Origin of the sequence: Enterobacter ludwigii (genome assembly GCF_001750725.1) — a bacterium.
GTDB lineage: Bacteria > Pseudomonadota > Gammaproteobacteria > Enterobacterales > Enterobacteriaceae > Enterobacter > Enterobacter ludwigii.
Genome location: NZ_CP017279.1, coordinates 632,611 through 747,953, shown reverse-complemented (window position 1 = coordinate 747,953; position 115,343 = coordinate 632,611). Strand labels below are relative to the sequence as shown.

Annotated in this window: 103 protein-coding genes (1 of these 103 running past the window's edge); 45 read left to right on the top strand and 58 right to left on the bottom strand. The window is 56.2% G+C overall.

The genetic code is table 11. From position 1 onward, the window contains the following. Positions 1 to 18 precede the first annotated feature (18 nt). Entirely contained in the window at positions 19 to 3,882 is a 3,864-nt protein-coding gene (gene ftsK, locus BH714_RS03480) for a DNA translocase FtsK (protein ID WP_040017046.1), read from the bottom strand. A gap of 135 nt (positions 3,883 to 4,017) precedes the next feature. Next, positions 4,018 to 4,512, bottom strand: coding sequence for a leucine-responsive transcriptional regulator Lrp (lrp, locus tag BH714_RS03475; RefSeq protein WP_000228469.1), 495 nt, complete (start codon positions 4,510 to 4,512; stop codon positions 4,018 to 4,020). 544 nt (positions 4,513 to 5,056) lie between these two features. On the opposite strand from lrp, the gene trxB reads away from it, so the two are divergent. From trxB to infA, 5 genes are all read left to right on the top strand, one after another. Further along, the gene (gene trxB, locus BH714_RS03470; protein ID WP_025204565.1) at positions 5,057 to 6,025 is read left to right on the top strand and encodes a thioredoxin-disulfide reductase; all 969 of its coding nucleotides are present in this window, start codon (positions 5,057 to 5,059) and stop codon (positions 6,023 to 6,025) included. A 114-nt stretch (positions 6,026 to 6,139) separates the two neighbouring features. After that, on the top strand, positions 6,140 to 7,906 hold the full coding sequence (cydD, locus tag BH714_RS03465; protein ID WP_020884832.1) for a heme ABC transporter permease/ATP-binding protein CydD: 1,767 nt from the start codon (positions 6,140 to 6,142) through the stop codon (positions 7,904 to 7,906). After that, the gene (gene cydC / locus BH714_RS03460; RefSeq protein WP_040017045.1) at positions 7,906 to 9,627 is read left to right on the top strand and encodes a heme ABC transporter ATP-binding protein/permease CydC; all 1,722 of its coding nucleotides are present in this window, start codon (positions 7,906 to 7,908) and stop codon (positions 9,625 to 9,627) included. Before cydD ends, cydC begins: the two co-directional genes overlap by 1 nt. A gap of 46 nt (positions 9,628 to 9,673) precedes the next feature. Then, on the top strand, positions 9,674 to 10,378 hold the full coding sequence (aat, locus tag BH714_RS03455; RefSeq protein WP_020884834.1) for a leucyl/phenylalanyl-tRNA--protein transferase: 705 nt from the start codon (positions 9,674 to 9,676) through the stop codon (positions 10,376 to 10,378). A 284-nt stretch (positions 10,379 to 10,662) separates the two neighbouring features. Continuing rightward, positions 10,663 to 10,881, top strand: a complete 219-nt coding sequence (gene infA / locus BH714_RS03450) for a translation initiation factor IF-1 (RefSeq protein ID WP_002211347.1) — start codon at positions 10,663 to 10,665, stop codon at positions 10,879 to 10,881. A 70-nt stretch (positions 10,882 to 10,951) separates the two neighbouring features. On the opposite strand, the gene BH714_RS03445 is transcribed toward infA, so the two are convergent. The 3 genes from BH714_RS03445 to clpS form a co-directional block, all read right to left on the bottom strand. Then, a complete protein-coding gene (locus tag BH714_RS03445; RefSeq protein WP_040017044.1) occupies positions 10,952 to 11,398 on the bottom strand; it encodes a hypothetical protein in 447 nt (148 codons plus the stop codon). A 371-nt stretch (positions 11,399 to 11,769) separates the two neighbouring features. Then, a complete protein-coding gene (gene clpA, locus BH714_RS03440) occupies positions 11,770 to 14,049 on the bottom strand; it encodes an ATP-dependent Clp protease ATP-binding subunit ClpA (protein WP_020884836.1) in 2,280 nt (759 codons plus the stop codon). Positions 14,050 to 14,077: 28 nt separating this feature from the next. Next, positions 14,078 to 14,398 carry an ATP-dependent Clp protease adapter ClpS gene (gene clpS / locus BH714_RS03435; protein WP_006174393.1) on the bottom strand — a complete coding sequence of 107 codons (321 nt, stop codon included), beginning with the start codon at positions 14,396 to 14,398 and terminating at the stop codon, positions 14,078 to 14,080. A gap of 267 nt (positions 14,399 to 14,665) precedes the next feature. On the opposite strand from clpS, the gene cspD reads away from it, so the two are divergent. Next, positions 14,666 to 14,887: a cold shock-like protein CspD gene (gene cspD / locus BH714_RS03430; protein ID WP_008499993.1), complete on the top strand. Its 222-nt coding sequence runs from the start codon at positions 14,666 to 14,668 to the stop codon at positions 14,885 to 14,887. 70 nt (positions 14,888 to 14,957) lie between these two features. Here cspD and macB read toward each other — a convergent pair whose 3' ends face one another. After that, entirely contained in the window at positions 14,958 to 16,898 is a 1,941-nt protein-coding gene (gene macB / locus BH714_RS03425; protein WP_020884837.1) for a macrolide ABC transporter ATP-binding protein/permease MacB, read from the bottom strand. Next, entirely contained in the window at positions 16,895 to 18,010 is a 1,116-nt protein-coding gene (gene macA / locus BH714_RS03420) for a macrolide transporter subunit MacA (protein WP_020884838.1), read from the bottom strand. The genes macB and macA overlap by 4 nt, the downstream gene beginning before the upstream one ends. Positions 18,011 to 18,169: 159 nt before the next feature. On the opposite strand from macA, the gene BH714_RS03415 reads away from it, so the two are divergent. Beyond that, positions 18,170 to 19,126 (top strand): VirK/YbjX family protein, encoded by a 957-nt coding sequence (locus BH714_RS03415; RefSeq protein WP_020884839.1) that lies wholly within the window; start codon positions 18,170 to 18,172, stop codon positions 19,124 to 19,126. Here BH714_RS03415 and BH714_RS03410 read toward each other — a convergent pair. Continuing rightward, positions 19,123 to 20,781: an ATP-dependent endonuclease gene (locus BH714_RS03410; RefSeq protein WP_014169354.1), complete on the bottom strand. Its 1,659-nt coding sequence runs from the start codon at positions 20,779 to 20,781 to the stop codon at positions 19,123 to 19,125. The genes BH714_RS03415 and BH714_RS03410 overlap by 4 nt on opposite strands. A 289-nt stretch (positions 20,782 to 21,070) precedes the next feature. On the opposite strand from BH714_RS03410, the gene aqpZ reads away from it, so the two are divergent. The 4 genes from aqpZ (at position 21,071) to hcr (ending at position 25,608) form a co-directional block, all read left to right on the top strand. Next, positions 21,071 to 21,766: an aquaporin Z gene (gene aqpZ, locus BH714_RS03405; RefSeq protein WP_025204573.1), complete on the top strand. Its 696-nt coding sequence runs from the start codon at positions 21,071 to 21,073 to the stop codon at positions 21,764 to 21,766. A gap of 166 nt (positions 21,767 to 21,932) precedes the next feature. Beyond that, entirely contained in the window at positions 21,933 to 22,832 is a 900-nt protein-coding gene (locus tag BH714_RS03400; RefSeq protein ID WP_020884841.1) for a LysO family transporter, read from the top strand. Between the two features lie 144 nt (positions 22,833 to 22,976). Then, positions 22,977 to 24,629 carry a hydroxylamine reductase gene (hcp, locus tag BH714_RS03395; RefSeq protein WP_040017043.1) on the top strand — a complete coding sequence of 551 codons (1,653 nt, stop codon included), beginning with the start codon at positions 22,977 to 22,979 and terminating at the stop codon, positions 24,627 to 24,629. A gap of 10 nt (positions 24,630 to 24,639) precedes the next feature. Next, the gene (gene hcr / locus BH714_RS03390; protein ID WP_014169350.1) at positions 24,640 to 25,608 is read left to right on the top strand and encodes an NADH oxidoreductase; all 969 of its coding nucleotides are present in this window, start codon (positions 24,640 to 24,642) and stop codon (positions 25,606 to 25,608) included. Positions 25,609 to 25,665: 57 nt separating this feature from the next. Here hcr and BH714_RS03385 read toward each other — a convergent pair whose 3' ends face one another. Beyond that, entirely contained in the window at positions 25,666 to 26,100 is a 435-nt protein-coding gene (locus tag BH714_RS03385; RefSeq protein WP_032677784.1) for a DoxX family protein, read from the bottom strand. A gap of 151 nt (positions 26,101 to 26,251) precedes the next feature. On the opposite strand from BH714_RS03385, the gene poxB reads away from it, so the two are divergent. The 4 genes from poxB (at position 26,252) to BH714_RS03365 (ending at position 31,563) form a co-directional block, all read left to right on the top strand. Continuing rightward, positions 26,252 to 27,970 carry a ubiquinone-dependent pyruvate dehydrogenase gene (poxB, locus tag BH714_RS03380; RefSeq protein WP_014169348.1) on the top strand — a complete coding sequence of 573 codons (1,719 nt, stop codon included), beginning with the start codon at positions 26,252 to 26,254 and terminating at the stop codon, positions 27,968 to 27,970. A gap of 38 nt (positions 27,971 to 28,008) precedes the next feature. Beyond that, positions 28,009 to 29,010, top strand: coding sequence for a low-specificity L-threonine aldolase (gene ltaE, locus BH714_RS03375; RefSeq protein WP_040017042.1), 1,002 nt, complete (start codon positions 28,009 to 28,011; stop codon positions 29,008 to 29,010). A 10-nt stretch (positions 29,011 to 29,020) separates the two neighbouring features. After that, the gene (locus BH714_RS03370) at positions 29,021 to 30,460 is read left to right on the top strand and encodes an SDR family oxidoreductase (RefSeq protein ID WP_040017040.1); all 1,440 of its coding nucleotides are present in this window, start codon (positions 29,021 to 29,023) and stop codon (positions 30,458 to 30,460) included. A gap of 89 nt (positions 30,461 to 30,549) precedes the next feature. Then, a complete protein-coding gene (locus tag BH714_RS03365; protein ID WP_020884845.1) occupies positions 30,550 to 31,563 on the top strand; it encodes an NAD-dependent epimerase/dehydratase family protein in 1,014 nt (337 codons plus the stop codon). Positions 31,564 to 31,625: 62 nt separating this feature from the next. On the opposite strand, the gene BH714_RS03360 is transcribed toward BH714_RS03365, so the two are convergent. The 15 genes from BH714_RS03360 to gspC form a co-directional block, all read right to left on the bottom strand. Further along, positions 31,626 to 33,449 carry a chitinase gene (locus BH714_RS03360; protein WP_040017039.1) on the bottom strand — a complete coding sequence of 608 codons (1,824 nt, stop codon included), beginning with the start codon at positions 33,447 to 33,449 and terminating at the stop codon, positions 31,626 to 31,628. A gap of 144 nt (positions 33,450 to 33,593) precedes the next feature. Next, on the bottom strand, positions 33,594 to 34,034 hold the full coding sequence (gene iagB / locus BH714_RS03355) for a type III secretion system invasion protein IagB (RefSeq protein WP_014169343.1): 441 nt from the start codon (positions 34,032 to 34,034) through the stop codon (positions 33,594 to 33,596). A 137-nt stretch (positions 34,035 to 34,171) separates the two neighbouring features. Further along, the gene (locus tag BH714_RS03350) at positions 34,172 to 36,823 is read right to left on the bottom strand and encodes a glycosyl hydrolase family 18 protein (protein ID WP_040017038.1); all 2,652 of its coding nucleotides are present in this window, start codon (positions 36,821 to 36,823) and stop codon (positions 34,172 to 34,174) included. A 260-nt stretch (positions 36,824 to 37,083) separates the two neighbouring features. Further along, positions 37,084 to 37,881 carry a prepilin peptidase gene (locus BH714_RS03345; protein ID WP_040017037.1) on the bottom strand — a complete coding sequence of 266 codons (798 nt, stop codon included), beginning with the start codon at positions 37,879 to 37,881 and terminating at the stop codon, positions 37,084 to 37,086. Next, a complete protein-coding gene (gene gspM, locus BH714_RS03340; RefSeq protein WP_040017036.1) occupies positions 37,878 to 38,363 on the bottom strand; it encodes a type II secretion system protein GspM in 486 nt (161 codons plus the stop codon). The genes BH714_RS03345 and gspM overlap by 4 nt, the downstream gene beginning before the upstream one ends. Continuing rightward, complete coding sequence (gene gspL, locus BH714_RS03335; protein ID WP_040019007.1) at positions 38,360 to 39,493, bottom strand: type II secretion system protein GspL; 1,134 nt, start codon at positions 39,491 to 39,493, stop codon at positions 38,360 to 38,362. The genes gspM and gspL overlap by 4 nt, the downstream gene beginning before the upstream one ends. A gap of 15 nt (positions 39,494 to 39,508) precedes the next feature. After that, positions 39,509 to 40,519: a type II secretion system minor pseudopilin GspK gene (gspK, locus tag BH714_RS03330; protein ID WP_040017035.1), complete on the bottom strand. Its 1,011-nt coding sequence runs from the start codon at positions 40,517 to 40,519 to the stop codon at positions 39,509 to 39,511. After that, positions 40,516 to 41,139 (bottom strand): type II secretion system minor pseudopilin GspJ, encoded by a 624-nt coding sequence (gspJ, locus tag BH714_RS03325; protein ID WP_040017034.1) that lies wholly within the window; start codon positions 41,137 to 41,139, stop codon positions 40,516 to 40,518. Before gspJ ends, gspK begins: the two co-directional genes overlap by 4 nt. Then, on the bottom strand, positions 41,136 to 41,516 hold the full coding sequence (gene gspI / locus BH714_RS03320) for a type II secretion system minor pseudopilin GspI (RefSeq protein WP_040017033.1): 381 nt from the start codon (positions 41,514 to 41,516) through the stop codon (positions 41,136 to 41,138). The genes gspJ and gspI overlap by 4 nt, the downstream gene beginning before the upstream one ends. Then, entirely contained in the window at positions 41,509 to 41,994 is a 486-nt protein-coding gene (gspH, locus tag BH714_RS03315) for a type II secretion system minor pseudopilin GspH (RefSeq protein WP_014169335.1), read from the bottom strand. The genes gspI and gspH overlap by 8 nt, the downstream gene beginning before the upstream one ends. After that, positions 41,994 to 42,443 carry a type II secretion system major pseudopilin GspG gene (gene gspG, locus BH714_RS03310; RefSeq protein WP_014169334.1) on the bottom strand — a complete coding sequence of 150 codons (450 nt, stop codon included), beginning with the start codon at positions 42,441 to 42,443 and terminating at the stop codon, positions 41,994 to 41,996. Before gspG ends, gspH begins: the two co-directional genes overlap by 1 nt. 3 nt (positions 42,444 to 42,446) lie before the next feature. Next, positions 42,447 to 43,655 carry a type II secretion system inner membrane protein GspF gene (gspF, locus tag BH714_RS03305; RefSeq protein WP_014169333.1) on the bottom strand — a complete coding sequence of 403 codons (1,209 nt, stop codon included), beginning with the start codon at positions 43,653 to 43,655 and terminating at the stop codon, positions 42,447 to 42,449. Next, entirely contained in the window at positions 43,655 to 45,133 is a 1,479-nt protein-coding gene (gene gspE, locus BH714_RS03300) for a type II secretion system ATPase GspE (RefSeq protein ID WP_040017032.1), read from the bottom strand. The genes gspF and gspE overlap by 1 nt, the downstream gene beginning before the upstream one ends. 14 nt (positions 45,134 to 45,147) lie before the next feature. Next, positions 45,148 to 47,064 carry a type II secretion system secretin GspD gene (gene gspD / locus BH714_RS03295; protein ID WP_040017031.1) on the bottom strand — a complete coding sequence of 639 codons (1,917 nt, stop codon included), beginning with the start codon at positions 47,062 to 47,064 and terminating at the stop codon, positions 45,148 to 45,150. 13 nt (positions 47,065 to 47,077) lie between these two features. After that, positions 47,078 to 47,809 carry a type II secretion system protein GspC gene (gene gspC, locus BH714_RS03290; RefSeq protein ID WP_040019006.1) on the bottom strand — a complete coding sequence of 244 codons (732 nt, stop codon included), beginning with the start codon at positions 47,807 to 47,809 and terminating at the stop codon, positions 47,078 to 47,080. A gap of 300 nt (positions 47,810 to 48,109) precedes the next feature. Here gspC and BH714_RS03285 point away from each other — a divergent pair, with 300 nt between their 5' ends. Together BH714_RS03285 and BH714_RS03280 are read left to right on the top strand one after the other, a co-directional pair. Further along, complete coding sequence (locus tag BH714_RS03285; protein ID WP_040017030.1) at positions 48,110 to 49,672, top strand: ExeA family protein; 1,563 nt, start codon at positions 48,110 to 48,112, stop codon at positions 49,670 to 49,672. Next, positions 49,672 to 50,268, top strand: coding sequence for a hypothetical protein (locus tag BH714_RS03280; RefSeq protein ID WP_040017029.1), 597 nt, complete (start codon positions 49,672 to 49,674; stop codon positions 50,266 to 50,268). Before BH714_RS03285 ends, BH714_RS03280 begins: the two co-directional genes overlap by 1 nt. Here the strand turns inward: BH714_RS03280 and BH714_RS03275 are convergent, their stop codons facing one another. The 3 genes from BH714_RS03275 to BH714_RS03265 form a co-directional block, all read right to left on the bottom strand. Next, complete coding sequence (locus BH714_RS03275) at positions 50,269 to 50,892, bottom strand: helix-turn-helix domain-containing protein (protein WP_032677768.1); 624 nt, start codon at positions 50,890 to 50,892, stop codon at positions 50,269 to 50,271. It abuts the gene before it with no gap. Between the two features lie 268 nt (positions 50,893 to 51,160). Continuing rightward, positions 51,161 to 51,991 carry an N-acetylmuramoyl-L-alanine amidase gene (locus tag BH714_RS03270; protein ID WP_040017027.1) on the bottom strand — a complete coding sequence of 277 codons (831 nt, stop codon included), beginning with the start codon at positions 51,989 to 51,991 and terminating at the stop codon, positions 51,161 to 51,163. Further along, on the bottom strand, positions 51,988 to 52,311 hold the full coding sequence (locus BH714_RS03265; RefSeq protein ID WP_006174327.1) for a heavy metal-binding domain-containing protein: 324 nt from the start codon (positions 52,309 to 52,311) through the stop codon (positions 51,988 to 51,990). The genes BH714_RS03270 and BH714_RS03265 overlap by 4 nt, the downstream gene beginning before the upstream one ends. Before the next feature lie 97 nt (positions 52,312 to 52,408). Between BH714_RS03265 and BH714_RS03260 the strand changes: the two genes are divergently transcribed. From BH714_RS03260 to artJ, 6 genes are all read left to right on the top strand, one after another. Next, complete coding sequence (locus tag BH714_RS03260; protein ID WP_040017025.1) at positions 52,409 to 52,927, top strand: lipoprotein; 519 nt, start codon at positions 52,409 to 52,411, stop codon at positions 52,925 to 52,927. A 226-nt stretch (positions 52,928 to 53,153) separates the two neighbouring features. Next, on the top strand, positions 53,154 to 53,882 hold the full coding sequence (gene artP / locus BH714_RS03255) for an arginine ABC transporter ATP-binding protein ArtP (protein WP_014169324.1): 729 nt from the start codon (positions 53,154 to 53,156) through the stop codon (positions 53,880 to 53,882). A gap of 20 nt (positions 53,883 to 53,902) precedes the next feature. Continuing rightward, a complete protein-coding gene (gene artI / locus BH714_RS03250) occupies positions 53,903 to 54,634 on the top strand; it encodes an arginine ABC transporter substrate-binding protein ArtI (protein WP_020884864.1) in 732 nt (243 codons plus the stop codon). Between the two features lie 6 nt (positions 54,635 to 54,640). Continuing rightward, positions 54,641 to 55,357, top strand: coding sequence for an arginine ABC transporter permease ArtQ (artQ, locus tag BH714_RS03245; protein WP_014169322.1), 717 nt, complete (start codon positions 54,641 to 54,643; stop codon positions 55,355 to 55,357). Beyond that, positions 55,357 to 56,025: an arginine ABC transporter permease ArtM gene (gene artM / locus BH714_RS03240; protein WP_025204592.1), complete on the top strand. Its 669-nt coding sequence runs from the start codon at positions 55,357 to 55,359 to the stop codon at positions 56,023 to 56,025. The genes artQ and artM overlap by 1 nt, the downstream gene beginning before the upstream one ends. Before the next feature lie 177 nt (positions 56,026 to 56,202). Further along, positions 56,203 to 56,934: an arginine ABC transporter substrate-binding protein ArtJ gene (gene artJ / locus BH714_RS03235; protein WP_040017023.1), complete on the top strand. Its 732-nt coding sequence runs from the start codon at positions 56,203 to 56,205 to the stop codon at positions 56,932 to 56,934. Positions 56,935 to 56,997: 63 nt separating this feature from the next. Here artJ and BH714_RS03230 read toward each other — a convergent pair whose 3' ends face one another. The 11 genes from BH714_RS03230 to nfsA all read right to left on the bottom strand — a co-directional run bounded on the left by BH714_RS03230 (position 56,998) and on the right by nfsA (position 67,715). Further along, positions 56,998 to 58,464 (bottom strand): sensor histidine kinase, encoded by a 1,467-nt coding sequence (locus BH714_RS03230; protein WP_020884866.1) that lies wholly within the window; start codon positions 58,462 to 58,464, stop codon positions 56,998 to 57,000. After that, the gene (locus BH714_RS03225) at positions 58,451 to 59,155 is read right to left on the bottom strand and encodes a response regulator transcription factor (RefSeq protein ID WP_040017022.1); all 705 of its coding nucleotides are present in this window, start codon (positions 59,153 to 59,155) and stop codon (positions 58,451 to 58,453) included. Before BH714_RS03225 ends, BH714_RS03230 begins: the two co-directional genes overlap by 14 nt. Positions 59,156 to 59,226: 71 nt before the next feature. Then, entirely contained in the window at positions 59,227 to 60,354 is a 1,128-nt protein-coding gene (gene rlmC / locus BH714_RS03220) for a 23S rRNA (uracil(747)-C(5))-methyltransferase RlmC (RefSeq protein WP_040017020.1), read from the bottom strand. Between the two features lie 40 nt (positions 60,355 to 60,394). Beyond that, positions 60,395 to 60,868: a YbjO family protein gene (locus BH714_RS03215; protein WP_014169315.1), complete on the bottom strand. Its 474-nt coding sequence runs from the start codon at positions 60,866 to 60,868 to the stop codon at positions 60,395 to 60,397. 65 nt (positions 60,869 to 60,933) lie between these two features. Next, positions 60,934 to 61,779 (bottom strand): putrescine ABC transporter permease PotI, encoded by an 846-nt coding sequence (potI, locus tag BH714_RS03210; protein ID WP_020884869.1) that lies wholly within the window; start codon positions 61,777 to 61,779, stop codon positions 60,934 to 60,936. Further along, on the bottom strand, positions 61,776 to 62,729 hold the full coding sequence (gene potH / locus BH714_RS03205) for a putrescine ABC transporter permease PotH (protein ID WP_014169313.1): 954 nt from the start codon (positions 62,727 to 62,729) through the stop codon (positions 61,776 to 61,778). Before potH ends, potI begins: the two co-directional genes overlap by 4 nt. A 10-nt stretch (positions 62,730 to 62,739) precedes the next feature. Beyond that, the gene (potG, locus tag BH714_RS03200) at positions 62,740 to 63,873 is read right to left on the bottom strand and encodes a putrescine ABC transporter ATP-binding subunit PotG (protein WP_020884870.1); all 1,134 of its coding nucleotides are present in this window, start codon (positions 63,871 to 63,873) and stop codon (positions 62,740 to 62,742) included. Positions 63,874 to 64,016: 143 nt separating this feature from the next. Then, the gene (gene potF, locus BH714_RS03195; protein WP_014169310.1) at positions 64,017 to 65,129 is read right to left on the bottom strand and encodes a spermidine/putrescine ABC transporter substrate-binding protein PotF; all 1,113 of its coding nucleotides are present in this window, start codon (positions 65,127 to 65,129) and stop codon (positions 64,017 to 64,019) included. A 351-nt stretch (positions 65,130 to 65,480) separates the two neighbouring features. Continuing rightward, positions 65,481 to 65,957 carry a YbjN domain-containing protein gene (locus tag BH714_RS03190; protein ID WP_040017019.1) on the bottom strand — a complete coding sequence of 159 codons (477 nt, stop codon included), beginning with the start codon at positions 65,955 to 65,957 and terminating at the stop codon, positions 65,481 to 65,483. Between the two features lie 63 nt (positions 65,958 to 66,020). After that, positions 66,021 to 66,923, bottom strand: coding sequence for a 30S ribosomal protein S6--L-glutamate ligase (gene rimK / locus BH714_RS03185; protein ID WP_020884872.1), 903 nt, complete (start codon positions 66,921 to 66,923; stop codon positions 66,021 to 66,023). Positions 66,924 to 66,992: 69 nt separating this feature from the next. Then, on the bottom strand, positions 66,993 to 67,715 hold the full coding sequence (gene nfsA, locus BH714_RS03180) for a nitroreductase NfsA (protein WP_025204598.1): 723 nt from the start codon (positions 67,713 to 67,715) through the stop codon (positions 66,993 to 66,995). A 182-nt stretch (positions 67,716 to 67,897) separates the two neighbouring features. Between nfsA and BH714_RS03175 the strand changes: the two genes are divergently transcribed. Continuing rightward, positions 67,898 to 68,167: a GrxA family glutaredoxin gene (locus BH714_RS03175; protein WP_014169305.1), complete on the top strand. Its 270-nt coding sequence runs from the start codon at positions 67,898 to 67,900 to the stop codon at positions 68,165 to 68,167. Between the two features lie 30 nt (positions 68,168 to 68,197). On the opposite strand, the gene BH714_RS03170 is transcribed toward BH714_RS03175, so the two are convergent. After that, positions 68,198 to 68,572, bottom strand: a complete 375-nt coding sequence (locus tag BH714_RS03170) for an inner membrane protein YbjM (RefSeq protein WP_020884874.1) — start codon at positions 68,570 to 68,572, stop codon at positions 68,198 to 68,200. 273 nt (positions 68,573 to 68,845) lie between these two features. Here BH714_RS03170 and BH714_RS03165 point away from each other — a divergent pair, with 273 nt between their 5' ends. The 5 genes from BH714_RS03165 (at position 68,846) to BH714_RS03145 (ending at position 73,766) form a co-directional block, all read left to right on the top strand. Beyond that, entirely contained in the window at positions 68,846 to 70,531 is a 1,686-nt protein-coding gene (locus BH714_RS03165; protein ID WP_014169303.1) for an aspartate:alanine antiporter, read from the top strand. Between the two features lie 250 nt (positions 70,532 to 70,781). Continuing rightward, positions 70,782 to 71,102, top strand: coding sequence for a metalloregulator ArsR/SmtB family transcription factor (locus BH714_RS03160; protein WP_040017017.1), 321 nt, complete (start codon positions 70,782 to 70,784; stop codon positions 71,100 to 71,102). Between the two features lie 36 nt (positions 71,103 to 71,138). Then, entirely contained in the window at positions 71,139 to 72,428 is a 1,290-nt protein-coding gene (locus BH714_RS03155; RefSeq protein ID WP_040017016.1) for an arsenic transporter, read from the top strand. 12 nt (positions 72,429 to 72,440) lie between these two features. After that, complete coding sequence (arsC, locus tag BH714_RS03150; RefSeq protein WP_025204600.1) at positions 72,441 to 72,872, top strand: glutaredoxin-dependent arsenate reductase; 432 nt, start codon at positions 72,441 to 72,443, stop codon at positions 72,870 to 72,872. 117 nt (positions 72,873 to 72,989) lie between these two features. Next, positions 72,990 to 73,766 carry an SDR family NAD(P)-dependent oxidoreductase gene (locus BH714_RS03145; protein ID WP_040017015.1) on the top strand — a complete coding sequence of 259 codons (777 nt, stop codon included), beginning with the start codon at positions 72,990 to 72,992 and terminating at the stop codon, positions 73,764 to 73,766. On the opposite strand, the gene BH714_RS03140 is transcribed toward BH714_RS03145, so the two are convergent. Further along, complete coding sequence (locus BH714_RS03140) at positions 73,763 to 74,314, bottom strand: TetR/AcrR family transcriptional regulator (RefSeq protein ID WP_040017014.1); 552 nt, start codon at positions 74,312 to 74,314, stop codon at positions 73,763 to 73,765. The two genes, BH714_RS03145 and BH714_RS03140, sit on opposite strands and share 4 nt — an antisense overlap. Positions 74,315 to 74,396: 82 nt before the next feature. On the opposite strand from BH714_RS03140, the gene BH714_RS03135 reads away from it, so the two are divergent. Both BH714_RS03135 and BH714_RS03130 read left to right on the top strand, forming a co-directional pair. Next, positions 74,397 to 75,611, top strand: coding sequence for an MFS transporter (locus BH714_RS03135; RefSeq protein WP_040017013.1), 1,215 nt, complete (start codon positions 74,397 to 74,399; stop codon positions 75,609 to 75,611). Continuing rightward, positions 75,601 to 76,413 carry a Cof-type HAD-IIB family hydrolase gene (locus BH714_RS03130; protein WP_040017012.1) on the top strand — a complete coding sequence of 271 codons (813 nt, stop codon included), beginning with the start codon at positions 75,601 to 75,603 and terminating at the stop codon, positions 76,411 to 76,413. The genes BH714_RS03135 and BH714_RS03130 overlap by 11 nt, the downstream gene beginning before the upstream one ends. Before the next feature lie 40 nt (positions 76,414 to 76,453). Here the strand turns inward: BH714_RS03130 and BH714_RS03125 are convergent, their stop codons facing one another. Then, on the bottom strand, positions 76,454 to 77,686 hold the full coding sequence (locus tag BH714_RS03125) for an MFS transporter (protein WP_040017011.1): 1,233 nt from the start codon (positions 77,684 to 77,686) through the stop codon (positions 76,454 to 76,456). A 168-nt stretch (positions 77,687 to 77,854) separates the two neighbouring features. On the opposite strand from BH714_RS03125, the gene BH714_RS03120 reads away from it, so the two are divergent. From BH714_RS03120 to deoR, 3 genes are all read left to right on the top strand, one after another. Further along, complete coding sequence (locus tag BH714_RS03120) at positions 77,855 to 78,583, top strand: phosphatase PAP2 family protein (protein ID WP_040017010.1); 729 nt, start codon at positions 77,855 to 77,857, stop codon at positions 78,581 to 78,583. A 7-nt stretch (positions 78,584 to 78,590) separates the two neighbouring features. Continuing rightward, entirely contained in the window at positions 78,591 to 79,199 is a 609-nt protein-coding gene (gene ybjG / locus BH714_RS03115; RefSeq protein WP_040017009.1) for an undecaprenyl-diphosphate phosphatase, read from the top strand. A gap of 68 nt (positions 79,200 to 79,267) precedes the next feature. Further along, positions 79,268 to 80,026: a DNA-binding transcriptional repressor DeoR gene (gene deoR, locus BH714_RS03110; RefSeq protein ID WP_040017008.1), complete on the top strand. Its 759-nt coding sequence runs from the start codon at positions 79,268 to 79,270 to the stop codon at positions 80,024 to 80,026. A gap of 52 nt (positions 80,027 to 80,078) precedes the next feature. On the opposite strand, the gene dacC is transcribed toward deoR, so the two are convergent. Beyond that, entirely contained in the window at positions 80,079 to 81,284 is a 1,206-nt protein-coding gene (dacC, locus tag BH714_RS03105; protein WP_020884884.1) for a serine-type D-Ala-D-Ala carboxypeptidase, read from the bottom strand. Between the two features lie 256 nt (positions 81,285 to 81,540). Here dacC and BH714_RS03100 point away from each other — a divergent pair, with 256 nt between their 5' ends. Continuing rightward, positions 81,541 to 82,167 (top strand): glutathione S-transferase family protein, encoded by a 627-nt coding sequence (locus BH714_RS03100; RefSeq protein WP_040017007.1) that lies wholly within the window; start codon positions 81,541 to 81,543, stop codon positions 82,165 to 82,167. Here BH714_RS03100 and BH714_RS03095 read toward each other — a convergent pair whose 3' ends face one another. Beyond that, entirely contained in the window at positions 82,168 to 83,286 is a 1,119-nt protein-coding gene (locus BH714_RS03095) for a PQQ-dependent sugar dehydrogenase (RefSeq protein ID WP_040017006.1), read from the bottom strand. A 106-nt stretch (positions 83,287 to 83,392) separates the two neighbouring features. After that, positions 83,393 to 83,776 (bottom strand): biofilm formation regulator BssR, encoded by a 384-nt coding sequence (bssR, locus tag BH714_RS03090; protein ID WP_020884887.1) that lies wholly within the window; start codon positions 83,774 to 83,776, stop codon positions 83,393 to 83,395. Positions 83,777 to 83,992: 216 nt separating this feature from the next. On the opposite strand from bssR, the gene rimO reads away from it, so the two are divergent. Then, entirely contained in the window at positions 83,993 to 85,318 is a 1,326-nt protein-coding gene (rimO, locus tag BH714_RS03085; protein ID WP_040017005.1) for a 30S ribosomal protein S12 methylthiotransferase RimO, read from the top strand. Positions 85,319 to 85,369: 51 nt separating this feature from the next. Here the strand turns inward: rimO and gsiD are convergent, their stop codons facing one another. From gsiD to iaaA, 5 genes are read right to left on the bottom strand one after another with little or no spacing between them, the layout of a single operon-like run. Then, entirely contained in the window at positions 85,370 to 86,281 is a 912-nt protein-coding gene (gene gsiD / locus BH714_RS03080) for a glutathione ABC transporter permease GsiD (protein ID WP_040017004.1), read from the bottom strand. 1 nt (position 86,282) lies between these two features. Beyond that, positions 86,283 to 87,203, bottom strand: coding sequence for a glutathione ABC transporter permease GsiC (gsiC, locus tag BH714_RS03075; protein ID WP_020884889.1), 921 nt, complete (start codon positions 87,201 to 87,203; stop codon positions 86,283 to 86,285). A 45-nt stretch (positions 87,204 to 87,248) separates the two neighbouring features. Further along, on the bottom strand, positions 87,249 to 88,787 hold the full coding sequence (gene gsiB / locus BH714_RS03070; RefSeq protein WP_040017003.1) for a glutathione ABC transporter substrate-binding protein GsiB: 1,539 nt from the start codon (positions 88,785 to 88,787) through the stop codon (positions 87,249 to 87,251). A gap of 23 nt (positions 88,788 to 88,810) precedes the next feature. Continuing rightward, positions 88,811 to 90,682 carry a glutathione ABC transporter ATP-binding protein GsiA gene (gene gsiA / locus BH714_RS03065; protein WP_014169283.1) on the bottom strand — a complete coding sequence of 624 codons (1,872 nt, stop codon included), beginning with the start codon at positions 90,680 to 90,682 and terminating at the stop codon, positions 88,811 to 88,813. Between the two features lie 11 nt (positions 90,683 to 90,693). Beyond that, positions 90,694 to 91,632 (bottom strand): beta-aspartyl-peptidase, encoded by a 939-nt coding sequence (iaaA, locus tag BH714_RS03060; RefSeq protein WP_040019005.1) that lies wholly within the window; start codon positions 91,630 to 91,632, stop codon positions 90,694 to 90,696. 188 nt (positions 91,633 to 91,820) lie between these two features. Between iaaA and moeA the strand changes: the two genes are divergently transcribed. Next, entirely contained in the window at positions 91,821 to 93,053 is a 1,233-nt protein-coding gene (moeA, locus tag BH714_RS03055) for a molybdopterin molybdotransferase MoeA (protein WP_040017002.1), read from the top strand. 1 nt (position 93,054) lies between these two features. Continuing rightward, the gene (gene moeB / locus BH714_RS03050; RefSeq protein WP_040017000.1) at positions 93,055 to 93,807 is read left to right on the top strand and encodes a molybdopterin-synthase adenylyltransferase MoeB; all 753 of its coding nucleotides are present in this window, start codon (positions 93,055 to 93,057) and stop codon (positions 93,805 to 93,807) included. Positions 93,808 to 93,847: 40 nt separating this feature from the next. On the opposite strand, the gene fsa is transcribed toward moeB, so the two are convergent. Next, a complete protein-coding gene (gene fsa / locus BH714_RS03045) occupies positions 93,848 to 94,510 on the bottom strand; it encodes a fructose-6-phosphate aldolase (RefSeq protein WP_020884894.1) in 663 nt (220 codons plus the stop codon). Positions 94,511 to 94,638: 128 nt separating this feature from the next. Between fsa and BH714_RS03040 the strand changes: the two genes are divergently transcribed. The 4 genes from BH714_RS03040 to BH714_RS03025 all read left to right on the top strand — a co-directional run bounded on the left by BH714_RS03040 (position 94,639) and on the right by BH714_RS03025 (position 100,358). Then, entirely contained in the window at positions 94,639 to 95,538 is a 900-nt protein-coding gene (locus tag BH714_RS03040; protein ID WP_040016999.1) for a glycyl-radical enzyme activating protein, read from the top strand. A gap of 4 nt (positions 95,539 to 95,542) precedes the next feature. After that, positions 95,543 to 97,975 carry a formate C-acetyltransferase/glycerol dehydratase family glycyl radical enzyme gene (locus tag BH714_RS03035; protein ID WP_040016996.1) on the top strand — a complete coding sequence of 811 codons (2,433 nt, stop codon included), beginning with the start codon at positions 95,543 to 95,545 and terminating at the stop codon, positions 97,973 to 97,975. Between the two features lie 161 nt (positions 97,976 to 98,136). Then, the gene (locus BH714_RS03030) at positions 98,137 to 98,952 is read left to right on the top strand and encodes a Cof-type HAD-IIB family hydrolase (RefSeq protein ID WP_040016993.1); all 816 of its coding nucleotides are present in this window, start codon (positions 98,137 to 98,139) and stop codon (positions 98,950 to 98,952) included. 149 nt (positions 98,953 to 99,101) lie between these two features. Next, entirely contained in the window at positions 99,102 to 100,358 is a 1,257-nt protein-coding gene (locus tag BH714_RS03025; RefSeq protein ID WP_014169275.1) for a DUF1479 domain-containing protein, read from the top strand. On the opposite strand, the gene BH714_RS03020 is transcribed toward BH714_RS03025, so the two are convergent. Further along, the gene (locus BH714_RS03020; RefSeq protein ID WP_040016992.1) at positions 100,355 to 101,428 is read right to left on the bottom strand and encodes a LacI family DNA-binding transcriptional regulator; all 1,074 of its coding nucleotides are present in this window, start codon (positions 101,426 to 101,428) and stop codon (positions 100,355 to 100,357) included. The genes BH714_RS03025 and BH714_RS03020 overlap by 4 nt on opposite strands. 287 nt (positions 101,429 to 101,715) lie before the next feature. Here BH714_RS03020 and BH714_RS03015 point away from each other — a divergent pair, with 287 nt between their 5' ends. Both BH714_RS03015 and BH714_RS03010 read left to right on the top strand, forming a co-directional pair. Next, positions 101,716 to 103,017, top strand: coding sequence for an MFS transporter (locus BH714_RS03015; protein ID WP_020884899.1), 1,302 nt, complete (start codon positions 101,716 to 101,718; stop codon positions 103,015 to 103,017). A gap of 17 nt (positions 103,018 to 103,034) precedes the next feature. Beyond that, on the top strand, positions 103,035 to 105,398 hold the full coding sequence (locus tag BH714_RS03010) for a glycoside hydrolase family 31 protein (RefSeq protein WP_040016991.1): 2,364 nt from the start codon (positions 103,035 to 103,037) through the stop codon (positions 105,396 to 105,398). A 76-nt stretch (positions 105,399 to 105,474) separates the two neighbouring features. Here BH714_RS03010 and BH714_RS03005 read toward each other — a convergent pair whose 3' ends face one another. Then, positions 105,475 to 107,070, bottom strand: a complete 1,596-nt coding sequence (locus BH714_RS03005) for an ABC-F family ATPase (protein WP_014169271.1) — start codon at positions 107,068 to 107,070, stop codon at positions 105,475 to 105,477. A 221-nt stretch (positions 107,071 to 107,291) separates the two neighbouring features. On the opposite strand from BH714_RS03005, the gene ldtB reads away from it, so the two are divergent. Continuing rightward, entirely contained in the window at positions 107,292 to 108,212 is a 921-nt protein-coding gene (gene ldtB, locus BH714_RS03000; RefSeq protein ID WP_025204618.1) for a L,D-transpeptidase, read from the top strand. A gap of 70 nt (positions 108,213 to 108,282) precedes the next feature. Here ldtB and BH714_RS02995 read toward each other — a convergent pair whose 3' ends face one another. From BH714_RS02995 to BH714_RS02970, 6 genes are all read right to left on the bottom strand, one after another. Then, positions 108,283 to 108,999, bottom strand: coding sequence for a GntR family transcriptional regulator (locus BH714_RS02995; RefSeq protein WP_014169269.1), 717 nt, complete (start codon positions 108,997 to 108,999; stop codon positions 108,283 to 108,285). 15 nt (positions 109,000 to 109,014) lie between these two features. Next, positions 109,015 to 110,337, bottom strand: coding sequence for a PTS sugar transporter subunit IIC (locus BH714_RS02990; protein WP_040016990.1), 1,323 nt, complete (start codon positions 110,335 to 110,337; stop codon positions 109,015 to 109,017). A 51-nt stretch (positions 110,338 to 110,388) separates the two neighbouring features. Beyond that, positions 110,389 to 111,765 carry a glycoside hydrolase family 1 protein gene (locus BH714_RS02985; protein ID WP_040016989.1) on the bottom strand — a complete coding sequence of 459 codons (1,377 nt, stop codon included), beginning with the start codon at positions 111,763 to 111,765 and terminating at the stop codon, positions 110,389 to 110,391. Between the two features lie 147 nt (positions 111,766 to 111,912). Continuing rightward, entirely contained in the window at positions 111,913 to 112,953 is a 1,041-nt protein-coding gene (locus tag BH714_RS02980) for an aldo/keto reductase (RefSeq protein ID WP_014169266.1), read from the bottom strand. Positions 112,954 to 113,059: 106 nt separating this feature from the next. After that, complete coding sequence (locus tag BH714_RS02975) at positions 113,060 to 114,580, bottom strand: efflux transporter outer membrane subunit (RefSeq protein ID WP_025204620.1); 1,521 nt, start codon at positions 114,578 to 114,580, stop codon at positions 113,060 to 113,062. Then, on the bottom strand, positions 114,580 to 115,343 hold the 3' end of the coding sequence (locus BH714_RS02970; protein ID WP_040016988.1) for a DHA2 family efflux MFS transporter permease subunit. It continues 808 nt past the right edge of the window; the window shows 764 of its 1,572 coding nt (coding positions 809-1,572); the start codon falls outside the window, past its right edge — the gene reads right to left on this strand; its stop codon occupies positions 114,580 to 114,582. The genes BH714_RS02975 and BH714_RS02970 overlap by 1 nt, the downstream gene beginning before the upstream one ends.

The following is a 115,343-nucleotide window of genomic DNA, read 5'->3' as shown; positions in this document are numbered from 1 at the left end:
CTTTGCAATCACTGAAGGTTAATCAAACGGCGGCGGTGCCAGCACCTCACGGTTACCGTTGTGCCCCTGCTCGCTCACAATGCCCTGCGCTTCCATCTGCTCGATGATGCGCGCTGCGCGGTTGTAGCCGATGCGGAACTGACGCTGCACACCCGAGATAGAGGCTTTACGTTTTTCGGTGACGAAGTTAACCGCCTGGTCGAATAACGGATCCAGCTCCTCGCCGCCGTCCAGGCCACCACCGCCGCCTTCGCTTTCGCTGTCGGAGGTAATGCCATCAACATATTGCGGACGACCGCGCGCTTTCCAGTCCTGCACCACGGCGTGAACTTCCTGGTCGCGAACAAATGCGCCGTGAACACGCACCGGAGAGGTGGAGTTCGGGCCAGAGTAAAGCATGTCCCCCATACCCAGCAGCGACTCCGCGCCACCCTGGTCGAGAATAGTACGCGAGTCAATTTTGCTCGATACGGTAAACGCGATACGGGTTGGAATGTTCGCTTTGATCAGACCCGTAATAACGTCCACAGACGGACGCTGCGTCGCCAGAACCAGGTGGATGCCGGCCGCACGCGCTTTTTGCGCCAGACGTGCAATCAGCTCTTCCACTTTTTTACCGACGGTCATCATCAGGTCAGCGAATTCATCCACCAGCACGACGATGTAAGGCAGTTTTTCCAGCACCGGATGTTGGGCATCCATGCTGTCGCCCGGTTTCCAGTAAGGGTCCGGAATCGGACGACCCATCCGTGCCGCCTCGGCGATTTTCTCGTTATAACCGGCAAGGTTACGCACGCCCAGCGCAGACATCAGCTTGTAGCGACGCTCCATCTCATTAACGCTCCAGCGCAGGGCATTGGCCGCGTCTTTCATGTCGGTAACCACTTCTGTCAGCAGATGCGGGATACCTTCATAGACCGACAGTTCCAGCATTTTCGGGTCGATCATGATGAAACGAACATCTTCCGGCTGCGCTTTATAGAGCATGCTGAGGATCATGGCGTTCACACCGACGGATTTACCGGAGCCGGTGGTACCTGCCACCAGCAGGTGAGGCATTTTTGCCAGATCGGCCACCACCGGCTCGCCCGCAATATCTTTACCCAGAACCACGCTCAGCGGTGACGGGTTGTCACGGAACTTCGCGTTATCCAGGACTTCGCGCAGGTAAACGGTCTGACGTTTCTTATTCGGCAGTTCAAGACCGACGTAAGGTTTACCCGGAATAACCTCTACAACACGCACCGCCACGGTCGACAGAGAACGCGCCAGGTCACGGGAAAGGTTAGAAATACGCGCGGCTTTTACGCCTGGTGCCAGATTAAGTTCGAAGCGAGTGATCACCGGCCCTGGGGAGTAGTTGACCACATCAGCCTTGATACGGAAGTCCGCCAGACGCGCTTCCACCAGACGAGCCATCTGCTCAAGAGCAAAGGTATCGACCGGCTCGACTTCAGCCGGCGGTGGGGTTAACAGATCCAGCGACGGCAGAGGCGTGCTTGGACGCTGCAACGGACGGCTGTCGCCGTTACGCATCAGCAGCGGGTGAATGAGACTCTCCTGCGGCTGTGCCTGAGGCTGCTGGAACTGCGGCGGCTGTGGTGGCTGCTGCGGTTGCGCGTAAGCCTGCGGCGCCGGTTGCTGCGGCTGTGCATACGCTTGCGGCGCCGGTTGCTGCGGCTGTGCATACGCCTGCGGTGCCGGTTGCTGCGGTTGTGCATACGCCTGCGGTGCCGGTTGTTGCGGCTGTGCATACGCCTGCGGTGCCGGTTGCTGCGGCTGTGCATACGCCTGCAGTGCCGGTTGTTGCGGCTGTGCATACGCCTGCGGCGCTGGCGCAGTCTGCGGACGCGTCGGTTCAGCGTCCGGCATCGCGCTCGGCGTGAACAGCGGCTCGCTCGGGCCATCATCAACCAGATCTTTCATTGGCGAGAATTCAAAATCCGACAGCGAGAACGGATTCGCTCCGGCGGGCTGCTCACCGGCATAACGCTGCTGCTGCGTGGCCGCGAACTGGCGCGCTAATTCCGCCTCAGCCGCGTCATCTTCGTCTTGCGGATGATGCACTTCATGCTGGTATTCTTCGCCATAGCGCTGATGCTGCTGCGCGGCGAACTGGCGCGCCAGTTCATCCTGATGCATTTCATCAACGTCATCTTCATACTCATTCTCGCGCGCTTTCTCCTCAGCCATACGCTGAGAAGGGAGCTTGATACCGTAGGAGGCCAGCTCACGCCGCGTTGGCACGCGAACACGGTTTGGGCGAGGTAACTGCGGGCCAATGCCCTCTTTCACCTGTGGACGTGGCGCACCGCCTGTGGCGAGGCTAAAGACCGGGGCAGCCGCAGCGGCTGCCGCTGTAGCCTGCTTCACGCTTTCAGCAACAGGTGCAACGGCAGGCGTTGGATCAACCGGAGGAACCGAAACAGAAGGTGCTTTGGTTACAGGCTCCTGCACCGGTTCAGGCACAGGCTGATACCAGGCCGCCAGCTGTTCACGCTCGCGGGCACGCCGCTCTTCAACCTCTTCAAAATAGTACAATGGCGGACGAGACGGTTTCGCCTCTTCCACCACGTCAGGCTCAGGCTGAGGCGCTACGTATGGCTGTTCAGGTTCAACCGGCTCCGGCACGTACTCCTGATGAGGCTGTGCGGCAGGCTGCGCGTACTGCGGATATCCCTGAGGCTCATATGCCGGCTCCGGCTGATAAGGCTGCTGCCAGGCTTCCTGCTGGACAGGAACATAGCTCTCTGGCTCTGGCGCAATAACCGGCTCAGGCGTATGAACGCCAGGGGCGGTTTGCCACTCCACCTGGGGTTGCTGAATGGCGGATTCGGGCGGTGGAACCGGTGCTGAAGGCATCACCGCATCGGCTGGAGCGGCATACGCCTGTGAAGCCGTAGTGGCGGCGGCCGCTGCAGCGACCGGCTCGGTCACGGAGTGACCATTTAACAGCGGGTCGTATTCATCAAACGCTCCCGGCGTGGCACGGTTGCCGGAGAAGAGCACATCGTTTGGATCGACAGCCGCACCGGCTGCACGATATTCAACCTGATCGTCTTCATCCATGCGTTTGCCGGAGAAGAGCGCCGCATCGGTTTTACGGCCTAGCGGGTTGGCAAATTTCTCGGCAACACGCTGACGACGCGCCAGCGCGCCGCGCATAATGCGGGCACGACGAGATTCGCGACGCTGAACGGGAGCATCGCCTTCCTCTTCGTACTCATCTTCATATTCATCTTCGTCAACCCACGTATCGTCGCGACGGGTACGGTTGCTGGCGAAGGTCAGGAGGGTGAGGATAAAGCTGCCGATCTTCTCAGCGATGCTCACCCACGACCAGCCGGTGAACAGCGTCAGTCCTGCCGCCCAGATGCAGAGCAAAGCAAGCGTGCCACCGCTGCTATGAAGCATGGGCTGTAGCGCAGAGCTCAACAGGCTGCCGATCACCCCGCCAGAGGCGAAATACCAGATATCATCGGCGTTGATAGCCGCCAGCCCACACGAGGTGAGGATCAGCGCCAGTGCGCCAATCAGGCGCAGCGACACCGCGAAATAGTCGATATAGTCATCGTTTTGACGATGGCGCCAGGCAAACCAGCATCCGCCAATGATAATGACGGGAAGGGTGTAGGCCATCACCCCGAAAATGAAGAAGAGCGTATCTGCAAGCCAGGCGCCGGGAACACCGCCTAAGTTATGGATAGGCTCATGCCAGGCGGTTTGTGACCAGCTGGGATCTGAGGGGTTGAAACTGAGTAGGGCTGCCATCAGCCAGACGGCAAAAAGGGCAATAACAATCAGCAAAGCCTCGAGGAGACGACGTCCGCTGCTTAGCTTCGATAATGTGACTTCTTTGTCTTCAGTGTATTCCTGGCTCAAGAAAGGCTCTCCAGGTATCAGGCATATCCTGCCTGTTTGCTAAAACGGACAACAGCGCCGGGTATCCCCGGCACTGTTGCTGTATGGATTAACAGGAGTGTAATCAAACTACACTGATTTTGCACCTGTTCCGTGTTAGCGCGTCTTAATAACCAGACGATTGCTCTGTTTGACTTCTTCCATCACCACATAGGTACGGGTGTCATTCACGCCCGGCAGACGCAGCAGGGTTTCACCCAGCAGCTTACGGTAGGCGGACATATCAGGCACACGGGTTTTCAACAGGTAGTCGAAATCACCGGATACCAGATGACACTCTTGAATTTCTTCAAGTTTTTGTACAGCGGCGTTAAATTGCTCAAACACATCCGGCGCACCACGATTCAGAGTAATCTCAACAAATACCAGAAGTGAGGCATCCAGATAATGCGGGTTCAACAGAGCCGTATAGCCCTGAATGAAACCCTGTCTTTCCAGTCGGCGCACACGCTCAAGGCACGGCGTCGGGGAAAGTCCCACACGTTTTGAAAGCTCGACGTTGGAAATACGCCCATCCTTTTGCAATTCATTAAGAATGTTACGATCGATACGGTCGAGATCTTTGCCAGGGCGCTTCTTGCTATCTACCATTATTATTGTCTCTCTGTATTCCTTCCCTACTCCTGCCTGGACCCTGTGCACATCACTGTTCAGAGCCTGTACCCGTTAGTCATCACATCGCCTGGTTATGTATTAGACGCGATGCGGATTCGGGTTCTGTTGGTAAGAAGACCGTTGCCCGAAGGCAGTCACCGATATCACGTATGGCGTCTGTCCACGCCATGCGTAGATTTCACTGACCCGGTAAAAATGGCATTTACGTGCATGCCTATGCGGCATGCGGTTAACGCGGTTTTTTTTCTTCCTTGAATGTTTTCGCAAAAGCGCAGGGGATTGTCAAAGCAAAACATCGATTTTTAGTACAACATGCCGGATATTCATTACGGCAGGGTATTAATCCTCATTTTATTGCCGTACAAACGAGCGAATTTCGGCGCAAAGCGTGATGTTATAGCGCTTAATTCATCGTCGCTGGCTATTGCACATATCGATATCAAAATTGCTGCGCTCTTTTTTTACGGCAACAAATTCCCTACAATCCAGCCAAATGTCTGCCAACAACAATGGGGATCTCATGGGCACGGCCAAACACAGTAAGCTGCTAATTCTTGGTTCTGGACCTGCGGGATATACCGCGGCGGTCTATGCTGCACGCGCTAACCTGCAACCGGTTCTGATTACCGGCATGGAAAAAGGCGGTCAGCTGACCACCACCACGGAAGTGGAAAACTGGCCAGGCGACCCGAACGACCTAACCGGGCCGCTGCTGATGGAGCGTATGCACGAGCATGCGACGAAATTCGAAACCGAAATTCTGTTCGATCATATCAACAAGGTTGACCTGCAGAACCGTCCGTTCCGTCTGACGGGCGACAGCGGCGAGTACACCTGTGATGCGCTGATCATCGCGACCGGCGCTTCTGCCCGTTACCTCGGTCTGCCGTCTGAAGAAGCATTCAAAGGCCGTGGCGTCTCCGCCTGCGCAACCTGCGATGGTTTCTTCTATCGCAACCAGAAAGTGGCGGTTATCGGTGGCGGCAACACTGCCGTGGAAGAAGCCCTTTATCTGGCGAACATCGCCTCTGAAGTGCACCTGATCCACCGTCGTGACACCTTCCGCGCAGAGAAGATCCTGATCAAACGTCTGATGGATAAAGTGGCGAGTGGCAATATCGTGCTGCACACCAACCGTACCCTGGAAGAAGTCACGGGCGATCAGATGGGCGTTGCCGGTCTGCGTATTCGTGATACCCAGAATACCGATAACGTCGAAACGCTGGAAGTGGCGGGTCTGTTTGTGGCGATCGGTCACAGCCCGAACACCGCGATTTTCGAGGGGCAACTGGAGCTGGAAAACGGCTACATCAAAGTGCAGTCCGGTATTCACGGCAACGCGACCCAGACCAGCATTCCTGGCGTATTCGCTGCTGGCGATGTGATGGACCATATCTACCGTCAGGCGATCACCTCTGCTGGCACCGGCTGTATGGCCGCGCTGGACGCTGAACGCTACCTCGACGGGCTGGCGGAACAAGGTAAATAATCTTTACAAGTCAGTAACAAACGTAAATAAAGGCGGCGATAAGTCGCCTTTATTGTCTCTCCGTTGTAACATTGCGCTGCCCAACTTCTAATAACGTCACCTGCTAAGTACGCAATGGAAAAAACCCGTCAACAAGAGTTAACACGCTGGCTGAAACAGCAAAGCGTTCTTTCCCGCCGCTGGCTAACCATCTCCCGTTTTCTGGGGTTTGTCAGTGGTCTGTTGATTGTTGCCCAGGCATGGCTGCTGGCCCGCATTCTTAATCACATGATCATGGAGAACATTCCGCGCGAAGCGCTCCTGTTGCCCTTTATCGTCCTGATCCTGATTTTTGTTCTTCGTGCCTGGGTGGTCTGGCTGCGTGAGCGCGTGGGTTTTCACGCCGGACAGCATATCCGCTATGAGATCCGCCGTCAGGTGCTTGACCGCCTTCAGGAGGCCGGTCCGGCGTGGATCCAGGGTAAACCCGCGGGAAGCTGGGCGACGCTGATCCTTGAGCAGATTGACGATATGCATGACTACTATGCGCGCTATCTGCCACAGATGGCGCTAGCCGTCTTCGTTCCGTTGCTGATTGTCATCGCCATTTTCCCGGTCAACTGGATGGCAGCGCTGATCCTGCTGGGCACAGCCCCGCTGATCCCGCTGTTTATGGCGCTGGTGGGCATGGGCGCCGCGGACGCTAACCGACGTAACTTTCTGGCTCTGGGTCGCTTAAGCGGCCATTTCCTTGACCGTCTGCGCGGCATGGAAACGTTGCGCATTTTTGGCCGCGGTGAAGCGGAAACTGAAAATATCCGCCTCGCATCGCAGGATTTCCGTCAGCGCACCATGGAAGTGTTACGTCTGGCGTTCCTCTCCTCCGGCGTACTCGAATTCTTTACCTCGCTGTCGATTGCGCTTGTGGCAGTCTACTTTGGCTTCTCGTATCTCGGCGCGCTGGATTTTGGCCACTACGGCACGGCTGTGACCCTTTCAGCCGGTTTCCTTGCGCTGATACTGGCCCCCGAATTTTTCCAGCCGCTTCGCGATCTGGGCACCTTCTATCATGCAAAAGCGCAGGCCGTGGGCGCGGCTGACAGCCTGAAGACGTTTATGGAAACGCCACTGGCGCATCCGGAACGCGGTGACGTGACCCTGAACGCCAAAGAGCCGGTTACCCTTGAAGCGCGTGATTTCTCCATTCTGTCGCCTGAAGGCAACGTACTGGCAGGCCCGCTTAACTTTACCCTTCCGGCCGGAAAACGTGTGGTGCTCGTAGGCATCAGCGGTTCAGGGAAAAGCTCTCTGCTCAATGCGCTATCGGGTTTTATGGCCTACACCGGATCGCTGCGGATCAACCAAACTGAACTGCGCGATCTCGATCCGCTTGCCTGGCGTAAACAGCTTAGCTGGGTGGGACAAAACCCTCAGCTTCCTGCCGCCACGCTGCGAGACAATGTGCTGCTGGCTCGCCCGGATGCGCGTGACGATGAACTGCAATCCGTGCTCGACCGCGCCTGGGTCAGCGAGTTTCTGCCGCAGCTTCCGCAGGGTGTCGATACCGTTGTCGGTGACCAGTCTGCCGGCCTGTCAGTCGGTCAGGCCCAGCGTGTGGCGGTTGCCCGCGCGCTGCTTAACCCATGCCAGCTCATGCTGCTCGACGAGCCAGCAGCGAGCCTTGACGCACACAGTGAGCAACGCGTCATGGATGCCCTGAATGCGGCCTCGCGGCAGCAGACCACCCTGATGGTCACCCATCAGCTTGAAGGTATTGCTGACTGGGATCAGATCTGGGTTATGGAAAATGGTCATATTGTTGAGCAAGGCGATTACGCCTCTCTCGTTGCCGCGCAGGGCCCGTTTGCCACCCTGCTGGCAAACCGTCAGGAGGATATCTGATGCGTGCTCTGCTTCCCTATCTTGCGCTCTATAAACGCCATAAATGGATGCTGCTGCTGGGCATTGTGCTGGCGATTGTTACCCTGCTTGCCAGCATCGGTCTGCTTACGCTCTCCGGCTGGTTCTTGTCCGCTTCGGCCGTCGCGGGGTTCGCGGGTTTATACAGCTTTAACTATATGCTTCCTGCGGCAGGCGTTCGCGGCACCGCAATCACGCGTACTGCCGGACGTTATTTTGAGCGTCTGGTCAGCCACGACGCCACTTTCCGCGTGCTACAGCACCTGCGCATTTACACCTTCAGCAAACTGCTACCCCTCTCCCCTGCCGGGCTGGCGCGTTTTCGTCAGGGTGAGTTACTCAACCGTGTCGTAGCCGATGTCGACACGCTAGATCACCTTTACCTGCGCGTGATCTCACCCATCGTGGGGGCGTTTGTGGTGATTGTGGTAGTCACGCTGGGGTTATCGGTTCTGGACGTTCCCGTTGCGCTCACGCTGGGTGGCATCATGCTGCTGACGCTGATTATCCTGCCACCGCTGTTTTATCGTGCAGGTAAATCCACTGGCGAGAACCTGACGCGACTGCGCGGCGACTACCGACAGCAGCTGACATCCTGGCTGCAGGGACAGGCGGAACTGACCATTTTTGGTGCCAGCTCGCGTTATCGCAGTCAAATGGAAAGCACTGAGCTGAACTGGCATGAAGCCCAGCGCCGCCAGTCGGAGCTGACGGCATTCTCCCAGGCGCTGATGATGTTAATCGGCGGCGTGGCGGTCATCGCCATGCTGTGGATGGCTTCAGGTGGCGTAGGCGGGAATACCCAGCCCGGCCCTCTGATTGCTCTCTTCGTTTTCTGCGCCCTGGCCGCGTTTGAAGCGCTGGCCCCGGTGACGGGCGCCTTCCAGCATCTCGGACAGGTCATCGCTTCTGCCCTGCGCATCACCCAGATTGCCGAGCAGGAGCCGGAGGTTACATTCAGCGGCGCTCAGACCGCCGTGCCGGCGCAGGTTGCGCTGACCCTGGATAACGTCACCTTTGCCTATGAAAAACAGGCGCAGAACGCGCTGGAAGGGATCACGCTGTCTGTTAAAGCAGGCCAGCGGATTGCGCTCCTCGGTCGTACCGGTTGCGGTAAATCCACCCTTCTTCAGCTACTGACCCGCGCCTGGGATCCGCAGCACGGTCAGATTCGGTTTAACGATACGCCGCTGACCGACTTCAGCGAACAGACGCTGCGCAAGACCGTGAGCGTGGTTCCGCAGCGCGTGCACCTCTTCAGCGCGACGCTGCGTGATAACCTGCTGCTCGCGGCACCTCAGGCCTCCGACGATGATCTGCGCGCCATGCTGGAGCAGGTTGGGCTGCAAAAACTGCTTGAGAACGACGGGCTGAACGGCTGGCTCGGGGAAGGCGGTCGTCAGCTCTCCGGCGGCGAGTTGCGCCGTCTGGCGATTGCACGCGCGTTGCTGCACGATGCGCCGCTGATGCTGCTTGATGAACCCACCGAAGGGCTGGACGCAACAACCGAGAGCCAAATCCTTGATTTACTGGCCCATGTTATGATCGGAAAAACCGTGCTGATGGTCACCCACCGCCTGCGCGGGCTGGCGAGTTTTGATCAGATAATTGTGATGGACAACGGACATATTATTGAGCAAGGTAGTCACACAGAACTGTTGGCGAAACAGGGTCGCTACTACCAGTTTAAACAGCGTCTGTAGACTATATTTGTACCGATCCTAACTCGCGTATTGGAGTTCTGCTGTCATGCGCCTGGTCCAGCTTTCTCGTCATAACATCGCGTTCCCTTCGCCGGAGGGAGCGCTGCGTGAACCTAATGGGCTGCTGGCCCTTGGCGGCGACCTTAGTCCTGCGCGGCTTTTGATGGCTTACCAGCGCGGCATTTTCCCGTGGTTTTCACCCGGCGACCCGATTTTATGGTGGTCTCCCGATCCCCGTGCCGTGCTGTGGCCGGCGCAGTTTCACCTGAGCCGCAGCATGAAGCGTTTCCATGCGAAATCACCCTACCGCGTCACCCTGAATCATGCCTTCGGTCAGGTCATTGAAGGCTGTGCCGAAGACCGTCATGAAGGAACCTGGATCACCCGCGATATCATTACCGCCTATCACCAGCTGCATGAGCTGGGTTTCGCGCACTCCATTGAAGTCTGGCAAGACGGTGAACTCGTCGGTGGGATGTATGGCGTTGCGCAGGGGACGCTGTTTTGCGGCGAATCGATGTTCTCCCGTGCCGTGAATGCCTCGAAAACCGCGCTGTTGATCTTCTGCCAGGAGTTTGCCCAGCGCGGCGGAAAACTGATGGATTGCCAGGTCCTCAATGAGCATACGGCCTCGCTCGGCGCGGTTGACATCCCCCGCCGTCACTACATAGAACATCTGGACGTTTGCCGTCAGGAGAAGCTGCCGCGAGACTTCTGGGTACCAAGAACGCTCTTTATGCCCAATGCCTAAATGTTTTCCGCATATTTTTTGTGAGGGTGTTATAATTATGCCGCAGAGTAGGTTCTGCCTGTTGCCTCGCCGCCGTTTGGGTCCTCCGCTTCAGATAACGTCCTGACGTTTATCCTGTTGTATCCCCTTTACGAATGCGCTTTCCGTTCGGTTGTACCGTGACGCTTGGGCAATGCGCCGAAACTATTTTGCTGCGTTTTAAACGCGCAATTCTTTACTTAATTGATGAATTTCGGCATTATCTTGCCGGTTCAAAACTTGGTAGTGATACCCCAGAGGATTAGATGGCCAAAGAAGACAATATTGAAATGCAGGGTACCGTACTTGATACGTTGCCTAACACCATGTTTCGCGTAGAGCTGGAAAACGGTCACGTGGTAACTGCGCACATCTCCGGTAAAATGCGCAAAAACTATATCCGCATTTTAACGGGCGACAAAGTGACTGTTGAACTGACCCCGTACGACCTGAGCAAAGGCCGCATTGTCTTCCGTAGTCGCTAATTGTTTTCGCCTGTAATGGCAGATGAATATATAAAGGTCGGGTTAACCCCGGCCTTTTTTATTTAACGGCTTAATGCCGGGCAGGAAGATGTATTGTCATGCGGGGCTGCGCCGGCGTGATTAAATCCCCGGCCATGGAATGCGCCACCTCATGCAGCAATCCCGTCAGGTACGGCAGCATATCCCGATCAAAATGGGACACCAGCAGCACGTGGTTTACTGCCCGGCAGTAGTCGCACTTTGTTTCGGTATCTTCCAGTAGCCACGCTTTTTGTCGCGGTGGTTCAGCGTCCTCCTCAAATTCCACTATCTGAAAATCACGCATTGATTCTGTGAGTCCGGTTTTGACTTCTTCCAGATACGCGCCTAAACAGCGGCACACGGGCTGCGTTTGCGGGTGGGCGTTGCAGTCCAGCAGAATTTCGGTGAGCAGCATGCAGCGCCCGGCCAGGGTCGGGAGATCGGGGTTGAGGGAGAGTTCGCTGTAGAGCTGGGAGAAAGAGTTTTCTGTATTCATTGGGTAATACCTTCACACACGTTGAGTTACCACCGCAGGAAACGCCAGATTCGCTGGCGGCGGACGAAAAGGAATTGGCGTACCAGTGTGTGTGCTACTGGCGCTTCAAAAGAAGCTTCCGATTCGCCCGCCAGATGCAGAATTATACCCTTTTCCTTAGGGCGAACGAAGCCTGCAGCAATGGTGCTGCTCACACACTTTCAGGACGCCAATCCTGACACCTGATTTTGCAGGTGCGCCGCCATTCTAGGACTGTGAATTTATACAGCAATGAGTGAGATGAAAATATGGAAAGCGCCTCGCAAAGTTTCGGTGCGGGCAGGCATAAAAAAACCGGGCAGTTGCCCGGTTTTTAAGACTAATGCTGGAAATTAGTGAGCCGCTTCCGGCTTGTGCTTCTGCGCACTCTGGAAATCATACGTCAGCTCATTCTTCTCCTGGTCCAGCGCGACCGTCACCTGACCGCCGTCTACCAGCAAGCCAAACAGCAGCTCGTTCGCCAGCGGTTTCTTCAGGTTGTCCTGAATCACACGCGCCATTGGACGGGCACCCATCGCACGGTCGTAGCCTTTCTCAGCCAGCCAGTTGCGGGCCTCCTGGCTCACTTCCAGCGACACGCCTTTCTGATCCAGCTGAACCTGCAGTTCGACGATGAACTTATCCACTACCTGATGGATAACCTCGGTAGAGAGGTGATCGAACCAGATGATGTTGTCCAGACGGTTACGGAACTCCGGCGTAAAGATCTTCTTGATCTCTTCCATCGCATCGGTGCTGTTATCCTGATGGATAAGGCCGATAGATTTGCGCTCCGTTTCACGTACACCGGCGTTGGTGGTCATTACCAGCACTACGTTGCGGAAGTCCGCCTTGCGCCCGTTGTTATCGGTCAGCGTCCCGTTGTCCATCACCTGCAGCAGGATGTTGAACACGTCCGGGTGCGCTTTCTCGATTTCATCGAGCAGCAGTACCGCGTGCGGATGCTTGATCACCGCGTCAGTTAACAGACCGCCCTGGTCAAAGCCCACATAGCCCGGAGGCGCACCAATCAAACGGCTGACGGTGTGACGCTCCATGTACTCGGACATATCAAAACGCAGCAGCTCAATGCCCAGCGCTTTGGAAAGCTGAACCGTTACCTCGGTTTTCCCCACACCGGTCGGACCGGCGAACAGGAAGGAACCGACAGGCTTATGTTCATGCCCCAGTCCAGCACGGGCCATCTTGATGGCTTCGGTTAACGCCTCAATGGCTTTATCCTGCCCAAAGACCAGCATTTTCAGGCGATTGCCAAGGGTGCGCAGCGTGTCGCGGTCGCTCTGAGAAACGCTCTTCTCAGGGATACGCGCGATACGGGCCACCACGGTCTCGATATCCGCCACGTTAACGGTTTTCTTACGCTTGCTGGCTGGCATTAGACGCGCACGCGCCCCTGCCTCATCAATCACGTCAATGGCCTTATCCGGCAGATGACGATCGTTGATGTATTTCACCGCCAGCTCCACCGCCGCACGCACCGCTTTGGCGGTATAACGCACATCGTGGTGCGCTTCGTACTTCGGTTTCAGACCGTTGATGATCTGCACGGTTTCTTCAACAGAGGGTTCAGTCACATCGATTTTCTGGAAGCGACGCGCCAGGGCGCGATCTTTCTCAAAGATGTTGCTGAACTCCTGATACGTTGTGGAGCCAATCACGCGGATCTTACCGCTGGAGAGCAGCGGTTTGATCAGGTTAGCGGCATCCACCTGGCCACCCGAGGCCGCACCGGCACCGATGATGGTGTGGATCTCATCGATAAACAGAATGCTGTTGGTGTCCTGCTCGAGCTGTTTCAAAAGCGCCTTAAAGCGTTTTTCAAAATCGCCGCGGTATTTAGTGCCCGCCAGCAGCGAGCCAATATCCAGCGAGTAGATGGTGCAATCGGCAATCACTTCCGGTACGTCGCCCTGCACAATACGCCAGGCGAGACCCTCGGCAATCGCGGTTTTACCGACGCCAGATTCACCCACCAGCAGCGGGTTGTTCTTGCGGCGACGGCACAATACCTGGATCGCGCGCTCCAGCTCTTTATCGCGACCAATCAGCGGATCGATACCGCCAACGCGAGCAAGCTGGTTGAGATTGGTGGTGAAGTTTTCCATACGATCCTCCCCGCCTGCTTGCTCTTCATTGTTATTGACCTGATTGCTGGAATCCGATGCCTGGTTCGGCTCGTCTTTACGCGTTCCGTGAGAGATAAAGTTAACCACGTCGAGTCGGCTGACTTCGTGTTTGCGCAGCAGGTAGGCAGCCTGTGACTCCTGCTCGCTGAAGATGGCGACCAGCACATTTGCGCCCGTCACTTCGCTACGTCCGGAAGACTGGACGTGGAATACCGCACGCTGCAACACGCGCTGGAAGCTGAGCGTCGGCTGCGTGTCGCGCTCTTCTTCACTGGCTGGCAGCACCGGTGTGGTTTGTTCGATGAAGGCTTCGAGTTCCTGACGTAGCGCCACCAGATCCACGGAGCAGGCTTCCAGCGCTTCGCGGGCAGATGGGTTGCTAAGCAGTGCGAGCAGTAAATGCTCGACGGTCATAAACTCATGTCGGTGCTCACGCGCTCTGGCGAAAGCCATATTTAAACTGAGTTCCAGTTCTTGATTGAGCATAGGCACCTCCCCCAAATTTTATGCCTTATCAGGCCTTTTCCAGCGTACACAGCAACGGATGCTCGTTCTCCCTCGCATAATCGTTCACCATCGCGACTTTGGTCTCCGCCACTTCGGCGGTAAAGATGCCGCAGATAGCTTTGCCACGATAATGAACGGTAAGCATCAGTTGCGTTGCACGTTCTACATCATAAGAAAAGAACTTTTGTAGCACGTCAATAACAAATTCCATTGGCGTGTAATCATCGTTCATTAACATAACTTTATACATAGATGGCGGTTTTAGCGCGTCACGCACTTTATCTTCCGCCAGCTGGTCAAAATCCAGCCAGTCGTTGGTCTTACCCATTTTGCATAACCACTTTGAATCTACCTCAGATGTTAGATAACAATCATCTATTACTGTCATCCGCGATGTCTGTCACAAACTGTTGCAATAGCGTTAACTGCTTCAAACTTTGGTTGATTATTGTCCCATCTCAAGCGCCAAACGCTTGACGACTTCTTTCGTTTCTCTAAATTGTACAAGCGTGAGATGGCGAGGTTTTGAACAGCCCCCACTCCACCACCGGTTCATTCCATCTTAACTTATAAGATTTACGAAGGATGTCGAAGCATGGAAATGGGTACTGTTAAGTGGTTCAACAACGCCAAAGGGTTTGGCTTCATCTGCCCCGAAGGCGGCGGCGAGGATATCTTCGCTCACTATTCCACCATTCAGATGGATGGTTACAGAACGCTCAAAGCCGGGCAGTCCGTCCGGTTCGATGTACACCAGGGACCAAAAGGCAATCATGCAAGCCTGATCGTACCCATTGAAGCAGAAACGGTCGCATAGCTCTCTGTTTTATTGTGTACATCCCGCCGTCAAAATGCCAGCCCGATCGGCTGGCATTTTTATTTTCAGCCTATTCGCGAGCCAACGCATCCACAGGATCCAGACGCGCCGCATTGCGGGCAGGCAGCCAGCCAAACAAAATGCCGGTAAAAGTCGAACACAAAAATGCGGTAAGAATGGCCACCGGCGAGAAACCAATCTCCCAGCCGGGTAAAAAAAGCTGCAGAGCAAACGCGATCATCATCGACAGCGCAATGCCCATCGCGCCGCCCACCAGACACACCAGCACCGCTTCAATCAAAAATTGCTGCAGCACATCGCTGGCTCTGGCACCGACTGCCATGCGGATGCCAATCTCCCGGGTACGTTCCGTGACCGATACCAGCATGATATTCATCACCCCGATACCGCCGACCACCAGCGAGATCACCGCCACCAGCGTCAGGAACAGCTGAAGAGTACGTGTGGTCTTTTCCGCCGTTTTCAAGAGACCGTCCATATTCCAGGTGAAGAAATCTTTCTTCCCGTGACGCAACGTCAGCAGCCGTTCCAGCTGTTGCTCGGCCTGCGCGCTGTCGTAGCCCTCCTTCACGCGAACGGTGATGGAGTTCAGCCAGGACTGCCCCATAATCCGCCCGGAGATGGTGGTATAGGGCAGCCAGACGCGCAGGATCTTGCTGCTGCCAAACATCGACTGTTTCTCTTCCGCCACGCCAATCACCGTCGCAGGCATGTTTCCGACCAGGATAACCTCGCCCACCACGTTGGTTTTATTGGGGAAGAGCTGCCGGCGCGAGTTGGCGTCAAGCACCACCACCTGCGCCCGGCCCGCTAACTGCTCGGCATTGAAGGTGGCACCTTCGCTGAAGGTCATGCCATAGACGTTAAAGTAATCGCCGCTGACGCCATTGGCACTGGCAGCAACGTCAACATTGCCTACCCGCAGACGGAGGTTTTGTGAGACCGCCGGCGTGGCCGAATTCACCCACGGCTGCTTCTGGATAGCCGCCAGATCGTCATACTTCAGCGCCTGCTGATACTGCGGCTCGTCATCGCCAAAATCTTTGCCGGGATAGACATCAATGGTGTTGGTCCCGATGGCCCGAATATCCGCCAGCACCAGCTGTTTGGCCGCGTCGCCCACGACCACAATCGACACCACCGAGGCGATACCAATAATGATGCCCAGCATGGTCAACAGGGTGCGCATTTTATTGGCAGCCATCGCCAGCCAGGCCATGGTCAGCGCCTCACGAAACCCGCTGGAAAATTGTCCCCAGCCGGTTGACGCCGGCAGAACTTCTTTCGGTGCCGCCGCCCGGGCGTGTCGCGCCGGCGGGTTGCTGACCAGCTCTCCGTCGCGGATCTCAATGATGCGCTCGGCCTGTGCAGCCACCTGCGGATCGTGGGTAACGATGATGACCGTATGCCCCTGATCGCGAAGCTGGTGAAGGATCGCCATCACCTCTTCACCCGAATGACTGTCGAGCGCCCCGGTCGGTTCATCTGCGAGGATCACCTGACCGCCGTTCATCAGCGCGCGTGCGATACTGACACGCTGCTGCTGGCCGCCGGAGAGCTGCGAGGGCTGGTACTCCACCCGTTCCGCCAGCCCCAGACGCGTCAGCAGCATCTGGGCGCGCTCAAGGCGTTTTTTCCGCTCGACGCCGGCATAGACCGCCGGCACTTCGACGTTCTGCGCCGCCGTCAGGTGAGAGAGCAGATGGTAACGCTGGAAGATAAAACCGAAATGTTCCCGCCGCAGTTTTGCCAGCGCGTCACCGTCCAGCGTGGAAACATCCATTCCGGCCACCCGATAGGTGCCGCTGGTGGGTCTGTCCAGACAGCCGAGAATATTCATCAGCGTCGATTTACCGGAGCCGGACGCACCGACAATCGCCACCATCTCGCCCGCTTCGACGCGCAGGGTGATCCCCTTCAGCACCTCAACCGGGCCATCACCCGACGGATAGCTGCGACGAATGTCATTCAGCTCAAGCAACGCCGTCATTTAGCGGCTCCGGGCAGGCTTTCGCTGGTGACAACCTCCTCACCCTCTTCCAGCCCTTTGACCACCACCACGTCGGTGTCATTACGTGCACCAATGACCACTTCTCGCTCACGCGTTTCGCCGTTGCGCAGCACTTTCACTTTATAGCGGCTCTCGCCGGTGGATTCACCCAGCGCAGAGAGAGGAATGGTGAGCACATTTTTCACGCCGGTAAGCTGAATGTGCACCTGTGCGGTCATGTCCAGACGCAACACACCCTGCGGGTTAGGCACCTCGAAGCGCGCATAGTAGAAGATGGCATCGTTCACTTTTTCCGGCGTCGGCAGAATGTCTTTTAGCGCGCCTTCATAGCGCGTCTGAGGATCGCCGAGGACGGTAAACCAGGCTTTCTGCCCCGGCTTCAGATGAATAACATCCGCCTCTGAGACCTGGGCTTTCACCAGCATGGTGCTCATGTCCGCCAGGGTCAGAATGTTGGGCGCCTGCTGCGCCGCAATCACCGTTTGCCCCTGCAGCGTGGTAATTTGAGTCACTTCCCCGGCCATGGGCGCCACAATCTGCGTATAGTCGAGGTTGGTTTTGGCCGTATCCAGCGAGGCCTGGTTGCGCTTGATCTGCGCATCGATAGTCCCGATCTGCGCCTGCTTAACCGCCAGCTCGGTGGCTGCCGTGTCTAAATCTTGTTTCGAGATGGCCTGCGTTTTGGCCAGCGCCTGCTGACGCGTTAACGTCACCTGGGCCAGGTTACGCTCAGCCTGCGCCTGTGCACGCTGGGCACGCAGTTCCATGAGCGTGGCTTCCACCTCACGGATCTGGTTTTGCGCCTGCTCAGGATCGATAACGCCCAGCAGCTGGCCTTTTTTCACCTTGTCGCCAATCTCAACCGACAGCGTTTTCAACTGACCGCTTACCTGTGCACCCACGTCAACCTTGCGCAGGGCATCCAGTTTTCCCGTCGCCAGCACGTTTTGCTGCAGCTCGCCCGGACGGACAATCAGTGTTTGATACTGTGGTACAGGGGCATTCAGGATCTGCCATAGCCAGAACCCTCCCCCGATAACAATTACCGCCAGCAGCAGAAACCACGTTCTGCGTTTTCCCTTGAGGTTCATAAATATTCCAAATAAATGTTCTGGCAATTATAAACGTTGATTCTATCTAAACGACTCCTCAACGAAACCCCCGCGCACCGAAATCGCCTCAATTTGTTGATGAGTTATTGAAATTTCGCCTGCTGAAATAGAACCCTTCCTTCAGAAGCAGGATCTAACATGTCTTCCATCGTCGATACACTTATTTCTCATCAGCACCAGCCTAAATCCGGCTGGCAGCTCTTCAATAATCTGGCCTTCGGGAAGATCACGCCGGGGCTGGCATGGCAAAACCCCGCTTATCGACGTAAGTTCATGCTCCGTTCGCTGATGACACCGTTCAGCACCACGCGTCTGCTGTCAGAGCTGGCAAAGCAGCCGCGCCTGATGCAAATGTTGCAGGTGCAGCCGGGGCTACCGTGCCGCCTGCATCGCCCGTGGTTAACGGTGGACATGGATCGCCGACAGGCGCTGGAATCGCTGACCTGGCACTACCAGACCATGACGCGCCAGCTTCCGGCAACGCTGGTCAAGGGTTACCTTTCACCGCAGGGGGCAACCCTGCTGACCCTGACCGGAAAAGACGAACAGCAGTTTACTGTGCGCCTGTGCGCCGACGCCTTCATGGATAAAGAGGGTGAAGCCACCCTCGTCTTTTGTAACCATCAGAATACCGTGCTGGCGGAAATGACCTTCACGCTGTGCCCGTTTGAAGGAAAAACAACGCTGTTCATCGGCGGCCTGCAGGGGGCAAAAGCACACGTTCCACATGAACTGATCCAGGGGGCGACCAAAGCGTGTCACGGCCTGTTCCCGAAACGCCTGCTGGTTGAAACGGCAATGACGCTTGGCGCAGCTTTCCCGGTTGAGCATATTGTCGCGGTGAGTAACGCCACGCATATCTACCGCAGCTGGCGTTACCGCAAGAAAAAAGAGGGAAAATTGCTGGCCGATTATGACAGCTTCTGGCTCTCCCTCGGCGGGCAAAAACAGGATAACGGCCACTTCATGCTGCCGCTCGCCATGCCCCGTAAGCCGATGGACGAGATTGCGAGCAAAAAGCGCGCTGAGTACCGCCGCCGCTATGCGCTACTGGACAGCCTGACGCAACACGTCACGCAGGCGACCCGCGCTTAATCCGCTTTCCCGCGTGCCAGCCACAGCACGCGGGAGAACATCTTGCGCAGCAGCGTCGGCACGGACTCCACGCCCCGTCTCCCCGCTTCCGTCGCCACCTCAATCGCTAAATCAGGTTTTGAAGAGCGGTGGATGGCTTTGGCAATCACGCGCCGCATGTTCATTGGCACATCCACCGGCACCATCGCAATCCGGTGGAACACGTCGTCAAACCCCTGACGGTACATAAAGTGCTCCATGTCCATGGCCGGCAGCATGGTTAGGTGGTCGCGCTCTTCTTCGCGCTCATTATTCAGCAGGCCACGCACGGTCGCGGCATATTTTTTTCCCGCTTCGTCACCATCCACCAGCACATGCCATTCAATGCCCATCCGCCGGGCGAATTTGATCAGCGGCTTGATCCCCGACTGGGCAAATTCGATAACCTTGATACCTTCGGCATCAAAATGGTGTCCGCACTGACGCGCCAGTTCGTTGATAACCCAGGTTTCCGTCTCTCCCTCAACCAGCAGCCAGCAGCGGGCGAACAGCGACGACGCACGATTAAAGCGGATGTGGAACGAGATACGACGTCCCTCTTCCGCGTTCATCCCGCCCGGCCCGAGGCGATAGGCGGTGACGCGGGAAGACTCACGTACCAGACGGCAGACGTGCTCGACCGGGGTCAGCGACAATAACTCGCCGGAATTGGTGGTGGTCACGCGCTGCAGCGGCAGCAGATTCAACAGGTGCCACGCCACCGAGAGCATGATCGGGTGCAGGCGCGTTTCCGGGTCTTCCACCAGCAGCAGCGGGCGGGCGTCACGGTCGAGACGAACGGTGCCCTTGGCCTGCAGTAGCGTCGAAAACAGCCCCAGCAAAATCACCCGATGGGTACGGCCACCGGGCCTGTCGATCATCCGGTTAATGATATCGAGGTAACGCCAGCTGCGTTGTTCGTCGTGAGAGCGGCGGCGCATCAGACGATGGCGCGACTCCGACGTCCCCTGCTCGGAAAAATAGTGTTCCAGCAGTTGTACCATTGCTGACAACCCTTGGCGGATTTGACCATCGGTCAGATTTTGCGGACGCGCCACCAGCTCTCGCGCCAGGAAATCCAGCTCGCGGGCGGTCACTTCCACTTCCGGCATATTCGGCACGGTGCCGTTGCGGATCCGCCGCATAAAACGCGCATCACGCAGGCGCAACACCGGCATCAGGCGAATCAGGTGGCGAGCCAGGTCGTCGATGTCATCCAGCGGAATAGGGTTGGCTTTCTCATCGAGGAAATCACGCAGGGTTAATACGCCCTCGTTTTCTGCCATCTCACCTTCCAGCCGGTAGAAAATCCGGTGGAAACCGTCGTCGCACGGGACCCAGCAGGGTGATAACGGCCGGAAGCGACGCACGCGGTGACGCCCCGGCTCGGATTCGCGGAATGTCAGAATAATGTGCAGGTGTTTTTCGCGGCCGTTCACATCGCCGGGAGGAAACCAGAAATCATCATGGGCAAAGTGATACAGATCGTCTTCGGGCGAAAGCAGCAGCGTCAGCGCATCCAGCAGGCTGGACTTACCCCACGCGTTCTCACCGATCAGGACGTTGTTCTGCTCAAGCTGCAGCGACAGGCGGTTAATACCGCGGAACCCAACAATTTCCACACGTTCGAGAAGCATAAATCCCCCGCGAGATGATCACTTTTTCCTTTAAGTTATCAGCAGTATAGCGGCAGGAACTTTGACACGACAGCACAACCTTCGTGCTGTAGAGAATTGGTCTATGCTCTATTTACCGTCGATTTGAACAAGGAATGACATCACGTTGCCATAAATCAAATTAACCGAATTAATTTTAGTGGCGAAGGGATGTTTTTGTTTTTAAAATAATGGCTCTTTGAGTCGTCATCCCTTTTTTGACGATATCCCGCACGCAGGAACGCGTGTGAAGTTTATTATTGAGGTGGTTATGTTTAGAAAATTAGCAGCAGAATGCTTTGGTACATTCTGGCTGGTGTTTGGTGGCTGCGGTAGCGCCGTTCTGGCAGCAGCATTTCCGGAATTAGGTATTGGTTTTGTCGGCGTTGCGCTGGCATTCGGTTTAACCGTATTAACCATGGCGTTTGCCGTGGGTCATATTTCCGGTGGTCATTTTAACCCGGCGGTGACATTAGGTTTATGGGCGGGCGGTCGTTTCCCTGCTAAAGAAGTCATTGGTTATATTGTGGCCCAGGTTGTTGGCGGGATTATTGCTGCAGCGGTTCTGTACGTTATTGCCAGCGGTAAAGCCGGCTTTGACGCCGCCGCAAGCGGCTTCGCCTCAAACGGTTTCGGCGAACACTCCCCTGGCGGTTACTCCATGCTCTCTGCCATCGTGATTGAAATTGTGCTGACCGCAGGCTTCCTGCTGGTGATCCACGGCGCAACCGACAAACACGCCCCGGCGGGCTTCGCGCCTATCGCCATTGGTCTGGCGCTGACGCTTATCCACCTGATCTCTATTCCGGTCACTAACACCTCCGTAAACCCGGCGCGCAGTACTGCCGTCGCTATTTTCCAGGGCGGCTGGGCGCTTGAGCAGCTGTGGCTGTTCTGGGTAATGCCAATCATCGGCGGTATTCTGGGCGGCGTGCTGTATCGCACCCTGCTGGAAAAACGCGATTAATTGCGTGTGCAGTCGGGTAGCACTTACGCTTACCCGACCTGCATGACAACACTCAGGCCGGGTCAGGCGTTGCTGCCACCCGGCTTTTTTGTTGCTCCTTTACCTGACAACGTTTATTGGGTAGTGTCTCTGGCGCTTAACAGATATTCACAAGGACCCGTTGTTCATGTTTTCAGGACTCCTCATCATTCTGCTGCCTCTGATTGTGGGCTACCTTATCCCGCTACATCGCGAATCCGCGTTACGGCTTATCAACCGTTTTCTGAGCTGGATTGTCTACGTCATTCTTTTCTTTATGGGGATAAGCCTGGCGTTTCTGGATAATCTGGCCACCAATCTGCTGGCGATCCTGCATTATTCTGTCGTCACCTGCGCCGTTATTTTGCTGTGCAATATTGCCGCACTTTTCTGGCTTGAGCGCACTATTCCGTGGAAAAATCACCACCATCAGGAAAAACTGCCGTCACGAATTGCAATGGCGCTGGAATCTTTAAAATTATGCGGCGTCGTGGTGCTGGGTTTTGTTCTTGGGCTGAGCGGATGGAATTTTTTACAGCACGCGACGGAAGCCAGTGAATATACCCTCATTTTCCTGCTGTTCCTTATCGGTATTCAGCTGCGAAATAATGGCATGACGTTGAAACAGATTGTCCTGAATCGCCGTGGAATGATCGTCGCGGTTATCGTCGTCATTAGCTCACTGGTGGCGGGCGTGATTAACGCTTTTATTCTCGGCCTGCCGTTAAAAACCGGTCTGGCAATGGCCTCCGGATTTGGCTGGTATTCCCTTTCCGGTATTCTGCTGACCGAATCGTTCGGTCCGGTCATCGGGAGCGCCGCCTTCTTTAACGACCTGGCGCGAGAATTAATTGCCATTATGCTGATCCCGGGCCTGGTGCGCCGCAGTCGCTCGACCGCACTGGGTCTGTGTGGCGCCACGTCGATGGACTTTACCCTGCCGGTTCTGCAGCGTTCAGGTGGGCTGGAGATGGTGCCTGCCGCCATCGTACACGGCTTTATTTTGAGCCTGCTGGTTCCCGTTCTGATGGCGTTTTTCTCCGCCTGATACTCCTCTGGCGGTAGACTTTCTGCCGCCAAAATTGCGCTAAATCAATCTCCCTCTATTTTGTAGAAGAAAGCCCTTTTCACCGTTCAGTCACAGGCATAATCTCAAACATGTATATCAAATATAACTTTAACAGGTGTGATTATGTTTTGTGTGCAATGTGAACAAACCATCCGTACCCCGGCAGGCAATGGCTGCTCTTATGCGCAAGGTATGTGCGGCAAAACCGCAGAAACATCAGACCTGCAGGATCTGCTGATTGCCGCCCTGCAAGGCCTTTCCGCATGGGCATTCAAGGCCCGCGAATATGGCATTATTGACCACTATGTAGACAGTTTCGCCCCCCGCGCCTTTTTCTCCACGCTGACTAACGTTAACTTTGATTCCCCGCGCATCGTCGGCTATGCCCGCGAAGCAATTGCGCTGCTTGAAGCGCTGAAAGCGCAGTGCCTGAGCGCCGATGCCAACGCACGGGTAGAAAACCCAATGGCAGACCTGCAGCTGGTGAGCGACGACCTGGGCGAGCTGCAGCGTCAGGCAGCAGAATTCACCCCCAACAAAGATAAAGCGGCGATTGGCGAGAACATTCTCGGCCTGCGTCTGCTCTGCCTGTACGGCCTGAAAGGGGCCGCGGCCTATATGGAACACGCGCACGTTCTGGGCCAGTACGATAACGCTATCTATGCTCAGTACCACAAAATCATGGCGTGGCTGGGTACCTGGCCTGCCGAGATGAATCCGCTGCTCGAATGTTCAATGGAAATCGGCCAGATGAACTTCAACGTGATGCGTATTCTGGATGCCGGTGAAACCCGCACCTACGGCCACCCGACGCCGACGCAGGTTAACGTTAAAGCGACCGAAGGCAAGTGCATCCTGATCTCCGGCCATGACCTGAAAGACCTCTATAATCTGCTGAAGCAGACCGAAGGCACGGGCGTTAACGTCTATACCCACGGCGAAATGCTGCCCGCACACGGCTACCCGGAACTGCGTAAATTTAAACACCTGGTCGGGAACTACGGCAGCGGCTGGCAGAACCAGCAGGTTGAGTTCGCCCGTTTCCCGGGCCCCATCGTGATGACCTCTAACTGCATCATCGACCCCACCGTTGGCGCGTATGACGACCGCATCTGGACCCGCAGCATCGTTGGCTGGCCGGGTGTGAGCCACCTGGAAGGGGATGATTTCGGCCCGGTCATCGCCCAGGCGCAGCAGATGGGTGGCTTCCCGTACAGCGAAATCGAACATCTGATCACCGTCGGCTTTGGTCGTGAAACCCTGCTCGGTGCCGCGGATTCACTGATTGACCTCGTGAGCCGTGAAAAACTGCGCCATATCTTCCTGATTGGCGGCTGTGACGGCGCGCGCGGTGAGCGTAACTACTTCACCGATTTCGCCACCAGCGTACCGGAAGATTGCCTGATCCTGACGCTGGCGTGCGGTAAATACCGTTTCAACAAGCTGGACTTCGGCAACATCGAAGGTTTGCCACGTCTGGTCGATGCGGGTCAGTGTAACGATGCCTACTCTGCCATCATTCTGGCCGTCACGCTGGCGGAAAAACTGGGCTGCGGCGTCAACGATCTGCCGCTGTCGCTGGTGCTCTCCTGGTTTGAACAGAAAGCGATTGTCATCCTGCTGACCCTGCTCTCTCTCGGTGTGACCAACATTGTGACCGGCCCCACCGCACCCGGCTTCCTGACACCGGATCTGCTGGCCGTGCTGAACGAGAAGTTTGGTCTGCGTTCCGTGACCACCGTAGAAGAAGATATGCAGCAGCTGCTGAGCGCGTAAGGAGTTATTCATGACCATGCCAACCTCACAATGTCCGTGGCGGATGCAGGTTCATCACATCCATCAGGAGACGCCGGATGTGTGGACGCTGTCCCTGCTGTGCCATGACTACTATCCGTACCGTGCAGGTCAGTATGCGCTGGTCAGTGTCCGCAACTCAGCGGACACGCTGCGCGCCTACACGATCTCCTCAACGCCGGGCGTGAGCGAGTACATCACGCTCACTATCCGCCGTATCGATGATGGTGCAGGCTCGCAGTGGCTGACCCGGGACGTGAAGCGCGGGGATTACCTCTGGCTGTCCGACGCACACGGGGATTTCACCTGTGACGATAAAGCGGAAGATAAATTCCTGCTGCTGGCCGCCGGGTGCGGCGTCACGCCGATCATGTCAATGCGTCGCTGGCTGGCGAAAAACCGTCCGCAGGCTGATGTTCAGGTGATCTTCAGCGTGCGCTCGCCGGAAGATGTGATCTTTGCCGAAGAGTGGCGTAACTATCCGGTGACGCTGGTGGCGGAACATAACGCAACCCACGGTTTTGTCGCCGGTCGTCTGAGCCGCGAACTGCTGCAAAGCGTCCCGGATCTCGCGGATCGTACCGTGATGACCTGTGGGCCGGCGCCGTATATGGATATCGTTGAGCAGGACGTGAAAGCGCTGGGCGTGACCCGCTTCTTCAAAGAGCAGTTCTTCACCCCGGTCGCGGAAGCGGCAACCAGCGGAATTACGTTTACCAGACTGCAGCCTGCTCAGACCTTCTTTGGCCGGGTCGGCACCACGCTACTGGATGCGCTGGAAAGCAACAACGTGCCGGTGGTGGCAGCATGCCGTGCTGGCGTGTGTGGCTGCTGCAAGACCAAAGTGGTCTCCGGTGAGTACACCGTGACGAGCACCATGACGCTGACCGAGGCAGAAATCGCCGACGGATACGTGCTGGCGTGCTCGTGTCATCCACAAGGGGATCTTGTGCTGGCGTAATCAGCCAACGCGCGAATGACGGGGGTAAGCGCTCGCGTTTACCCCCGGTTAGTACGCCTACCGCCAGACCGGCGCTTTCCCCAACGCAAAACGCCCAGCGCCTAAACATGCTACCGCCAGCGCACCGATAAAGAAGTACACCAGGCTCTCAATCGCCCAGGCACCTACCGCGTCAAGCGCAAAGGTTTCCCCCGTCCCGACCATCAGCCACGCCACAATCATGGTAAACGCCAGCACCAGCGCCGCCGGGCGCGTAAAAAGCCCCACGATAATCAGGACAGGCGCCACCACTTCGCCAATGAGCACGCCGTAGGCGATAAACCCCGGTAATCCTTTTTCCACCAGCATGCCGCTGATGAACCCCACGCCACCCAATAACTTGTGTAAACCGTGAAAAAGCATCAGCCCACCGACGGCAAGTCGTAACAAGAGTTTGCCGGCATCGTCGCACGATAGCTTTTCATTAACAGCAATTAACAATGATTTAACCATTTGAAATGATTCCTGTTTTCATCTGTGTGATGACCAGATTATGCCGAATCATTGCGGGTGAAAAGCACCTTTTAATAAGGGGGAAAGCGCGGCAATACAGTGACTTTCTTCTAAGCTTGTAAGCGATATCACTTAAAGGAGATGGACACCCATGAAACAAACCGTGGCTGCATACATAGCAAAAACCCTCGAGCAGGCAGGCGTAAAGCGCATCTGGGGCGTAACCGGCGACTCCCTGAACGGGCTGAGCGATAGCCTCAATAAAATGAAGACCATTGAATGGATGCCAACCCGTCATGAAGAGGTTGCCGCCTTCGCGGCTGGTGCGGAAGCGCAGGTGACGGGTGAACTGGCCGTCTGCGCCGGATCGTGCGGACCGGGCAACCTTCACTTGATCAACGGCCTGTTTGACTGCCACCGCAATCACGTACCGGTCCTGGCGATTGCCGCTCACATCCCTTCTTCCGAAATCGGCAGCGGCTATTTTCAGGAGACGCATCCTCAGGAGCTGTTCCGTGAATGCAGCCACTATTGCGAATTAGTTTCCTCACCAGAACAGATCCCTCAGGTTCTGGCCATTGCAATGCGCAAAGCCGTGCTTAACCGCGGTGTTTCGGTGGTCGTTATTCCCGGTGACGTGGCGCTGAAGGCCGCGCCTGAGGGTGCCAGTTCGCACTGGTATCACGCCCCACAGCCTGTCATCACGCCGGCTGAAGAAGAGCTCAAAAAGCTCGCGCAGCTGCTGCGTTACTCCAGCAATATCGCCCTGATGTGCGGCAGTGGCTGTGCGGGCGCGCACAAAGAGCTGGTGGAATTTGCCGGCAAGTTAAAATCCCCGATTGTTCACGCCCTGCGCGGCAAAGAGCACGTCGAATATGACAATCCGTATGACGTGGGCATGACCGGACTGATCGGTTTTTCCAGCGGTTTCCACACCATGATGAATGCCGACACGCTGATCCTGCTCGGCACCCAATTTCCGTACCGCGCGTTTTACCCGACGGATGCCAAAATCATTCAGATTGATATTAACCCGGGCAGTATTGGTGCCCACAGCAAAGTCGATATGGCGCTGGTAGGGGACATCAAATCCACCCTCGCCGCCCTGCTGCCGCTGGTGGAAGAAAAAACCGACCGGAAGTTCCTCGACAAAGCCCTCAGTGATTACCGCGATGCACGCAAAGGACTGGACGATCTTGCCAAACCGAGCGACAAAGCCATTCATCCCCAGTATCTGGCGCAGCAAATTAGCCATTTCGCGGACGACGACGCCATCTTTACCTGCGACGTAGGCACCCCGACCGTCTGGGCGGCACGCTATCTGAAGATGAACGGCAAACGCCGTCTGCTGGGGTCGTTCAACCACGGTTCGATGGCCAACGCCATGCCGCAGGCGCTGGGGGCCAAGGCCACCGCACCAGAGCGTCAGGTGGTGGCGATGTGCGGCGACGGCGGGTTCAGCATGCTAATGGGCGATTTCCTGTCGGTTGTGCAGATGAAGCTCCCGCTGAAAATCGTGGTCTTTAACAACAGCGTGCTGGGCTTTGTGGCGATGGAGATGAAGGCAGGTGGCTATCTGACGGACGGCACCGAGCTGCACGACACCAACTTCGCGCGCATCGCTGAAGCCTGCGGCATCACGGGTATTCGCGTAGAGAAAGCCTCAGAAGTCGATGAAGCCCTGCAGCGCGCCTTCTCCATCGACGGTCCGGTACTGGTGGACGTGGTGGTGGCGAAAGAAGAGCTGGCGATCCCACCGCAGATTAAACTCGAGCAGGCCAAAGGATTCAGCCTCTATATGCTGCGCGCCATCATCAGCGGACGCGGTGATGAGGTAATCGAACTGGCAAAAACCAACTGGCTCAGGTAAAACATTTCACATAACCTCTTAAATTAAAGGGATGTGAAATGATTGATTTACGCAGTGATACCGTTACCCGTCCGGGTCGCGCCATGCTCGAAGAGATGATGGCCGCCCCGGTCGGGGACGACGTCTACGGTGACGATCCAACGGTGAATGCGCTGCAGCATTATGCCGCCGAGCTAAGCGGTAAAGAGGCCGCCCTGTTTCTGCCATCCGGCACCCAGGCCAACCTGGTGGCATTGCTCAGCCACTGCGAACGCGGTGAAGAGTATATTGCCGGTCAGGGCGCGCACAATTACCTGTACGAAGCAGGCGGTGCGGCGGTACTGGGCAGCATTCAGCCTCAGCCGATAGATGCCGCCCCGGACGGCACCCTGCCGCTCGACAAGGTCGCGGCGAAAATCAAAGTCGATGATGTGCATTTCGCCCGCACCAGGCTGCTCAGTCTGGAAAACACCCACAACGGCAAAGTGCTGCCGCGCGAGTACCTGCAAGCAGCGTGGGAATTCACCCGCGAGCGCAAACTCGGGCTGCACGTGGACGGCGCGCGCATCTTTAACGCCGTGGTGGAGTATGGCTGCGAGCTGAAAGACATCACGCAGTATTGCGATTCGTTCACTATTTGCCTGTCTAAAGGGCTGGGGACGCCCGTTGGCTCGCTGCTGGTGGGCAATGCGGACTACATCAAACGCGCGGTCCGCTGGCGTAAGATGACCGGCGGCGGGATGCGCCAGGCCGGTATTCTGGCGGCAGCCGGACTGTACGCCCTGAAAAACAACGTGGCCCGCCTGAAAGACGACCATGAAAACGCCGCGTGGATGGCCGCACAGCTACGCGAGATTGGTGCAGACGTTATGCGCCACGATACCAACATGCTGTTCATTCGCGTGGGCGAAGAGCACGCTGCCGCGCTGGGTGAGTTTATGAAAGCCCGTGGCGTGTTGATCAACGCCTCGCCGGTGGTACGCCTGGTTATGCACTTAGACGTTAATCGTCAGCAGCTGGCAGACGTGGTGAAACACTGGCAGGCGTTTTTACAGCGCTAAGGAGCAGAGCGTGCCGCAACGTATTCTGGTACTCGGTGCCAGTGGGTATATCGGTCAGCATCTCACCACTGCGTTAAGTCAGCAGGGGCACCAGGTGCTGGCCGTGGCACGCAACACGGAGCGTCTGCAAAAACTGCACCTGCCCGGGGTGACCTGTCACAACGTCGATCTCAACTGGCCCACGACGCTGCCGGCGTTACTGGAAGGGGTCGACACGCTTTACTACCTTGTTCACAGCATGGGCGAAGGGGGCGATTTTATCGCCCACGAGCGTCAGGTGGCGATGAACGTTCGCGACGCGCTGTTGCGCACACCGGTGAAGCAGGTGATTTTTTTAAGCTCGCTGCAGGCGCCTGCTAACGAGCAGTCCGACCATCTTCGCGCCCGTCAGCTCACGGCTGAGACCCTGCGCGGCGCCAATATTCCCGTCACCGAACTGCGGGCGGGGATCATCGTCGGAGCTGGCTCCGCCGCGTTCGAAGTGATGCGCGACATGGTGTACAACCTGCCGGTGCTTACCCCGCCGCGCTGGGTGCGATCGCGGACCACGCCGATTGCGCTGGAAAATTTACGCCATTATCTGGTGGCCCTGCTGGACCATCCGGCTGAGCAACACCGTGTGCTTGAGGCTGCCGGCCCGGAAGTGCTGAGCTACCAGCAACAGTTCGAACATTTTATGCGTGTCAGCGGCCGCCGACGCTGGCTGATCCCCATTCCCTTCCCTACCCGCTGGATCTCGGTGTGGTTTTTAACCGTCATTACGTCCGTGCCGCCGACGACCGCAAAAGCGCTGATTCAGGGGCTCAAACACGATCTGCTGGCCGACGATCGCGCGTTGCGTGCGCTGATCCCCCAGACGCTGATCCGTTTCGATGACGCGGTACGCAATACGCTCAAGGAAGAGGAACAGCTGATGAACTCCAGCGACTGGGGCTACGACGCCCAGGCGTTTGCCCGCTGGCGGCCTGAATACGGTTACTTTCCTAAACAGGCGGGCTGCACGGTGAACACCCCGGCAAGTCTGGCTGACCTGTGGGAGGTGGTGAATCAGATTGGCGGCAAAGAACGCTATTTCTTCGGCAATATCCTCTGGCAAACCCGTGGCGCACTGGATCTGCTGGTAGGACACAGGCTGGCGAAAGGCCGTCCTGCGCACCCGTATCTTGCGGTAGGCGATACGGTTGACAGCTGGAAGGTAATTATCGTCGAGCCCGAAAAACAGCTGGCGCTGCTATTTGGCATGAAAGCGCCCGGTCTGGGACGGTTGTGCTTTACGCTAAAAGACAAAGGCGACCATCGTGAACTGGACGTTCGTGCATGGTGGCACCCGCACGGTATGCCCGGGCTTTTCTACTGGTTGTTAATGATCCCCGCTCACCTGTTTATCTTTCGCGGAATGGCGAAACGTATCGCGCAGCTGGCAGAACAAAAGACGAAAATAACTCAATAAAACTCTTATTCTTTCACCTTTCCCATTGCAACCCGCCGTAATTCACGAAAGAATGCGCACGAAATTCTTTTTCAACACAGTGGATTGATATGAAGGTACTGGTTACCGGGGCGACCAGCGGCTTAGGCCGAAATGCGGTCGAGTTTCTGCGCAACAAAGGCATCAGCGTCAGGGCCACCGGTCGCAACGAAGCGATGGGTAAACTGCTGCAAAAAATGGGCGCAGAGTTTGTCCATGCCGACCTGACGGAGCTGGTCTCCTCTCAGGCCAAGGTGATGCTGGCCGGTATCGATACGCTGTGGCACTGCTCCAGTTTTACCTCCCCGTGGGGTACCCAGGAAGCTTTTGACCTCGCCAACGTGCGTGCCACCCGTCGTCTGGGTGAATGGGCCGTGGCCTGGGGCGTGCGTAACTTTATTCATATCTCCTCCCCGTCTCTCTATTTCGACTATCACCATCACCGCGACGTGCAGGAAGATTTTCGCCCGGCGCGCTTTGCCTGTGAGTTTGCCCGCAGTAAAGCGGCCAGCGAAGAGGTGATCGATCTGCTGGCGCAGTCGAACCCGCACACCCGTTTTACCGTATTGCGTCCTCAGAGCCTGTTCGGCCCGCATGACAAAGTGTTTATCCCGCGTCTGGCGCAGATGATGCACCACTACGGCAGCGTGCTGCTGCCCCGCGGTGGCGATGCGATGGTGGATATGACGTACTACGAAAATGCGGTCCACGCCATGTGGCTGGCAAGCCAGCCCGACTGCGATACCCTGATTTCCGGTCGCGCGTACAATATCACCAACGGTGAGCCCTGCACGCTGCGCAGCATCGTGCAAAGGTTGATTGACGAGTTGCAAATAGACTGCCGTATTCGTTCCGTGCCCTACCCGATGCTGGATATGATTGCCCGCAGTATGGAGCGTCTTGGGAGTAAATCGGCGAAAGAGCCTGCGTTGACGCACTACGGTGTCTCAAAGCTCAACTTTGATTTTACGCTGGATATCACCCGCGCAGAAAACGAACTGGGGTATAAGCCGATTGTCTCCCTGGATGAGGGGATTGTGCGTACTGCCGCCTGGCTGCGTGACCACGGCAAATTGCATCGCTAGTTGAGCGCGCTCATCTCAGAGAACAGAGACGAAAACGGCAACCCGAAGGTTGCCGTTTTGTTTTACAGCGCCGTCCAGGCGTCTGACCACGCCAGACCCGCGCCTGGCTCGTAGTACGCCGGGGCATTGTTACACCAGCCGCTGTACGGGAACGGTTTGCACTGGAACAGTTTACCGTGGTTATTCACGATATCGCCTGCCTTGTACTTGCTGTTCGCGCTCCACGCGGCATAAGCACCAGAGGTACCGTCGTTTTCAGACGGCGTCGTGGCTTTCGCTTTAACGTTCAGCAGATAGGAAGTGGTGCTGCTCAGCTCGCCATCGCTCACGGTCAGGCTGACTTCATACTGTTGAGCCGTCGCAGACTCTGGCGCGGTAAAGGTCACCACCGCCTTGTCTTCACCGGTGACCGTCTGGCCATCCTGTGAACGCCAGGTGTAGGTCAGCGTGTTGCCGTCCTGGTCAGTGGATCCTTCTGCGCTCAAGGATACCTGCGCGCCCGCTTCCACCGCACCGATTGGGCCCGCAATCTGCGCGACCGGGGCGTGGTTCACCACGGTCGGTTCTGCCGGCGTTTCGTCCGGAACCGGTGCCGGGGTTTCATCTTCCGATGGCGTCGGTGCCGGAGTGACCGGATGCTCGTCCGGCGTCACGGCGGAACCGTCATCGTTGATGATGTTGACGTTATAGAATTTCTTCACGCAGTTCGTGTAGTCACCCTCTTTAAAGGCGCTGAACGGCGTCTGATAACCGACCAGCTGGCAGGAATACGTTTTACCGTCTGGCGTATCGGCACTCCATCCCCAGTCCTGCTCCCAGTAAATCTTCAGCGCACCGGAGCCGCCTTCATCGAACTGCTTCATGTTGGCACAGCCGAGGACTTCATTTGCCGGGACAGGCACTTTCAGGTACTTCGCAAACTCTTTGTAGTACTTGATACGGTTTTCAGACTGGGCAATCTCAGTCGGGCCGCCGCACTCTACGCCACCGTTAATGATCTGGGTGGTCACGCCGAAGCCCGGAACCAGGCCGTTGGCTTTGTCATGATCGTTTGGCTGCCAGGTGCCGTCGATAACCTGCAGCATGCTCGGTTTCGGCGGCTGCGGATAGGCGAAGAAGAAGATGGCGCTTGCCAGGTTCAGCCAGGTGTCAGCCACCAGCTCCGGCTTGTCGAGCAGCGTGCGGACAGTGCCGAACATCGCTTCAGAGAACGGACCGTAGTTGTAGTTATAAGACAGCTGTTTAGCCCCACGGCCAAAGTAACTCACGAAATCGCCGTCTTTGTCTTTGCCGCACGGCCAGGTTTGTCCCTGCCAGATATCAGGATTACATTCGCCGTTGTAACCGCCTTTCTGCCCTTCGGTCCAGCCCATTTCGCGAACGTGAACCAGCGCCTGACGCCATTCGGCTTCCGGACGCCAGCTTTCGTGGCCGCCGGTTTCCTGTGCGAAGTGGGCAAACATAGTGGCCAGCTCTTTACGGCAGATGGCGTCGCTGTCACGGCCGTCGTTGTAGGTCTTACACAGCGCCGGGAATTTGCCCACCGCTTTCAGGAAGTTACTGTAGGTGTAGGACTGCGCTCGCATCGGGAAAAGGTATTCCCAGTCGCTGGCCTTCACAATGCCTTCAACGCGTTTAACGTTATCCGGGTTCGCTGCACGGCCTGGCTCAATCAGCTCAACCTGGGCATTATCCAGCGTACGAATGGTGTCTTTAACCGACGCCATCAGTGGAAAGTTAGTCAGTTCCTGTTCTTTCTTCGCCAGATCGCTGGCTTTCAGGGTGAACGGCTCGCTGGTGGTTGCCTGCAGCGTCGCAGCCTGTGCCATGAAAGGCGCAATGCATGCACCCGCAACGAGCACGCTCAGTAAGGTCCTTTTGGTCATTTCAACTCATCCTATATATAGCAACAAGGGTTAATGCAATCACGGTTTATGTATTATTCCCTTAATAAATAAACCAAAGAGTGCGGTAATTTTTCATTTTCTGAAGCGCACCTCTGGGTACGCTTCAAAAAACAAAAAGCAGAATTAATAAGAGGAACGAGGTTTTATCTCCTGATATTTCGCCCAGACCTTGCGGGCATAATTCATACGCTTTGAATAATTCTCTTTTTTCACTCCCGCGTTATAAGCCCCGACGGCTTCCCAGTTATAGCCATATACGTTGATCATCGTCGACAGTATTGACGCGCCCACCATAATGGAGGTGCAGGGCTCGGTCACAAGCCGGTTCTCATCAATGCCCTGGCGCTGCAGTTCGCTGAAATGCGTGCTGTTAATCTGCATTAATCCCACATCCCGCGAGCCATCCTGATTCCACCCCACGGCATTCGGATTCATACCGGATTCCACCTGCGCAATGGCATATAATAAATACGGATCGACATGATAATAATGCGCCGCTTTATCCCAGCAATTTGCTGTCGCACTCTGACTTAAAATAAGCAATAACAATAAAAAGCGTTTCATCTCATTACCTGTTTATTTACTGACGATCCTTCTCCTTGCGCACGCTGTCTTATTCCGGAAGGGGTTGACCACACCCGAAACGGGGTGTGGTCAACGATTGCAGGCGATATCAAACCCGCAACCTCAGGCTAAGAAGGTTATTTGCAGTCTGCTGACGCGCCTTCTTTCACCCATACATCGCTGTTACCTGGTTTATCACCACGGGTCCACCATTTCGCACGGTAGACATACCCCTGGTAGGTGGTCGTATCGCCACCGTTGTAAACCACATCTGAACGCCAGTTCATTTTCACCTGGCTGACCAGCTCCCACGCATCCGCGTCAAAGCCAGGTTTATTGCCCTGTGTCCAGTACTTCGCTTTCCACACCAGGTTGTCGGCGCTCACGGTGTCACCACTGTTGTAGATTTTGCTCGCATTCCAGGCCGGGTACTGGCTGGCATTGGCATCAACAGGTGCATCACAACTGCCGGTGGCAGAGCCTTCATCAGAAGGTGGCGTGACCTCATCGGCTGCTTTTGGCGTGACAATAACCTGCACGTTCGATTGAACGCTGGTTTTACCGTCGCTGACCACCACGCTCAGGGTGTAGGTGGAATCGGAAGCGACAGCCGGTGCGGTGATATTCACGTTCGCGGTGTCAGTACCGGTTGCGTTCATGTCCGCCGGCACGCTCCAGGCATAGGTCAGCGCGTCACCATCCGGATCGGCCGCCTGCGCATGCAGGGCATAGGTTTCACCCGCCTGCAGCGTGATGCTTTCCATCGGGTTGACCACCGGTGCCTGGTTCGCTTTAGGTGCTTTGTTCACGACCTGAACATCAATGGCGTTCGTCAGGCCTTTCGCATCTTTCACCGTCAGGCGGAAGGAGAGCGTCTGGTTCTGAGTCACTGCCGCCGCGCCGAAGGAGGCTTTGGCTTTCGTGCTGTTGGTAAGGGTCACGGCTGGACCGGAAATCTGGGTCCACTTATAGGTAATGGCGTCGCCGTCCGGATCGCTAGACGCAGAGCCATCGAGGGTGACGGTAACAGGCCCGGTCACGGTCTGATCGGCAGCCGCAGCGATCGGCGCATGGTTGGTGACAACGGGATCAACCGGCGTTGAACCGCCGCCCAACAGGCTTTCGTTCATCGCATTAAGGATGTCGCCATTGTCCGAGTCGATGGACCAGGAGAACAGACCGCCCAGGTTTTTCGCCAGCACATACTTACCTTTTGCCGTGGTAGAACGCGCGTCTTCATAGGTAATCAGATCGCCGGTGGCTTTATTGAACAGATACGGCGCTTCTGCCGCGGCATCGTATTTGTATTCCCAGCCTGGCTTGCCTTTGTACTCGTTCGCAATCTGACGGTAGTCAACCACGCCCGGTTCCCAGGTGCCTTTGACCGCGCCCGTTGCCGTACCGGTGAACGGATTGTCGCCGGTGTAGCCATGAACGCCGGTCCAGCCGCGACCGTACATGCCCGCCCCCACAACAATCTTGCCCGGCTGCACGCCCTGCTCCAGCAGCGCGTTCACGCCGTTTTCAGTGGTGTAGTTGGTGTCCGGTTTCCACTCCGCGCCGTGCAACGCCGCCTGGTGGCCGAGATCAGTGTTGCTCCAGCCGCCGTAGAAGTCATAGCTCATCAGGAAGATGTGGTCGAGGTACTGCTGCGCCGTGGTGTAATCCACGTCTTCAATTTTGTCTTTACCGGAACCAATGGCGGTGGTCAGTTCGTACGTACGGCCCGTTTCTGCTGACAGCTCGTTCAGCATCGCGCGCAGATCGTGCATCACCGCGGTATAGGTGGCTTTGTCCTGAGCAGGGTTGCCAAGATTTTCCGACACACCACCCCCCCCCGGGAATTCCCAGTCAATATCGACCCCGTCGAAGAATTTCCAGGTTTTCAGGAACTCTTTCACGGAAGAGACGAAGCGCGCGCGGATCGCGGAATCATGCATCTGGAAGAATGGATCGGACATCGTCCAGCCGCCAATGGAAGGCAGCACTTTCAGATCCGGATGGGCTTTTTTCAGCGCCATCAACTGACCAAAGTTACCTTTGTAGGGGTCGTCCCAGTTGGTCACGCCAGCCTGCGGTTTTTGCAATGCCGCCCACGGATCGTGAATGGCCACGGTGTAATCCTGACGGCCCGCACAGGCGCGCTGCAGCGCGGCGAAGCTGTTGCCGTTCTCAACCGTTTTTAACCCGTCGTTGATGCCATCACCGCCACAGATCGGAATGAAACCGTACAAAATGTGATTCAGGTTCGCCGCAGGGATTTTATCCACCGGGAACTCACGCCCATAGACGCCCCACTCAGGGAAATAGGCACCCACCACTTTGTCCGTATGTTGAGAGAAGGTTTTGTTATTTTCCTTCAGGGTGGTGTTCAGCGGCAGCAGATGGCTTCCGTCCGTGTCCGCCACGATGATCAGTTTGCTGGCACTTTTAGAACACCCGCTGGCGTTACAGAGTTCAACCTGCTCCTGATAGCGTCCGCCCTTTTTCACTTTGAAGGTGGCTGACCCGGAGGCGCTTGCGGCGCCACTCCACACGGCCTGACCATCCAGAAGCACTTTCGCCGAGGTTGGCGCATCGCCGCTCCAGACGTTCCACTCAACTTTCACATCCGCGCCATCATGGACTTTCACAAGGCTGTTATAGTCTTGCGCTGCCTGGTCAACTTCAACAATCGCAAACTTATCATTGCCACTGCTGAGGGTTGGCGTACCTGGCGCCGCCGCGAAGGCAGAGCTGGACGCCGCTGCAACGAAAAGCGCCAGATATTTAGGCTTCATAAATTTCATTTTTATTTCCTGATAAATTTATTTGTAAACGTTAATGACCCATGTCTTCCTTTAAAACATGGAATAGTTTTTTACAGACTTTGAATTTCAACTTAAGCAATAATCGTTAACCGCTATTTCTGTGGCGCGCTGTATTCCTCCATTAAAAGATACAAGCTCGAATTCTGTGAAGCTTATGTCTTTAACGATACGCTGAATAAATACTGTATTCCTTTCATTCCCCAATCGAAAAAATCACTAAAAAAACTTGACCGGTGTATTCAGAATGTGGAACAGGCAACCTGATAAACAAAAATCGTCATGCCGGCAAAAGCTAAATAAGGCCCGAAAGAAATAATGCGGTTATTTTTATTCGCATGTGTTGTCGCGAAATATCCGACAATACCGCTTAACGCGGCAATCAATTCCAGGGTGGGCAGTGCCTGCCAGCCGCACCAGGCGCCTAACGCCGCCAGAAGTTTAAAATCGCCATAGCCTAATCCTTCTCGTCCGGTAAGCAGACGAAATGCCCAGTAAAGAGACCAGAGCGAAAGGTAGCCAGCCACCGCCCCCACCAGCGCATCCTTAAGCGGCAGCGTGTGGTCAACGAGGTGTAACAACAGTCCTGCCCACAGCAACGGCTGGGTCAGACAGTCAGGGAGCAACTGATGCTGCCAGTCAATCATCGCCAGCGGCAGCAGAAACGCGGCCAGCAACCACAGTGAGAACAACGCCGGTTCGCCCGGAATGCACAAGGCGGTGAGGCCAAAAAAGAGCGCGGTGACGAGTTCGAGCATCAATAAGCGCAGCGGGATGGCCGTACCGCACTGCCTGCAGCGCCCGCGCAATACTAGCCAGCTGACCAGCGGGATATTCTCCCAGGCCGCAAGATCATGCTGGCACACCGGGCAGTGAGAGGCCGGAAACAGCAAGTTGCCCGCGCCTTCCTCCTCCATCACCATGCCCGGCACGCGCTCGGCGACAACCCCCAGAAAACTGCCCACCATGCTGCCCAGGATCGCACTCATCACCGGGAACCCCACCGGGTAGACTTCCCGCATCAGCGCAACGGTGTTCATGCGGTTTCGCGCCAGGTGAGCTGCACTTCGGCTTTCACATCACTGAGGTGATCGACCGGCGTAAGGTTCATTTTTTGCAGCCTGACGCCGGAGGTCTGGTTGATTTCCCGCAGCCAGTTTTTTAATTCATACACGTTTACGCGGTTCACCACGAACGATAAGGTTTGCCCGTCCTGACGCACCTCCGTCAGGGAAAGGTTAATTTCATGAGCGCTGTTCTCCACCACCGTGCGCGGGTTATCCGTTTTAATGATCATCACCGGAAGGTGGTGTTTATCTATTTCTCTGCGCATCCAGTTCAGCGTCTCTTTTTGTCGGGTCAGCGTTGATTTGCTATTTTGAATCATATTATCCAGTGGCATCATGCCCGCGTAATAAACAACCGCGGCCAGGAGGGCAACGGCACCGGTTTTTAAAATATATTTCTCCTGGATGCTGTATTGTTGATAACGCGACGTAAGCTTCGTGATTCGCTCTTTCATTTATATTTCCCTGCGATCATGGCGGTATAAGGTGCAGTGGTCGAAACAGGCTGTAGGGTGAAATCAAAATGCTCCCCTGTTTTCTCCACAAATGACTGCAGCACGGCCTGGCTTTGCGCACTGACGCTCAGGGTCAGCGCATTTTGTTGCGCATCGTACTCAAGCAGGGAGATCTCAAGTGCGGGCACGGCCTGCCTGGCTTGCTCAAGATCATCCAGCTGCAGGAATATCCCTTTGTGCTGCTTTTTCATGTTTTGACCAAAGTGGTATTTGATATTGGTCTGCTGGCGCATGCTGGGAAAATGGTGCTGATAAACCTGAACGATCTCCTGCTGAACCTGATTTTCCTGCTGTACCAGCATCCAGGCCATCGCGATCCGCGGGCCCAGCAACAGCCCGAGAGACAGCAGGCCCGCCGCCGCCATCGCGATTTTTATTCCTTTAGACGCGCTGCCTTTCCCTGCCTTCGGGCTGAATTCACCGTGCAGGAGGGTGACCCGACAGGATTGCCACTGGGGCTGGATCAACACCAGCGGATGCTGCCACGGGCGCAGAAGATCCACCCCGACACCGGCTGGCGGTTCGCCGTAACAGCACACGTCACCGTCTGGGGTTTTTTGCATCAGCAGCGGCAGCAGGCTGGCCTCCATTTCGCTGGCGACATGGGGCGACAGGCGCAGCCAGTAGCGGTCATCCAGGGCAACCAGCGTGCTTCCTCCTGCCGTCACCGGCAGCAGCCAGGCATCCGGCAGCACCTGAACCACCTTCAAACCGGCCTCCTGGCAACGGGCTAACCACCCGCGCAGAAGATCGGTATCAATCGCCACCGCGTCAACGTCGGCCCCCTTTTTGTGAAGCACCGTCCAGTGAAGGTTGTCCACATCGCCAATGAGCGTCTCTTCCGCCAGCCACGAGAACGCCGCCGTCTGAGAGGCAACTTTTTTCGGCAACGTAAAATGGCGGAAGATCATGTTGCCCGCGGGCAACAGTAAACAGACCCGGGCCGCGAGAGGATGGTCTGCCAGCGCGTCAAGGCGCTCCACAACGTCAACCTGCTGGCTGCCGGAAGCACACCACATTATTTTCCCGCCCTCACGGCTGTCGGGACGAACAAAAAGTACCTGTTTCATAGCCATCTGCTTTTCTTATTCAATCATTCGGTAACGACGTTGCCACGTCACGATCTCACCGGCTTCGTTATTGACCTGAAGCTGGCTTACCACGCGGAGCGTTAGCGCATCGGTGTTGCCGGTATAGTTAACGCGGAAGTACCGGCTTTGGGTGGAGAGTTGTCCGGCCAGCTGCGGAAGGTCGTCTTTCACCTGCGGGAAGGCCTGCTCCAGCACGTTGCTGAAGGTTTCCATATTTTCCCAGCCGGTTTCAGGTCGCGATTCAATCAGGCGTACGGCATCGTCTTGCGTTATTTTTCCGGGGAACATGGCGGCCAGTAAGGCGGCCTGTTCCGGTTTCAGGGTGTTCACATCCACCTTGCTGGCGGTATCCGGTAAGGCACACAGCAGCGTGCTCACCTTCCGGTATGCCGTTGTCGGAAATGCCGGCAGCAGCGTGATCTCAGCGATCGTGCGCATCATCTGGTTTGCGGGCTGCCGGGGGGGCACCACGCCTGCCCAGGCATCGCTCTCCGCCCCCTCGCTGGCCGTGGTGGTATCGCCATCCAGATAGTCCACCAGCTGCGAGTAAACCTCGTGCGCTGTGGGCTGGCTGAGGCCACTCCCGGTCAGGAGTTGCTCAACAATCTGCTCTTTTCGCGGTTTTTCCGGCACCACGGGCGCATTTTGCCCCTGCGCGATGTCATCGGCCGCCAGCAGGTTATTCACGTTGAAGCAGTCCTGGGCGTCTTCCACCTGGCTGACCACCGTGTAATCGTCACCCCGGGTCTCCAGCGGCTGGTGCCAGTCACCCTGCAGAGTAAGGGCTTTACTCTCACCGCTGGCGTCGCTCTGCAGACGATCTTTGACCACCTTCTCCTGAGCCTGCATGGCCCAGCGCAGCTGCTGCTGACTCACCTGGTAATGGGTTTTCTGCAGATTGCGGCAGAACTGCTGGCTGATTCTGGCAGCCAGCGCCGACATCATGACCAGCAGGATCAGTACCACCAGCAGTGCGACGCCTTTCTGTTTACGTAAAGCCTTCATGATGTCGCTTCCGCTGCAGGTGGCGCGGCAGATGCGTCTGCGGGCGCTGGCGCGGCGGCCTCAGGGATATCGCCCGGCGTCGTAAACACCCAGCGCCAGGTCTCCCCGTTTTCCATCGTCAGCGTCAGCTCGACGCCATCCGGCAGATGTGCCGGGTCGTTCCAGCTTTTTTGCCAGCCCTGACGGTAAAAACGCCACTGCAGGGATTTCACCTCGTCGACAATCGGCACCGCATCGGGTCTGGCATCCGCCGGGCTGTCAATCACCGGCCAGACATCCCGGTACAGTCGCCCCTCTTCCAGCCGCCAGCGCACGCGCTCCAGCTGTACGGTTCCGCTCACGCCGTTCAGCGTGGTCAGCTCAAGGCCGTCATCCCCCTGACGAAATGTATCCGGCTCGTTGCGCGGCGCACGCGCCTGAAGCTGATAGAAATCGCGTTCCATCAGGTTCCAGGCACGCTGAAGCTGATTGAGCTTTGCCGCGCTGGCCTCCGTCGCCGAACTGGTGCGCATCGCCCCGTCGAGGATTTGCCAGGCCAGGGTGCTGATCACTGCAAAAATGGTCAGCGCAATCATGATCTCCAGCAGGGTAAATCCCCGCTGGCGTCGGATTTTCTTCACGGTTCCTCTCCCGGCGCGATGACCTGCAGTGAAATAACCGGCTGGCTTTCATCGCCTTCTGCATAGACGCGGATGGCATTCGCCCAGCCGTTAGCCGCGGTTTTTATGCGCTGCTTTCGCCAGGCCCAGCTGCGCCCGCCCATGACCTCTGCCCCCTGCGCTTCAGCGTCAGGAAAATCACGTCTGTTGAGCTGCGCCTCCGCCAGTTGATTTTCGGCGACCCAGCTGGCCTGCAATGTATCGGCCAGCCCGTGGGTGAAACGCACGTTCAGGGAGACCGAGTTCATCAGCGCCAGTGCGGCGGTGGAGAAGATGACCAGCGCGACCATCACCTCCAGCAGCGTCATCCCCTTTTGCTTTCTCTTGCCGTTAGCCATCGTTTTCTACCGTTACAGGGGCCGCGCCTTGCGACACCACGCGGAAATGGTGCGCGTTGTCGCGGCTTTGCAGCGCCAGCGTAAAGCGGCTGATTTCACCGTCCGGCAGAAATAACACCTGCGGTTCGGATGTCACCGTGGCGGCGAGACGCTGCGGCGTGAGCGAGACGTGCATCTCCGGCGGGAAATCACCCCGGGTCGTTATCCGCCCCGCGGATAACGACACCCAGTGACGCTCACCGTTTTTATCCTCGAGCGTCACCAGCCGGTATTTATCCGCGGTCATAACCAACCCCACGATATTTCCGTCCATCACTGCCCGGTCTGAACCATAATCAACGAGGGCTTTTAATTGCTGACCAAATATATCCGCACCGCTGCGTGAGGGTATTGTTGAAACCACCATCATGGCGCAGCTGGCAAATATCACCAGCGCCAGAATAATTTCCAGCAACGTAAAGCCGCGTTGACGTTTCATTATTTCTCTTTCTTATCCAGAGACCAGTTTGTAATATCATCGGCGGTATTGGCTTCGCCATCCGGACCGGCGGAGAAAACGTCTACGGCACCGTGTTCACCCGGGCTGACCAGAATATAATCCCCGCCCCACGGGTCCTGCGGCAGGCGGCGGATATAACCGTCCGCACGGTAGCCGTTGGGAATGGGCGCAATCTCTGGCTTCGTGACCAGCGCCTGCAAGCCCTGCTCGGTGGTGGGATAGCGGTGATTATCCAGCTTATACATATCCAGCGAGCCTTCGAGCGCGACGATATCGCTGGTCGCTTTTTGGGTATCCGCTTTTTCTTTATTACCCATTAAATTGGGTACCACCATACTCGCGAGTACGCCGAGAATAACAATAACCACCATTAATTCGAGCAAGGTGAAGCCCGCCTGGCGAGCCAGGTGTTTACGTTTTATAGCCATGATTTAACCTACCATATTATTAAGTTGCAGAAGCGGTTGTAATATTGACAGGACGATGAATAAAACAATCGTCGCCATAGATACCACCAGTGCCGGTTCAAATACCGACAACGTTAACGTAATACGATGCTGTAATGCCGATTCCTGGTTTTCCGCCGCGCGGTCCATTAAATGGCCTAATTCCCCACTCTCTTCCCCGGAGGCAATCATATACAGCATGGTCGGCGGGAATAATTTCGCCTGCTCCAGAGCCGCATAAAGCGATGCACCCTGGCGCACGGTATCCGCCGCCTGCTCCAGCACCTGCCGGGCATACCGGTTTTCGATCCCGTCCATCGCGATATACATCCCCTCCAGCAGCGGCACGCTACTGGCCTGCAAAATGCTCAGGGTACGGATATAGCGGGCGCTGTTGATGGCGCAGACCAGCTTTTTGACGGGCGAACCGTTCACCAGCCAGCCGTGCCAGCGAAAACGATTTTTAGCGTTTCGAAGCCAGGCCTTAAAACCCATCATCCCGCCTGCCAGACTGCCGACGATATAGAGGCCGTAAACCTGCAGGAAATCACTCACCGCGATCAGCGTGCGGGTGGTGATCGGCAGTTGCTGTTTCATATGGGTGAACTGCTCAATCACCTGGGGCACAACCGCCACCAGCAGAATGCCGATCACCGCGATGGCCACCACGGTCAGGGTGATCGGGTAGACCATCGCCTGCGTCAGTTTGCTTTTCATCTTCTGACGCTGCTCGTTGTACTCGGCCAGCTTTTCCAGCACGTCGCCCAGATGGCCGGTCTTTTCACCGGCCATTACCAGCGTGCAGTAGAGCTTGTCGAAGCTGCGCGGAAACTGGCTGAAAGCGTCAAACAGCGTATGCCCTTCCACCACCTTCTCGCGGATGTCCACCACCATCGCCGCGAGCTTTTTATCCTCCGTCTGTTTCGCGATTGCCTTCAGCGCGCTCTCCAGCGGCAGCGCAGCGTTGACGAGCGTCGACAGCTGACGGGTAAACATCGACAGCACCGGCGTGGAGAGTTTTGCCCCGGCGTTCGCATTACCGGCAGCCGCAACCTCACGGGTTTCGTTGATGCTGACGGGCATCAGCTTTTGCTCGCGCAACATCTGGCGGACCTGCTTTTGCCCCTCAGCCTGCAACGTGCCACGCCGGGTTTTGCCCGCGGTATCCCTCGCCGTCCAGGCGTAGAAGGCCATTACGTATCTCCTCCGCGCTCGGCGGTGACGCGCATCACCTCTTCCAGCGAAGTGACGCCACCGATCACCTTCAGCAGCCCGTTCTCACGCAGGCTGTAGGCCTGCTTAAAGAGTTCGGTTTCGATGGCCATTTCGTCTTTATCTTCATGAATGGCGCGGCGCAGGGTGCTGTCGACCACCAGAAACTCATGAATACCGGCGCGCCCCTGATAGCCGCTCTGGCGACAGTGTTCGCACCCCACCGCGCGATAAATCGCATGTGGCGGCTGGTCCATAAAGCTGAACAGCGCCTTTTCATTGTCATCCAGCGGACTGGTGGTACGGCAGTGCGGACACAGCCGACGCACCAGACGCTGGGCAATGACCCCCAGTAACGATGAACCGATTAAAAACGACTCCAGCCCCATATCCCGCAGGCGGGTTATCGCCCCGGCGGCGCTGTTGGTGTGCAGCGTAGACATGACCAGGTGACCGGTGAGCGACGCCTGCACCGCAATTTGTGCCGTCTCGGCGTCACGGATTTCGCCGATCATCACCACGTCCGGGTCCTGGCGCAGAATTGCGCGTAACCCGCGGGCAAAGGTCATGTCCACGCGCGGGTTAACCTGCGTCTGCCCCACCCCTTCCAGCTCGTATTCAATAGGATCTTCTACGGTCAGGATGTTGCGCTCATGGCCGTTCAGCGCCGAGAGAATCGCGTACAGGGTGGTACTTTTACCGGAACCCGTTGGCCCGGTGACCAGGATAATGCCGTGCGGGCGGTCAATCAGCCCTTGTAACTTCTCCCGTTCTTCATCAATCAGCCCAAGCTTGTTGATATCAGGCTTGAGATTGCTTTTATCGAGCAGACGCATGACCACGCGTTCACCATACTGGGACGGAATGGTCGATACGCGCACGTCGACCGCCTTACGGCCAATGCGCAGGGAAATACGGCCATCCTGCGGCAGACGTTTCTCCGCGATATCCAGCCGGGACATCACCTTGATACGCGAAACCAGCAGCGGCGCGAGCTTACGCGCGGGCTGCAACACCGGACGCAGCACGCCGTCGACGCGAAAGCGAATGCTCAGCGTACGCTCGAAGGTTTCAATATGAATATCCGACGCGCCCTCTTTTACCGCCTCGCCGAGAATGGCGTTGATCAGGCGGATCACCGGCGAGTTTTCATCGTTATCGAGCAGATCTTCGTTGTCCGGGATCTCCTCGGTTAACGCCATCAGATCGATATCGGCGTCCATATCGTCCACCAGTTGCTGGGACACCCCGCTGCTCTGCTGCCAGATCCTGGCCAGCATTTCATCGAAGGCTTCCGCCGTCAGGGTGACCGGGACAAACGCGCGTCCCAGCACCCGACGCACTTCCAGCAGCGCGAGTGCCGGGGTGTCATCACGGATATAGACCGCATCGTGAAAAAATAAAACGCCGTTATCTTTTGCGTAGCCGCTGCTACACAGGGTTTTGCTCAGTTCGTCCACGTGATACCTCCGCCTTACTCTTTAAACGGATTGCGGGACGCGCTGGTTTTCACCGATGCAGCACTCGCAGCAGGGAACGCGGGTAACACGGCGTTATCCGCCGGTTCAATGATCCCGAGCTTTTTCTCCTCAACGCGCTGCTGCTGGCGGGCGCGGATCTGGTCATATTTCTCTTTCGACGCCGCGCTGTAGTTGTCGTCGTCACGCAGCACGGTGGTATGAATAAAGACCATCAGGTTGCGTTTGGACGCGTCCTGCGAGGTGTAGCGGAAAAGCTGCCCGACCAGCGGAATATCCCCCAGCAGCGGCACTTTGGAGACCGACTGCTTAGTGACATTCTCCATCAGGCCGCCGAGCACCACCGTTTGCCCGCTGTGCACCATCACTTCGTTATTGATGGTTCGGGTATTAAAGGTTGGGCCAAGGCTGGCGTCTTCCGTTGCGCTGTTGTCGACGCTTGAGACTTCCTGCTCAATCTTCAGGTGGATCATGTCGCCGTCGTTGATTTGCGGCACAATTTTCAGTTTGGTCCCCACCGTCTTGCGCTCTACGGAGTTAAAGACATTATCACCACTGGTGGTCTGCGAACCGGAAAGCACCGGCACGTCCTGACCGACATTGAATGACGCCTCTTTGTTATCCAGCGTGACCACGCTTGGCGTGGAAAGGATGTCGTTTTTGCCGTCAGTTGAGAGCGCGGTCATCAGCGCACCGAAATCACCGTTAAAGAAGCCGGTCGCCAGGCCAGTAAAGCTGGCGCCCTTGATGGTGCCATTTTTTATCTGACTAATGGGCAGGCCGGTGGAGCCGAACTGGACGCCACCGTGCTTGCCGGTCCACTGCACGCCGAGATCCAGACCGTTGCCGTCCTGCACTTCAGCAATGATGGCTTCCACCAGCACCTGCGGACGGCGGATGTCGAGCTTGTCGATCACCTTCTCCAGAGAGTTCATCACGTTAGGCTGCGCGGTGATCACCAGCGAGTTGGTTGACTCGTCGGCGGTAATATTCAGATCGGTCGCCGCGGTGGCCGTTTTCGCCTTCGCGGTGCCGGTTTTGTCTTTCAGCTGTTCGCCAATACCGGTGAGCACCGGAACCACTTTGGTGGCGCTGGCGTACTTGAGATAGAAGACGCGGGTATTCCCCTCGTTGTTCTGCTCGCGATCTAACTCATGGATCAGGCTGCGGGTACGCGTGCGCGCATCTTCCGAACCGCTGATCACCAGGCTGTTGGTTTCGTCATCCGCCACCACTTTGGTGGCCAACTGCGGCGCGTTCTGCCCTTTCTGCTCTTCGTTGTTGAGATTATTCAACATGTCGGAGAGCGCTTTGGCGGAAGCAAAGCGCAGGGGGACGATTTCGCGACGCTGAACACCGTCTTTATCCACGCGCTGGACCAGATCCACCAGCCGGTTCACCACGGACGCTTTACCGGTTAACAGCAGCACGTTGGAAGGCTCGAAGTGCACCACGTTGCCGATGCCGGTAGCATCGTTCAGTTGACGCAACAGCGGCGCGAGTTCACGCACCGGCACGTTTTCCATGCGCACGACACGGGTAATAATCTCATCGCCTTTGCCCGGGTTTGTGCTGTCTGCCAGCGGCGCACCGGCGGTGCGGGCCACGCTTGAGCGCACCACTTTAACCATGCCGTTATCCATCGGGATCACCGAGAGACCGTAGAGATCCAGCACGCTCAGGAAGAACTGGTAATACTCATCCTCCGTCAGCACGTTGTAGGTTCTGACGGATACGGAACCCTGAACCGACGGGTCGACGAGAATGGTTTTGTTAAGGTTACGGCCTACCGTATCGATAAACTCGCGGATATCGGTATTTTTAAAACTCGCGCTAAAGTTGGCTGCGAGCAGCGAACCCGAATATAACGACAATGCGGTCAGCGCCACGCACGCCCATGGAAATTTCTTCATGTCTGTACACTTATTAATTGTTAAGAACATTGACCCGAATATTTTCAAGGTGAGCGTGACGTCTGACGACAACCTCCGCTTCTTTCATTTTTGACCATTCAGCAATAATATTTTTTGCCTTTACTTCATTGGTCATATCGACAGCATTCACTTCGACTGCCACATCCCCTTTTTTCAGTCCTGAATGGCTATAAAAGGAAGAGGCATTCCGGGGATTAATGGCATAGCCTTCCAGTTGGCCTTTTTCGACAACCGGTTTTAATACCAGATAATCATTCAGATGCAGCGTGTCTGCGCCTGCATCTTTTGTCGATTTGGTTACCGGGCCGCTATCAACGCCGCCCTTGAAATAATCCGGTTTCTTTAAGGCCAGCGTCTGCGTGATGCCTTCATAATTCACGACGACACTGTCTTTGTTAATTTCCTGAATAAAGGCATCGTTAAACCCGGTCAGCGGCTCCCCTTCGCGGTAGCTCTTCTGGCCCGCGGGCGTTTTAATAACAGCGAAGGAAAGCCAGGGGTCATCACTGCGCACAATGCCTTCTATTTCCGCCGCCAGCGGGGCTTTTAGCGCAGCCGGCCCAATGTCCTGACGTGCTGCCGCCGTGAAAAGCGTGAATGTTTTCTCTTCGCGGCGGTTTTTCAGCGGCTGCGCATCGGCGTTAGCCAACCTATTCGTAACCTTTTTATAATCTTTAAACGTGAAATACCCTTGCTGGCCGCTAAAAATTAACAGCGCCAACATCATGCAAGGGGTTATCCACCGTGACAGAAATGAGAACCTCATTTTTCATCTGGCCTTTAACAAAGCGAAAATAAGCAGCATCACGCTGCGACAAAACGTGTGAAGAGAGTAATGAGACGCGGTGAATACGACCATCGACTTCGCCACCAACTTTAATAAAGAAAATTATTGACCGTCTAAAACCGAGGTGTTAGGACATTTCTGCCGGATATTTTTACCCAGTTGAAAAATTGATCGCCCCGTCTCCTTACCGTAATTTCACGACCTGTTGCTATTCCTAATCAGAGACGGTAAGTCGTTATGTATCAGAGCCACTTTACTTTTAAAACCCCGCCCTTCAGGAAGGTCACCCGCTTATCCGGGGATTTTCTGGTGCCTTATCATCAGGACGTCTTTAACCTGCTGAAAGAGAAAACCCAACAGGCGGGAATATGCGGGCTCTTTAGCGACGATACCTCGCTGTTGGGCCAGTTCAGCGATGCGCTGAAAAACAGCGACAACCGCGTTCTTGCCATCAACGCGTTTCCAAAACTGAGCGCCAGTAGCCTGCTGTACAAGCTCAGCCCGGACACGAAAGCAATCGCCAGCCGTATTCAGGCGGTCGATACCGTGCTGCAGCAGTGGCAAGCCGGGAAAACACAGGCCACCGTGCTGGTCTTTTCCCATACTGAAGCCATGAAAGAGACCTGCCGGACGGTGCTGGGGATGTTGCTCACCCGTGCGCAGGAGCTGGGGTGTCATTTATCGGTGGTGCTGACGGGCGCGGAAAATCAGGCGGCGCTGCTACAGCAATCTGATCTGCGTGAATATGTGCATACCCACCACACCTTGCGCCCCCTGACCTGCCGTGAATATCTCAGCTACGTGCAGGCGCAGTGCGAAGAGCACGGGGGCGAAAGCTCGCCGTTATCCCCGGCGCGCGTGCGTAAGATACACGCAATGACAAAAGGGAAAATCAGTGAACTGAATGCGCTGGCGCACCTGTCGATGCTCGCGGCCTGGACCGAACGCGCAAGCCAGGTCAGTCCGCGACATTTACGCCTGGCGGCCGCAGAGGTGCTGCCCGCGAAAAAACAGGGTAAGCGTCTGGCAACGGTTTCACTGTTTGCCTCTGTGCTGTTCGCGGCTTGCGGCTGGTATTTTACCGCCTCAATGACTGCTCGCCTCCCGGTTTCGCTGCCGGTCCCGATAAGCTGGAATCACCCGGCCGCCCCCGTTCAGGCCCCCGTCGTGCCGGTTATCGACAAGGAAATAGTCAATCAGCCGGACGCGATGCATCAGCTTTATCTGATGTGGGGGTATGACGCCTCGGCGGAAGATGCGCTGTGTCAAAACGCGGTGAAGGTAAACCTGATGTGTAAGCAGGGAAATGCCTCTCCGGATGCGCTGGCAGGCGAAGGTTATCCGTGGGTGAGCGAGCTCAAAACCGGCAATCATCTTAACTATGCGGTGGTCGCCCGCGTCGGAGAAACCTCGATGGACTTACTGATGAATAACCGGACCTGGCAGGTCAGCCGCAGCTGGTTTAACCGGCATGCAACCGGAAACTATACGCAACTGCACCGCCTGACGCCGGAAGGTAAAGACGCCATCAGCGCAACCAGTGACGGCAAAGAGATGACCTGGCTTGATCAGCAGCTGAGCCAGGCCCTTTCTCAACCTGAAACCCACGCTCAGCGCTGGACTGCGGAGATGATGAAACGCACCCGCGCGTTCCAGCAAAAAATGCATCTGCATGTGGACGGTATTCCCGGCGAAGAGACATTAATGCAGTTAATGCGGGAAACCAACACCACGCCGAGCGTATTGATCCAGGCTTCGCATGCAATACCGGATGCTAAAATGCAGGAGAAGCATTCCTGATGTCTACTATCAGCCTTGCGGCTCAGCGCAGTTACACCACCGGGGAAGCGGTCTGGTTTTCATATCGCCTTCCCGGACTGAGACACGTTTTTGCCCACACCGTTTTAGGACTCCTGGGTCTGTGCGCCATGCTGATGGCCGGGTTGTACGCGCATGTGTATTGGGATCTGCGCCACCCTACCCCCGCTCCCATCAACGCGAGCAGCGCCAGACCGGAAACACAGCTTTCAGATATGCATTATGTGTATGTGAGCAAACCCTTCCCGCATCCGCACCCTAAACCTGCGCCGGTGCATGAGGATATGCCTGCCCTGCAGGATCTGCCGATTAACGGCGATGATACCGACTGGCAGCAGGCGCCTGAAGGAGCGGCTCAGCACGATACCGCGCGGGATACGTTACCCGGTACCGGGGCGCACACCGACACTTCTGCACGGGCTGGCAGCGACAGTTCCTCATTAACAGAATTGTTTAAGCAGGCGTTAAAAGAACAAGAGCAGGATTATTCGCAAGGCAAAATTCCCGCGCCGCCGGTTGACGAAACGCAGGATATTTCCCGGTCCCCTTTACGTCATAAAGGAGACCGGCTGGAGTAATTAATATTTTTCAGGCAAGGATGTCAGGTTAAGGAGTCGCCCCTTTTCCACCACAATATACTGACCTTTTTTCAGGTCGGAGAGAATTTTAATAATGGTACTGCGTGCCAGGTTGGTGTATTCCTGAATATAGTCATATATGTTGATATCACGCTGATGTTGAACAATCAGTTCATTAATCTCGTATAAAAATTCGCGCACTACCGAATAGGCACTGCGGGCAACCAGCACATCGTCACGCTTGCTCAGCATACAAATATACCAGGAGAGCACTTTCGTCAGTTCCGGCCACAGATTGTTTTCAGTCATTAGCTGGGCGAAGGCCTCTTTTTTTATCGAGCGCACGACGGTATTTGACCGAATGAGGCCATACATGTGCGTGGCGCTGTAAAACATAGAACAAAGCCCAAATATACACGGCCCCTGAACGGTGAACATGCACAGTTCATCAGATTCGCGGCGGAACTCAACGTCGCCACTGACGATAATATGAATATACTGTGAATCACTGGTAGATATTTTCTGCCACTTTTTTAACGTCTTCTCTTCAAATCCTGACGTTGCAGAAATAATTGCGTTGACTTCGTTTTGCGGACGTAATTTTTTACCGTAGATGCTTAACATTATTATACCCAATTTAAGATGTGAAATATAAAACTCAGGATTAAGACGTAAGGCCTCAACCCAGGAATATTTTCCTGATGAAACACTCAAGGAGAAAATAAAAGTAGAAATTGTTTACGTTAATTTGCTGCTTTACTTAGCAAGCTATGTGTCCATCTTAAATCCGGATAATTTTAAGTCAATTAACTAAAAATGAATTGAGTTTGTACTTAAGATTAATCTTACTTAAATTACGCGAAAAATACTCACGAGGGGGTATCCCGCAGGATCACCCCTGTCCGTACTTTTCCAGAAGCGCTTCAGCGATGGCCAGCGTTTCCCGGTCAGCCACACCATTCCACAGCTGTGGACGGAAGTGCATTTGAAACGCGGTAATCACTCTTTTCTGCTGCTGGGCTGTGGCAGCCTCAGGCACTTCATAGCCATACCGCGCTAACAGATCGAGCAGCAGTGCGCTGTCCACTTCCTGATAGCGTGGCTGCCCATTGAGATAAAAGTTGACGCGGTCCGGATCGGGCCAGGCACCCATTCCCTGCTGCGCCAGTTCGCGCCAGGGAAACAGCGGGCCGGGATCGTCTTTACGCTGGGGGGCAATATCAGAGTGCGCGACGACGTTCTGCGGCTTAATGTCGTAGCGGGCGATAATGTCTTTGGCGAGCGGGATCAGAGCAGCAATTTGCACCGGCTCGAACGGGGTGAAGTGTTTTACTCCCGCCGTTTTTTGCCAGCCCCGGTTTTCCAGCTCAATCCCCACGGAGGTGTCATTAATACGGTTGGTGCCACGCCAGAAGCTGATGCCGGCATGCCATGCCAGTTCGCTCTCCGGTACCAGCTGCCAGATACGCGGTTTGCCCTCAGGGGCAGGCGGTTTGGCGGGGATCAGGTAGTGAGAGCTGACATTCTTGTCGGTTAACGTCGCCAGCGAGCTGTCAAAGTCATCGGCGGTGTAGTGGATCACCAGCACCTTTATACGCGGGTAAGCCGCCTGGGCCTGATGGCGGGTATCCAGCTCATAGGCACCTTTATCAATAATGCCTTTTTCCGTGGCGCACCCTGCCAGCAACAGCGCCAGCAGGAGTGTGGCAAGCGAGCGCTTCATCGACGGGTTTTCACCGCCGTACCGCTTACGCTCACCATCAGCATGCTGGCATCTTTACCGACCGTTTCGTAGTCAATATCGATACCTACCACGGCATCTGCACCCAGCGCCTTGGCCTGTTCGCCAAGCTCTTTAAACGCAATTTCGCGGGCTTTGCGCAGCTCTTTCTCATACGCGCCAGAACGTCCCCCCACGATATCGCGAATGCCGGCAAAGAAGTCCCGGAAAATGTTCGCGCCCAGTATGGCTTCGCCGGTGACCACGCCGCAGTACTCGGTAATAGGTTGCCCTTCCAGGGTAGGCGTTGTTGAAAACTGCATACTTTCTCTCCTTCTTTAGCGTTCAATGCCTTAGGTACAGCATTATCGGTTCGTTACGCTATGATTGAAAGGATAGTTAATAAATAAGGAAATCAACATGCGCTATTCAGCTTTAACACTTTTCGTGCCCTGCGCGCTGGTGCTCAGCGCCTGCACCACCACGGTCACGCCAGCCTTTAAGGATATTGGTACCCGCAGCGGCCCATGCATTGAGGGCGGCCCGGATACCGTGGCGCAACAGTTCTATGATTACCGCATACAGCACCGTAGCAATGATATTACCGCCCTGCGACCGTATCTGAGTGACGGCCTGGCGAAACTGCTGAGCGACGCCACCCGCGATCCGCAGCATAACGCGCTGCTTAAATCCGATCCGTTCTCCAGCCGCGCCACGCTGCCTGACAGCGCCGAGGTCACCAGTGCTTCAACGATCCCAAACACCGATGCGCGAAACATTCCCCTGCGCGTCAAACTGACACAGGGAACCCAGACCTGGCAGGATGAAGTGCTGATGATCCGTGAAGGTCAGTGCTGGGCGGTGGACGACGTAAGGTACGTCGGTGGCAACGTTCACGCCCCGGCAGGCACGCTCCGCCAGTCAATTGAAAACCGCTAAGCCTCCCGTTTAAAAAGCGTTAACCCCGTAAAATGTGCGGCATTTCATGCGGAATGCCGACATTTATACTCGCCGACATTGCCGCTCGCTATTTTGTGCTATGTTTAGAGGGTATTGCGGGTTATATTTAACTTTTAACGCAGAAATATTGCATAACTATTCTGTCAACGGTACTATCTGCGGCCTCAATTGCTATAGATTGCCTGGATGAGTAAAGACTGCCCCGATGAGTATTAAACTAAACGGCATTAACTGCTTCTACGGCGCACACCAGGCGCTGTTTGACATCACGCTGGACTGCCCGGAAGGCGAAACGCTGGTTTTGCTTGGCCCAAGCGGTGCAGGTAAAAGCTCCCTTCTGCGTGTCCTTAATCTGCTTGAAATGCCCCGTTCGGGTACGCTGGCTATCGCCGGTAACCATTTTGATTTCGCGAAAACACCGTCTGATAAAGCGATTCGTGAACTGCGTCAAAACGTTGGCATGGTCTTCCAGCAATACAATCTCTGGCCGCATCTGACCGTACTGCAAAACCTGATCGAAGCCCCGTGCCGCGTGCTGGGCTTAAGTAAAGATCAGGCGATCGCGCGTGCGGATAAGCTGCTGGAGCGTCTGCGCCTTAAGCCTTACAGCGACCGCTATCCGCTGCACCTGTCCGGTGGTCAGCAGCAACGTGTGGCGATTGCCCGTGCGCTGATGATGGAGCCTGCGGTACTGCTGTTTGATGAACCGACCGCGGCGCTGGATCCCGAAATTACTGCCCAGATCGTGAGCATCATTCGCGAGCTGGCGGAAACCCATATTACTCAGGTCATCGTAACCCATGAAGTGGAAGTGGCGCGCAAAACGGCCAGCCGCGTGGTCTACATGGAAAACGGGTATATCGTTGAGCAAGGTGATGCGAGCTGCTTCTCAAACCCGCAAACCGATGCGTTCAAAAACTATTTATCTCATTGATTGTGTCAGGGGAAATGATAATGAAAAAAGTATTACTTGCCGCGCTGCTCGCCAGCGTCACCCTTTCCGCTACCGCAGCCCAGACGATTCGTTTCGCGACTGAAGCGTCTTATCCTCCGTTTGAATCCATTGATGCGAACAATAAAATTGTCGGCTTTGACGTGGATCTGGCAAACGCCCTGTGTAAAGAGATCGACGCAACCTGTACCTTCAGCAACCAGGCGTTCGACAGCCTGATCCCAAGCCTGAAGTTCCGCCGTATCGACGCCGTTATGGCCGGAATGGATATCACCCCTGAGCGCGAAAAACAGGTTCTGTTCACCACCCCTTACTACGACAACTCTGCCCTGTTTATTGGTCAGAAAGGCAAATTCACGTCGGTTGATCAGCTGAAAGGCAAGAAAGTGGGCGTGCAGAACGGCACCACGCACCAGAAATTCATCATGGATAAACACCCGGAAATCACCACCGTTCCGTATGACAGCTACCAGAATGCGAAGCTGGATCTGCAGAACGGCCGTATTGATGGCGTGTTCGGCGACACCGCCGTGGTGACCGAGTGGCTGAAAGCCAACGATAAACTGGCGCCAGTGGGCGATAAAGTGACCGACAAGGATTACTTCGGCACGGGTCTGGGTATTGCCGTTCGTCAGGGCAACACTGAGCTGCAGCAGAAATTCAACGCTGCGCTGGAAAAAGTGAAGAAAGACGGCACCTACGAAACCATCTACAAAAAATGGTTCCAGAAGTAATTCCTGATGAATGAAATTTTTCCTTTAGCAAGCGCCGCCGGGATGACCGTCGGCCTTGCCGTTTGCGCATTGATTATCGGCCTTGTGCTGGCGATGATCTTTGCGGTATGGGAATCAGCAAAATGGTTCCCTGTCGCATGGGCCGGCTCAGCGCTGGTCACCGTGCTGCGCGGGCTGCCTGAAATTCTGGTGGTCCTGTTTATCTATTTTGGCTCCTCGCAGCTGCTGTTAACGCTGTCGGACGGCTTCACCCTCAATCTGGGTGTGGTGCAGATCCCGGTGCAGATGCAGATTGAGAACTTTGACGTCAGCCCGTTCCTGTGCGGCGTGATTGCCCTCTCTCTGCTCTATTCCGCGTATGCTTCGCAAACCCTGCGCGGTGCGCTGAAAGCGGTTCCGCAGGGACAGTGGGAGTCTGGCCAGGCGTTAGGCTTGTCGAAATCGGCGATTTTCTTCCGTCTGGTGATGCCGCAGATGTGGCGTCATGCGCTGCCCGGGCTGGGTAACCAGTGGCTGGTGCTGCTGAAAGATACCGCGCTGGTAAGCCTGATCAGCGTGAACGATTTAATGCTGCAAACCAAAAGTATCGCGACCCGTACCCAGGAGCCGTTTACCTGGTACATCGTGGCGGCGGCTATCTACCTGGTGATCACGCTGGTGAGTCAGTACATCCTCAAGCGCATTGATCTGCGTGCGACGCGCTTTGAACGGAGACCAGGCTGATGCTTGACTATTTTCCGGAGCTGATGAAAGGGCTGCACACCAGCCTGACGCTGACCGTCGCATCGATCATCGTGGCGCTGATCCTGGCGTTGATCTTTACCATCGTCCTGACGCTAAAAACGCCGGTGCTGGTATGGATTGTGCGAGCCTACATTACCTTGTTCACCGGTACACCGCTGCTGGTGCAGATCTTCCTGATTTACTACGGCCCGGGCCAGTTCCCGTCGCTGCAGGAGTATCCGGTTATCTGGCATCTGCTTTCTGAGCCATGGCTATGCGCCCTGATTGCCCTTTCGCTGAACAGTGCGGCCTATACCACGCAGCTGTTCTACGGGGCTATTCGTGCCATCCCGGAAGGGCAATGGCAGTCCTGTGGTGCGCTGGGCATGAGCAAGAAAGACACGCTGGCTATTTTGCTGCCGTACGCGTTTAAACGTGCGCTCTCCTCCTACTCCAACGAAGTGGTGCTGGTTTTCAAGAGTACGTCTCTGGCCTACACCATCACGCTGATGGAAGTTATGGGCCACGGGCAGCTGCTCTACGGACGCACCTATGACGTCATGGTGTTTGGTGCCGCGGGCGTGGTCTATCTGGTGGTGAACGGTTTGCTGACGTTGATGATGCGCCTTATCGAACGTAAAGCGCTGGCGTTTGAGCGCCGTAATTAATCACAGATTTGCATAAATTTTATTGACGAAGACGGGCAAGTCTAACGACTGCCCGTCTTTTTTTATGGGTTAAATAATATTTAATCATTTTTATTGAATATAAATTCATTAAATGGCATTGTATTTCCATGCCGCAGACACGGCGCATAAGACAGACTGACAGACGGGAGCATTACAATGAAAAAGTTAGTTCTGGCCGCTTTACTGGCCACTTTCGCCGCTGGCGCATCAGCTGCAGATAAAATCAACTTCGGCGTTTCGGCCACCTATCCGCCGTTTGAGTCGCTGGATGCCAGCAACCAGATTGTCGGTTTTGATATCGACCTCGCCAAAGCCCTGTGCAAACAGATGCAGGCCGACTGCACGTTCACTAACCATGCGTTTGACAGCCTGATCCCGTCGCTGAAATTCAAAAAATACGACGCGGTGATATCCGGGATGGACATCACCCCAGAGCGTAGCAAGCAGGTCACCTTCACCGACCCGTACTACGCCAACTCGGCGGTGGTCATTGCGAAGAAAGGGGCTTATACATCCTTTGACCAGCTGAAAGGCAAACGCATTGGGATGGAAAACGGCACCACGCACCAGAAATACCTGCAGGACAAACATCCTGAAGTGAAAACCGTGGCCTATGACAGCTACCAGAATGCCATAATCGACCTGAAAAATGGCCGTATTGATGGTGTCTTCGGTGACACTGCGGTGGTGAACGAGTGGCTGAAAACCAACCCACAGCTCGGCACCGCGACCGAAAAAGTGACCGATCCACAGTACTTCGGTACGGGCCTGGGCATTGCGGTGCGTCCGGATAACAAAGCCCTGCTGGAAAAACTGAATGGCGCACTGAAAGCAATTAAAGCTGACGGCACGTACAAGAAAATCAGCGATCGGTGGTTCCCGCAATAATAGCTTTTTGTCGGGTAGCCTGGCCTACGGGGGTGGTCTGTAGGCCGGGCAAACCCGGCAATTTCACAGTGGAACAAAGAAGCGAAAACGAGCCCCGTTCGTGGACTCCATCAGCCTGATCCCCCCGCCGTGCAGTTCCAGCATGCGTTTCACAATCAACAGCCCCAACCCGCCACGGTTTTCCCGTGATGCCTGCGGATTTAACGCCGAAGGACGCTCAAACAGATCGTTGCGAAGAGAAGCATCAACGCCGGTTCCATTATCAGCCACCTCAACCTGTAGCTGCGCGTTCTCCTGCCAGACCGCCAGACGGACCTCTCCACCGGTCGGCGTATGCCGCATCGCGTTATCCAGCAGGTTAGTCACCACCCGCTCAATCATCGAGACATCGGCATTCACCAGCGGCAACGGGCCCGGTACATCAATGCGCAGGTTCACCTCCCGCGTGCGGGCCGTGAGTTCAAATTTCTGCGCCACATCTGAAATCAGCTCACCCATGGCAAAACGCTCGCGCTGCGGTTTGATGCCGCCGTGCTCAAGACGCGCCAGTTCAAACAGCTGCTGCGAAAGATGACGCACTTTCTGCCCCTGCCGCAGCGCCGTGGCGAGATACTGCTGGTGCTCCTGCGGCGTCAGCGTCGCGGATTTCAGCGACAGCGTTTCGAGATAGCCCAGCAAGGAGGTGAGCGGCGTGCGTAAATCATGCGAAATATTGGCGATAAACTCCCGGCGCTGACGATCGCTGTCGGCCAGTTGATCCCACTGCAGGGTGATTTTACGGGCCAGCTCGATAAACGTATTGCGCAGCGTGGCCACTTCATCCTTTACCGTGGTTTCTGTAGGCTGCGCCGCCAGCTGCTTAATGGCGCTAATGCTGTCCTGCTCCAGCCCGGCCACTTCCTGCGTGAGACGTTTGACCGGACGCGTTACCCAGTACCAGACCAGTAACCCCGCCAGCAAACCAAACAGCGCGACCCACATCAATGACCACAGGACGGTGCTCCAGAGCGCCTGATGCCAGGCCATCTCCGCCAGCGCGTTTGACTCTTCGCCCTGCAGAATAATGTACAGATAGCCTTTCAGTTCTCCGTCCTGACGCAACGGCGTTGCGCTGAAAACCTTTTTGTTCTGGCTTCGCGGGTCATCGCCCAGTACCGGCCGTGCGGCATCACTGAGGAAAGTCTGCACCGGCCCGAGGTCGATTTTTTGCCGCTGGATATGCCCCGGTGGCGCGGCGTCAGCCAGCAGTTCGCCATCAGGCGAGACAACGTACAGTTCGACGCTTGGATTGAAGGTCATCAGCCGGTCAAAGAGCGGTTTCAGCGCGTGGCGGTCAACCCTGCCCTGCGCATCCAGAATCGGTTCCCGCTGGACAATCTGCTGCGCCAGACCACCGGACAGCCGCTGCACCATTGCATTACCGTACTGCGTGGTGCTGTAAAGTTGCACCGCGCAGGCGATGGTCGCACAAAGCGTCAGCAGCAGAATAAACAGCAGCGTCAGGCGCTGGCTCAGGCTAAAGCGGCGCATCGTTTGGCTCCGCAAATTTGTAGCCTTTGCCCCAGACGGTGCGAATGATCTCCGGCTCGGCGGCGTCCTTCTCAATCTTGATGCGCAGGCGGTTAATGTGGGTGTTGACGGTGTGTTCGTAACCTTCGTGCTGATAGCCCCAGACCTGTTCCAGCAGCGCCAGACGCGAGAAAACTTCACCGGGATGACGGGCAAAGAAGTACAGCAGTTCAAACTCGCGCGGGGTGAGATCCACCACCTGGCCGTGCAAAAGCACGCTGCGCGCCAGCGGGTCGAGCGTCAGGCCGTGAGCCTGAATATTCCCGGCACTTTGCGCCTGCCCCATCGCCTGCTGGCGTCGGAACAGCGCCTTGATGCGCGCGATCAGCTCCTGTACCGAAAACGGCTTGGCCAGATAATCGTCCGCCCCGGTTTCCAGCCCGGTAATGCGGTCGGTTTCGCTGCTGCGGGCGCTGATGATGATCACCGGCAGGTAGCGGGTCATCTGGCGAATGCGACGGCAAATCTCCAGACCGTCGACATTGGGGAGCATTAAATCGAGGATCACCGCATCCCACGGCTGCTTCTCGAGGCGCTGTAAGGCATCGCTCCCGTCGGGCTCGTGGGTGATGGCGTAGCCTTCATCTTCTAAGTTGAGGCGCAGAAGCGCCGCGATATCGTGGTCATCTTCCACCAGCAGGATCTGCTTCATGGGTAAGCCTTCTTCAATTCTGATGAGATAAGCTTACCTGATTTCGCAGGCGGACAGAGTTCACATTTTGTTTAAGATTTAACGAGTAGCGTCAGGACTTCATAATGCGCGGTATGCGGGAACATATCGAACAGCTGGACGCGTTCAATGCGGTAGCCCGGCAGCGTCGCGATATCTTTTGCCATCGTCTGCGCGTTGCAGCTGGAGTAGACGATGTAGTCCGGTGCCATCTGGCTCAGATAGTCGCACAGCACTTTCCCGATGCCCCGGCGCGGCGGGTTCACCAGCACCAGTTCAGGCACATTGTCCTGCCCCGTCGCGAACTGCGTGGAGTCCAGCGCCTGGAAGTGCAGCCGGGTCAACCCAAGCTCTGCGGCAGACTGTCTGGCACAGGCAATCGCTTCGGCGGAGATCTCAATCCCGGTAAGCTGCATGTCTGGCGTGGCGCAGTGCAGACCGAAGCCACCTACCCCGCAGAACAGATCCCACATATGATGGATATTTAACGCCCGCACCCAGTCACGGGCGGTGGCATAAAGCGCACTCGCGACGGTCGGGTTGGTCTGGAAGAAGCTTTGCGGACGGATCCACAGCGGTACATCGTTGAACGTTTCTGCCAGCGCATGCTGTTCGGTGAAGAAGATCTCCCGCTCCCCTTCCATGATAGCCATATGCACCGGCTGAATATTCGCGGTGATAACGGTTAACTGCGGAAGCTGTTGCTGAAGCCATGGCAACGCCGCGCGAAGCTGCTCCACCTTGGCTTCTGAGCGCAGAACAAAGCGCAGCATCATGCTGCCGTCTACCTGGCTTTCGGTAAGAAGAAGGTATTTGAGCTCGCCGCGCTTGCGGGCAACGTTATAGGGCGTTAATCCGGCACGGGCAATAAACGGTTTGAGCGCAGCAAAGACCGGGGCGAACGAGGCGGGATAAAGCGGACAGTCGGTTAAATCTTCAGGCGTACCCTCGCGATGCAACATGCCCAGCAGCGGTTTTTCAACGCTGCCGCTCACCACCATTTTGGCTTTATTACGAAAGCCCTGCTCCGGCCCGCTGACGGGTGCGCACCATTCGCCCACGGCATGGTCTGCCAGCAGGTGTTGCAGGTCGGCCATTTTGGCGGTGAGTTGCTGAGAAACCGGCTGTTCTATCCACTGACAGGAGCGGCAGCGACCGGCGTCATAGAGTGCGCACTGCATATCAAAACCTTAAGAATCACGAGGGCTGCGATTATACACATTATTGCAGCTGGAAGAACCGCCGACTGGAAGCAGGCACGAACAGGAAGAACAGCACCAGCATATCCGGGAGTTTTTGCAAAAACAGCGCGTGCAAAATCTCGCGTTTTGATCCACCCGCAATGCTGAACAGTTCCGGATAGCCATACCCCAGCGAGGCGGCCCACAGATAGCTCGCCGCCGTAATTTGCGTCAGCAAATAGACCCAGCGCGCCCAGTTGCGTCCTCTGACCAGCGAAAATGCGCAGTAAATCTCGATAAACACCAGTACCAGGCTGCTCAAAAAGACCAGCGTCAGGTTCCACGTCTGTACGCTGCGGTGAATGAATTCAGCCATACCGCGCACACCCAGGGTGTTAAGGATCATCAGCACATCAAGACAGCGGATCATAATAATAGCGAGCGCCGCCACCTGCACCAGTGCAGGAACGTTTGGACGAGCGTGCGTAAGACGTGATTTTTTTAATAATCCCAATGTTTTACTTCCCTGAAAAACAGTGCCGCGTCATGCGCGGCACATCACTGGAAATTTTAAATCCTTCAGCCGCGTCTTGCACGCTGGATATCACGCACACGTTGTTTTTCCGCGCGCGCCATCAAATACCAGGCGATAAATCCGACAATTCCGACCACCCCGAGGATAATCGAGGCCAGGGCGTTAATCTCCGGATTGACCCCCATGCGTACGCTGGAGAAGACCAGCATAGGCAGCGTCGTCGCGCCCGGTCCTGAGACAAAGCTGGCGATAACCAGATCGTCGAGCGACAGCGTAAACGCCAGCAGCCAGCCGGAGATCACGGCCGGCATAATCATCGGCAGCGTGATGATGAAGAAGACCTTTAGCGGCGTCGCACCGAGATCCATCGCCGCCTCTTCAATGGAGCGGTCCAGCTCGCGCAAACGCGAAGAGATAACCACCGCCACGTACGCGGTACAGAAGGTGACGTGCGCCAGCCAGATGGTGAGCATGCCGCGATCTGCCGGCCAGCCAATGGCATGCGCCAGGGCCACGAACAGCAGCAGCAGCGCCAGACCAGTGATAACGTCTGGCATAACCAGCGGCGCGGTGATCATAAAGGCAAAGCCGTTCGATCCCCGAAAACGCCCGAAGCGCACCATCACCAGCGCGGCAATGGTCCCCAGCACGGAGGCCATCGTGGCCGCCAGCGCGGCGATGGTCAGGCTCAGCCCCACCGCGCTCATCATCGCGTCATCATGGAACAATTCGCCGTACCAGCGCGTCGACCAGCCGGCCCATACCGTTACCAGTTTGGAGCTGTTGAACGAGTAGATCACCAACATCAACATGGGTGCATACAGGAAAGTAAAGCCAATCACCAGGATGGCAATTCGCCACGGGGAGCGCACTACCGGTAAGTTGTTCATCCGTGGTCTCCCATCTGTTTCTGCTGATGTTTGTGGAACCACATGATCGGTACGATCAGCAGGAGCAACATCACGATCGCCACCGCAGACGCCACAGGCCAGTCGCGGTTATTAAAGAACTCCTGCCACAGCACACGCCCAATCATGATGCTGTCCGGGCCACCGAGCAGTTCCGGGATCACAAACTCCCCTACCGCCGGGATAAAGACCAGCATCGACCCGGCAATAATGCCGCCCCGGGTCAACGGAACGATAACGCTGAAGAAGGTTTTAAGCGGGCGGGCACCAAGGTCAAGCGATGCTTCCACCAGCGAATAATCGATACGCGTCAGCGCCGTATAAATTGGCAGCACCATAAATGGCAGATAGGCGTAAACAATCCCGATATAGACCGCGAGATTGGTATGCAGGATCGTCAGGGGCTGATCGATAACCCCAAGCCACATCAGGAAGTTATTCAGCACGCCGTTGTTTTTCAGGATCCCCATCCACGCGTAGACGCGGATCAGGAACGAGGTCCATGACGGCAGGATCACCAGCAACAGCAGAATGTTGCGCGTCGACGATTTACTGTGCGCCACGGCCCATGCCAGCGGGTAGCCCAGCAGCAAACAGCAGATCGTCGAGATCGCCGCCACCTGCAACGACTGCAGATATGCTTCGAAATAGAGCGGATCTTCCGTCAACTGCAGGAAATTGCCGAGGTTAAGGGTCAGCGTCAGCTGTCCGTCAGCCCAGTCCAGCAGGTTGGTATAGGGCGGGATCGCCCGCGCCATTTCCGCCAGGCTTATCTTAAAAACAATCAGGAACGGCAGCAGGAACAGCAGGATCAGCCACACGTAAGGCATGGCAATCACCAGCTTGCGTCCGTGGTTCATCTGCATACGCGCCAGCCAGTGCGCGAAGCCACCCGGTTTTTCAACGCGGGCTGGAGGTTCTAACGTACTCATTATCCGCTCCTTATACCGTCAGCACTACACAACTGTCCGCATCCCAGCACAGGCGCACTTCGTCGCCCCAGGTCGGCTGTCCCTTGCGATAACGATGTTCGTTCTGCAGCTGGGCGCTGAGCATCTGCCCGCTTTTCAGACGCACATGGTAGATGGAGAGGTCGCCCAGGTAAGCAATGTGCACCACTTCCCCGACGGCGAAGTTAAAGCCATCGGCCGGCGGATCTTCACACAGCATGATTTTCTCCGGGCGGAGCGCGACATACACCGGCACGTTATCCACCACCGAGCTATCCGGATCGACCTTAAGCGGGTGCTGCAGCCCCGGCGACTCAATCACCAGCCCGTCATCCTCGCGCGATTTCAGCAGCCCTTCGAAAACGTTGACCGACCCGATGAACTCCGCGCTGTAGCGGGTGGTCGGATGCTCATAAATCTCTTCCGGCTCGCCAATCTGTACGAACTTACCGCGGTTCATGATCGCAATACGCCCGGCCATGGTCATCGCCTCTTCCTGGTCGTGGGTAACCATCACGCAGGTCACCCCCACGCGCTCAAGGATATCCACCACTTCCAGCTGCATACGGTCACGCAGTTTTTTATCCAGGGCACCCATCGGTTCATCGAGGAGCAGCAGCTTTGGCCGTTTCGCCAGGCTTCTGGCCAGCGCCACGCGCTGACGCTGGCCACCAGAGAGCTGATGCGGTTTACGCTTCGCGAACTCCTGCATGTGCACCAGGCTGAGCATCTCCGCCACGCGGGCGGTGATTTCGGCTTTCGGCAGTTTGTCCTGCTTAAGACCAAAGGCGATATTCTGCTCCACCGTCATATGCGGGAAGAGCGCGTAAGACTGGAACATCATGTTTATCGGGCGCTGATACGGCGGCACGCGGGAAAGATCGACACCATCCAGCATGATTTGCCCGGCGGTAGGCTGTTCAAAACCGGCCAGCATACGCAGCAGGGTCGATTTACCGCAGCCAGATGCGCCCAGAAGGGCAAAAATTTCACCTTTGTAGATAGTCAGGCTGACGTCGTCCACGGCATGCTGACCATCGAAAGATTTGGTGAGGTTACGAATTTCAAGAAGCGGGGTCAGCGCTTTACGGACTTTCGCCTGCGGGCGGGGGATCGCGTCATTCACGGGGTGCTCTCCGGCAGAAATCAAAACTGGTGCAAACGCACCATCAGGGTGCGCATCGTCGGGCGGCGCTCACGCCAGCCCGACCGACGGGTTTAGCAGGCCCGGTGAGCGTTTTCGCCACCGGGCAACCGTACCGGACGCCGTTATTTACCGCTTTTCACTTTGGTCCACGCACGGGTACGCACGCGGTCAATTTTTGGATCCTGAACTTTCAGGGTGAACAGCTTGGCAAACACATCCGCCGGCGGATAGATAGCCGGGTTATTGCGGATCTCTTCGCTGACCAGCGGCACAGAGGCCTTGTTGCCGTTAGCGTAGTAGACGTGATCGCTGATATGCGCGATGACTTCCGGACGCATCAGGTAGTTAAGGAACTGGTAAGCTTCGTCTTTGTTTTTCGCATCAGCCGGCATGGCAAAGACGTCGAAGAACGCCAGCGCGCCCTCTTTTGGAATGAAGTAGGAAACATTCACGCCGTTTTTGGCTTCTTTGGCGCGGTTAGCCGCCTGCCATACGTCCCCTGCCCAGCCAATCGCCACGCAGATGTCGCCGTTTGCCAGGTCGTTGATGTACTGCGAGGAGTGGAAGTAACGAATGTTCGGACGCAGCTTCAGCAGCAGATCGGTTGCCGGGCCGGTGTAATCATCGGCCTTGCTGCTGTTAGGATCTTTGCCCAGGTAGTTCAGCACGGTGGCGAAAATCTCTTCTGGCGCATCCAGGAAAGAGACGCCGCAGCTTTTCAGCTTCTCAAGGTTTTCCGGCTTCAGTACCACGTCCCAGCTGTCGAGTTTGACATCTTTACCCAGCACCGCTTTGACTTTATCGACGTTATAGCCAATACCGGTGGTCGCCCACAGATACGGCATCGCGTATTTGTTGTCCGGGTCATGCTTGGCGACCAGCTTAAGCACTTCCGGATCGAGGTTTTTCCAGTTCGGTAATTTGCTCTTATCAAGCGGCTGGAAGACACCTGCCGTCAGCTGACGCTCAAGGAAGCTTGCGGAAGGTACCACCAGGTCAAAACCGGTACTGCCCGCCATCAGTTTCCCTTCCAGCACTTCGTTGGAATCGAAAACGTCATAGACCACTTTAATGCCGGTCTCTTTTTCGAAATTAGCGACGGTATCCGGCGCGATATAGTCAGACCAGTTATAAACGTGCAGCGTTTTTTGTTCCGCAGCGAGCGTGCCGGCAGAGACGGCCATCAGAGCACCCGCAACCAGACCCGATAACCATTTTTTATTCAAGGCGATCATATCGTTATTCCTTCTGAAAGCTCGTTAACAAACGAACTAAAACTGTGCAATCTGAAGATATGCAATAATCATGCATAGTTTGTCGCTCTGCACGAAATAAAAAGAAACCTCTTTACCCGGCAGGATCCGCTCGCTTTTTTAAGCATCGCAAGAATAACTGTAGCCCGTGTCTCCGGCTATAGCCCAGACGAAAAAACGCCTTTTATCAATTTTTTATGCAGGTTATGTCTACGTGATAAGCCGAAATGGCGTTTGGGGAGGTGAAAAATTCTTTAAAGAAAGGTTAAAAGCAGCAGAAAAAATGGCGTTATGCAGCCGCTATGGCAGCGACTGCGCAAAAGTCAGACAGGCTTAGTGAAGAAAATTGGGAGATGCATCATTATTCTCTGCATCATCTTCCGCGCTATACAGCAAATGGTGCGCATTGGCTTCCATCATTACCATCGAAATTTGCTCTTCACTCAAGCGCATAAACCAGGAGAACTGCTTGAAAGAGAGGCCGGCACCGGAGAATAAAGACTGGCAAACGACCAGTTTTGGCAGATTATCATCCTGTATATCGAGAAATGCTTTCACCGTCAAAGAATTGGCGTTGATGGCCGACAGGTCAGAGGCCAGTGCCAGCAGCGCAGACGGTTTCACTTCGGCCAGCGCAGAGAAGAGGATCACGTCGTTAATGAGATCGATTTTGGCATCGAAAATACCATCGAAATTTTGCATATGAGGCAAATGCAGCGCCTGGCAGGAATCACATTCAAAGAAAGTGATACCGGCATCATCGAGCCATTGACGTAACGTATCCAGTGTTGGAACGACCTGTAAATCCATCGCTGTGCAGCCTCTTTAATAAAAACTTCGCATAGAGTACGCAAAAAGTGCGCTGTAATCCATTTAACCGCCCGTTTTCAGACAGTAGCCCGGCGTTGCGTGGCGCTCGACCCATGAGATCATTTTACCCGCAATATCGACCCCGGTGGTTTTTTCCACCCCTTCCAGTCCCGGTGAGGCATTCACTTCCATCACCAGCGGTCCGCGCGTCGCCCGCAGTAAATCAACACCCGCCACATCCAGCCCCAGCGTTTGCGCCGCCTTCACGGCAATCTCACGCTCGCGATCGCTGATATCCGCGACTCTCGCCACGCCGCCACGGTGCAGATTAGAGCGGAAGTCGCCCTCTTTTGCCTGACGTTCGATGGCCGCAACCACCTCGTTACCGACAACAAAACAGCGAATGTCGCGCCCTTTGGCTTCTTCAATGTACTCCTGCACCAGAATATGGGCATTCAGCCCACGAAAGGCGTCAATCACGCTTTCCGCCGCCTGCCGCGTTTCGGCCAGCACCACACCGATGCCCTGAGTGCCTTCCACCAGCTTGATCACTAACGGCGCGCCACCCACCATATCGATTAAATCGCTGGTGTCGTCCGGTGAATGCGCAATGCCGGTAACCGGAAGATCGATTCCCTGCCGGGCAAGCAGTTGCAGCGAACGGAGCTTATCGCGGGCGCGAGATATCGCAACGGATTCATTGAGCGGATAGCTGCCCAGCATCTCAAACTGGCGCAACGCGGCCGTGCCGTAATAGGTTATCTGGGAGCCGATGCGGGGGATAACCGCATCAAAATGCGGGAGCTTGCGGCCTTTGTAATGAATCGATGAGGCAGCAGGATCAATGTTCATATAGCAGGACATCGGATCGAGGATCTCAACCTGATGCCCCCGTTTTGCCGCCGCTTCTCGCAGGCGTTTACATGAATAGAGCGTTCCATCCCGGGACAAAATGGCAATTTTCACCCTGCACCTCTCTAAAGACATGGAAAAAGCCTGCGTATCATACACGCAGGCAGGCGCAGGATGAATGGGCTATCGTGTCGCCCAGCCCTGTTTGTGCAGATAGTCGAGAATAAACGGGCGATTCTCTTTAATGATGGTGCGACGAATGTGGTCACTCCAGGTATCGCGACGGTTATTGCTGTCGCGCGTCATGTAGTAGTGCGCCAGCTCTTCATCGTATTGCGCCAGCACATCCTGATCGACAGGCTGGTAGTGGTTTTCATGCACCAGCATCGCCGCAGGCAGGCGCGGCTTGAGGTCCGGGTTATCCGCAGGCCAGCCAAGGCACAGGCCAAACAGGGGCAGAACATGTTTTGGCAGCTTCAGCAGTTCGGTAACGCTTTCGATATTGTTACGCAGCCCGCCGATGTACACGCCGCCCAGCCCCAGCGACTCCGCCGCCGTGAAGGCGTTTTGCGCCATCAGCGCGGTGTCCACGACACCCAGCAGCAGCTGTTCGGCAAGGCCAAGCTCGGCTTGCGGGCAGATCTGCAGGTGACGGTTAAAATCGGCGCAGAACACCCAGAACTCGGCTGCCTGTGCCACATGCTTTTGTCCACCGGTGAGGGTCACCAGTTGTTCACGCATTGCCGGGTCGGTAATACGAATAATGGAGCTGCACTGCAGGAAGCTGGAGCTGGATGTCGCCCTTGCACTGTCAATAATGGCTTCACGCTGCGCCGGCGTTATCGGCTCGTCGGTGAAGTGGCGAATTGAACGATGGGAACGTAGCAGGTCTATGGTTGGCGTCATCTTGTCTCTCTTTGTCTTGCGTGAATCATATCGCAGCCAGTATAGGCAATGATGCGCGCGATGTAATTGGCGAAACATAGCTGAGAGGTATTATAACGACAGGCGAAACCTTCTTTAATGACGGCAGGTTATCGGGCACTATAGACCCATTCGCCGTCAGGCTTGTTTTCGAGGAGAGAGAAATGTTTGCAGTAATTTTTGGTCGTCCAGGGTGCCCTTACTGTGTGCGCGCGAAAGAGCTGGCTGAGAAACTGACCGAAGAGCGTGATGATTTTAACTTCCGTTATGTTGATATCCACGCGGAAGGGATCAGCAAAGCCGATCTGGAAAAAACCGTGGGTAAACCGGTTGAAACCGTACCGCAGATTTTCCTCGATCAGAAACACATCGGCGGTTGCACAGACTTTGAAGCATACGCTAAAGAGCATCTGGGCCTGTTTGCCGCTCAGTAATGCTAAGACGCCCTCACCCTGAGGGCGTTTTTATTTGTGCTGTCTGCGCCGGGCCAACATGCTATGAACAAACAAAAAGCATAGCGCTCCCAGTGCGCACCAGAAGACGCCACTCAGCAACCACGCCAGCTCCTGCCAGAAACTTCGCGTTGAAATATACAGTGACCGCATCAGCAGCAGACACAGCGGCGCTGCAAGTATTGCGCCCAGTAACGGTTTCACCACTTCCCCCCGGCGGGAGAGAAAACTGGCAGCAGCCCCTGGCAGGGTGAAAAAGAGCAGCCCCAGCTCGGGATGACCCGACGCCCTGAACGCCCCCTTCACATTAAAAGCGAGGGACATGCAAACGACAATGAACAGCAAAAAGCAGCTGATCACCCCCGCCCAGTTTCGTTTAATGTTCAAACTATCCTCCTGACTTATCTCTATCAAATACACTTTCGTCGGGTAGACGCCCAGTCAGATAAAGCAATGCGGCAATCCTTGCCAAAGTACACACAGGGTGAAGCGATAATAGGTGGCTGTCAGTAGCTAATACGATTAAACTAACCGCCAGCTAATGTTTTAGGGAATAAAGCTGGAAACAGGGAGCGTTAAAGCCTTTCCCTGACCCAGAAAACAGTAGCCCAAAAAGTCCTTTCATTCAACAACTTACTGGTAAACAAGAAGTTAGCCTCCGTGAATATAAACGTCGCAGACTTGTTAAATGGGAATTACATCCTGTTATTATTTGTGGTACTGGCGCTGGGCCTTTGCCTGGGTAAATTGCGCCTTGGTTCGGTTCAACTTGGTAATTCCATTGGCGTTTTAGTCGTCTCACTATTATTAGGCCAGCAGCATTTCAGCATTAACACGGACGCGCTCAACTTAGGCTTTATGCTGTTTATTTTTTGTGTTGGTGTGGAAGCCGGGCCCAACTTTTTTTCAATTTTCTTCCGCGACGGCAAAAATTATCTGATGCTGGCGCTGGTCATGGTCGGCAGCGCGCTGCTGATCGCCTTAGGGCTGGGTAAACTGTTTGGCTGGGATATCGGGCTGACGGCCGGTATGCTCGCCGGCTCGATGACCTCCACGCCGGTATTGGTGGGTGCAGGCGATACCCTGCGCCACTCCGGCATGGCCGGTGCGCAACTCTCTACCGCGCTCGACCACCTGAGCCTGGGCTATGCCCTGACCTATCTGATTGGTCTGGTGAGCCTGATTGTGGGCGCCCGCTACCTGCCAAAACTGCAGCACCAGGATTTGCAGACCAGCGCTCAGCAAATTGCCCGCGAACGCGGTCTGGACACCGACAGCAAGCGTAAAGTCTATCTGCCCGTGATTCGCGCCTACCGCGTTGGGCCCGAGCTGGTTGCATGGGCGGACGGGAAAAACCTCCGCGAGCTGGGGATTTACCGCCAGACAGGCTGCTATATCGAACGTATTCGCCGTAACGGCATTCTGGCAAACCCGGACGGCGACGCCGTGCTGCAGATGGGCGATGACATTGCCCTGGTCGGCTACCCGGATGCCCACGCCCGCCTCGACCCGAGCTTCCGCAACGGTAAAGAGGTGTTTGACCGCGATCTGCTTGATATGCGTATCGTCACCGAAGAGATTGTGGTGAAAAACCATAACGCCGTCGGCCGTCGTCTGGCGCAGCTGAAGCTGACCGATCATGGTTGCTTCCTCAACCGCGTGATCCGCAGCCAGATTGAGATGCCAATTGACGACAACGTCGTGCTGAACAAAGGCGACGTTCTGCAGGTCAGCGGCGATGCGCGACGCGTGAAAACCGTTGCGGACCGCATCGGCTTTATCTCTATTCACAGCCAGGTCACCGACCTGCTGGCCTTCTGCGCCTTCTTTATCGTTGGCCTGATGATCGGGATGATCACCTTCCAGTTCAGCAACTTTAGCTTTGGCATCGGTAACGCTGCCGGGCTGCTGTTCGCCGGCATCATGCTGGGCTTCCTGCGAGCGAACCACCCGACCTTCGGCTACATTCCGCAGGGGGCGCTCAATATGGTGAAAGAGTTTGGTCTGATGGTCTTTATGGCGGGTGTCGGCTTAAGCGCCGGTAGCGGCATTGGCCACAGCCTGGGTGCTGTTGGCTGGCAGATGTTGGTTTCCGGACTTATCGTCAGCCTGGTACCGGTAGTGATTTGCTTCCTGTTCGGTGCTTATGTGCTTCGCATGAACCGCGCCCTGCTCTTCGGGGCAATGATGGGGGCCCGTACCTGCGCCCCGGCAATGGAAATTATCAGTGATACCGCACGCAGCAATATTCCTGCGCTGGGCTATGCGGGCACCTACGCTATCGCTAACGTACTGCTTACGCTGGCGGGTACGCTGATCATCATCATCTGGCCTGGACTCGGATAACTCTTAAGCTCTGCGCACGACGAAAAAATTTTCGTTACGCGCAGAACTTTTTTATCAGGGGGCAGTCATAACTATTGCCACTGCTTTTCTTTGATGTCCCCAATTTGTGGAGCCCATCAACCCCGCCGTTTTGGTTCAAGGTTGATGGGTTTTTTGTTGCCTGAAATTCCCCTCTTCAACATTCCGCCTTCCCTCTTTCCATCCAAACATATATGCTTAACCATATATATAACCAACCGCAGGAAAGCCGATGCTACATCCGGTCCAACTTTTCAAAGCCCTCTCCGACGAGACCCGCCTGTCCATCGTCATGCTTCTGCGCGAAGCCGGGGAACTGTGCGTCTGCGATCTCTGTTCCGCCACGGCTGAATCACAGCCCAAGGTATCGCGCCATATGGCACTGCTGCGTGAATCCGGGCTGGTGAGCGATCGCCGGGAAGGAAAATGGGTTTATTACCGTTTGTCCCCCACTATGCCGGCATGGGCTGCCACCGTGATTGAGAACAGCTGGAATTGCTTGCGGGAAGAGACCCGCGCAAAGCTGAAAAACCGTCTTCCAGGCGCGTGTTAAAACACATTCATAAAAACAGATATAACGGAGTTCATGATGTTTCTGGCTGGGGCAATTTTTCTGTTTACACTGGTGCTGGTTATCTGGCAGCCCAGAGGGTTAAGTATCGGCTGGAGCGCCACGATGGGCGCTGTACTGGCGCTGGCCAGCGGCGTGATCCACATTAACGATATTCCGGTGGTGTGGAATATTGTCTGGAACGCGACGGCCACGTTTATCGCCGTCATCATCATCAGCCTGCTGCTTGATGAGTCCGGATTTTTCGAGTGGGCAGCGCTGCATGTGGCCCGCTGGGGTAATGGCAAGGGCCGGTTGCTGTTTACGTATATCGTTCTGCTGGGTGCGGCCGTTGCGGCGCTTTTTGCCAACGACGGCGCGGCGCTTATCCTCACGCCCATCGTTATCGCCATGCTGCTCGCCCTCAGGTTCAGCAAGCAGGCCACGCTGGCGTTTGTCATGGCGGCTGGATTTATCGCCGACACAGCCAGCCTGCCGTTGATCGTTTCGAACCTGGTCAATATCGTATCGGCAGACTTCTTCTCGCTGGGGTTCAGCGAATACGCCTCGGTGATGATCCCCGTGGATCTCGCCGCGATTGCGGCCACGCTGGTGATGCTGCACCTGTTCTTTCGAAAGGACATTCCGCCGGCATACGACCTGTCAAAACTCCGCGAGCCTTCCCGCGCGATTAACGATCTTCCAACCTTCAGAACGGGCTGGATTGTTCTGTTACTGCTCCTTGTCGGGTTCTTTGTACTTGAACCGCTCGGCATTCCGGTCAGTGCGATCGCGACAGCAGGCGCGTTGATTTTGTTTGCCGTTGCAAAGCGCGGGCATGCCATTAATACGGGAAAAGTGCTTCGTGGCGCACCGTGGCAGATCGTTATCTTCTCGCTGGGGATGTACCTGGTGGTGTATGGACTGCGCAATGCCGGGCTGACGGAGTATCTGTCAGGGGTACTCAATCTCCTCGCCGGGCATGGCCTGTGGGCCACCACGCTCGGTACCGGGTTCATCACGGCGTTCCTGTCATCCATAATGAACAATATGCCGACCGTCCTGATTGGGGCACTCTCTGTCGATGGCAGCACGGCATCGGGTGTGATTAAGGACGCGATGATTTATGCCAACGTGATTGGCTGCGACCTGGGTCCGAAGATCACGCCTATCGGCAGCCTGGCCACCCTGCTCTGGCTCCATGTCCTGGCGCAGAAAAACATGACGATCACCTGGGGCTATTATTTCCGGACAGGCATCATCATGACGTTGCCGGTTCTGTTTGTGACGCTCGCCGCGCTGGCGTTACGTCTCTCCTTCACACTGTAATGAGTAACGGATATGAGCCATATCACCATTTACCACAATCCAGCCTGCGGCACCTCGCGCAACACGCTGGAGATGATCCGCAACAGCGGCACTGAACCCGAAATTATTCTGTACCTCGAGAACCCACCGTCACGTGATGAACTGACCAGACTGATTGCTGAGATGGGGATTTCCGTGCGGGATTTGCTGCGCAAAAATGTCGAACCTTATGAACAGCTGGGCCTCGCCGGGGACCGGTTTACCGACGACCAGCTTATCGATTCTATGCTGCAGCATCCGATCCTGATTAACCGTCCGATCGTAGTGACGCCGCTGGGCACTCGCCTGTGCCGCCCTTCCGAAGTTGTACTCGATATCCTGCCTGATGCACAGAAAGGGGCGTTTACGAAAGAAGATGGCGAAGCGGTGGTGGACGCTAGCGGAAAAAAAATCTCCGGCAGCTAATCTGCTGATAGTGATGCCGTAAGTCTTGTCAGCCACATACCCTGCCCCGTGGCGGAGTTGCATCCGCCGTCACCCGACCCATAATTTGATGGACCGGTCTGGTGAGGGGATGCAGGTATGAGTCTCAAAAATAAAACCGCCGTTATCTTTGGTGGCAGCGGCGCTATTGGCAGCGCCGCTGCGTACGCGCTCGCCCGTGAAGGGGCAACGGTCTACCTCGCGGCACGCGATCAGGCCAGGCTGGAGCACGTCGCTAACCGCATTCACGCCGCTGGCGGGTCAGCCCGGCGGTTTGTTTTCGATGCTCTCAATGCCGACGCGACGCTCCCGGACGTTACCGGCATTGATATCGTCGTGAATGCCACGGGTTTTATGCATGACCAGGGTAAACGCCTCGACGCATTAACGCTCAGTGAATTCAGACAGGGGTTCGACCCTTTTCTGGCCGCCTGTTTCAACATCGCCAAAGCTGTCGCACCCCGTATGGGCGGTGAGCGTGCCGGAACGCTTATCACCGTCGTTGCGCCGGCTGCAAATATGGCGATGCCGGGACATCTCGGGCATATCGTTGGCTGCGCGGGAACGGAAGCGTTAACCCGTGCGCTCGCGGCGGAGCTGGGGGCAAAGAATATTCGCGTCCTGTGCGTGCGTTCGCATGCGATAGCCGACGCGGTTCAGGCCGGTTCCGGTGTGGGTGACCTGTTCGCCATCAAGGCGCAGGCGATGGGCATCACCGTGGAGCAGTTTCTGGAGGGCGCGGCACAGAGCACGATGCTGAATCGCCTGCCCACACTGGAACAGGTGGCAGATACCATCGCGTTTCTGGCGTCAGATGCAGCCGGTGCCATCACGGGAACAACGGTAAACATGACGGCCGGCGCGACCACAATCTAACGTCCGCTCTCGCCCGCAATCCTGCCGACCATCGCCCGGATCTCCTCCCGGGTGAGCGGGGCTCTGTCGGTCACAAAGTGCAGCGTCATCCCTTCGATAAAGGCATCCAGCGCGCGGGTGGTCACCGGGTCGAACCACTGCTCAAGCGTGGTCTGGCTCATCTTCATCCAGTCCTGCATTACCGTTTTGAGCGCCGCACTGCGGTGCATAAAGGCATAGAGCTGGTACATCAGCGCCATATTCTGCGGCGTCGTGACCTGCGAACTGTGGATCAGCATGGTGATGGATTCGCACGCCATTTCTGGCCCGGTCACGCCGGCGAAGAAATCCCGATACTGCTGCGACATCTGCCGGGTAAACCACGTAAAGGCCTCTTCCAGCAGCGACTCCATACCGTCAAAATAGTAGGTCATCGACCCCAGCGGCACGCCCGCGCAGGTGGCGATTTTCCGGTGCGTCACGGCATGAATACCGTGCTCTGCAATGGTGTCCAGGGTCGCCTGCAGGATCTTCTCCCGGCGTTGAGGATCGTTCGGTGCTCTGCTCATAAATTCCCCACGTGGTTTGTGTACAAATGTACACAAACTTGCTAGTGTTGTCGCTATTGTTGTACTTCCGGTGCTGACTTCAATGACTCTGACCTCCCCCCGTAGAACCCTGCAGCTGCGCATGTGGGCGCTGTTTATGTTCTTCTTTATTCCCGGTCTGCTGATGGCCTCATGGGCCACGCGTACCCCGGCCATTCGCGATATTTTATCCGTCTCAACGGCCGAGATGGGCATCGTGCTGTTTGGCCTGTCGATAGGCTCCATGAGCGGTATTCTCTGCTCCGCGTGGCTTGTCAAACGCTTCGGTACACGGGCGGTCATCCGCACCACCATGTGCTGTGCCGTGTTCGGGATGCTGGTGCTGAGCGTGGCGCTGTGGCTTGCCTCGCCGGTGCTGTTTGCCCTTGGGCTGACGGTGTTTGGCGGCAGCTTCGGTGCCGCTGAAGTGGCCATTAACGTTGAAGGGGCAACGGTTGAACGGGAGATGAATAAAACCGTACTGCCGATGATGCATGGCTTTTACAGCCTCGGCACGCTGGCCGGTGCGGGTGTGGGGATGGCGCTGACGGCCTCGGGCGTCGCCGCGAACCTGCATATTCTGCTGGCCGCACTGGTATGTATTATCCCCATTCTGACCGGTATCCGGGCGATCCCGGACGGCACCGGCAAGAACACCTCTGACGAACACGCCACCGCGGAAAAAGGGCTGCCGTTTTACCGCGACATTCAGCTGATGCTGATCGGCGTGGTGGTGCTGGCGATGGCCTTTGCGGAAGGGTCCGCTAACGACTGGCTGCCGCTGCTGATGGTTGACGGCCACGGTTTTAGTCCAACCTCCGGCTCCCTGATCTACGCCGGTTTCACCCTCGGGATGACCGTCGGGCGCTTTACCGGCGGCTGGTTTATTGACCGCTACAGCCGCGTGGCGGTGGTGCGTGCCAGCGCCCTGCTGGGCGGGCTGGGGATTGCGATGATCATCTTTGTGGACGTGGACTGGATTGCCGGTGTGTCGGTGATCCTCTGGGGTCTGGGGGCTTCGCTTGGCTTCCCGCTCACCATTTCAGCCGCCAGCGACACTGGCCCGGATGCACCGACCCGCGTCAGCGTGGTGGCGACCACGGGCTACCTCGCCTTCCTGGTGGGGCCACCGTTGCTTGGCTTCCTCGGTGAGCACTACGGGCTGCGCAGCGCCATGCTGGTGGTGTTAGGGTTAGTGATCATCGCAGCGCTGGTAGCGCGCGCGGTCGCGAAGCCGGAAACGGAACAAACGACACTGGAGAAGGGATATGAGCGTTAAACTGATCGCCGTCGACATGGACGGCACGTTTCTGAGCGATGCCAAAACCTATAACCGCCCGCGTTTTCTGGCGCAATATGCACGAATGAAAGCGCAAGGCATTCGCTTTGCGGTTGCCAGCGGCAACCAGTACTACCAGTTGATTTCCTTTTTCCCGGAGATTGCCCATGAAATTGCGTTTGTCGCGGAAAATGGCGGCTGGGTGGTCAGCGCCGGGGAAGATGTCTTTAACGGTGAACTGTCGAAGACGCACTTCGACACCGTTGCCGCCGTGTTAAACGATGTGCCGGGCATTGAGATTATCGCCTGCGGAAAAAGCAGCGCCTATACGCTGAAGCACTATGACGACGGCTTTAAGGATATCGCGGCAAAGTACTACCACCGTCTCGAAATGGTGAGTGATTTCAGCAACCTGAACGATATTTTCTTCAAATTTGGGCTTAACGTCTCTGACGACGACATCCCGCGTATTCAGGCGATGCTGCACGAAAAGCTGAATGACATTATGGTGCCCGTCACGACCGGCCACGGCAGTATCGACCTCATCATCCCCGGGGTGCATAAAGCCAACGGTCTGCGAATACTGCAAAAGCGCTGGGGCATCGACGACAGCGAAGTGGTGGCTTTTGGCGATAGCGGGAATGACGTAGAAATGTTGCGCCAGTCAGGGTTCAGCTTTGCGATGGCAAACGCCAGGCCGCATATTAAGGCGGTGGCGCGCTTTGAAGCCCCGCACAATAACGACGAAGGCGTGCTGGATATAATTGATAAGGTGTTGAACGGCGAAGCGCCGTTTCATTGACGCCACCATGGCCCTCTCCCGCCGGGAGAGGGAAAACAGCTTACGGCTGTAAAGCATTCCCGACGCGTTTATCCTTCAGGAACACCACGATAAGCCCAACCCACAGCACGCCGTTAGCCAGATTAAACAGGCTGAACAGACCGTTGCCGCCAAATGCGTAGGCGTGTTTGCTCACCTCGATACCGACGGTGAAAATCAGCATTTGCAACATGCCCATCGCCGCTGACACCGTGCCTTTGCTCATCTCGCTGGCAAACAGGGTCAGGCGCACCAGTCCGGCATTCGCCACACCGATACCGAACGCGTAAACGCTTAATCCTGCGGTCATCCACAGATACGCATGGGACGACACCACTGTCGCGACCGCCGCCAGAACCAGCCCGGCAGCGATGGGCCAGCCGCCCATAATGATCAAGGCACGTACCGTACGGCGGGATGTGAGACGCGCCAGCACCAGGTTACCGATAATCAGCGCGCCAAAAATCGGCACCTGCAGCAGGCCATACTCATAGCTGCTGAGCTGCTCGCCGCTGATGATAATGACCGGCGACTGGGCAATCCACGCCAGCAGAGGCAGGCTAACAAACCCCGTCGCCAGCGCGCCCGCCACAAAGCGGCCGTTCTTCAGCACTTCTTTGTAATCCCGGCCCAGCTCTTTTAGCGACAGTTTCTCACCCAGACGGGTAGCGGTTTCCGGCATCGCGCGCTGCAGGCCAAAGAAAGCGACGGCGGCCAGCACGGCAAACAGCACGAACATCCCTTCCCACGGCGCAACGTGTACCCAGGCAGCGCCCACCAGCGGCCCCAGCAGGGGCGCGATCAGCGCCACGTTCGCCATTAGCGCGGTAATCTTGATACACACCGCTTCCTCAAACGACTCCTGGATGGCGGCATACCCGACAGCACCGATAAAGCAGAGGCTCACCCCCTGCAGGAAGCGCAGCAGGGTAAATTGCTCAATATTTTGCGCCAGCAGCGTGGCGAGGCAGGTCACGATAAACCACACCACGCCCGTCAGCATCACCGGACGACGGCCAATACGATCCGACAGCGGCCCTAACAGCCACTGCAAAAACATGCCGCCAGCCAGATAGGCAGTCATGGAGGTCGGTACCCATTCGATCCCTGCGTTGTACTGTTCGACAACGGCCAGCATGCCGGGCTGGATCATATCGTTGCCGATGTAAGTAGAGAATTCGTAGAGCACCAGACATAAGGGGAAAAGCAACGCCTGACGACCCAGACGTGAACCAGAAGAAGAACGGTTTAACATGCAATCTCTTTATCGTGACAAAATCGCGACGAGTGTAATGAAATGCCCTGGCCCGAGATAGTGATTTATCCAGAAGAAACAGAAATAAAGCACATATCGTCTTTGTTTAAGGTTTCCTTAAGTTGACAGATTTATGATAGCCCCATTTCTCGTCAACGACTCCGGATTATGGCACCCACTTCCAGCCGTTCAGAATTGTCTAACTTACAGACAAATAAGACAAAACGACTTTACCGTCTACCACCCCGCTTTTATGGTTATCAGCTTTTAATACTGATAGCCCTTGCCGTGCTGTTTACCTGGCTATCCCGCGATGAAACGCTCGACAGATGGATCACCGGTTTATGGTATGACGCGGCTGCTCACCGTTTTCCACTGCAGCAAGACCACCTGCTGGACCTGCTGAACCATCGACTGGCGAAGTACATCGCCATCGCCGCAGGTGCTGTTGCGCTCATTTATGGCGCGTTCAGGCGCAATGCGAGACTGGTCACGGCCGCGCTGCTGATGGGGCTTGGCGCGCTGGTGGTTGGCGTACTGAAAAGCATAAGCCATCACAGCTGCCCGTGGGATCTGGTGGAGTATGGCGGTAGGGCCGTTTCTTATCCGCTGTTCAGTGCCGCTCCCGCTGACAGCGGTCCGGGGCGCTGTTTCCCCGGCGGTCATGCCTCCAGCGGCTTTATGGTGATGGGACTGTTCTTTGCCTTCTGGCGCGAGCGTCCGCGTCTTGCCTGGTGCTTCGTCGTGCTGGGCGTCGTTTTAGGTCTGGCGATGGGTTACGGCCAGGTCATGCGCGGGGCGCATTTTTTCTCTCACAACCTGTGGGCTGGGTGGTGGGTCTGGTTTTCCCAGTTGGTGGTCTACGGTCTGGTCTCCACCTGGTTTGCTAAAGAGTGACAACGCTATGTTAGAGAATTTGAATTACCAGCTGTTTTATCTCATCAACGCCACTCCGGCCTCGCCAGAGTGGATGATTGATTTCGCCACCTTCCTGGCAAAAGATCTGATCAGTATCGTGCCGGTACTGGCGGCGATCCTCTGGCTGTGGGGACCGAGAAGCCAGGTGAAGGCGCAGCGCCAGCTGGTAATTAAGATGGCGATGGCCCTCGGGATCAGCGTGCTGGTCAGCTACATTCTGGGCCTGACGTTCCCGCACGACCGCCCCTTCGTCGACCACGCGGGGTATACCTTCCTGCACCATGCTCCGGATGACTCGTTCCCAAGCGATCACGGGACGGTTATCTTTACCTTCGCGCTGGCCTTCCTGTTCTGGCATCGTCTGTGGTCGGGTGTGGTGCTGATGGTGGTGGCAGGGGCTATCGCCTGGTCTCGCGTTTATCTCGGCGTCCACTGGCCGATGGATATGGTGGGGGGGTTGCTGGTCGGTCTCATCGGCTGCGTCAGCGCAGCGATCCTGTGGAATCTCTTCGGTGAAGCGCTCTACCGCGGCCTGTCTTATCTGTATCGCACCCTTTTTGCTATCCCGATCCGCAAAGGCTGGATACGTGACTAACCCCGGTCTGACAGGTTACACTTGAACCCCCCGCCCTGCGGGGGTTCACTTTTTTATCCCGAGGAACTATGGAAACACGTCGCGATGACCGCATTGCTCAGCTGATACAGGCGCTGAAGCGCAGTGATAAGCTTCATCTTAAGGAAGCCGCCAGTATCCTCGGGGTCTCTGAGATGACCATTCGCCGGGATCTGAACAGCGAGAGCGCGCCTGTCGTGCTGCTGGGCGGGTACATTGTGCTTGAGCCGCGTAGCGCCAGCCATTATTTGATCAGCGACCAAAAAACGCGCCTGGTGGAAGAGAAACGCAAAGCCGCCCGGCTTGCGGCCTCGCTGGTGCAGCCGCATCAGACGCTGTTTTTTGACTGCGGCACCACCACGCCGTGGATAATCGAAGCGATCGACAGCAGCATCCCGTTTACGGCGGTGTGTTACTCGCTGAATACCTTTCTGGCACTGCAGGAGAAACCCGAGTGCCGGGTGATCCTCTGTGGCGGTGAGTTTCACGCCAGCAATGCCATCTTTAAGCCGCTGAATCTGCAGGATACGCTCAGCAACGTATGTCCGGATATCGCGTTTTATTCCGCAGCGGGGGTCACTGTCCGTCAGGGAGCAACCTGCTTTAACCTGGAAGAGTTGCCGGTCAAGCACTGGGCATTAAGCGCCGCGCAGTACCATGTGCTGGTGGTCGATCACAGCAAGTTTGGCAAGGTTCGTCCGGCAAGAATGGGTGAGCTGTCGCGCTTTGACGCCATCGTCAGCGATTGCCGTCCGGATGAAGAGACCGTGGCCTACGCGAAAGCGCAGCAGGTGAAGTTGATGTACTGAGTCAGGTGCAGAGGTCATGCCGGGTGGCGCGATGCCACCCGACAATGGAGGCTTAACTGAACCAGCTGCCAAACCATCCGTGGAATTTCATCATGACGAAGTCCCACATCCGGCTAAAGAAACCGCCCTCTTCTACCGCTTCCATCACAATCAGCGGACGCTGTTCAATCGATTTGCCATTAAGCTGGAAATCAATCGTCCCGACCACCTGGCCTTTTTTCAGCGGCGCGGTGAGCTGGCTGTCGGTCAGGGTGTAGCTGGCTTTCAGGTTTTTCAGCTGACCACGGGGAATGGTCACCGACCCGCCTTCACCCGCCCCCAGGTTCACTTCACTCTTGTCACCAAACCAGACGCGCTGGCTGATGAACGTGGCATCCGGTTTAATGGGCGTGACGGTTTCATAGAAGCGGAAACCCCAGGTCAGCAATTTTTCTGATTCATTAAAACGAATGCGGTCGGTTTTGGTGCCCAGCACAACCGAGATCAGGCGCATATCGCCCTGAGTTGCGGAAGCGACCAGGTTATAACCCGCGCCGGCCGTGGTGCCGGTCTTCATACCGTCGACGTTGACGTTACTGCTCCATAGCAGACGGTTACGGTTCGGCTGGCGGATTTTGTTGAAGGTAAACTCTTTTTCTTTGTGGATGGCATATTCATCCGGCACGTCGTGGATCAACGCTTTGCCTAACAGCGCCATGTCGCGCGCGGTACTGAACTGACCCGGCGCATCAAGACCGTGCACGGTTTTAAAGGTGGTATTGGTCAGGCCCAGTTTTTGCGCGTAGCCATTCATCAGGCCAATAAAGGAGTCCTGGCTGCCCGCAACGTAATCGGCCAGCGCAATACAGGCATCGTTACCGGACTGGATAATGACCCCTTTATTCAAATCAGACACTGACACCTGATCGCCGGGTTTGAGGAACATCACCGATGACCCACGCAGCGCCGGGTTGCCGGTCGCCCAGGCGTCCTTCCCGATGGTGACCATATCGTCAAGCTTGATTTTGCCCGCTTTCAGCGCCTGACCCACCACATAGCTGGTCATGATTTTCGTCAGGCTTGCCGGGTCAAGTTTCTCATCCGCATTGCCTTCCGCCAGCACTTTACCACTGGAATAATCCATCAGGATCCAGGCGCGCGCATCCACAGGCGGCGCTTCGGGCGCAGCCTGTTCCGCTGCGTAGAGAGTTGGTACAAACAGGAAAAGGAGCGCAGAGCCTGCCGCCAGGCTGCGCAGAGAAGTCATTTTTCGCGTCATAAATGCCACCCGAGTGTCCATTCAAAAATTACGTCACATCACCGTGTCGCAAGAAGCGATGAGTAATAGCGCACTAAAACGGTTAAAGAAACCTAACCAAGGTAAAGTTATTAAAGTTTATGCAATAACATTCAGATACGCTTTGATTCAGGCGATTTTTTTGTCTTCTGTTGCGTAATTGTTAGGTTTATCTCACCATGGCAAATCGCTGGCGTTGATTCACATCTCAGGTTGTTTGACTATTTCGGGAGTTTCTATGATTACGCTGTGGGGCAGGAACAATTCAACCAACGTTAAGAAAGTCCTCTGGACGCTGGAGGAGCTGGATTTACCGTTTAAGCAGGTGATGGCAGGTTTGCAGTTTGGGGTAAATAAAGATGCCGACTATCTGGCCATGAACCCAAACGGTCTGGTGCCCTTGCTGCGCGACGAAGAGACCGACGTGACGCTGTGGGAGTCCAACACCATCGTGCGTTACCTCGCGGCACAGTATGGTCAGAGCCGCCTGTGGGTGGACAGTCCGGCCCAACGCGCTCAGGGTGAAAAGTGGATGGACTGGGCAAACCAGACGCTCTCCCCCGCACACCGTGTGATCCTGATGGGGCTTGTCAGAACCCCCGAAGCTGACCGCGACTATCCTGCCATTCATGCAGCCCAGGACACCTGTGAAAACCTGTTTGCGATGATGGACGACGAACTGGCGAAGCATCCGTGGTTCTCAGGCGAACGCTTCGGCGTAGGCGATATTGCCGTTGCGCCCTTCATCTGGAACCTGACCAACATTGACGTTACCTGGACGCCGCGCCCGCACCTTGCGCGCTGGCTGACGCAACTGAGCGAGCGCCCGGCATACCGTCACGTGGTGATGATCCCGGTGACCTGATTACGATCCGGACGGGCTGACTTTCAACAGTTGCCCGTCCGTCTCATCGGTCAGGACATACAGATACCCATCCGGCCCCACCCGTACATCGCGAATGCGCTGGTCTCTGTCACCTAAAATTCGCCCCTTCTCGGTAACCGTGTTGCCCTCCACGTTCAGCACGATAACGTCTTTCTCCTTCAGCGCCCCGACAAACAGCGTGTTTTTCCACTGCGGGAATACGTCACTGTTGTAAAACGCCATCCCGCTCACGGCGGGGGACACTTTCCAGACAAACAGCGGCTTTTCCGTTCCCTCGACGTGCTCGCCCTGGGCTTCCGGGATCTTCAGACCGCTGTAGTTGATACCGTGCGTCGCCAGCGGCCAGCCGTAGTTTTTGCCTTTCTCCGGGATATTGATTTCATCCCCGCCGCGTGGACCGTGCTCGTTAAGCCATAGCGTGTCGCTCCAGGGGTTCATCGCCATCCCCTGCGGATTACGAATGCCGTAAGACCAGATTTCGGGCCGTGCGCCGGGAGTGTTCACAAACGGATTATCGGCAGGCACTTTGCCGTCCTCCGTCAGGCGCACAACTTTGCCCTGCAGTTTATCCAGATCCTGCGCCGTCGGACGCTGGTTGTTCTCGCCCAGACCAATAAACAGATGGCCTTTACCGTCGAAGACCAGTCGACCACCGAAATGGTTACCGGTGGACAGTTTCGGCATCTGACGGAAGACCACCTGGAAACCTTCAATTCGGGAGAGATCATCGCTTAAGCGGCCATAGCCAACCGCCGTTCCCGCTTTGCCGTCATTCCCCGCCTCGGCATAGCTCAGCCAGACGCGGCGCGATTTTTCAAAATCCGGGGCGAGTGCCACGTCCAGCAACCCGCCCTGGCCGTTTGCCCAGACCTTGGGTACGCCGACGATCGGGTCGGAAAGCCCTTTTCCGGCCTGCCAGTGCTTTAACTGGCCTCCCTTAAGGGTCACCAGCAGCCCTTTATTGTCCGGCAGGAACGCCATCGACCAGGGATGATCGAGCCGGTTTTGCACAACGTCGACTTTTACCGCGTCAGGGGCGGCGAGGAGAGAAAACGGGAAAAACAACGCAGGCAGGAAAATCAGCGAAGATCGATGCATAACGCGCTCCTTTATCGGTTTATGGCATAAAGGTTAGCCACTGGGTCCGGGCACGTTATCACTTTTACAAAAGCTTAATCAGAAGGGGGAGTTGCCTCCCCCGGTGTCAGTGTTGTTCAAGCGTCTCGTGCTTGTTCAGACACATGATGCATAGAGAGAGCGTGGTCAGGCAGTTTTCAAGCTTCTCCGCGTTAACAGCGATAAAATTCGGGCAGTCGTGGCGTCCGTTCATCAAACATACCCCTGCAATGGAGAGCACCTCGGCGGCGCGACGCAGCGCAACGAGTTCGCTTTCGGCGTATTCCGCTTTCAGGACGGGTGCTTTTTCACGCATGAAGTTGCAAAGTTCAAAGAGATTATCACGCAGATGTTCGCTTTCGCTGACTGACATATACCCTTTTGCCTTCCTCAACTGCAGGTACGCGGCAAGGTCGATTCGGGCATTGATCAGCTTGTTAAGCAGATCGCGTTTCAGTCTGTCAACGGACATGCTCTTTCCTCCTCTGTCAGCCATTGTGCACATTCAGAATAAGGTTATTTTTTGTACAGTTTAATGCCTGAGATCAATAATTCTTAACTGATTAACATTATTTACAATGTTACAACCTTCTCGCCGGTCATCCGCCTCGCAAAGAGTGTATAAATCCCCCGCGGAACGCTGTAAAATCCCGCCCTGATAACTCCATAATTGATGAATTTTTAACCTATGAGCAATGTTACGCACCAGCCTAAAATCGGCTTCGTCTCCCTGGGCTGCCCAAAAAACCTGGTGGATTCTGAACGCATCCTGACCGAACTGCGCACCGAGGGCTATGACGTGGTGCCAAGCTACGACAACGCCGACATGGTGATCGTTAACACCTGCGGGTTTATCGACAGCGCGGTTCAGGAGTCACTGGAAGCCATCGGTGAAGCCCTGACGGAAAACGGCAAAGTGATTGTGACCGGCTGTCTGGGCGCGAAAGTGGACCAGATCCGCGAAGTGCACCCGAAAGTGCTGGAGATCACCGGCCCGCACAGTTACGAGCAGGTACTGGAGCATGTTCATCACTATGTCCCTAAACCTAAGCACAATCCGTTCCTGAGCCTGGTGCCAGAACAGGGCGTGAAGCTGACCCCGCGTCACTATGCGTACCTGAAAATTTCCGAAGGCTGCAACCATCGCTGCACCTTCTGCATTATCCCGTCCATGCGTGGCGATTTGGTCAGCCGTCCGATTGGTGAAGTGCTGGCAGAAGCCAAACGTCTGGCAGACGCAGGCGTTAAAGAGCTGCTGGTCATTTCCCAGGATACCTCGGCCTATGGCGTCGACGTGAAGCATCGCTCTGGTTTCCACAACGGTGAGCCGGTGAAAACCAGCATGGTTGGCCTGTGCGAACAGCTTGCCAAACTGGGTATCTGGACACGTCTGCATTACGTCTACCCGTATCCGCACGTTGACGATGTCATCCCGCTGATGGCAGAAGGGAAAATTCTTCCGTATCTGGATATCCCGCTGCAGCACGCCAGCCCGCGTATTCTGAAGCTGATGAAGCGTCCTGGCTCCGTCGATCGCCAGCTGGCACGCATCAAACAGTGGCGTGAAATCTGCCCGGACCTGACCCTGCGTTCCACCTTCATCGTGGGCTTCCCGGGCGAAACCGAAGAAGATTTCCAGATGCTGCTCGACTTCCTGAAAGAAGCACGTCTGGACCGCGTAGGCTGCTTCAAATACAGCCCGGTCGAAGGCGCGACCGCCAACGAACTGGCGGATCAGGTTCCGGAAGAGGTGAAAGAAGAGCGCTGGAACCGCTTCATGCAGCTGCAACAGCAGATCTCTGCTGAACGTCTGCAGGAAAAAGTGGGCCGCGAAATTCTGGTCATCATCGATGAAGTGGACGAAGAAGGCGCAATTGGCCGCAGCATGGCGGATGCCCCTGAAATCGACGGCGTGGTCTACCTGAACGGCGAAACCAGCGTTAAGCCGGGCGATATTGTCCGCGTGAAAGTTGAAAACGCCGACGAGTATGATTTGTGGGGAAGCCGGGTTTAACGGCGTTTTACCCTTCCCTTCACCCTCTCCCGCCGGGAGAGGGTTTCCATCCTACCCCTTAATCCTCGGATCCAGCGCGTCACGTAACCCGTCACCCAGCAGGTTAAACGCCAGCACGGTCAGGAAAATGGCCAGGCTCGGGAAGATGGCCACGTGCGGTGCAATGACCATGTCCGCTCTTGCTTCATTCAGCATCGCGCCCCACTCCGGTGTAGGCGGTTGCGCACCCAGCCCCAGAAACGACAGGCTGGCCGCCGAGATAATCGACACGCCGATACGCATGGTAAAATAGACCACGATAGACGACACCGTCCCCGGCAGAATATGGCTGAACAGGATAGTGGCATCGCTGGCCCCCATGCTGCGCGCAGACTCAATAAAGGTTTGCTGTTTGAGCACCAGCGTGTTGCCTCGTACCAGACGCGCAAACGCCGGTATTGAGAAGACCGCAACCGCAATAATGACGTTAGCCATACCGCTGCCCATTATCGCCACTACCGCAATCGCCAGCAGAATGCCCGGGAAGGCAAACAACACGTCGCAGATACGCATGATAATGCGGTCCCACCAGCCTTCGTAATATCCGGCGACCAGACCCAGCACGGTGCCGATTGCCGCGCCAATCAGTACCGCAAAAACCCCGGCGGCGAGAGAGATCTGCGCCCCCACCAGCACGCGGCTGAAGATGTCGCGCCCAAGCGAGTCCACGCCGAACCAGTGCAGCATCGACGGTCCATCATTGAGACGGTCGTAATCAAAATAGTTTTCCGCATCAAACGGTGCTACCCACGGCGCAATGACCGCCACCACAATCAGCAGCAGGACAAACAGCCCCGCCGTCATGGCGACCGGCTGACGGCGAAAACGCCGCCAGAATTCAGACCACGGCGTGCGGATATGGTCCGGCTTTAGCCCCGGCATAGCGTTTAACATGGTCTGACGACGCCAGTTCAACAATCGCATTTTACTTATACCTGATGGCCGGGTTAATGGCGGCGTAGAGCACATCCACCACTAAGTTGATAAGAATAAATTCCAGTGAGAAAAGCAGGACTTCGGCCTGAATAACCGGGTAATCACGCATTTCGACTGAATCCACCAAAAGACGTCCCAGCCCCGGCCAGTTAAAGACTTTCTCTACCACAATCGAGCCGCCCAGCAGAAAACCAAACTGGAGCCCCATCATCGTCACCACCGGGATCATCGCGTTACGAAAGCCGTGTTTGAGGATGACCCATTTCTCGCTGACCCCTTTCGCCCGGGCGGTGCGAATATAATCTTCGCTCAACACGTCAACGAACGAGGCGCGGGTAAAGCGGGCCATTACGGCAGCAACAGCCGCGCCCAGCGTCATCGAGGGCAGAATGTAGTGTTTCCAGGTGTCGGCCCCGACCGTCGGCAGCCAGCCCAGCTCCACGGAGAATATCTGCATCAGCAGCATCCCCAGTGCAAATGCCGGGAAGGAAATGCCCGTGACGGCCAGAGCCATACCCAGCTTATCCGGCCAGCGGTTGCGCCAGACGGCAGCGACAATTCCTGCGCCAAGACCAAACAGCACCGCCCAGCTCATGCTGGCAATGGTTAACCAGAACGTGGGCATAAAGCGGCTGGCAATCTCTTCCGACACCGGACGACGTGACACCATAGAAGTGCCAAAGTCACCCTGCAGAACGTTGCCAATATAGTGGAGAAACTGCATATACAAAGGCTGGTCGAGGCCCAGTTGTTTTCGCACCAGCGCGATAACCGTTGCATCCGCATCTGACCCTGCAACCAGACGTGCCGGATCGCCCGGCAGCATATGAACAAACAAAAACACCAGCACCGCCACAATCAGCAGCGTCGGGATAAGCCCCAACAGGCGTTTACAAACATAATTCAGCATGCCTTTCCCTCTCATCCCACAGGCAGTGGCCTGCGGGCATGAGTATTATTTTAAATCTGCTTCATCAAAGCTAAAGCCCGTATCCGGCATGATGTAGAATCCGGTCAGCGCTTTGTTATGCGCGGAAACCAGTTTTTCCACCACCAGCGGTACCCACGGCGACTCTTTCCAGATGGTATCCTGCGCCTCTTTATACAGGCGCGCTTTCTCTTCCGGTTTGGTCGTTTTCAGGGCATCCGCCAGGTCTTTATCCACCTTCGGGTTGCTGTAGAAGGCCGTATTGAACAGGGTCGGCGGCCAGTTCTGTGAGGCGAACAGCGGCGACAGCGCCCAGTCCGCTTCACCGGTAGAGGCCGACCAGCCGGTGTAGAACATCCGTACGCCGCTCTCTTTCTGCCCTTTCCCTTCCACCTCAGCCGCACGCTGACCGGCATCCATCGCGGTGACCTGCGCCTTGATACCTACCTGCGCCAGCTGCTGCTGGGTAAATTGCAGCACCTTCTGAGCGGTACTGTGATTATGCGACGACCAGAGCGTGGTGCTAAAGCCGTTCGGGAAACCCGCCTCTTTTAACAGCTCACGCGCTTTGGCCGGATCGTAAGGCCACGGTTGATAGTTTTGCGAATAGGCGATCGCCGGAGGCAGCACGCCGGTAGCCGGCGTGGCATAGCCAGCAAAGGCGACTTTTACCAGCGCCTGGCGGTTAATGGCGTAGTTGATGGCCTCACGCACTTTTGGGTTATCAAACGGCTTTTGCGTCACATTCATGCTGATATAGCGCTGCATAATGGACGGGCTGGCGACCAGCTCCAGCTTGCTGTTTTTCTGCAGAATGGCGGCTTGCTCATAGGGGATCGGGAACGCGAACTGCGCCTCGCCGGTCTGCAGCATCGCCGCGCGGGTGTTGTTGTCCACCACCGGACGCCAGGTAATGGTGTCCAGCTTCGGCAGGCCCGGCTGCCAGTAACCCGCAAACTTCTTAACCTTCACAAAGTCGGTCTGGTTCCAGGTGAGCAGCTCGTAGGGGCCGGTCCCCACCGGATGGAACCCGATCTCTTTGCCGTATTTTTTCAGCGCGGCAGGCGAAATCATCGCCGTGGCCGGATGCGCCAGAATATTGATAAACGCCGAGAACGGCTCTTTCAGAGTGATCTTCACCGTCGTCGGGTCGACCACCTCGGTGCTGGCGATGTTTTTATACAGGTTGTAGCGCTTGAGGCTATTTTCCGGGTTGCTGGCGCGATCGAGGTTTATCTTCACCGCCTCCGCGTTGAAATCTGTACCGTCCTGGAACTTCACACCGGTTCTGAGCTTAAGGGTATACACCAGCCCGTCGCTGGAAACGGTATACCCTTCCGCCAGCACATTTTTAAGTTTCATCTCGCTATCCAGGCCAAACAGCCCCTGATAGAACGATTTCGCCACCGCCTGGGAGAGCGTGTCGTTGGCATCATACGGATCCAGCGTGGTGAAATTGGAACCGACGGCGACCACCACATCTTTGGCAGCGAACGCCGGCGCGGCGGCCAGGGCTGCCGTCACGCTCGCGGCGAGTAACCATCTGCGCGCTACAAATTTAACCATTGTGTTCTCCTGCCTGTTTTAAGTTATAACCGCGAGAATGCATTGTCCTGACGCGGAGGGGCCACAAAATGCCCCGGGCCAACCTCGCGCAGCGCCACGCGCTCCACCGCCTCGCCCCGTTTACGAATATTGCTTGGCATTTCGTCCTGCAGCAGCACACGCTGGCCGTGGCGATGCTCAGGGTCGGCAACCGGCACCGCGGCAATAAGTTTGCGTGTGTAAGGGTGCTGTGGATTTTCAAATACCGCCCTGCGCGGTCCTATCTCCACAATTTGCCCCATAAACATCACCGCGACACGGTGGCTGATGCGCTCAACCACCGCCATGTCGTGTGAGATAAAGAGGAAGGCAATCCCCATATCCCGCTGCAGGTCGAGCAGTAAATTAATGATTTGCGCCCGGATAGAGACATCCAGCGCCGAGACGGATTCATCTGCAATCACCACTTTCGGGTTAAGCGCCAGCGCGCGGGCAATGCAAATACGCTGCCGCTGACCGCCCGAAAACTCGTGCGGATAACGCCAGGCATGTTCTGGCTTCAGCCCCACGCGCTCAAGCAGCCAGGCCACCCGACGCTGTGCGGCTTCACCGTCGAGCAGGTTATGCACCCGCAGCGGCTCCATAAGTGAATACCCCACCGTGTGGCGCGGGTCGAGGGAGGCATACGGATCCTGGAAAATAAACTGGATATCTCGCCTCACCGCCTGCAGTTTGCTGTCCGGAAGGGTATCAATGCGTTCCCCGTTAAAGGTTATGCTGCCCTCCTGGGACTCCACCAGCCTGAGCAGCGCCCGCCCGGTGGTGGATTTGCCGCAGCCTGACTCTCCCACCAGCGCCAGCGTTTCGCCTGGCCATAAATCAAAACTGACGTTTTCAACCGCATGCACCTCGCGCTTCACGCGGTTAAACATTCCGCTGCGCAGGGGAAAACGGGTCACCAGATCGCGCACTTCCAGAATCGGCTTGCCGGGTACCACGGTATCCTGCTCGATTTCATCTTCCTGCTGGCCTGCCGCTTCGAGAGAAATCAACGGGAACCGGCGCGGTAAATCGCTGCCGTTCATCGCCCCCAACCGCGGAACCGCCGCCAGCAGCGCTTTGGTGTAAGGATGAACCGGCGCATGGAAAATTTGCTCAACCGTGCCGGTTTCCACGGCGTTGCCCTTATGCATGACCAGCACGCGATCGGCAATATCGGCGACCACGCCCATATCATGGGTGATGAAAATCACCCCCATCTCCATCTCCTGCTGCAGCACTTTGATAAGCTGCAGAATTTGCGCCTGAATAGTCACATCCAGTGCCGTCGTGGGTTCGTCGGCAATCAGCACCGCGGGACGGCAGGAGAGCGCCATCGCAATCATGACGCGCTGACGCATACCGCCGGAAAGCTGATGCGGGTAGCGTCCCAGAATGGCCTGCGCTTCCGGTATGCGTACCAGGTCAAGCATGCGTTTCGCTTCACGAAGCGCCTCATCACCGCTCAACCCCTGATGCAGGCGGATGGACTCGGCAATCTGTTCCCCGACCGGAAAGACCGGGTTCAGCGAGGTCATCGGCTCCTGGAAGATCATCGCAATATCGGCCCCGCGCACGCTCTGCATCTGCGAGGCGCTCAGCTCATTTAAATCAATGACCTGGTGGTTACGCCGGCGCAGCAGCATTTTTTCGCAGCTGACCTGTCCGCCGGTCTGTTCCAGCAGACGCATCAGCGCCAGTGCGGTGACCGATTTCCCTGAACCGGACTCGCCTACAATCGCCAGCGTTTCGCCGCGGTTGAGCGAGAATGATAAATTCTGTACTGCGGGGATGAACTGCCGCTCTTCCTGAAACGCAATATTCAGTTGATGGACAGCCAGCACTTCACGGTTGTCCAGCTCTTCACTGTGCGGCACGCTTTGCCCCCTTATTCACGATAGATCCCCGTACTGGGTTCATCACCGGCATAACCCCACGCGCGGTACATACCTTCGCTGTTAAACGGCAATGCCACGTTGCCCTCACGATCCACCGCAATTAACCCACCGACACCCCCCAGTGCGGGCAGTTTCTCCATCACCACGCGTTCACAGGCTTCGGCCAGGCTTAACCCGCCGTAATCCATCAGCGCGGTGATGTCATACGCCGCGAGGGCGCGAATAAACACTTCACCGGTTCCGGTGCACGACACTGCCGCCGTGGCGTTATTGGCATAGCACCCTGCCCCCGGTAATGGACTGTCACCTACCCGGCCCGGCAGTTTGTTGGTCATACCGCCGGTCGACGTGGCCGCAGCCAGATTCCCGGCTTTATCAAGAGCCACCGCCCCTACCGTGCCCATTTTGCTGCGCTCATCGAGCGGCGCGGTATGGTCAAGCTGCGTCACGTTTGCCGAGCGCGCCTCAAGCAGCTGTTGATAACGCTCCGGCGTTGAAAACAGATCGGGAGAAACTGGCGTCATGCCATGTTCCGCGGCAAACGTCTCTGCCCCGGCCCCGGTCAGAAGAACATGCGGGCTCGCCTCCATCACCAGACGCGCGGCCAGCACCGGATTACGCAGATGGCTCACCCCCGCGACGGCGCCCGCTTTAAGGGTGACACCGTCCATGACGCAGGCATCCAGCTCGTGCGTTTCATCGCGGGTAAAGACTGAACCAATGCCCGCGTTAAACAACGGGCACTCTTCCAGCAGACGTACCGCCTCGGTAACCACATCCAGCGCGCTCTCGCCCGCCTCCAGCATCCGCTGGCCCGTTTCCACAATGGCATACAGCGCATCAATATAACGTTTTTCCTGCTCGGGACTGAGCAGGGCACGGGTGATTGCCCCGGCGCCACCATGAATTGCGATTACCGCATTAACCATTCCCATCACCCGTTAGCCTGATTTGCGGCTTTTTCTATAAATATCATTATCGTCGCTGAAACTTCAGATGATTTTTGAATATAGAAAGACGCAACTGTGATGTAAAGCGTACACCCATCGGGTCATACAGTTAGTGGCACTTTTCTGCCATAATGGACGCTTTCGTCGTTACTCCGCAGGAGCCCACCATGGATTTTACCGCCGGACTGATGCCGCTTGAGGCGGCACTCACGCAGATGCTTGACCGAATTTCCCCCCTGCACGACCACGAGACGCTGCCATTGGTGCGCTGTTTTGGTCGTATTGCCGCGCGCGATATCGTCTCTCCGCTTAACGTGCCTGGGTTCGATAACTCCGCAATGGACGGCTACGCGGTACGCCTGGCGGATATCCGGACGGATACGGCGCTGCCCGTGGCGGGTAAAGCATTTGCCGGTCAGCCGTTTAACGGTGAGTGGCCTGCGGGTAACTGCATACGCATCATGACCGGTGCCCCCGTACCGCCAGGCTGCGAAGCGGTGGTGATGCAGGAAGAGACCGAACAAACGGAAGCGGGCGTCCGCTTCACCGCGAGTGTTAAAGCGGGACAGAATATCCGTCGTACCGGTGAAGACATCACGCGTGGCGCAACGGTATTTGCCGCCGGGCAGAAACTGACGGTGGGCGAACTGCCGGTGCTGGCCTCGCTCGGCATCGCAGAAATTGACGTTATCCGCAAGGTACGCGTGGCGGTCTTTTCCACCGGCGATGAACTCCAGCTTCCGGGCCAGCCACTGCAGGACGGCCAGATTTATGACACTAACCGCCTCGCGGTACACCTGATGCTTGAACAGCTGGGGTGTGAGGTCATTAACCTTGGCATCATTCCGGATGATCCGGAGAAACTGCGCGCCGCGTTTATTGAAGCGGACCGGTCGGCGGACGTGGTAATTAGCTCCGGCGGCGTTTCCGTAGGTGAAGCGGATTACACCAAAACCATTCTTGAAGAGCTGGGGGAGATCGGCTTCTGGAAACTGGCCATCAAGCCGGGCAAACCGTTCGCGTTTGGTCAGCTGAAACACAGCTGGTTCTGCGGCCTGCCGGGTAACCCGGTTTCCGCCGCCCTGACCTTCTACCAGCTGGTCATTCCGCTGCTGGCAAAACTGTCTGGTAACCAGGCCCACCCGCTGCCGGTTCGCCAGCGCGTACGTGCGGCGACGCGCCTGAAGAAATCACCGGGCCGTCTTGATTTCCAGCGCGGTATTCTGACGCGCAACGCTGAAGGCGAGCTGGAAGTGAGCACCACCGGACACCAGGGCTCGCACATCTTCAGCTCGTTCAGCCAGGGTAACTGCTTTATCGTTCTCGAGCGTGAACGCGGCAGCGTGGAGCCGGGTGAATGGGTTGAGGTGGAAAGCTTTAACCACCTCTTCGGAGGCTAACATGACGGCTGAACTCAGCGACCAGGAGATGATGCGCTATAACCGCCAGATTGTTCTGCGCGGTTTTGATTTCGACGGCCAGGAAGCGCTTAAGGCAGCACGGGTGCTGGTCGTGGGGCTGGGGGGGCTGGGCTGCGCTGCGGCCCAGTATCTGGCCGCGGCGGGGGTGGGCAATATGACGCTGCTGGATTTTGATACCGTGTCGGTGTCGAACCTTCAGCGCCAGACGCTGCACAGCGACGCGACCCTCGGCCAGCCCAAAGTGGAATCGGCCCGCGCGGCGCTGGCGCGCATCAATCCTCACGTGAAGTTCACCCTGATTGACGCCCTGCTGGATGATGAGGCGCTGTCGGCACAGATAGCACGACACGATCTGGTGCTGGACTGCACCGATAACGTCACCATTCGCAATCAGCTGAATGCAGGATGTTTTGCCCACAAAACGCCGCTGGTCTCCGGTGCCGCCATTCGCATGGAAGGCCAAATCAGCGTCTTTACCTACGCCGGAGGCGAACCCTGCTATCGCTGCCTGAGCCGTCTGTTTGGCGAGAACGCCCTCACCTGCGTGGAGGCGGGCGTCATGGCTCCGTTAGTCGGCGTCATAGGTTCGTTGCAGGCTATGGAAGCGATCAAAGTGCTGGCGCATTACGGGACGCCTGCCGCGGGGAAAATCGTGATGTATGACGCGATGACCTGCCAGTTCCGCGAGATGAAACTGATGCGCAACCCCGGCTGTGAGGTATGCGGACGCTAAATGGTTGCCGGGCAAGCGTTAGCATAACCCGGCAACCGTATCAGAGCGTCGTTCTGCCAAACGCCCCTTGCCAGTCCTGCTCAAACTTCACTATTGCCGCATCCACCGCAGGCGAAGTAATAAACTGCTGAGCAACATCCAGCGGCAGGGTGATGGATTCACAACCTGCCAGCAGGCAGTCCAGTGCCTGACGCGGCGTTTTGAAGCTCGCGGCCAGCACTTTTGACTGCGGAGCATGCAGCGTCAGAAGCTGCTGCAGTTCAACTACCGTCTGGATCCCGTCCCCGCCCTGCGCGTCCACGCGGTTAACGTAAGGGGCAACATACTCAGCGCCCGCCAGCGCGGACAGCATCCCTTGTGCTGCACCGTACACCGCCGTACCCAGCGTCGGGATCCCTTCCGCTTTCAGCATTTTGATCGCCGCCAGACCTTCCGCCGTTACCGGCACTTTTACCACCAGGTCGTTGATAATGGTGCGCAGTTTACGCGCCTCTTCCACCATCCCTTCAGCGGTGGTCGCCATGACCTGCGCGAACAGGCGACCTTTCCCGCCGAGCGCATCCTGCAGCGCCGGTAGCAGCGCCTCGAGCGGCGTTTTCCCTGCCGCCACGATACTGGGGTTCGTGGTCACGCCCGCCAGCGGGAAGATACGCGCCAGCCGTTTCACTGCCGCGACGTCGGAAGTATCGAGATAAAGTTCCATGATGTAACCCTCAAATTTAGCCTGCATTTACCCTATCACGACAAAACCTGCTCAGGAGTTGACCTGCATCAAGATAACTTTCATTCGAAAGTAATTTAATCTTCATATGCAAGATGAGAGGCGAAAACATGATCTTCAATATTCAGCGTTACTCTACCCACGATGGCCCCGGTATTCGTACCGTTGTGTTCCTGAAAGGCTGCTCGCTGGGCTGTCGCTGGTGCCAGAATCCGGAAAGCCGCTCCCGCCACCGGGATGTGCTCTTTGACGCACGACTGTGTCTGGAAGGCTGCGACCTGTGCCAGAAAGCGGCACCGGGCATTATCGATCGTGCGCTGAATGGGCTGGTTATCCACCGTGAAAAGCTTAACGAAGAGACTCTCGACGCCCTCACCGACTGCTGCCCGACGCAGGCGCTCACCGTCTGTGGGGAAGAAAAGCAGGTCGAAGAGATTATGTCCAGCGTACTGCGTGACAAGCCGTTCTATGACCGCAGCGGCGGCGGGATAACCCTGTCCGGCGGTGAACCGTTTATGAATCCCGAACTGGCTCATGCCCTGTTTAAAGCCAGCCATGAGCAAGGCATACATACCGCCGTGGAAACCTGTCTCCACGTGCCATGGCATTATATTGCACCGTCATTACCGTATGTCGATCTGTTCCTGGCGGACCTGAAACACGTTGATGGCAGGACGTTCAAACAGTGGACCGACGGTTCCGCCAAACGGATCCTTGATAATCTGAAACGCCTGGCCGCCGCCGGTAAACAGGTCACCATCCGCGTACCGCTGATTCAGGGCTTCAACGCCGATGAAGCGTCGATTACCGCCATCACCAATTTTGCCGCAGACGAACTCAACGTCCGCGAGATCCATTTTCTGCCGTACCACACGCTGGGCATGAACAAATATACCCTGCTCGGCCAACCCTACTCTGCCCCTGATAAACCGCTGGATGATCCTGCGCTTCTGGACTTCGCACAGCAGTACGCCTGCCAGAAAGGGTTAACCGCGACCTTACGAGGATAAACTTATGACGACCCTGAATCTCAGCACCCTTAGCGAGCGCATAAAAGCACACAAAACGGCCCTCGTGCATATCGTGAAGCCGCCGGTCTGTACCGAGCGCGCCCTGCATTACACCGAGATGTACCAACAGCATATGGACAAGCCGATCCCGGTGCGTCGCGCGCTGGCGCTGGCGCATCACCTCGCGCAGCGCACCATCTGGATAAAACACGATGAGCTGATCATCGGTAACCAGGCCAGTGAAGTCCGCGCCGCGCCAATTTTCCCGGAATACACCGTCTCGTGGATTGAAAAAGAGATTGACGATCTGGCGGACCGTCCGGGCGCAGGCTTTGCGGTGAGCGAAGAAAACAAGCGCGTATTGCATGATATCTGCCCATGGTGGCGCGGCCAGACGGTGCAGGATCGCTGCTACGGCATGTTCACCGACGAGCAAAAAGGGCTGCTGGAAACCGGCATTATCAAAGCGGAAGGTAACATGACCTCCGGCGACGCACACCTGGCGGTTAACTTCCCGCTGCTGCTGGAGAAAGGCCTCGATGGTCTGCGCGACAAAGTGGCCGAGCGTCGTTCGCGTATCAACCTGACGGTGCTCGACGACCTTCACGGGGAACAGTTCCTGAAAGCGATCGATATTGTGCTGGAAGCGGTCAGCCTGCACATCGAACGTTTCGCCGCGCTGGCGCGTGAAATGGCGGCAACCGAATCCCGTGAAAGCCGTCGCGACGAGCTGCTGGCGATGGCAGAAAACTGTGATGTAATCGCCCATCAGCCGCCAACAACCTTCTGGCAGGCGCTGCAGCTGTGCTACTTCATCCAGCTTATTCTGCAGATTGAGTCCAACGGCCACTCCGTCTCGTTTGCCCGCATGGACCAGTACCTCTATCCGTACTACCGCCGCGACGTGGAGCTGAACCAGAGCCTCGACCGCGAACATGCCATCGAGCTGCTGCACAGCTGCTGGCTGAAGCTGCTGGAAGTGAACAAAATCCGCTCCGGCTCGCACTCCAAAGCTTCAGCGGGTAGCCCGCTGTATCAGAACGTCACCATCGGTGGACAGACGCTGATCAACGGTGAGCCTATGGACGCGGTCAACCCGCTCAGCTACGCGATTCTGGAATCCTGCGGTCGCCTGCGCTCCACGCAGCCAAACCTGAGCGTGCGTTATCATGCGGGCATGAGCAATGACTTCCTCGACGCCTGCGTGCAGGTGATCCGCTGCGGCTTTGGTATGCCCGCGTTCAACAACGATGAGATTGTCATTCCGGAATTTATCAAGCTCGGCGTCGAAAAAGAGGATGCCTATGACTATGCCGCGATTGGCTGCATCGAAACCGCAGTGGGTGGCAAATGGGGTTATCGCTGCACCGGCATGAGCTTTATCAACTTCGCCCGCGTGATGCTGGCAGCGCTGGAAGGCGGCCGCGATGCCACCAGCGGTAAGGTATTCCTGCCACAGGAGAAAGCACTCTCTGCCGGTAACTTCGATAACTTCGAAGAGGTGATGGCAGCGTGGGATACCCAGATCCGCTACTACACCCGCAAATCTATCGAGATTGAGTATGTGGTAGACACGATGCTGGAAGAGAACGTCCCCGATATTCTCTGCTCAGCGCTGGTGGATGACTGCATAGAACGCGCGAAAAGCATCAAACAAGGCGGCGCGAAGTATGACTGGGTGTCAGGCCTGCAGGTGGGTATTGCTAACCTGGGCAACAGCCTGGCCGCGGTGAAAAAACTGGTCTTCGAACAGGGTACGATAGGTCAGCAACAGCTGGCCGCCGCTCTGGCCGATGATTTCGACGGGCTGACCCACGAGCAGCTGCGTCAGCGGCTGATCAACGGCGCGCCAAAATACGGTAACGATGACGACAGCGTGGATATGCTGCTGACCCGTGCCTACGAAACCTATATCGCCGAGCTGAAGCAGTACCATAACCCGCGCTATGGCCGTGGTCCGATTGGCGGTAACTACTATGCCGGCACGTCATCTATCTCCGCGAACGTGCCGTTTGGCGCGGCAACGATGGCAACCCCGGATGGACGTAAGGCGCATACTCCGCTGGCAGAAGGAGCCAGCCCGGCCTCCGGTACTGACCACCTCGGCCCTACGGCGGTAATTGGCTCTGTCGGCAAACTGCCAACCGAAGCGATCCTCGGTGGGGTACTGCTAAACCAGAAGCTCAATCCGTCGACGCTGGAAAATGACAGTGACCGTCAGAAACTGATGGTGCTTCTGCGTACCTTCTTTGAAGTGCACAAGGGCTGGCATATTCAGTACAACATCGTTTCGCGTGAAACGCTGCTGGAAGCGAAGAAACACCCGGACCAGTATCGTGACCTGGTGGTGCGCGTCGCAGGGTACTCCGCGTTCTTTACCGCCCTGTCGCCGGATGCGCAGGACGATATTATTGCGCGTACCGAGCACACGCTTTAACTCTCTTCAGACTTATGCCCTCTCCCATCAAGGAGAGGGAACCTGTCTTTAAGCGGCAATTTCGGTTGCCGCTTTGCTTTGACTTTCGAATGAAATTAAATTTGTGCTCTCCGTCACCTTGTTATTAGAATGTTTCAAACGCAGTGACTCAGGAGCACAGTATGACCGTAAAAGTTATCGTCACCGATATGGACGGAACTTTCCTTGATGATGCCAAGCAGTACGACCGCGACCGCTTTCAGGTACAGTTTGAGCAGCTTAAAGCCCGTAATATTGAATTTGTTGTCGCCAGCGGCAACCAGTATTACCAGCTCATCTCCTTCTTCCCGGAACTGAAAGATCAGATCTCCTTCGTGGCGGAAAATGGCGCGCTGGTGTTCGATCACGGTGAGCAGATTTTTCACGGTGAACTGACCCGCCATGAGTCGCAAATTGTCATTGGCGAGTTGCTGAAAGACAACGCGCTCAACTTTGTGGCCTGTGGGCTGGAGAGCGCCTACGTCAGCGAACGGGCGCCGGACGCGTTTGTGGCGCTCATGTCAAAGCACTACCACCGCTTAAAACGCATCCGCGATTACCGCGAAATTGACGACGTGCTGTTCAAATTCTCCCTGAATTTGCCGGACAGCGATATCCCGAATCTTGTCGACAAACTGCACGTCTCCCTCGACGGGATTATGAAACCCGTCACCAGCGGTTTTGGGTTTGTCGATTTGATTATCCCGGGCCTGCACAAAGCCAACGGTATTAGCCGTCTGCTGAAGCGCTGGAAAATCTCGCCGCAGGCGTGCGTGGCAATCGGGGACAGCGGCAACGATGCGGAAATGCTGAAGCTGGTGAAATACAATTTTGCCATGGGCAACGCGGCGCAGAGCATCAAAACGATCTGCCGCTACAGCACGGATGACAACAACCATCAGGGCGCACTGAATGTGATTCAGGCCGTGCTTGACGACCACTCCCCGTTCGACGCGTAATCTCTCTCTTGCCGGAGCACTGCTCCGGCACCTCACTCTTTTTCCATCCTGTGGCACACGTCAAATATTTAAACTTGCATTAACTAATTTTTAACTTAAAGTATCACTTGTAGATATTTTTACTTTCGAATGAAAGATGCGAGGCAGTTATGACGTTTACCAGTGAAAGTTTGCCTGCGGACCATAAAGCAGCGATTCGTCAGTTGAAGCGTGAATTACGTGCGCAGATCGGAGACGTTCAGGCGGTATTCGACACGCTCAGCGATAAAATCGCGACCCGCGTGGCGGAAATTAATGCCCTGAAGAACAAAGGTGAAACCGTCTGGCCGGTTATCCCGTTTGCAGATGTGAAAAACGGGACGATCACCCAGGCACAGCGTGACGCGGTCAAACGCCGTGGCTGCGCGGTGATTAAAGGTCACTTCCCCCGCGAGCAGGCGCTGGCGTGGGATCAATCGATGCTCGACTACCTCGATCTCAACCGGTTTGATGAGGTCTATAAAGGTCCGGGCGATAACTTCTTTGGTACCTTAACCGCCTCACGTCCGGAAATTTACCCTATCTACTGGTCGCAGGCGCAAATGCAGGCTCGCCAGAGTGAAGAGATGGCGCAGGTACAGTCGTTCCTGAACCGTTTATGGACATTCGAGAGTAATGGCAAACAGTGGTTCGATCCGGACGTCAGCGTCATTTATCCGGACCGTATTCGTCGTCGCCCACCGGGTACCACCTCTAAAGGGCTGGGCGCGCATACCGATTCCGGCGCGCTGGAGCGCTGGCTGCTGCCGGCCTATCAGCAGGTCTTTGCCCGCGTTTTTGACGGCAACGTGGATAAATACGATCCGTGGAACGCCGCACACCGTACCGAAGTGGAAGAGTACACCGTGGATAACACCACAAAATGTTCTGTATTCCGCACCTTCCAGGGCTGGACGGCGCTGTCAGACATGATCCCGGGTCAGGGGCTGCTGCATGTGGTGCCTATTCCGGAAGCGATGGCCTACATTCTGCTGCGTCCGCTGCTGGATGATGTCCCGGAAGATGAACTCTGCGGCGTCGCGCCGGGACGTGTCCTGCCGGTCTCCGAGAAATGGCATCCGCTGCTAATCGAAGCGCTGAGCAGCATTCCTGCACTGGAAGCAGGCGATTCCGTGTGGTGGCACTGTGACGTCATCCACTCGGTTGCACCGGTGGAAAATCAGCAAGGCTGGGGCAACGTGATGTATATCCCTGCCGCCCCGATGTGCGAGAAAAACCTCGCCTATGCGAAAAAAGTGAAAGCAGCGCTGGAAACCGGTGCATCGCCGGGCGATTTCCCGCGCGAAGATTATGAAAAAAACTGGCAGGACCGCTTTACCGTGAACGATCTGAATATTCACGGCAAGCGTGCACTGGGTATGGCTTAACTGTCGTATAACCCTTCCCGCTCCACGGCGGTGCGTCGTTTCCCCTGACGTATCCGCCGGACAGAACCCCGCACGGCCAGCGTGCCGTTAAGCATTAATGTTCCCACCGGCGCATCCGGGCGCATCAGCCGTTGCTGAAGCATATGCACCGCTTCGGTTCCCAGTTCATCGCGCGGTACATGCACCGCCGTGAGCGGAACATCCTGAATGGCCGCCAGATTAAACCCGTCAATGCTCATCACCGAGATATCCTGCGGCACGCGCAAGCCCTGTTTTTGCAGCGCACTGATGGTGCCCGCCGCCATAAAATCGCCGCCGACTAAAAATGCGGTGGGCAGATCCTTACCCTGCATTTGACGGAGCCAGGAGGTGACCAGCTCTTCCGTTTCGCGCGCGCTGAAGCTCGGAGCCACCAGCAGATCGCGTTTATCGTTGAATTTCAGGTTGTGAGACTGCCACGCATCGCGGATCCCGGCCAGACGCAGTTCCATGGTGTAACGCCGCAGGCAGAGGACATTCATCACCTCACGGTGTCCCATTTCAAACAGATAGTCCGCGGCCCGCTCACCTATCGAGCGGTGGTCCGGTGCCACTGCAGGCAGGCGCATATGCCGGTCGCGGCAGTTAATCAGCATGCAGGGTTTACCCACATCCACCGCCAGATCGTGGATATGCGGATCGTCAATACCGAGAAGAATAGCGGCCTGTGTCTCCGGCTCGTTCATCCGTGCCAGAAAAAGCTGTGCGTCGCTGTCATTCTCTTCCAGCGCGCAATAACGCAGACGGACATCGTGGGAAGCAAGGCCTTTACTCACGCTCTGGATCACGCGGTAGTAAAAGATGTCGGACCGCTCGTCAAAGGCGCGCTGTGGCGCAAAAACCACCAGGCTGTTGAGCAGTAGACGCCCCGCCGCCAGACCGTCCATCACCCCCAGCTCCCGCGCACAGGCCAGTACTCTGGCACGCGCTTTTTCACTGGTGTTCGCTTTTCCTGCCAGCACCCGCGACACGGTACTGATGGAAAGCTGCGTGCGGGCGGCAATTTCGGTGATTTTTAGCCTTTTGTCCATTTTGTGATCTGGCTCCATTTGCGAAATGAAAAAATTTTCATAGCGTACTCATCAGGCAGTAACGGGCATAAAAAGCATCATGCCAGATGATTTATGTCATTGATGAGAAATTTTGCACAAAATCCACTATTGCCTGCTCATTTTCTCCCTTAAGGTGAATTTGTCACACCACTTCCATACTAGTTGTATAGCAACTTCTAAATTAAAACGGATAGAAATCAAAGCCATAAAAATCTGTGTGACACCTGAACCTCCGTCCCCTTACCGTCCGTCTTGTGGAGAGTAAAATGAGTCAGGACATCAATAACACCGTTGCGACAAGCAAAACCCGTCGCGTCATTAAGAACCTGCGCTGGTATGTGCTGGTGCTGTTCTTACTGGGCGTCACCGTTAACTACATCACCCGAAACTCGCTGGGTATTCTCGCCCCTGAGTTGAAAGAGAGCCTTGGGATCACCACCGAGCAATACTCCTGGATCGTCGGGGCATTTCAGATTGCGTACACCATTTTCCAGCCTCTGTGCGGCTGGTTGATCGACGTGATTGGTCTGAAGATTGGCTTTATGGTCTGCGCCGGGATCTGGGCGCTGATGTGTATTTTCCACGCCGGGGCGGGCAGCTGGCTGCACCTGGCTATCTTGCGCTTCTTTATGGGTGCTTCTGAAGCGGCCGCCACGCCGGCGAATGCGAAAACCATTGGCGAGTGGTTCCCGAAATCGGAACGTCCTGTCGCGGCCGGTTGGGCGGGCGTAGGGTTCTCCATTGGCGCGATGCTGGCACCGCCCATCATCTATTTCGCGCACGCCTCGTTTGGCTGGCAGGGCGCGTTTATGTTTACCGGCGTGCTGGCGCTGCTGTGGGTGATCCTCTGGTGGGCTTTTTACCACAACCCGGAACAGCATCCGAACCTGAGCAAGGACGAACTGGCATTTATCAAGCAGGATAACGAACCGCCTGCGGTAAAACTGCCCTTCCTCACCGCGCTGAAAAATGTCTCCAAAAATAAGCGCTTCTACGGTATCGCCCTTCCGGCGTTTATGGCCGAACCGGCCTGGGCCGTGCTGAGCTTCTGGGTTCCGCTGTATCTCGCCAAAGAGCACGGCATGGATTTGAAGCAGATTGCGATGTTTGCCTGGCTGCCGTTCCTTGCCGCGGACCTTGGCAGCGTGGCAAGCGGCTACCTCACCCGTCTGTATGCCCGACTGTTCGGCTGCAGCCGTGTGAACTCGGTGGTGGCCAGCTCCGTCACCGGCGCATTCCTGATGATCTCCCTGGCGGTCGTGGCCATTACCCGCGACCCGTATATCACCATCGTGCTGATCTCCATCGGCGGTTTCGGGCATCAGATCATCTCCTGCATGCTCAGCGCCCTGGTCGTGGAGTCATTTGATAAAGGTCAGATGGCGACCGTTAACGGCATGCGCGGCTCGGCGGCCTGGATCGCCAGCTTCCTGTTCTCCCTGTTAATTGGGGTGACCGCCGACAAAATCGGCTTTAACCCGCTCTTTATTGCCATGGGGTTCTTTGACCTGATTGGCGCTGTTTTCCTGGTGGCATTTATTGCTGAACGTCGCGCCAAGCGCGCCTGATAGTGGATGTATTGCATATGAAAACCCTGAAAAACTGGACCGTTGATAAGCAGTCGGCAAATCATCTGGAACTGCTGGTCGATAACCAGCACCGTCTGTGCCTGTATGTGCTGGAAGAAAATCTGTTCCGCGTGCTGATTAAACGCAAAGGTGAGCTGACGCTGGATCGCACCTGGAGCATCGCCCCGCAACAAGATGTGCCGTGGGAAGGTCGCCGCCGCGACGATCTGAGTGGTTTCACCTGCCCCGCCTGGACGCTAACGCAACAGGACGACGTGCTGACGGTTGCTACCGAACAGCTGCGTGTGACCGTGCATCAGCCGCTGTGGCTGGAGTGGCACTACCGCAATGAGGCGGGTGAGTGGCAGCCGCTGGTCAACGACCGTCCAACCAGTGCCTATCTGCTGAATGCCCATGGCGACGGTGCGGCGCACTACCTGAGCCGCCGCAAGGATGAACGCTTCTACGGTCTGGGTGAGAAAGCCGGCGATCTACAGCGTAACGGCAAACGCTATGAGATGCGCAACCTCGATGCAATGGGCTACAACGCGGCCAGCACCGATCCTCTGTACAAACATATTCCGTTCACCCTCACCCGTCGCGATGACGTGAGCTACGGGCTCTTCTACGACAACCTGAGCAGCTGCTGGCTGGATCTGGGCAACGAGATTGACAACTATCACACCGCCTATCGTCGCTGGCAGGCGGAAGCGGGCGACATCGATTACTACCTGTTCACGGGCAAACGGGCGCTGGACGTGACCAAAGCTTTCGTGCGTCTGACCGGGAAAACGCTCTTCGGGCCGAAATGGAGCCTGGGTTACAGCGGTTCGACCATGCATTACACCGACGCGCCGGATGCGCAGAACCAGCTGATGAACTTTATCCGTCTGTGCGAAGTACATGCTATTCCCTGCGACTCGTTCCAGCTCTCTTCGGGCTATACCTCGATCAACGGCAAGCGCTACGTCTTTAACTGGAACCACGACAAGGTGCCGCAGCCGAAGGTGATGACCCAGGCTTTCCACGACGCGGGGTTAAAGCTGGCGGCCAACATCAAGCCATGCCTGCTGCAGGATCACCCGCGCTATAACGAAGTTGCGGAAAACGGGTTGTTCATCCGCGATTCAGAAACCGACGCGCCAGAACGCTCCAGCTTCTGGGATGACGAAGGTTCTCACCTCGATTTTACCAATCCACAGACGGTGAAATGGTGGCAGGAAGGGGTAACCACGCAGCTGCTTGAGATGGGGATTGACTCCACCTGGAACGACAACAACGAATATGAAGTGTGGGATGGCGAAGCCCGCTGCCACGGCTTTGGCAAGGAAATCGCGATCAAGCACATTCGCCCGGTGATGCCGCTGCTGATGATGCGTGCCTCGCTGGAAGCGCAGCAGCGTTTTGCCCCGGAAAAACGTCCGTATCTCATTTCCCGCTCCGGCTGCGCGGGCATGCAGCGTTACGTCCAGACCTGGAGCGGCGATAACCGTACCAGCTGGGATACCCTGCGCTATAACACCCGCATGGGTCTGGGAATGAGCCTGTCCGGGCTGTTTAATGTGGGGCATGATGTCGGTGGCTTTTCTGGCGACAAACCCGACGCGGAACTGTTCGTACGCTGGGTGCAAAACGGCGTGATGCATCCGCGCTTTACCATTCACTCATGGAATGATGACCACACCGTTAACGAGCCGTGGATGTATCCGGGCGTGACGCCGGCTATTCGTGGTGCCATTGAATTACGTTATCGTCTGCTGCCGTACCTTTATACCCTGCTCTGGCAGGCGCATACCGACGACGAACCGATGCTACGCCCGACCTTCCTCGACCACGAACACGATGCGCAGACGTTTGAGGAGAACGATGATTTCCTGCTGGGTCGCGACCTGCTGGTGGCAAGCGTGGTGGAGGCCGGGCAGCGCGAGCGATGCGTCTGGCTGCCGGATAACGAAACGGGCTGGTACGATTTTTACACCCACGAGTGGTTCGCTGGCGGGCAGTGGATCGTACGTGATGCGCCGCTGGAGAAATTGCCGATGCTGGTACGTGCCGGTGCGGGTCTGCCGCTCAGCGAACGCATTACGCATGTCAGCGCGGAAAAAGACACTACCCGTGAGCTGAAACTGTTCCCGGTGAAAGGCGTCGGTTCAACCGCGGGCCTGCTGTTTGAAGACGATGGTGAAAGCTGGGGCTATCAGAACGGCAATGCGCTGTGGGTGGAATGGGACATGGCATGCGACGGTGCCACCATCAACCTGAAGGTCAGTGCGCGGGGAGATTATCGTCCGGCGTGGAAAGCGCTGAAGATATCGTTACCGGCCGGGGAAAAACGCACGCTGCTGGTGAATGGTATTGAAGGGAGTGAATGGGTGGTCTAGTACGGCCTGATGCCCGCTCCCACAGGGAGAGGGCATCAAACACAGGCCCGGTAGGCGTATCGCCACCGGGCTTTTTTTAACTCTCGATACCTTTACTGCGCAGGTAATCTTCGTAGTTACCGGTGAAGTCCACCACGCGCTCAGGCGTAATTTCGATCACGCGGGTCGCCAGCGAGCTGACGAATTCACGGTCGTGAGAGACGAAGATCAGGGTCCCCTGATACATCTCCAGCGCCATGTTCAGCGATTCGATAGATTCCATATCCAGGTGGTTAGTCGGTTCATCCATCACCAGGATATTGGGTTTTTCCATCATCAGCTTGCCGAACAGCATGCGCCCTTTTTCACCACCGGACAGCACTTTAGCAGGCTTCTTGATGTCGTCCTGACTGAACAGCAGACGACCCAGAATGCTGCGCACCGCCTGCTCGTCATCGCCTTCCTGCTTCCACTGGCTCATCCAGTCGAAGACGGTCAGGTCGTTTTCGAACTCGTATTCATGGTCCTGTGCGTAGTAACCAATCTGCGCGTTTTCAGACCACTTCACGGTACCGTTATCTGGCTGCAGTTCGCCGACCAGGGTTTTCAGCAGGGTGGATTTACCCACGCCGTTGGCACCCAGAATGGCGATCTTCTCGCCCACTTCCAGCAGCAGGTTAAAGTTTTTAAACAGCGGACCGTTTTCAAAACCTTTAGCCAGGGCTTCCACTTCCAGCGCATTACGGAACAGTTTCTTGTCCTGCTCGAAGCGGATGAATGGGTTCTGACGGCTGGACGCTTTCACTTCATCAAGCTTGATCTTGTCAATCTGGCGCGCACGAGAGGTCGCCTGGCGAGATTTGGAGGCGTTCGCGCTGAAGCGGCTGACGAAAGACTGCAGATCAGCAATCTGGGCTTTCTTCTTGGCGTTATCCGCCAGCAGACGTTCACGCGCCTGCGTGGCTGCCGTCATGTACTCATCGTAGTTGCCCGGATAAACGCGCAGCTCGCCGTAGTCCAGGTCCGCCATGTGTGTACACACCATGTTCAGGAAGTGACGGTCGTGCGAGATGATGATCATGGTGCTGTCGCGATCGTTCAGCGTCTGCTCCAGCCAGCGGATGGTGTCGATGTCCAGGTTGTTCGTTGGTTCGTCAAGCAGCAGGATATCCGGATTGGAGAACAGCGCCTGCGCCAGCAGAACACGCAGTTTCCAGCCTGGCGCGACTTCGCTCATCGGGCCGTAATGTTGTTCTACCGGAATACCCACACCCAGCAGCAGCTCGCCCGCACGCGCTTCCGCAGAGTAGCCATCCATTTCGCCGTACAGCACTTCGAGATCGGCCACTTTGTAGCCATCTTCTTCACTCATCTCCGCCAGAGCGTAGATGCGATCGCGCTCCTGCTTCACTTCCCACAGCTCCGCGTGTCCCATGATAACGGTGTCAAGGACGGTGAACTCTTCAAAGGCGAACTGATCCTGACGCAGCTTACCGATGCGCTCGTTTGGATCGAGCGAAACGTTGCCCAGCGTCGGCTCTAAATCACCGCCGAGGATTTTCATAAAAGTAGATTTACCGCTACCGTTGGCGCCAATCAGGCCGTAACGGTTGCCGCCGCCAAATTTGACGGAAATGTTTTCGAACAGCGGCTTACTGCCAAACTGCATAGTGACGTTGCTGGTAACTAACACGGGGAGATTCCTGCGAAAAGTGTGATAAACACGGCATTATGCCACAATTCCGAATTGAGATCCCGCGTTGCGGCAATCCGCTAAACTTTAACAAAATCGAAAAAAATGTGATTTCGTACACATCTGAATTCCCTGTTAGCGGGAATGCACATATAATGCGCTCCCATCAAGATTCAGACTTATCAACTCATCGCCGGAATGGCTTAGATACCTCGCACAACATGAACATGAAATTAACAACGCTTTTTGCGGCGGCGTTAGCCGTAGTAGGTTTTTGCAAAACCGCTTCTGCGGTGACTTATCCGCTGCCGACAGACGGTAGCCGTCTGGTTGGTCAAAACCAGGTGGTCACGGTGCCTGAAGGTAACGCTCAGCCACTGGAATATTTCGCGGCGCAGTACCAGTTGGGCCTGTCTAACATGCTGGAAGCGAATCCGGGTGTTGACCCGTATCTGCCTAAAGCCGGTACCGTGCTGAACATTCCTCAGCAGCTGATTCTGCCGGATACCGTCCATGAAGGTATCGTCATCAACAGCGCGGAAATGCGTCTGTATTACTACCCGAAAGGCACCAACACGGTTATCGTGCTGCCAATCGGTATCGGCCAGCTGGGTAAAGACACCCCAATGAACTGGACGACCAAAGTTGAGCGTAAGAAAGCAGGCCCAACCTGGACGCCAACCGCCAAAATGCACGCAGAGTACATCGCTGCGGGTGAACCCCTGCCAGCCGTTGTACCGGCAGGCCCGGATAACCCTATGGGTCTGTACGCACTGTACATTGGCCGTCTGTACGCGATTCACGGGACCAACGCCAACTTCGGTATCGGCCTGCGCGTAAGCCACGGCTGCGTACGTCTGCGTAACGAAGACATCAAATTCCTGTTCGAAAACGTGCCGGTCGGTACCCGCGTCCAGTTCATCAACGAACCGGTTAAAGCGACGTCTGAGCCGGATGGCAGCCGTTACATTGAAGTACATAACCCGCTGTCCACCAGCGAAGACCAGATCAACAACAACGAAATCGTTCCGGTTACGCTGAACAGCGCGGTGCAGTCCGTGACCTCTCAGCCGGATGTAGAGACAGCGATTGTTGACCAGGCCGTTCAGAACCGTTCTGGTATGCCAGTGCGTCTGAACTGACCCTCTGCCCGGTGGCGCTTTGCTGACCGGGTCTGAGAATAAAAAAGCGGGCTCTGATGCCCGCTTTTTTTTATCCGTTATTGACGATAACTATCCCACCGTGGTCGTAACGGTAGTGACAGTGGGCATACTCAAGCGGTGTGCCATCCTCCAGATAGATAACCTGCTCCACCTCCAGCACCGGATCGGTCTGCTCGCAGATAAGGTGTTGCATATCCAGCGCGTTCGGCTTTAGCGCCCGCACCACCCGGTACGACCCCATAATTTTCAGCCCCAGCGTCTCCTGCACGTAGCGGAACACGGAGCCTTCAAGATGGCTTTTATTCAGACCGGGCACCAGATTAAGCGGCATTACGGTGGAGTCCAGCGACATCGGCTCACCGTTGAGCAGACGCAGCCGAACAAAGTCATAGACAGGCGCATCGGCGTTAATCATCAGCGAGGCCTGCTCCTTCTCGTTTGGAAAGCGCAGCTCGAAATGGACCACGACGCTGGAAACGGTGCCCAGATGCTCCCAGGTTTTTGTTGCGCCGAAGTAGTCGCTGCCGGAAAGATCCCACTGCGAGAGTTGCAGGAAATTTTTGCGGATAAACGTCCCCTGCCCCTGACGGGTATAGATCAGCCCTTCCACAATTAACTGGCGTATGGCCTGTTGTATGGTCATCCGGCTGGTGCTGAACTCCGCCGCCAGGGCAAACTGGTCCGGGAGCGGTTCGTTGGCGGCGTATTGCTGGCTAATAATGCGTTTCTTAATTTCCCGCGCTATGGTGATGTACTTCGCCGCCATCGTCCTTCCTTTTTGTTAGTTTTCTGTCCCGCTGTTTTTTAATGCCACTCTCTCGGCAATTTTGAGGAAAGGCAGGTAGAAGAATACACCAAATACAATGATTGCCAACTGCACGACCACGGCGCGCCAGTCCCCTGCCGTTGCCAGCCAGGCGCTCAGAATGGGCGGGGTTGTCCACGGGATCATAACCACACAGCGCGACATTAACCCCAGGGTAGTACAGAGCCACGCAAACCAGATACCTATGGCAGGTAGCAGCACAAAGGGGATCATCAGCGGCAGGTTGAACACAATCGGCAGGCCAAAAATGACCGGCTCGTTGATGTTAAACAGGCCCGGCGCCAGCGACAAACGGGCCACCTGTTTCGCCGATTTTTGCCGTGAGAAGATGAAAATGGCAATCAACAGGGAAATCGTGCTGCCGGTGCCCCCCACCATACCAAAGGTCGGTACAAAGATATTATTGATGATATGTGGGACAGGCTGACCGTTGGCAAAGGCCAGCATATTCTCGTTGGTGTTGATCAGCAGAAACGGCTCCAGCACCACGCTGTTAACCACCGACTGATGGATCCCAAGCGTGAACAGGAAGTTACCAAAGCTATAGATAAAAATCGTGCCCGGCAGGCTGGTGTTGATCAGGCGCAGCGGCTGCTGAATAAAAGTGGTGATCAGATGGATGAGATCCGTGTGCAACACGTTCGCCAGAAGCGCGGCCAGTATGGCAAACAGGGAAAGCGTCAGGATCGTCGGGATCAGCGCGGTAAACGATTTACTGACCGCCGGCGGTACATTTTCACCTAAAGAAATGTGCAGCGCTTTCAGACGAGAAATGGCGATAAACAGTTCCGTTGAGAGCAGACCAATCAGCACCCCGGCAAAAATGCCGGTTGAGCCAATATTGGAGAACGTCAGCACCTGCGTGACGCTCACCGTGGCGTCGCTGCCGACGGGCGTGAGCTGTAAGCGCATCGGCATCATAATGATAAAACTGCTGATGGCGATAACCACTGCCGAGACCGGGTTGTCGAAGTCTTTGTTGCGTGCCAGCGACCAGGCAATCATCGGTGCCAGCAACAGCGCGGCGATATTCAGCGTACCGTTAATAATCGCCTCGCCCCACACCTTAAAATGCGCCAGCGTGTCGCCTTCAAAAATCCATGGAAATACCACGTTATTCACCAGCACCGCCAGACCGGCAAGGATGAAAATGGGCATGACCGTGGCGAAGGCATCGCGCAGGGAACGCAGGTGCACCTGGTTTGCCAGGCGCGCCGAGAACTCAACAAATCTGTCGACAAAAGACTGCATATGCGGTGTTATTTTTGTTTCAGACATAGCGGATATTTCCCTTCAATCAGTCACAAAAACGGCCCGGCAGCGTACGGCTTACATCTCGCGTCCGTTGGTATGGATAACCTGTTTCAACCATGCGTAGCTCTTCTTCGGTACGCGCTTTAAGTCTTTGAGGTCGTGGTTTTCACGGTTCACATAGACCACGCCGTAACGCTTACGCATGTCTCCCTGTGAACTCAGAATGTCGATTAAGCCCCAGCCGAGGTAACCGATCACCTCTGCGCCATCCTCAAACATGGCTTGTTTCATCGCCTCGATATGCGCCCGGTGGTAGTCAATACGGTAGATATCTTCAATCGGATTCACACCGTCCCAGGACTCGATCACCCCAATACCGTTTTCAATCGGGAATACCGGCATACGCCAGTCGTTGTAATAGCGGGTGATGATGGTGCGAAAGCCCAGCGGATCAATCTGCCAGTTCCATTCGGTCGCTTTCAGGTACGGGTTATTTTTATCACCGTGCAGAAGGTAATCGTTGACCGGCGTTCCTTCGGGGATCGCATCGCTGTCGAGGGTTTTACTGGCGTAGTAACTGAAGGCCATATAGTCGTTTTTGGTACGCGCCAGCAGCGCAAGATCCTCAGCGCGGTAGATATCCGCAAAACCTTGCTGTTCCACGACCGCCATCACCGCCGGGCTGTAACCCTGGCCGGCAAAGACGCGCAGCAGGTTCTGGTTGAGGAATTCGTCATACTGCTGGGCGCAGAAGATATCACGCGGTTTACAGGTCGCCGGATAGACCAGCTGGTGCGCCAGCATACCGCCCATCAGCTGGCCCGGACGGGTCTGGTGCAGGTATTCGGTCAGGGTCATATGCGCGACCATGGTGTGGTGCTGCAGTTCATACAGCTCGCGCAGGGTTTTCTCGCCTTTCATATAGCCCGAGATCCGGAAGGCTTCCGGCATGTGGAAGATGTTCTGCTCGTTAAACGTCAGCCAGTACTTCACCCGGTCGCCGTAACAGTCGATCATCTTTTTGCCGTAGCGGATAAACGCGTCCATCACACGGCGATCGTTAAAGCCGTTGTACTCCTGCGCCAGCGCCAGCGGCATATCGAAGTGGTAGAGGCAGATCATCGGCTCAATGCCGCGGGCAATTAAATCGTTAATAAAGCCGTCATAAAAGGCGATGCCTTCGTCGTTGAAGTCACCGTCGCCCTGTGGACATACGCGGCTCCAGGCGATCTGAAAGCGGTAGCAGTTCATGCCCAGATCCTGCATCAGGTCGAAATCTTCCCGATAGCGGTGGTAGGAATCGGTCGCGACTTTCCAGTCAGAAACGTTCTCCCCGGCTTCGCGAATGTCATATACCGACATTCCCTTTCCTCCCTCATTCCAGGCCCCTTCCGTCTGCATACTGGATACGGAATTGCCCCATAAAAAATTGGCTGGCAGAAATTGATTCATGATCGCTCCCTATATGACTAGTCATTTAATATCTCATGACTAGTCATATAGGCGAAGACGAAAAATCAATCAAAGAGGAGGATCGTTTTTTGTGAGCAAGGCGGGAAAAAAACCCGGTCAGCGAAGCGAGACCGGGGGGAAGGACGGTTATTGTTGTGCAAGCTGATGACGGCGATATTCACCCTGCCGCTCCAGCATCCAGCCCGGGTATTCGCGCGGCAGCGCGCTGACGGCATCAAGCTGTTTAAGCTCGTCTTCGCTTAAACGGATCCCGGTGGCGGCAATGTTGTCGTCCAGCTGGTCGACACGTTTGGCACCAATAATGACGCTGGTTACGGCCTTCTGATGCAGCAACCACGCCAGCGCAATTTGCGCCACAGAGACACCCTTGCGCTCGGCCAGGGTGCGCATCACATCCACGCAATCGAAAGCACGCTCTTTATTCACCGGCGGGAAGTCAAATTCCAGGCGGCGACCGCCGGATTCACTCTGCCCGTCACGGCCATATTTTCCGCTAAGCAGACCGCCTGCCAGTGGGCTCCAGACCATCAACCCGACGCCTTCACTCTGCATCATCGGTATCAGTTCACGCTCAAGATCGCGCCCGGCGATGGTGTAATACGCCTGCAGCGAAGCAAAACGCGCCAGTCCAAGGCGTTCGGAAATGCCCAGCGCTTTGGCAATCTGCCACGCCGCCCAGTTAGAGACGCCGATATAACGCACGTGCCCATGCTGCACCAGGTTATCCAGCGCGTAGAGCATCTCTTCGACAGGGGTTGCCGGGTCAAAACCGTGGAGTTGATACAGATCGATATGATCGAGCTGCAGACGGCGCAGGCTCTCTTTGACGCTACTGATGATGTGATAGCGCGAACTGCCGCGGGAGTTCACCCCGGCCGTGCCCGTTTCGCCAAACACTTTGGTGGCAACCACCACGTTTTCGCGCGGAATTTTCAGGTTCTTCAGCGCCTGGCCGGTGATTTCCTCCGAGCGCCCTTCCGAATACACATCCGCGGTATCGATGAAATTAATTCCGGCATCCAGTGCACGGCCCACCAGCTGCTCGGCTTCACTTTGCTGCAGCTGACCAATCTTGCCCCACATGCCGCCTTCTCCGCCGAAGGTCATGGTGCCAAGGCACAGTTCAGACACAAACAGACCGGTATTGCCCAGTTTTTGATAACGCATAAGATAATCCTCGCATGTCGTTCGATGGGTACCCGATAGTTATACCCGCCCCATAGCCATCGCGAATGTGGTGTTCCTGTCCGTTTCTTGCCCAATCCTCTGAATCTTATCCGCGCGGAGCCTCACCAAAGACCTTGTAATCCGGTAATTGCACCTGCTGATACGGCTCCCAGCCGCCGCCCAGCGCTTTGTAGAGCGCCACCAGATCGAGAGCGCTTTGTACCTGCGCCTGCGCGCGTTGCTGCTGCGCCTGCGCCAGCTGCCGCTGGGCATCCAGCACGTCAATAAAGCTGGCGATCCCCTGCCGGTAGCTGTCGCTTGCCAAATCGAACGCGTTTTGCAACGCATCGATGGTTTTAGCAAGGCCGGCTTCACGCTGCTGATCGGTGCGGTAACTCACCAGCGCATTCTCTACGTCCCCGAGCGCGGTGAGCACCGTCTGGCGGTAGTCGAGCACTGCCGCGCCCTGCTGCGCACGCGCCACCTTCACGCTCGAGACCAGTCTTCCGCCCTGGAAAATCGGTATCGAGACCTGCGGGCCGAAGCTGTAGAAGTGGCTGCTCCAGTCCGTCAGCCAGTTGGTTTCGCTGTTTCGCAGACCAAACTGCCCTGAGAGGGTAAAGCTCGGGAACAGCTGCGCCACGGAAACGCCAATTTGCGCCGTGGCGGCGTGGAGGTTGGCTTCCGCCTCGCGCACGTCAGGACGACGACGGGCCAGCGTGGATGGGATACCCGTTTGTACGATATCCGGCAGGGCGGGCATCGGCTGCGCCGACTGCAGCTCCGCATCCAGCGCCCCCGGCGGCTTGCCGAGTAAAATCGCGAGGCCATTCATTGCCTGCCGTGCCTGGGCCTGATACTGAGGAAGCTGCGCTTCGAGGTTCCCCAACTGGGCACGCGCATTTTCAACGTCCATTTGCGGTGACAGCCCGCCCCGCTGGCGGCTTTCGGTGAGTTCCAGGGTTTGTTGCGCGCTCTTAATCTGGGTGTTCAGCGTGGCAATGATGCTCTGCGCCCCCCGCAGCTGCAGCCATGCGCGCGCCACTTCCGCCTCCAGCGACACCAGCGCGTCGTTACGCTGCTCTATCGCCGCTTTCTGCTGCGCTTCGGCAGCCTCTACCTGTCGGCGCACCTTGCCCCACAGGTCGATTTCCCACTGCGCATCGAAGCTTCCCTGGTAAAGATTGATCGGCTGCGTCAGCGGTCCTAGCGCGCCCCTGAGTTCAGGATCCACGTTATCAAGCTGGTCGTACACGCCGTGGGATTTCAGCTCTCCCTCCAGCCCAAGCTGCTGGCGCGTGGCCTGCAGATTACCGTTTACGGAAGGGTAAAACGCCCCACCCGCCTGGTTAATCTGTTCGCGCGCCCCGGCAATACGCAACACCGTCTGCTGCAGGGATAAATTTCCCGCGATCGCGCGCTCTATCAGGCTGTCCAGCTGCGGTGAACCGAAGGTTTTCCACCAGCGTGGGTTGGTTGCCGTCGAGGCCGTTTTTGACTTCACGCCGCTGTCACCCGGATCGTTCCAGTGTGTCGGGGTCTGCGACGCCGGCGGCTGGTAATCTGGCCCCACGGCACAGCCTGCCAGCAGCATGATCATCAGGGGGGTTAAACGTCTGTGTATCATCAATGTGCTCCTGCACTCCCCTCGCTCTTAACCGGCGAGAGCAACAAACAAAACGGAATCAGTAACATGGCTACCACGCTCAGAATGGTGAACACGTCGATATACGCCAGGAAGCGCGACTGCTCGATCATGGTCTGGTACATGCGCCCGGTGGCGGTACCGGTAGGGTCCCCGACCTGAGTGGTGAAGTTCTGGATCGCCTGTGCGCTTTCGCGTATCGCCAGCTGGAACTGTTCATTAAACGGTGACGCGTGATAGGCCAGATGCGCGCTGTGCGCCTGGGAACGTTCGGTAATGGCCGCCGTAGAAAGCGAGATGCCAATTGAGCCCGCCACGTTGCGAAACATGGTGAACAGCGCCGCCGCATCGGCGTTCAGCCGCCTCGGTATCGAAATAAAAGCAATGGTGGTGAGAGGAACAAACAGGAACCCAAGCCCTATCGACTGGGCGCTGCGGAACAACACCAGCGTTTCGAAATCGATATCCGGGGTCAGCGTACGTGACCAGAAGAACGACACCGCCAGGCAGGTAAAACCGAAAGCGATAATCCAGCGCGTCTGCACCACCGGCATCAGCTTCAGCACCAGCGGGATAGTCAATACGATTAACACGGCGCCCGGCGAAAGGACCAGCCCGGACCAGGTGGCGGTGTAGCCCAGATCCTGCTGTGCAAGCTGCGGAATCACCACCGAACTGCCGTACAGAATCATCGCCATGCCCGCCATCAACAGGCTGGAGATGGCGAAGTTGCGATCTTTCATGC

Coding starts and splice junctions, on each gene's coding strand:
- lrp (WP_000228469.1), bottom strand. CDS start 4,512: ATGGTAGATAGCAAGAAGCGCCCTGGCAAAGATCTCGACCGTATCGAT.
- trxB (WP_025204565.1), top strand. CDS start 5,057: ATGGGCACGGCCAAACACAGTAAGCTGCTAATTCTTGGTTCTGGACCT.
- cydD (WP_020884832.1), top strand. CDS start 6,140: ATGGAAAAAACCCGTCAACAAGAGTTAACACGCTGGCTGAAACAGCAA.
- cydC (WP_040017045.1), top strand. CDS start 7,906: ATGCGTGCTCTGCTTCCCTATCTTGCGCTCTATAAACGCCATAAATGG.
- aat (WP_020884834.1), top strand. CDS start 9,674: ATGCGCCTGGTCCAGCTTTCTCGTCATAACATCGCGTTCCCTTCGCCG.
- infA (WP_002211347.1), top strand. CDS start 10,663: ATGGCCAAAGAAGACAATATTGAAATGCAGGGTACCGTACTTGATACG.
- BH714_RS03445 (WP_040017044.1), bottom strand. CDS start 11,398: ATGAATACAGAAAACTCTTTCTCCCAGCTCTACAGCGAACTCTCCCTC.
- clpA (WP_020884836.1), bottom strand. CDS start 14,049: ATGCTCAATCAAGAACTGGAACTCAGTTTAAATATGGCTTTCGCCAGA.
- clpS (WP_006174393.1), bottom strand. CDS start 14,398: ATGGGTAAGACCAACGACTGGCTGGATTTTGACCAGCTGGCGGAAGAT.
- cspD (WP_008499993.1), top strand. CDS start 14,666: ATGGAAATGGGTACTGTTAAGTGGTTCAACAACGCCAAAGGGTTTGGC.
- macB (WP_020884837.1), bottom strand. CDS start 16,898: ATGACGGCGTTGCTTGAGCTGAATGACATTCGTCGCAGCTATCCGTCG.
- macA (WP_020884838.1), bottom strand. CDS start 18,010: ATGAACCTCAAGGGAAAACGCAGAACGTGGTTTCTGCTGCTGGCGGTA.
- BH714_RS03415 (WP_020884839.1), top strand. CDS start 18,170: ATGTCTTCCATCGTCGATACACTTATTTCTCATCAGCACCAGCCTAAA.
- BH714_RS03410 (WP_014169354.1), bottom strand. CDS start 20,781: ATGCTTCTCGAACGTGTGGAAATTGTTGGGTTCCGCGGTATTAACCGC.
- aqpZ (WP_025204573.1), top strand. CDS start 21,071: ATGTTTAGAAAATTAGCAGCAGAATGCTTTGGTACATTCTGGCTGGTG.
- BH714_RS03400 (WP_020884841.1), top strand. CDS start 21,933: ATGTTTTCAGGACTCCTCATCATTCTGCTGCCTCTGATTGTGGGCTAC.
- hcp (WP_040017043.1), top strand. CDS start 22,977: ATGTTTTGTGTGCAATGTGAACAAACCATCCGTACCCCGGCAGGCAAT.
- hcr (WP_014169350.1), top strand. CDS start 24,640: ATGACCATGCCAACCTCACAATGTCCGTGGCGGATGCAGGTTCATCAC.
- BH714_RS03385 (WP_032677784.1), bottom strand. CDS start 26,100: ATGGTTAAATCATTGTTAATTGCTGTTAATGAAAAGCTATCGTGCGAC.
- poxB (WP_014169348.1), top strand. CDS start 26,252: ATGAAACAAACCGTGGCTGCATACATAGCAAAAACCCTCGAGCAGGCA.
- ltaE (WP_040017042.1), top strand. CDS start 28,009: ATGATTGATTTACGCAGTGATACCGTTACCCGTCCGGGTCGCGCCATG.
- BH714_RS03365 (WP_020884845.1), top strand. CDS start 30,550: ATGAAGGTACTGGTTACCGGGGCGACCAGCGGCTTAGGCCGAAATGCG.
- BH714_RS03360 (WP_040017039.1), bottom strand. CDS start 33,449: ATGACCAAAAGGACCTTACTGAGCGTGCTCGTTGCGGGTGCATGCATT.
- iagB (WP_014169343.1), bottom strand. CDS start 34,034: ATGAAACGCTTTTTATTGTTATTGCTTATTTTAAGTCAGAGTGCGACA.
- BH714_RS03350 (WP_040017038.1), bottom strand. CDS start 36,823: ATGAAATTTATGAAGCCTAAATATCTGGCGCTTTTCGTTGCAGCGGCG.
- BH714_RS03345 (WP_040017037.1), bottom strand. CDS start 37,881: ATGAACACCGTTGCGCTGATGCGGGAAGTCTACCCGGTGGGGTTCCCG.
- gspM (WP_040017036.1), bottom strand. CDS start 38,363: ATGAAAGAGCGAATCACGAAGCTTACGTCGCGTTATCAACAATACAGC.
- gspL (WP_040019007.1), bottom strand. CDS start 39,493: ATGAAACAGGTACTTTTTGTTCGTCCCGACAGCCGTGAGGGCGGGAAA.
- gspK (WP_040017035.1), bottom strand. CDS start 40,519: ATGAAGGCTTTACGTAAACAGAAAGGCGTCGCACTGCTGGTGGTACTG.
- gspI (WP_040017033.1), bottom strand. CDS start 41,516: ATGGCTAACGGCAAGAGAAAGCAAAAGGGGATGACGCTGCTGGAGGTG.
- gspH (WP_014169335.1), bottom strand. CDS start 41,994: ATGAAACGTCAACGCGGCTTTACGTTGCTGGAAATTATTCTGGCGCTG.
- gspG (WP_014169334.1), bottom strand. CDS start 42,443: ATGGCTATAAAACGTAAACACCTGGCTCGCCAGGCGGGCTTCACCTTG.
- gspF (WP_014169333.1), bottom strand. CDS start 43,655: ATGGCCTTCTACGCCTGGACGGCGAGGGATACCGCGGGCAAAACCCGG.
- gspD (WP_040017031.1), bottom strand. CDS start 47,064: ATGAAGAAATTTCCATGGGCGTGCGTGGCGCTGACCGCATTGTCGTTA.
- gspC (WP_040019006.1), bottom strand. CDS start 47,809: ATGTTGGCGCTGTTAATTTTTAGCGGCCAGCAAGGGTATTTCACGTTT.
- BH714_RS03285 (WP_040017030.1), top strand. CDS start 48,110: ATGTATCAGAGCCACTTTACTTTTAAAACCCCGCCCTTCAGGAAGGTC.
- BH714_RS03280 (WP_040017029.1), top strand. CDS start 49,672: ATGTCTACTATCAGCCTTGCGGCTCAGCGCAGTTACACCACCGGGGAA.
- BH714_RS03275 (WP_032677768.1), bottom strand. CDS start 50,892: ATGTTAAGCATCTACGGTAAAAAATTACGTCCGCAAAACGAAGTCAAC.
- BH714_RS03270 (WP_040017027.1), bottom strand. CDS start 51,991: ATGAAGCGCTCGCTTGCCACACTCCTGCTGGCGCTGTTGCTGGCAGGG.
- BH714_RS03265 (WP_006174327.1), bottom strand. CDS start 52,311: ATGCAGTTTTCAACAACGCCTACCCTGGAAGGGCAACCTATTACCGAG.
- BH714_RS03260 (WP_040017025.1), top strand. CDS start 52,409: ATGCGCTATTCAGCTTTAACACTTTTCGTGCCCTGCGCGCTGGTGCTC.
- artP (WP_014169324.1), top strand. CDS start 53,154: ATGAGTATTAAACTAAACGGCATTAACTGCTTCTACGGCGCACACCAG.
- artI (WP_020884864.1), top strand. CDS start 53,903: ATGAAAAAAGTATTACTTGCCGCGCTGCTCGCCAGCGTCACCCTTTCC.
- artQ (WP_014169322.1), top strand. CDS start 54,641: ATGAATGAAATTTTTCCTTTAGCAAGCGCCGCCGGGATGACCGTCGGC.
- artM (WP_025204592.1), top strand. CDS start 55,357: ATGCTTGACTATTTTCCGGAGCTGATGAAAGGGCTGCACACCAGCCTG.
- artJ (WP_040017023.1), top strand. CDS start 56,203: ATGAAAAAGTTAGTTCTGGCCGCTTTACTGGCCACTTTCGCCGCTGGC.
- BH714_RS03230 (WP_020884866.1), bottom strand. CDS start 58,464: ATGCGCCGCTTTAGCCTGAGCCAGCGCCTGACGCTGCTGTTTATTCTG.
- BH714_RS03225 (WP_040017022.1), bottom strand. CDS start 59,155: ATGAAGCAGATCCTGCTGGTGGAAGATGACCACGATATCGCGGCGCTT.
- rlmC (WP_040017020.1), bottom strand. CDS start 60,354: ATGCAGTGCGCACTCTATGACGCCGGTCGCTGCCGCTCCTGTCAGTGG.
- potI (WP_020884869.1), bottom strand. CDS start 61,779: ATGAACAACTTACCGGTAGTGCGCTCCCCGTGGCGAATTGCCATCCTG.
- potH (WP_014169313.1), bottom strand. CDS start 62,729: ATGAGTACGTTAGAACCTCCAGCCCGCGTTGAAAAACCGGGTGGCTTC.
- potF (WP_014169310.1), bottom strand. CDS start 65,129: ATGATCGCCTTGAATAAAAAATGGTTATCGGGTCTGGTTGCGGGTGCT.
- BH714_RS03190 (WP_040017019.1), bottom strand. CDS start 65,957: ATGGATTTACAGGTCGTTCCAACACTGGATACGTTACGTCAATGGCTC.
- nfsA (WP_025204598.1), bottom strand. CDS start 67,715: ATGACGCCAACCATAGACCTGCTACGTTCCCATCGTTCAATTCGCCAC.
- BH714_RS03175 (WP_014169305.1), top strand. CDS start 67,898: ATGTTTGCAGTAATTTTTGGTCGTCCAGGGTGCCCTTACTGTGTGCGC.
- BH714_RS03160 (WP_040017017.1), top strand. CDS start 70,782: ATGCTACATCCGGTCCAACTTTTCAAAGCCCTCTCCGACGAGACCCGC.
- BH714_RS03155 (WP_040017016.1), top strand. CDS start 71,139: ATGTTTCTGGCTGGGGCAATTTTTCTGTTTACACTGGTGCTGGTTATC.
- arsC (WP_025204600.1), top strand. CDS start 72,441: ATGAGCCATATCACCATTTACCACAATCCAGCCTGCGGCACCTCGCGC.
- BH714_RS03145 (WP_040017015.1), top strand. CDS start 72,990: ATGAGTCTCAAAAATAAAACCGCCGTTATCTTTGGTGGCAGCGGCGCT.
- BH714_RS03140 (WP_040017014.1), bottom strand. CDS start 74,314: ATGAGCAGAGCACCGAACGATCCTCAACGCCGGGAGAAGATCCTGCAG.
- BH714_RS03135 (WP_040017013.1), top strand. CDS start 74,397: ATGACTCTGACCTCCCCCCGTAGAACCCTGCAGCTGCGCATGTGGGCG.
- BH714_RS03130 (WP_040017012.1), top strand. CDS start 75,601: ATGAGCGTTAAACTGATCGCCGTCGACATGGACGGCACGTTTCTGAGC.
- BH714_RS03125 (WP_040017011.1), bottom strand. CDS start 77,686: ATGTTAAACCGTTCTTCTTCTGGTTCACGTCTGGGTCGTCAGGCGTTG.
- BH714_RS03120 (WP_040017010.1), top strand. CDS start 77,855: ATGGCACCCACTTCCAGCCGTTCAGAATTGTCTAACTTACAGACAAAT.
- ybjG (WP_040017009.1), top strand. CDS start 78,591: ATGTTAGAGAATTTGAATTACCAGCTGTTTTATCTCATCAACGCCACT.
- deoR (WP_040017008.1), top strand. CDS start 79,268: ATGGAAACACGTCGCGATGACCGCATTGCTCAGCTGATACAGGCGCTG.
- dacC (WP_020884884.1), bottom strand. CDS start 81,284: ATGACGCGAAAAATGACTTCTCTGCGCAGCCTGGCGGCAGGCTCTGCG.
- BH714_RS03100 (WP_040017007.1), top strand. CDS start 81,541: ATGATTACGCTGTGGGGCAGGAACAATTCAACCAACGTTAAGAAAGTC.
- BH714_RS03095 (WP_040017006.1), bottom strand. CDS start 83,286: ATGCATCGATCTTCGCTGATTTTCCTGCCTGCGTTGTTTTTCCCGTTT.
- bssR (WP_020884887.1), bottom strand. CDS start 83,776: ATGTCCGTTGACAGACTGAAACGCGATCTGCTTAACAAGCTGATCAAT.
- rimO (WP_040017005.1), top strand. CDS start 83,993: ATGAGCAATGTTACGCACCAGCCTAAAATCGGCTTCGTCTCCCTGGGC.
- gsiD (WP_040017004.1), bottom strand. CDS start 86,281: ATGCGATTGTTGAACTGGCGTCGTCAGACCATGTTAAACGCTATGCCG.
- gsiC (WP_020884889.1), bottom strand. CDS start 87,203: ATGCTGAATTATGTTTGTAAACGCCTGTTGGGGCTTATCCCGACGCTG.
- gsiB (WP_040017003.1), bottom strand. CDS start 88,787: ATGGTTAAATTTGTAGCGCGCAGATGGTTACTCGCCGCGAGCGTGACG.
- iaaA (WP_040019005.1), bottom strand. CDS start 91,632: ATGGTTAATGCGGTAATCGCAATTCATGGTGGCGCCGGGGCAATCACC.
- moeA (WP_040017002.1), top strand. CDS start 91,821: ATGGATTTTACCGCCGGACTGATGCCGCTTGAGGCGGCACTCACGCAG.
- moeB (WP_040017000.1), top strand. CDS start 93,055: ATGACGGCTGAACTCAGCGACCAGGAGATGATGCGCTATAACCGCCAG.
- fsa (WP_020884894.1), bottom strand. CDS start 94,510: ATGGAACTTTATCTCGATACTTCCGACGTCGCGGCAGTGAAACGGCTG.
- BH714_RS03040 (WP_040016999.1), top strand. CDS start 94,639: ATGATCTTCAATATTCAGCGTTACTCTACCCACGATGGCCCCGGTATT.
- BH714_RS03035 (WP_040016996.1), top strand. CDS start 95,543: ATGACGACCCTGAATCTCAGCACCCTTAGCGAGCGCATAAAAGCACAC.
- BH714_RS03030 (WP_040016993.1), top strand. CDS start 98,137: ATGACCGTAAAAGTTATCGTCACCGATATGGACGGAACTTTCCTTGAT.
- BH714_RS03025 (WP_014169275.1), top strand. CDS start 99,102: ATGACGTTTACCAGTGAAAGTTTGCCTGCGGACCATAAAGCAGCGATT.
- BH714_RS03020 (WP_040016992.1), bottom strand. CDS start 101,428: ATGGACAAAAGGCTAAAAATCACCGAAATTGCCGCCCGCACGCAGCTT.
- BH714_RS03015 (WP_020884899.1), top strand. CDS start 101,716: ATGAGTCAGGACATCAATAACACCGTTGCGACAAGCAAAACCCGTCGC.
- BH714_RS03010 (WP_040016991.1), top strand. CDS start 103,035: ATGAAAACCCTGAAAAACTGGACCGTTGATAAGCAGTCGGCAAATCAT.
- ldtB (WP_025204618.1), top strand. CDS start 107,292: ATGAACATGAAATTAACAACGCTTTTTGCGGCGGCGTTAGCCGTAGTA.
- BH714_RS02995 (WP_014169269.1), bottom strand. CDS start 108,999: ATGGCGGCGAAGTACATCACCATAGCGCGGGAAATTAAGAAACGCATT.
- BH714_RS02990 (WP_040016990.1), bottom strand. CDS start 110,337: ATGTCTGAAACAAAAATAACACCGCATATGCAGTCTTTTGTCGACAGA.
- BH714_RS02985 (WP_040016989.1), bottom strand. CDS start 111,765: ATGAATCAATTTCTGCCAGCCAATTTTTTATGGGGCAATTCCGTATCC.
- BH714_RS02980 (WP_014169266.1), bottom strand. CDS start 112,953: ATGCGTTATCAAAAACTGGGCAATACCGGTCTGTTTGTGTCTGAACTG.
- BH714_RS02975 (WP_025204620.1), bottom strand. CDS start 114,580: ATGATACACAGACGTTTAACCCCCCTGATGATCATGCTGCTGGCAGGC.